The organism is Brevundimonas sp. NPDC046655, from assembly GCF_044901625.1.
GTDB lineage: Bacteria > Pseudomonadota > Alphaproteobacteria > Caulobacterales > Caulobacteraceae > Brevundimonas.
Genome location: NZ_JBJDPV010000001.1, coordinates 1,052,496 through 1,160,565, shown reverse-complemented (window position 1 = coordinate 1,160,565; position 108,070 = coordinate 1,052,496). Strand labels below are relative to the sequence as shown.

Annotated in this window: 115 protein-coding genes and 8 tRNA genes (1 of these 123 running past the window's edge); 92 read left to right on the top strand and 31 right to left on the bottom strand. The window is 66.3% G+C overall.

All coding sequences use genetic code 11. The annotated features are described in order from the left end of the window. Positions 1–102: 102 nt before the first annotated feature. Together ACI2KI_RS05785 and ACI2KI_RS05780 are read left to right on the top strand one after the other, a co-directional pair. On the top strand, positions 103–2,274 hold the full coding sequence (locus ACI2KI_RS05785) for a TonB-dependent receptor (protein ID WP_312781865.1): 2,172 nt from the start codon (positions 103–105) through the stop codon (positions 2,272–2,274). Further along, positions 2,274–3,371, top strand: a complete 1,098-nt coding sequence (locus ACI2KI_RS05780; protein ID WP_178827166.1) for a PepSY domain-containing protein — start codon at positions 2,274–2,276, stop codon at positions 3,369–3,371. Before ACI2KI_RS05785 ends, ACI2KI_RS05780 begins: the two co-directional genes overlap by 1 nt. 733 nt (positions 3,372–4,104) lie before the next feature. Here ACI2KI_RS05780 and ACI2KI_RS05775 read toward each other — a convergent pair. From ACI2KI_RS05775 to ACI2KI_RS05745, 7 genes are all read right to left on the bottom strand, one after another. Beyond that, positions 4,105–4,194 (bottom strand) — tRNA-Ser (locus ACI2KI_RS05775). 95 nt (positions 4,195–4,289) lie between these two features. Further along, positions 4,290–5,246: an NrtR DNA-binding winged helix domain-containing protein gene (locus ACI2KI_RS05770; protein ID WP_404618439.1), complete on the bottom strand. Its 957-nt coding sequence runs from the start codon at positions 5,244–5,246 to the stop codon at positions 4,290–4,292. A 7-nt stretch (positions 5,247–5,253) separates the two neighbouring features. Continuing rightward, positions 5,254–5,847, bottom strand: a complete 594-nt coding sequence (locus ACI2KI_RS05765) for a YfbR-like 5'-deoxynucleotidase (protein WP_114817816.1) — start codon at positions 5,845–5,847, stop codon at positions 5,254–5,256. Positions 5,848–6,003: 156 nt separating this feature from the next. Then, the gene (locus ACI2KI_RS05760) at positions 6,004–6,909 is read right to left on the bottom strand and encodes a methyltransferase type 11 (protein ID WP_404618437.1); all 906 of its coding nucleotides are present in this window, start codon (positions 6,907–6,909) and stop codon (positions 6,004–6,006) included. Positions 6,910–7,000: 91 nt separating this feature from the next. Then, positions 7,001–7,861 carry a MoxR family ATPase gene (locus ACI2KI_RS05755; protein ID WP_313472863.1) on the bottom strand — a complete coding sequence of 287 codons (861 nt, stop codon included), beginning with the start codon at positions 7,859–7,861 and terminating at the stop codon, positions 7,001–7,003. A 74-nt stretch (positions 7,862–7,935) separates the two neighbouring features. After that, entirely contained in the window at positions 7,936–8,142 is a 207-nt protein-coding gene (locus ACI2KI_RS05750) for a hypothetical protein (protein ID WP_404618435.1), read from the bottom strand. After that, complete coding sequence (locus ACI2KI_RS05745) at positions 8,139–8,573, bottom strand: hypothetical protein (protein WP_404618433.1); 435 nt, start codon at positions 8,571–8,573, stop codon at positions 8,139–8,141. Before ACI2KI_RS05745 ends, ACI2KI_RS05750 begins: the two co-directional genes overlap by 4 nt. 164 nt (positions 8,574–8,737) lie before the next feature. On the opposite strand from ACI2KI_RS05745, the gene flbT reads away from it, so the two are divergent. Further along, positions 8,738–9,163, top strand: a complete 426-nt coding sequence (gene flbT, locus ACI2KI_RS05740) for a flagellar biosynthesis repressor FlbT (RefSeq protein ID WP_292082120.1) — start codon at positions 8,738–8,740, stop codon at positions 9,161–9,163. Continuing rightward, the gene (gene flaF, locus ACI2KI_RS05735) at positions 9,123–9,485 is read left to right on the top strand and encodes a flagellar biosynthesis regulator FlaF (RefSeq protein ID WP_292082122.1); all 363 of its coding nucleotides are present in this window, start codon (positions 9,123–9,125) and stop codon (positions 9,483–9,485) included. The genes flbT and flaF overlap by 41 nt, the downstream gene beginning before the upstream one ends. A gap of 236 nt (positions 9,486–9,721) precedes the next feature. On the opposite strand, the gene ACI2KI_RS05730 is transcribed toward flaF, so the two are convergent. From ACI2KI_RS05730 to ACI2KI_RS05700, 7 genes are all read right to left on the bottom strand, one after another. Next, entirely contained in the window at positions 9,722–10,360 is a 639-nt protein-coding gene (locus tag ACI2KI_RS05730) for an exopolysaccharide biosynthesis protein (protein ID WP_292082123.1), read from the bottom strand. A gap of 99 nt (positions 10,361–10,459) precedes the next feature. Further along, positions 10,460–10,759: a hypothetical protein gene (locus ACI2KI_RS05725; RefSeq protein ID WP_404618431.1), complete on the bottom strand. Its 300-nt coding sequence runs from the start codon at positions 10,757–10,759 to the stop codon at positions 10,460–10,462. Further along, on the bottom strand, positions 10,759–11,925 hold the full coding sequence (locus ACI2KI_RS05720; protein ID WP_404618942.1) for an isovaleryl-CoA dehydrogenase: 1,167 nt from the start codon (positions 11,923–11,925) through the stop codon (positions 10,759–10,761). Before ACI2KI_RS05720 ends, ACI2KI_RS05725 begins: the two co-directional genes overlap by 1 nt. Positions 11,926–11,967: 42 nt before the next feature. Beyond that, positions 11,968–12,819, bottom strand: a complete 852-nt coding sequence (locus ACI2KI_RS05715) for a lysozyme (protein WP_404618429.1) — start codon at positions 12,817–12,819, stop codon at positions 11,968–11,970. Between the two features lie 23 nt (positions 12,820–12,842). After that, positions 12,843–14,258, bottom strand: a complete 1,416-nt coding sequence (mgtE, locus tag ACI2KI_RS05710; protein WP_404618427.1) for a magnesium transporter — start codon at positions 14,256–14,258, stop codon at positions 12,843–12,845. Positions 14,259–14,316: 58 nt separating this feature from the next. Continuing rightward, a tRNA-Leu gene (locus tag ACI2KI_RS05705) sits at positions 14,317–14,401 on the bottom strand. Positions 14,402–14,600: 199 nt separating this feature from the next. Next, entirely contained in the window at positions 14,601–14,906 is a 306-nt protein-coding gene (locus tag ACI2KI_RS05700) for a FliM/FliN family flagellar motor switch protein (protein WP_313412952.1), read from the bottom strand. A gap of 9 nt (positions 14,907–14,915) precedes the next feature. Between ACI2KI_RS05700 and lipB the strand changes: the two genes are divergently transcribed. Next, entirely contained in the window at positions 14,916–15,632 is a 717-nt protein-coding gene (lipB, locus tag ACI2KI_RS05695; protein ID WP_404618425.1) for a lipoyl(octanoyl) transferase LipB, read from the top strand. On the opposite strand, the gene ACI2KI_RS05690 is transcribed toward lipB, so the two are convergent. Then, a complete protein-coding gene (locus ACI2KI_RS05690) occupies positions 15,629–16,012 on the bottom strand; it encodes a DUF805 domain-containing protein (RefSeq protein WP_404618423.1) in 384 nt (127 codons plus the stop codon). The two genes, lipB and ACI2KI_RS05690, sit on opposite strands and share 4 nt — an antisense overlap. A 178-nt stretch (positions 16,013–16,190) precedes the next feature. Here ACI2KI_RS05690 and ACI2KI_RS05685 point away from each other — a divergent pair, with 178 nt between their 5' ends. The 4 genes from ACI2KI_RS05685 to ACI2KI_RS05670 all read left to right on the top strand — a co-directional run bounded on the left by ACI2KI_RS05685 (position 16,191) and on the right by ACI2KI_RS05670 (position 19,729). Then, positions 16,191–17,669: a hypothetical protein gene (locus ACI2KI_RS05685; protein WP_313102668.1), complete on the top strand. Its 1,479-nt coding sequence runs from the start codon at positions 16,191–16,193 to the stop codon at positions 17,667–17,669. A 138-nt stretch (positions 17,670–17,807) separates the two neighbouring features. Then, entirely contained in the window at positions 17,808–18,299 is a 492-nt protein-coding gene (msrB, locus tag ACI2KI_RS05680; protein WP_313102669.1) for a peptide-methionine (R)-S-oxide reductase MsrB, read from the top strand. A gap of 49 nt (positions 18,300–18,348) precedes the next feature. Next, positions 18,349–18,942, top strand: coding sequence for a hypothetical protein (locus ACI2KI_RS05675; RefSeq protein ID WP_404618420.1), 594 nt, complete (start codon positions 18,349–18,351; stop codon positions 18,940–18,942). Between the two features lie 130 nt (positions 18,943–19,072). Continuing rightward, positions 19,073–19,729, top strand: coding sequence for a DedA family protein (locus ACI2KI_RS05670; RefSeq protein WP_404618418.1), 657 nt, complete (start codon positions 19,073–19,075; stop codon positions 19,727–19,729). Positions 19,730–19,941: 212 nt separating this feature from the next. Here the strand turns inward: ACI2KI_RS05670 and ACI2KI_RS05665 are convergent, their stop codons facing one another. After that, positions 19,942–23,238 (bottom strand): amidohydrolase family protein, encoded by a 3,297-nt coding sequence (locus ACI2KI_RS05665; protein ID WP_404618416.1) that lies wholly within the window; start codon positions 23,236–23,238, stop codon positions 19,942–19,944. Between the two features lie 174 nt (positions 23,239–23,412). Continuing rightward, positions 23,413–23,487: transfer RNA gene (locus ACI2KI_RS05660), tRNA-Thr, on the bottom strand. Between the two features lie 65 nt (positions 23,488–23,552). On the opposite strand from ACI2KI_RS05660, the gene ACI2KI_RS05655 reads away from it, so the two are divergent. From ACI2KI_RS05655 to ACI2KI_RS05585, 15 genes are all read left to right on the top strand, one after another. Beyond that, positions 23,553–23,759 carry a hypothetical protein gene (locus tag ACI2KI_RS05655; RefSeq protein ID WP_312063961.1) on the top strand — a complete coding sequence of 69 codons (207 nt, stop codon included), beginning with the start codon at positions 23,553–23,555 and terminating at the stop codon, positions 23,757–23,759. Between the two features lie 102 nt (positions 23,760–23,861). Beyond that, entirely contained in the window at positions 23,862–25,151 is a 1,290-nt protein-coding gene (gene murA, locus ACI2KI_RS05650) for a UDP-N-acetylglucosamine 1-carboxyvinyltransferase (RefSeq protein ID WP_404618413.1), read from the top strand. Further along, positions 25,141–25,638: a DUF2948 family protein gene (locus tag ACI2KI_RS05645; protein ID WP_404618411.1), complete on the top strand. Its 498-nt coding sequence runs from the start codon at positions 25,141–25,143 to the stop codon at positions 25,636–25,638. Before murA ends, ACI2KI_RS05645 begins: the two co-directional genes overlap by 11 nt. Then, the gene (locus ACI2KI_RS05640; protein WP_312063964.1) at positions 25,635–26,102 is read left to right on the top strand and encodes a UPF0262 family protein; all 468 of its coding nucleotides are present in this window, start codon (positions 25,635–25,637) and stop codon (positions 26,100–26,102) included. Before ACI2KI_RS05645 ends, ACI2KI_RS05640 begins: the two co-directional genes overlap by 4 nt. A gap of 101 nt (positions 26,103–26,203) precedes the next feature. Next, the gene (gene infA / locus ACI2KI_RS05635; RefSeq protein WP_003164348.1) at positions 26,204–26,422 is read left to right on the top strand and encodes a translation initiation factor IF-1; all 219 of its coding nucleotides are present in this window, start codon (positions 26,204–26,206) and stop codon (positions 26,420–26,422) included. A gap of 8 nt (positions 26,423–26,430) precedes the next feature. Continuing rightward, positions 26,431–27,030: a Maf family protein gene (locus ACI2KI_RS05630; protein ID WP_404618409.1), complete on the top strand. Its 600-nt coding sequence runs from the start codon at positions 26,431–26,433 to the stop codon at positions 27,028–27,030. Between the two features lies 1 nt (position 27,031). Beyond that, the gene (locus ACI2KI_RS05625; protein WP_404618407.1) at positions 27,032–28,069 is read left to right on the top strand and encodes a ribonuclease E/G; all 1,038 of its coding nucleotides are present in this window, start codon (positions 27,032–27,034) and stop codon (positions 28,067–28,069) included. Further along, complete coding sequence (locus ACI2KI_RS05620) at positions 28,066–28,224, top strand: DNA gyrase inhibitor YacG (RefSeq protein WP_292082156.1); 159 nt, start codon at positions 28,066–28,068, stop codon at positions 28,222–28,224. Before ACI2KI_RS05625 ends, ACI2KI_RS05620 begins: the two co-directional genes overlap by 4 nt. 72 nt (positions 28,225–28,296) lie before the next feature. Further along, positions 28,297–28,372: transfer RNA gene (locus ACI2KI_RS05615), tRNA-Phe, on the top strand. 439 nt (positions 28,373–28,811) lie between these two features. Continuing rightward, entirely contained in the window at positions 28,812–29,726 is a 915-nt protein-coding gene (locus ACI2KI_RS05610; RefSeq protein WP_292082157.1) for a MotA/TolQ/ExbB proton channel family protein, read from the top strand. A 5-nt stretch (positions 29,727–29,731) separates the two neighbouring features. Next, complete coding sequence (locus tag ACI2KI_RS05605; protein ID WP_292082158.1) at positions 29,732–30,163, top strand: biopolymer transporter ExbD; 432 nt, start codon at positions 29,732–29,734, stop codon at positions 30,161–30,163. 18 nt (positions 30,164–30,181) lie between these two features. Next, the gene (locus ACI2KI_RS05600) at positions 30,182–30,889 is read left to right on the top strand and encodes an energy transducer TonB (RefSeq protein WP_312063972.1); all 708 of its coding nucleotides are present in this window, start codon (positions 30,182–30,184) and stop codon (positions 30,887–30,889) included. Positions 30,890–31,031: 142 nt separating this feature from the next. Continuing rightward, positions 31,032–31,784 carry a M48 family metallopeptidase gene (locus ACI2KI_RS05595; RefSeq protein ID WP_404618405.1) on the top strand — a complete coding sequence of 251 codons (753 nt, stop codon included), beginning with the start codon at positions 31,032–31,034 and terminating at the stop codon, positions 31,782–31,784. Positions 31,785–31,877: 93 nt separating this feature from the next. Further along, a tRNA-His gene (locus ACI2KI_RS05590) sits at positions 31,878–31,954 on the top strand. Between the two features lie 42 nt (positions 31,955–31,996). Continuing rightward, entirely contained in the window at positions 31,997–32,782 is a 786-nt protein-coding gene (locus tag ACI2KI_RS05585; RefSeq protein ID WP_404618403.1) for a methyltransferase domain-containing protein, read from the top strand. On the opposite strand, the gene ACI2KI_RS05580 is transcribed toward ACI2KI_RS05585, so the two are convergent. Further along, positions 32,715–34,514, bottom strand: coding sequence for a patatin-like phospholipase family protein (locus tag ACI2KI_RS05580; protein WP_404618401.1), 1,800 nt, complete (start codon positions 34,512–34,514; stop codon positions 32,715–32,717). The two genes, ACI2KI_RS05585 and ACI2KI_RS05580, sit on opposite strands and share 68 nt — an antisense overlap. Before the next feature lie 81 nt (positions 34,515–34,595). Between ACI2KI_RS05580 and ACI2KI_RS05575 the strand changes: the two genes are divergently transcribed. The 7 genes from ACI2KI_RS05575 (at position 34,596) to ACI2KI_RS05545 (ending at position 43,691) form a co-directional block, all read left to right on the top strand. Continuing rightward, positions 34,596–36,188: a carboxyl transferase domain-containing protein gene (locus ACI2KI_RS05575; protein ID WP_404618399.1), complete on the top strand. Its 1,593-nt coding sequence runs from the start codon at positions 34,596–34,598 to the stop codon at positions 36,186–36,188. A 126-nt stretch (positions 36,189–36,314) separates the two neighbouring features. Beyond that, positions 36,315–37,217, top strand: a complete 903-nt coding sequence (locus tag ACI2KI_RS05570; RefSeq protein ID WP_313472843.1) for an enoyl-CoA hydratase-related protein — start codon at positions 36,315–36,317, stop codon at positions 37,215–37,217. Positions 37,218–37,226: 9 nt separating this feature from the next. Further along, positions 37,227–39,218 carry a biotin carboxylase N-terminal domain-containing protein gene (locus tag ACI2KI_RS05565; RefSeq protein WP_404618397.1) on the top strand — a complete coding sequence of 664 codons (1,992 nt, stop codon included), beginning with the start codon at positions 37,227–37,229 and terminating at the stop codon, positions 39,216–39,218. A gap of 172 nt (positions 39,219–39,390) precedes the next feature. Continuing rightward, the gene (locus tag ACI2KI_RS05560) at positions 39,391–39,789 is read left to right on the top strand and encodes a DUF1489 family protein (RefSeq protein WP_404618395.1); all 399 of its coding nucleotides are present in this window, start codon (positions 39,391–39,393) and stop codon (positions 39,787–39,789) included. Positions 39,790–39,854: 65 nt separating this feature from the next. Then, positions 39,855–41,201, top strand: a complete 1,347-nt coding sequence (locus ACI2KI_RS05555; protein WP_404618393.1) for an MATE family efflux transporter — start codon at positions 39,855–39,857, stop codon at positions 41,199–41,201. A 73-nt stretch (positions 41,202–41,274) separates the two neighbouring features. Continuing rightward, complete coding sequence (gene metG / locus ACI2KI_RS05550) at positions 41,275–42,981, top strand: methionine--tRNA ligase (protein WP_404618391.1); 1,707 nt, start codon at positions 41,275–41,277, stop codon at positions 42,979–42,981. Then, on the top strand, positions 42,978–43,691 hold the full coding sequence (locus ACI2KI_RS05545; protein WP_404618389.1) for a 2OG-Fe(II) oxygenase: 714 nt from the start codon (positions 42,978–42,980) through the stop codon (positions 43,689–43,691). The genes metG and ACI2KI_RS05545 overlap by 4 nt, the downstream gene beginning before the upstream one ends. Positions 43,692–43,763: 72 nt before the next feature. Here ACI2KI_RS05545 and ACI2KI_RS05540 read toward each other — a convergent pair whose 3' ends face one another. The 3 genes from ACI2KI_RS05540 to rlmB form a co-directional block, all read right to left on the bottom strand. After that, a complete protein-coding gene (locus ACI2KI_RS05540) occupies positions 43,764–44,318 on the bottom strand; it encodes an Ig-like domain-containing protein (protein WP_404618387.1) in 555 nt (184 codons plus the stop codon). A 134-nt stretch (positions 44,319–44,452) separates the two neighbouring features. Continuing rightward, on the bottom strand, positions 44,453–45,301 hold the full coding sequence (locus ACI2KI_RS05535) for a TerC family protein (protein ID WP_404618385.1): 849 nt from the start codon (positions 45,299–45,301) through the stop codon (positions 44,453–44,455). 93 nt (positions 45,302–45,394) lie between these two features. After that, positions 45,395–46,270 (bottom strand): 23S rRNA (guanosine(2251)-2'-O)-methyltransferase RlmB, encoded by an 876-nt coding sequence (rlmB, locus tag ACI2KI_RS05530; RefSeq protein WP_404618383.1) that lies wholly within the window; start codon positions 46,268–46,270, stop codon positions 45,395–45,397. A 148-nt stretch (positions 46,271–46,418) separates the two neighbouring features. On the opposite strand from rlmB, the gene ACI2KI_RS05525 reads away from it, so the two are divergent. The 6 genes from ACI2KI_RS05525 to ACI2KI_RS05500 all read left to right on the top strand — a co-directional run bounded on the left by ACI2KI_RS05525 (position 46,419) and on the right by ACI2KI_RS05500 (position 51,386). Continuing rightward, positions 46,419–46,502, top strand: a tRNA-Tyr gene (locus ACI2KI_RS05525). Positions 46,503–46,596: 94 nt separating this feature from the next. Continuing rightward, positions 46,597–46,670: transfer RNA gene (locus ACI2KI_RS05520), tRNA-Gly, on the top strand. A gap of 60 nt (positions 46,671–46,730) precedes the next feature. After that, positions 46,731–47,921 carry an elongation factor Tu gene (gene tuf / locus ACI2KI_RS05515; RefSeq protein ID WP_313413045.1) on the top strand — a complete coding sequence of 397 codons (1,191 nt, stop codon included), beginning with the start codon at positions 46,731–46,733 and terminating at the stop codon, positions 47,919–47,921. A 258-nt stretch (positions 47,922–48,179) separates the two neighbouring features. Beyond that, positions 48,180–49,754: an ATP-binding protein gene (locus tag ACI2KI_RS05510; RefSeq protein WP_404618381.1), complete on the top strand. Its 1,575-nt coding sequence runs from the start codon at positions 48,180–48,182 to the stop codon at positions 49,752–49,754. Between the two features lie 69 nt (positions 49,755–49,823). Then, entirely contained in the window at positions 49,824–49,958 is a 135-nt protein-coding gene (locus ACI2KI_RS05505) for a hypothetical protein (protein ID WP_404618379.1), read from the top strand. Between the two features lie 105 nt (positions 49,959–50,063). After that, positions 50,064–51,386, top strand: coding sequence for a hemolysin family protein (locus tag ACI2KI_RS05500; protein ID WP_404618377.1), 1,323 nt, complete (start codon positions 50,064–50,066; stop codon positions 51,384–51,386). Between the two features lie 279 nt (positions 51,387–51,665). On the opposite strand, the gene ACI2KI_RS05495 is transcribed toward ACI2KI_RS05500, so the two are convergent. Continuing rightward, on the bottom strand, positions 51,666–53,309 hold the full coding sequence (locus tag ACI2KI_RS05495; protein WP_404618375.1) for an amino acid ABC transporter ATP-binding/permease protein: 1,644 nt from the start codon (positions 53,307–53,309) through the stop codon (positions 51,666–51,668). Between the two features lie 11 nt (positions 53,310–53,320). Further along, positions 53,321–54,937: a thiol reductant ABC exporter subunit CydD gene (cydD, locus tag ACI2KI_RS05490; RefSeq protein WP_404618373.1), complete on the bottom strand. Its 1,617-nt coding sequence runs from the start codon at positions 54,935–54,937 to the stop codon at positions 53,321–53,323. 218 nt (positions 54,938–55,155) lie between these two features. On the opposite strand from cydD, the gene ACI2KI_RS05485 reads away from it, so the two are divergent. The 4 genes from ACI2KI_RS05485 (at position 55,156) to ACI2KI_RS05470 (ending at position 58,877) form a co-directional block, all read left to right on the top strand. Next, entirely contained in the window at positions 55,156–56,718 is a 1,563-nt protein-coding gene (locus ACI2KI_RS05485; RefSeq protein WP_404618940.1) for a cytochrome ubiquinol oxidase subunit I, read from the top strand. A 27-nt stretch (positions 56,719–56,745) separates the two neighbouring features. Beyond that, entirely contained in the window at positions 56,746–57,894 is a 1,149-nt protein-coding gene (cydB, locus tag ACI2KI_RS05480) for a cytochrome d ubiquinol oxidase subunit II (protein WP_404618371.1), read from the top strand. A gap of 22 nt (positions 57,895–57,916) precedes the next feature. Further along, entirely contained in the window at positions 57,917–58,036 is a 120-nt protein-coding gene (gene cydX, locus ACI2KI_RS05475) for a cytochrome bd-I oxidase subunit CydX (protein WP_114818411.1), read from the top strand. 172 nt (positions 58,037–58,208) lie between these two features. Continuing rightward, a complete protein-coding gene (locus ACI2KI_RS05470) occupies positions 58,209–58,877 on the top strand; it encodes an OmpW family protein (RefSeq protein WP_404618369.1) in 669 nt (222 codons plus the stop codon). A gap of 116 nt (positions 58,878–58,993) precedes the next feature. On the opposite strand, the gene ACI2KI_RS05465 is transcribed toward ACI2KI_RS05470, so the two are convergent. Both ACI2KI_RS05465 and ACI2KI_RS05460 read right to left on the bottom strand, forming a co-directional pair. Beyond that, entirely contained in the window at positions 58,994–59,749 is a 756-nt protein-coding gene (locus ACI2KI_RS05465) for a Crp/Fnr family transcriptional regulator (protein WP_404618367.1), read from the bottom strand. Positions 59,750–59,815: 66 nt separating this feature from the next. Continuing rightward, entirely contained in the window at positions 59,816–60,202 is a 387-nt protein-coding gene (locus ACI2KI_RS05460; protein WP_404618365.1) for a hypothetical protein, read from the bottom strand. A gap of 98 nt (positions 60,203–60,300) precedes the next feature. Between ACI2KI_RS05460 and ACI2KI_RS05455 the strand changes: the two genes are divergently transcribed. From ACI2KI_RS05455 to rplA, 6 genes are all read left to right on the top strand, one after another. Then, positions 60,301–60,837, top strand: coding sequence for a pyridoxamine 5'-phosphate oxidase family protein (locus ACI2KI_RS05455; protein ID WP_312064520.1), 537 nt, complete (start codon positions 60,301–60,303; stop codon positions 60,835–60,837). 136 nt (positions 60,838–60,973) lie between these two features. Beyond that, positions 60,974–61,049 (top strand) — tRNA-Trp (locus ACI2KI_RS05450). Between the two features lie 70 nt (positions 61,050–61,119). Beyond that, complete coding sequence (secE, locus tag ACI2KI_RS05445; RefSeq protein ID WP_105563605.1) at positions 61,120–61,419, top strand: preprotein translocase subunit SecE; 300 nt, start codon at positions 61,120–61,122, stop codon at positions 61,417–61,419. Between the two features lie 13 nt (positions 61,420–61,432). Beyond that, positions 61,433–62,008, top strand: a complete 576-nt coding sequence (gene nusG / locus ACI2KI_RS05440; RefSeq protein WP_404618362.1) for a transcription termination/antitermination protein NusG — start codon at positions 61,433–61,435, stop codon at positions 62,006–62,008. A gap of 198 nt (positions 62,009–62,206) precedes the next feature. Further along, positions 62,207–62,638 (top strand): 50S ribosomal protein L11, encoded by a 432-nt coding sequence (gene rplK, locus ACI2KI_RS05435; protein ID WP_292082345.1) that lies wholly within the window; start codon positions 62,207–62,209, stop codon positions 62,636–62,638. Positions 62,639–62,641: 3 nt separating this feature from the next. Then, positions 62,642–63,328, top strand: a complete 687-nt coding sequence (gene rplA / locus ACI2KI_RS05430) for a 50S ribosomal protein L1 (protein ID WP_404618360.1) — start codon at positions 62,642–62,644, stop codon at positions 63,326–63,328. Between the two features lie 119 nt (positions 63,329–63,447). Here rplA and ACI2KI_RS05425 read toward each other — a convergent pair whose 3' ends face one another. Then, positions 63,448–64,059: an NAD(P)-dependent oxidoreductase gene (locus ACI2KI_RS05425; RefSeq protein ID WP_404618358.1), complete on the bottom strand. Its 612-nt coding sequence runs from the start codon at positions 64,057–64,059 to the stop codon at positions 63,448–63,450. Between the two features lie 54 nt (positions 64,060–64,113). Between ACI2KI_RS05425 and ACI2KI_RS05420 the strand changes: the two genes are divergently transcribed. The 8 genes from ACI2KI_RS05420 to ACI2KI_RS05385 all read left to right on the top strand — a co-directional run bounded on the left by ACI2KI_RS05420 (position 64,114) and on the right by ACI2KI_RS05385 (position 69,373). Continuing rightward, on the top strand, positions 64,114–64,533 hold the full coding sequence (locus ACI2KI_RS05420) for a helix-turn-helix domain-containing protein (protein WP_312064524.1): 420 nt from the start codon (positions 64,114–64,116) through the stop codon (positions 64,531–64,533). Between the two features lie 109 nt (positions 64,534–64,642). Further along, positions 64,643–65,299, top strand: coding sequence for a DUF47 domain-containing protein (locus ACI2KI_RS05415; protein ID WP_292082340.1), 657 nt, complete (start codon positions 64,643–64,645; stop codon positions 65,297–65,299). 6 nt (positions 65,300–65,305) lie between these two features. Continuing rightward, the gene (locus ACI2KI_RS05410) at positions 65,306–66,307 is read left to right on the top strand and encodes an anion permease (protein ID WP_404618356.1); all 1,002 of its coding nucleotides are present in this window, start codon (positions 65,306–65,308) and stop codon (positions 66,305–66,307) included. Next, positions 66,307–66,741, top strand: coding sequence for an NUDIX hydrolase (locus tag ACI2KI_RS05405; RefSeq protein ID WP_292082338.1), 435 nt, complete (start codon positions 66,307–66,309; stop codon positions 66,739–66,741). Before ACI2KI_RS05410 ends, ACI2KI_RS05405 begins: the two co-directional genes overlap by 1 nt. A gap of 52 nt (positions 66,742–66,793) precedes the next feature. Then, positions 66,794–67,297 carry a DUF2059 domain-containing protein gene (locus tag ACI2KI_RS05400; RefSeq protein ID WP_404618353.1) on the top strand — a complete coding sequence of 168 codons (504 nt, stop codon included), beginning with the start codon at positions 66,794–66,796 and terminating at the stop codon, positions 67,295–67,297. Between the two features lie 295 nt (positions 67,298–67,592). Continuing rightward, entirely contained in the window at positions 67,593–68,108 is a 516-nt protein-coding gene (gene rplJ, locus ACI2KI_RS05395) for a 50S ribosomal protein L10 (protein WP_207826342.1), read from the top strand. Positions 68,109–68,163: 55 nt separating this feature from the next. Then, complete coding sequence (gene rplL / locus ACI2KI_RS05390) at positions 68,164–68,544, top strand: 50S ribosomal protein L7/L12 (protein ID WP_105563615.1); 381 nt, start codon at positions 68,164–68,166, stop codon at positions 68,542–68,544. Between the two features lie 148 nt (positions 68,545–68,692). Then, positions 68,693–69,373 carry a type 1 glutamine amidotransferase domain-containing protein gene (locus tag ACI2KI_RS05385; protein WP_404618351.1) on the top strand — a complete coding sequence of 227 codons (681 nt, stop codon included), beginning with the start codon at positions 68,693–68,695 and terminating at the stop codon, positions 69,371–69,373. Between the two features lie 65 nt (positions 69,374–69,438). On the opposite strand, the gene ACI2KI_RS05380 is transcribed toward ACI2KI_RS05385, so the two are convergent. The 3 genes from ACI2KI_RS05380 to ACI2KI_RS05370 all read right to left on the bottom strand — a co-directional run bounded on the left by ACI2KI_RS05380 (position 69,439) and on the right by ACI2KI_RS05370 (position 74,040). Then, positions 69,439–71,427: a M61 family metallopeptidase gene (locus ACI2KI_RS05380; RefSeq protein WP_404618349.1), complete on the bottom strand. Its 1,989-nt coding sequence runs from the start codon at positions 71,425–71,427 to the stop codon at positions 69,439–69,441. 50 nt (positions 71,428–71,477) lie between these two features. Then, the gene (locus ACI2KI_RS05375; protein ID WP_404618347.1) at positions 71,478–73,421 is read right to left on the bottom strand and encodes a M61 family metallopeptidase; all 1,944 of its coding nucleotides are present in this window, start codon (positions 73,419–73,421) and stop codon (positions 71,478–71,480) included. A 97-nt stretch (positions 73,422–73,518) separates the two neighbouring features. Beyond that, the gene (locus tag ACI2KI_RS05370; RefSeq protein ID WP_404618345.1) at positions 73,519–74,040 is read right to left on the bottom strand and encodes an FKBP-type peptidyl-prolyl cis-trans isomerase; all 522 of its coding nucleotides are present in this window, start codon (positions 74,038–74,040) and stop codon (positions 73,519–73,521) included. A gap of 332 nt (positions 74,041–74,372) precedes the next feature. On the opposite strand from ACI2KI_RS05370, the gene rpoB reads away from it, so the two are divergent. Both rpoB and rpoC read left to right on the top strand, forming a co-directional pair. After that, positions 74,373–78,488, top strand: coding sequence for a DNA-directed RNA polymerase subunit beta (gene rpoB / locus ACI2KI_RS05365; RefSeq protein WP_404618343.1), 4,116 nt, complete (start codon positions 74,373–74,375; stop codon positions 78,486–78,488). Positions 78,489–78,589: 101 nt separating this feature from the next. Beyond that, a complete protein-coding gene (gene rpoC / locus ACI2KI_RS05360; protein WP_404618341.1) occupies positions 78,590–82,786 on the top strand; it encodes a DNA-directed RNA polymerase subunit beta' in 4,197 nt (1,398 codons plus the stop codon). Between the two features lie 110 nt (positions 82,787–82,896). Here rpoC and ACI2KI_RS05355 read toward each other — a convergent pair whose 3' ends face one another. Next, positions 82,897–83,970 (bottom strand): hypothetical protein, encoded by a 1,074-nt coding sequence (locus ACI2KI_RS05355; RefSeq protein WP_404618339.1) that lies wholly within the window; start codon positions 83,968–83,970, stop codon positions 82,897–82,899. A 382-nt stretch (positions 83,971–84,352) separates the two neighbouring features. Here ACI2KI_RS05355 and rpsL point away from each other — a divergent pair, with 382 nt between their 5' ends. The 7 genes from rpsL (at position 84,353) to ACI2KI_RS05320 (ending at position 92,121) form a co-directional block, all read left to right on the top strand. After that, on the top strand, positions 84,353–84,727 hold the full coding sequence (gene rpsL, locus ACI2KI_RS05350) for a 30S ribosomal protein S12 (protein ID WP_008260482.1): 375 nt from the start codon (positions 84,353–84,355) through the stop codon (positions 84,725–84,727). A gap of 78 nt (positions 84,728–84,805) precedes the next feature. Next, positions 84,806–85,279, top strand: coding sequence for a 30S ribosomal protein S7 (gene rpsG / locus ACI2KI_RS05345; RefSeq protein ID WP_292082328.1), 474 nt, complete (start codon positions 84,806–84,808; stop codon positions 85,277–85,279). A gap of 150 nt (positions 85,280–85,429) precedes the next feature. After that, the gene (gene fusA / locus ACI2KI_RS05340) at positions 85,430–87,508 is read left to right on the top strand and encodes an elongation factor G (RefSeq protein ID WP_404618337.1); all 2,079 of its coding nucleotides are present in this window, start codon (positions 85,430–85,432) and stop codon (positions 87,506–87,508) included. Between the two features lie 112 nt (positions 87,509–87,620). Continuing rightward, a complete protein-coding gene (gene tuf, locus ACI2KI_RS05335) occupies positions 87,621–88,811 on the top strand; it encodes an elongation factor Tu (RefSeq protein ID WP_313413045.1) in 1,191 nt (396 codons plus the stop codon). A 234-nt stretch (positions 88,812–89,045) separates the two neighbouring features. After that, entirely contained in the window at positions 89,046–90,197 is a 1,152-nt protein-coding gene (locus ACI2KI_RS05330; RefSeq protein ID WP_404618335.1) for a GNAT family N-acetyltransferase, read from the top strand. A 14-nt stretch (positions 90,198–90,211) separates the two neighbouring features. Further along, complete coding sequence (locus ACI2KI_RS05325; protein WP_404618333.1) at positions 90,212–91,120, top strand: transcriptional regulator; 909 nt, start codon at positions 90,212–90,214, stop codon at positions 91,118–91,120. 104 nt (positions 91,121–91,224) lie between these two features. Next, a complete protein-coding gene (locus ACI2KI_RS05320; protein ID WP_313104690.1) occupies positions 91,225–92,121 on the top strand; it encodes a GIN domain-containing protein in 897 nt (298 codons plus the stop codon). Between the two features lie 158 nt (positions 92,122–92,279). Here the strand turns inward: ACI2KI_RS05320 and ACI2KI_RS05315 are convergent, their stop codons facing one another. Further along, on the bottom strand, positions 92,280–93,029 hold the full coding sequence (locus tag ACI2KI_RS05315; RefSeq protein WP_292083345.1) for a porin: 750 nt from the start codon (positions 93,027–93,029) through the stop codon (positions 92,280–92,282). Positions 93,030–93,613: 584 nt separating this feature from the next. On the opposite strand from ACI2KI_RS05315, the gene rpsJ reads away from it, so the two are divergent. From rpsJ to ACI2KI_RS05175, 28 genes are all read left to right on the top strand, one after another. Continuing rightward, positions 93,614–93,919, top strand: coding sequence for a 30S ribosomal protein S10 (gene rpsJ, locus ACI2KI_RS05310; protein WP_105563630.1), 306 nt, complete (start codon positions 93,614–93,616; stop codon positions 93,917–93,919). Positions 93,920–93,942: 23 nt separating this feature from the next. Next, positions 93,943–94,674 carry a 50S ribosomal protein L3 gene (gene rplC / locus ACI2KI_RS05305; protein WP_292083344.1) on the top strand — a complete coding sequence of 244 codons (732 nt, stop codon included), beginning with the start codon at positions 93,943–93,945 and terminating at the stop codon, positions 94,672–94,674. Next, positions 94,674–95,312 (top strand): 50S ribosomal protein L4, encoded by a 639-nt coding sequence (gene rplD, locus ACI2KI_RS05300; RefSeq protein ID WP_292083343.1) that lies wholly within the window; start codon positions 94,674–94,676, stop codon positions 95,310–95,312. The genes rplC and rplD overlap by 1 nt, the downstream gene beginning before the upstream one ends. Beyond that, positions 95,312–95,617: a 50S ribosomal protein L23 gene (locus ACI2KI_RS05295; protein WP_003164370.1), complete on the top strand. Its 306-nt coding sequence runs from the start codon at positions 95,312–95,314 to the stop codon at positions 95,615–95,617. Before rplD ends, ACI2KI_RS05295 begins: the two co-directional genes overlap by 1 nt. Before the next feature lie 4 nt (positions 95,618–95,621). Beyond that, positions 95,622–96,458, top strand: coding sequence for a 50S ribosomal protein L2 (gene rplB, locus ACI2KI_RS05290; protein ID WP_312065393.1), 837 nt, complete (start codon positions 95,622–95,624; stop codon positions 96,456–96,458). A 2-nt stretch (positions 96,459–96,460) separates the two neighbouring features. Further along, the gene (rpsS, locus tag ACI2KI_RS05285; RefSeq protein WP_184272436.1) at positions 96,461–96,739 is read left to right on the top strand and encodes a 30S ribosomal protein S19; all 279 of its coding nucleotides are present in this window, start codon (positions 96,461–96,463) and stop codon (positions 96,737–96,739) included. Positions 96,740–96,742: 3 nt separating this feature from the next. Then, complete coding sequence (rplV, locus tag ACI2KI_RS05280) at positions 96,743–97,123, top strand: 50S ribosomal protein L22 (RefSeq protein WP_105563636.1); 381 nt, start codon at positions 96,743–96,745, stop codon at positions 97,121–97,123. Beyond that, positions 97,123–97,866, top strand: a complete 744-nt coding sequence (rpsC, locus tag ACI2KI_RS05275; RefSeq protein WP_292083342.1) for a 30S ribosomal protein S3 — start codon at positions 97,123–97,125, stop codon at positions 97,864–97,866. The genes rplV and rpsC overlap by 1 nt, the downstream gene beginning before the upstream one ends. Before the next feature lie 6 nt (positions 97,867–97,872). Further along, positions 97,873–98,310 carry a 50S ribosomal protein L16 gene (gene rplP, locus ACI2KI_RS05270; protein ID WP_292083341.1) on the top strand — a complete coding sequence of 146 codons (438 nt, stop codon included), beginning with the start codon at positions 97,873–97,875 and terminating at the stop codon, positions 98,308–98,310. Next, the gene (rpmC, locus tag ACI2KI_RS05265; protein WP_207826400.1) at positions 98,310–98,507 is read left to right on the top strand and encodes a 50S ribosomal protein L29; all 198 of its coding nucleotides are present in this window, start codon (positions 98,310–98,312) and stop codon (positions 98,505–98,507) included. The genes rplP and rpmC overlap by 1 nt, the downstream gene beginning before the upstream one ends. Positions 98,508–98,517: 10 nt before the next feature. Further along, positions 98,518–98,760 carry a 30S ribosomal protein S17 gene (gene rpsQ, locus ACI2KI_RS05260; protein ID WP_105563640.1) on the top strand — a complete coding sequence of 81 codons (243 nt, stop codon included), beginning with the start codon at positions 98,518–98,520 and terminating at the stop codon, positions 98,758–98,760. Between the two features lie 18 nt (positions 98,761–98,778). Further along, a complete protein-coding gene (rplN, locus tag ACI2KI_RS05255; protein ID WP_021698481.1) occupies positions 98,779–99,147 on the top strand; it encodes a 50S ribosomal protein L14 in 369 nt (122 codons plus the stop codon). A 1-nt stretch (position 99,148) separates the two neighbouring features. Then, positions 99,149–99,457: a 50S ribosomal protein L24 gene (gene rplX, locus ACI2KI_RS05250; RefSeq protein WP_292083340.1), complete on the top strand. Its 309-nt coding sequence runs from the start codon at positions 99,149–99,151 to the stop codon at positions 99,455–99,457. Then, the gene (gene rplE, locus ACI2KI_RS05245; protein WP_292083339.1) at positions 99,457–100,017 is read left to right on the top strand and encodes a 50S ribosomal protein L5; all 561 of its coding nucleotides are present in this window, start codon (positions 99,457–99,459) and stop codon (positions 100,015–100,017) included. The genes rplX and rplE overlap by 1 nt, the downstream gene beginning before the upstream one ends. A 19-nt stretch (positions 100,018–100,036) precedes the next feature. Further along, complete coding sequence (gene rpsN / locus ACI2KI_RS05240; RefSeq protein ID WP_292083338.1) at positions 100,037–100,342, top strand: 30S ribosomal protein S14; 306 nt, start codon at positions 100,037–100,039, stop codon at positions 100,340–100,342. 15 nt (positions 100,343–100,357) lie between these two features. Then, positions 100,358–100,756 (top strand): 30S ribosomal protein S8, encoded by a 399-nt coding sequence (gene rpsH, locus ACI2KI_RS05235; protein WP_292083337.1) that lies wholly within the window; start codon positions 100,358–100,360, stop codon positions 100,754–100,756. Between the two features lies 1 nt (position 100,757). After that, on the top strand, positions 100,758–101,291 hold the full coding sequence (rplF, locus tag ACI2KI_RS05230) for a 50S ribosomal protein L6 (RefSeq protein WP_292083336.1): 534 nt from the start codon (positions 100,758–100,760) through the stop codon (positions 101,289–101,291). 3 nt (positions 101,292–101,294) lie between these two features. After that, positions 101,295–101,651 carry a 50S ribosomal protein L18 gene (gene rplR / locus ACI2KI_RS05225; RefSeq protein WP_105563646.1) on the top strand — a complete coding sequence of 119 codons (357 nt, stop codon included), beginning with the start codon at positions 101,295–101,297 and terminating at the stop codon, positions 101,649–101,651. 13 nt (positions 101,652–101,664) lie between these two features. Next, on the top strand, positions 101,665–102,270 hold the full coding sequence (gene rpsE / locus ACI2KI_RS05220; protein WP_292036860.1) for a 30S ribosomal protein S5: 606 nt from the start codon (positions 101,665–101,667) through the stop codon (positions 102,268–102,270). A 5-nt stretch (positions 102,271–102,275) separates the two neighbouring features. After that, complete coding sequence (gene rpmD, locus ACI2KI_RS05215) at positions 102,276–102,470, top strand: 50S ribosomal protein L30 (protein ID WP_105563648.1); 195 nt, start codon at positions 102,276–102,278, stop codon at positions 102,468–102,470. A 160-nt stretch (positions 102,471–102,630) separates the two neighbouring features. Beyond that, on the top strand, positions 102,631–103,224 hold the full coding sequence (gene rplO, locus ACI2KI_RS05210; RefSeq protein ID WP_404618330.1) for a 50S ribosomal protein L15: 594 nt from the start codon (positions 102,631–102,633) through the stop codon (positions 103,222–103,224). Positions 103,225–103,371: 147 nt separating this feature from the next. Next, positions 103,372–104,751, top strand: a complete 1,380-nt coding sequence (secY, locus tag ACI2KI_RS05205) for a preprotein translocase subunit SecY (protein WP_292083335.1) — start codon at positions 103,372–103,374, stop codon at positions 104,749–104,751. A 24-nt stretch (positions 104,752–104,775) separates the two neighbouring features. Further along, the gene (locus tag ACI2KI_RS05200; RefSeq protein WP_292083334.1) at positions 104,776–105,336 is read left to right on the top strand and encodes an adenylate kinase; all 561 of its coding nucleotides are present in this window, start codon (positions 104,776–104,778) and stop codon (positions 105,334–105,336) included. 65 nt (positions 105,337–105,401) lie between these two features. Continuing rightward, positions 105,402–106,118, top strand: a complete 717-nt coding sequence (locus ACI2KI_RS05195; RefSeq protein ID WP_404618328.1) for a TonB family protein — start codon at positions 105,402–105,404, stop codon at positions 106,116–106,118. Positions 106,119–106,202: 84 nt separating this feature from the next. Next, a complete protein-coding gene (locus ACI2KI_RS05190) occupies positions 106,203–106,955 on the top strand; it encodes a hypothetical protein (protein ID WP_404618326.1) in 753 nt (250 codons plus the stop codon). A 109-nt stretch (positions 106,956–107,064) separates the two neighbouring features. Next, entirely contained in the window at positions 107,065–107,433 is a 369-nt protein-coding gene (rpsM, locus tag ACI2KI_RS05185; protein WP_105563653.1) for a 30S ribosomal protein S13, read from the top strand. Between the two features lie 16 nt (positions 107,434–107,449). Continuing rightward, positions 107,450–107,839, top strand: a complete 390-nt coding sequence (rpsK, locus tag ACI2KI_RS05180) for a 30S ribosomal protein S11 (RefSeq protein ID WP_292083332.1) — start codon at positions 107,450–107,452, stop codon at positions 107,837–107,839. Positions 107,840–107,933: 94 nt separating this feature from the next. Beyond that, on the top strand, positions 107,934–108,070 hold the 5' portion of the coding sequence (locus ACI2KI_RS05175; protein ID WP_207826445.1) for a DNA-directed RNA polymerase subunit alpha. Its footprint extends 883 nt past the window's final position; only the first 137 of its 1,020 coding nucleotides appear in the window; it begins with the start codon at positions 107,934–107,936; the stop codon falls past the right edge of the window.

Sequence of the window (108,070 nt, the reverse complement as noted above, 5' to 3'; positions counted from 1 at the left end):
CGTGGTGCTGTCGGCGGCCCAAGGCCAAATGCGCGATAACGTTTATTGTTGCGTATCACTCGCATTTGCATTTATGCGACGGGGATTCCTCCAGGAGCCCCCATGTTCTTTTCGCCGCGTCTTCCGTCGGTCCGCCGCAACGGCCTTGTCGCCATGTCCGTTTTGCTCGCCGGAACGGCGTTGGGATCAACCGCCGCCGCCCAGACGGCGCGACAGGCGCAGGGCGAGACGGCGAGCTCGGTTGAGGACGTGGTGGTCACGGCGGCCCGAACCATCCTGCCGGCCAGCGCCCTGCCGATGACGGTGGAGGTGATCGACCGAAAATCCCTGGCGGAACAGGTCGCCATCAGCGGCTCGGTGATTGATGCGGTTGCGACCCTGTCGCCGTCCTTTTCGCCGACGCGACAGAAGCTGACCGGTTCGGGCGAGAGCCTGCGCGGCCGCTCGCCGCTTTTCGCCATCAACGGCATTCCGCAGTCGACGCCGATCCGCGACGGTTCGCGTGACGGCTATACGATCGATCCCTTCTTCGTGGACCGGGTCGAGCTGATCTACGGCTCCAACGCCCTGCAGGGCATCGGCGCGACCGGCGGCGTGGTCAATCAGGTGACGGTCGGTGCCCCGACCGCGGACGGCCTCAGCGGCCGGATGCTGGCCCAGGTCTCCAGTTCGGGCGGGCCGGAAGGCGATGGGATCGGCGCCAAGCTAGGCGGTCTGGCCGCCTATCGTCACGGAGACTTCGACGGCGTGTTCGGCGTGGCTTACGACCAGCGCGGCGCCTTCTATGACGCGAACGGTCGCCGCGTCGGTGTCGATAACACCCAGGGCGAGGTGCAGGATTCCAAGGCCCTGTCCTTCTTCGGCCGCTTCGGTTGGGACCTGAACGATACGGTGCGCCTGGACCTGCTCGCCAATCGGTTCGAGCTGAAGGGCGACGGCGACTATGTGGTCGTGGCCGGCGATCGTCTCATCGGGCGTCCGGCCAGCAGCAAGCGCGGGCAGGTAGAAGGACAGCCTGCCGCGAACCGGGTTGAGACGGTGTCAGCCTCTCTGACCGACAGTGATCTGGCGGGCGGCGACTTTTCCGCCCAGGTCTTCTTCAACCGCACGCGCGACACCTTTGGAGGCGACCGCTCGGCCACCTTCCAGGACGCCAGCATTGCCCCCATCGGCACCCTGTTCGACCAGTCGTCGAACCGCTCGCGCAAGCTGGGCGCGCGCGCCAGTTACGAGCGGGCTGTGCCGGGCGTGCCGGGCCTGACCGCGACCCTGGGTCTGGACGCCATGAAGGACCGCACCGAGCAGTTGATGATCGCCACCAACCGCGCCTGGGTGCCGCCGACCGAGTTCCAGAGCGTGGCGCCCTTCGTCCAGGCCAATATGCGCCTGTTCGACGGCCGGGTGCGCCTGGCCGGCGGCGTGCGCCAGGAGAACGTCGAACTGTCGATCGACGACTTCACCACCCTGGCCTCCTACGGCTCGCGCCGGGTCACGGGGGGCAAGCCCAAGTTCGAGGCCACCCTGGTCAACGGCGGCGTGGTCTATGAACCGCTGGACGGCGTGCGCGCCTATGTCAGCTACGCCGAGGGCTACACCGTGCCCGACGTGGGCCGCATCCTGCGTTCGATCAACGTCGACGGGGTCACGGTCGAGGGCTTCCTCGACATCAGTCCGGTCGTCTCGGACAATCAGGAGATCGGGCTGGAGGTGAAGCGCGGTCCGTTCGAAGCCGGGGCGACCTACTTCTGGTCCTCGTCGGACCTGGGTCAGTTCCTCGTTCGCAACGCCGACGGCGTCTATGACGTCCAGCGCCAGGCCGTCGAGATCGAGGGGCTGGAGCTCAACCTGCGCGCCCGCACCCCGATCGAGGGGCTGACGGTTTCGACCGGCTACGCCCGCCTGCGCGGCCAGACCGACACCAACGACGACGGCCGGGTGGACCGGGACCTGGACGGCGCCAACATCTCGCCGGACCGCATCAACGCCGCCGCCGTCTACGCCAACGGCCCGCTGTCGGCGCGCCTGCAGGTCCAGGCCTATCTGGCGCGTGATTTCGAGGGCGGCGACGTGCGCAACAATTTCGAAGGCTACACCGTGGCGGACGCCTACCTGCGCTATGACTTCGCCTTCGGCGGGGTGTCGCTGGCGGTGCAGAACCTCTTCAACGAGGACTATGTGACCTATAGCTCCGACACCAGCAATCCGGCCGACAACCTGCGCTACTTCGCCGGTCGGGGCCGTTCCTTCACCCTCGGGTGGGACCGTCGCTTCTGATGCGTCTGGTTCGACTGGCGCATCGCTGGACCGGGGGGCTGATCGGCCTGCTGCTGTTCGTCCTGGGGCTGACCGGGACGGTCCTGGTGTTTAAGGACGACTGGCTGCGCCTGGTCGTACCCCACGCCGCAGAGGCGCGGGTTTCGGACCCAAGTGCTATTGGCGCGGCGCTGGATCAGGCGTTCGCGGCGCCGGACCGTCCGCGTTCGGTCATCCTGGCCTCTGATAGTCTGGGCGTCCTCCGACTGAACTATGAGGACAAGACGCGCGGCGCCTACGCCGCCCAGTCGGGCGCGGTCGTAGCGCGCTGGGAAAGCCTGTGGGCGCGGCCGGAGCTGTGGCTGTTCGACCTGCACCACTATCTGCTGATCGGCGACACGGGAAAAACCATCGCCGGGATCGCGGGCCTGGCGGGTCTGGGCTTTGTCGTCACCGGGGTGATCCTGTGGTGGCCCACGCGGCGCACCTTCGTCTTTGCGGTCATGCCGAGGGCGTGGAAGCGCCCAGGGATCGTCAAGCATCATCGCGACATGGGCGTGTGGAGCGCGCCGGTCCTGGCCGTCGTCCTGACGACCGGGGCGATCGTGGCCCTATCGCCCCTGTATGACGGATTGGCCCAGGCCTTGTCGCCGGGCGCCGACCTGAAGGCGGTCATGGCCCAGCCGGAACATGAAGGGGGGGTGTTGTCCGCCGATCTGGACTGGCCGGCTATGATGACGGCGGCCCAGGCCCGCTTCCCTGACGCCGAGGCGCGCATCGTCTCCCTGCCAACCAAACAGGGCGGTCTGATTGGCCTGCGGATGCGGCGGACGGCGGAATGGCTGCCCAACGGCCGGACCCAGGTCTGGTTCGATCCCGCCGATGGACGGATTGTCGGAACACGCGACGCCATGGGGCTGCCTCTTGGGCTGCGGGTCATTAACGCCCAGTACCCGATCCACGCCGCCAAGGTCGGGGGGCTGGCCTATCGACTTGTGGTCGCCGCCTCCGGGTTGGCGCTGACCCTGCTGGGATCGCTGGCGGTCTTCACCTTCTGGTCCAACCCGAGCGGACTGCCGAAACGGCGACGCCCAAGCCCAAGTGCGCGGCGTGTCTAAGAGGTTGGGGCGGGAAGAGGTTCGCCAGACTGACACGGGCAGAGGAGAGGATCCTACGGTGAGGGTCTATCTCGCTCGAAGCGACGGTCCGCCTCCAGGCGTTCAGCCAATGTCCGCTACTGGCGGATACTGTTGAAAAAGTCCGCGAGCCGGCCGTGATCGGCCTTTTCGGCTCGATCTGGAGCCGTCGCGGAAAACTAAGCGATTGATTTCATTGGGGCGGAATTTCGGGACCCGCCCGTGGTTTGCGCCGTTTCAGCGGTCGCCGGACTTTTTCAACGGTATCGGCGCTTTGCCGACCTAGGTGGCGGGCGACGGACAAAGATCGTCCGAGTGACGGGATGGGGCCCGCGCGGTCGTGGGTTCAGGGAAGCCCGAGAATGGGTGAAGCTCGTGCGAGAATGAGTCGGAGACGGATGATGGCGAAGCGGACCGGGCGACTAGCAGGTTTCGAAGTCTATCGCGGCAAGGGCCGGCGCGCGCGTCGCGTGGGCGTCGCCAAGGGGGGGATTCTGTTCAATCTCTATATGACCTGGCTTCGTCGAGGCGAAGGCGTGGGGGCGAAGCCATCTGGCATGATCAAGCGGAGAGCGGCGCGGCCTCAAGGTCTTTGAAACACCATGGCGCCACCTGAACAGCCGTGAAAAGGTGGGATTCAGGCATAGAGTTTTTGATGGGTGGTTTGATGGGTGAGGCCCCCGAGTGGGGAAAAGTTCAATGAAATCAAGGCCGGTGGCGGAGAGGGTGGGATTCGAACCCACGGTACGCTTCCACGTACGCCGCATTTCGAGTGCGGTACATTCGACCACTCTGCCACCTCTCCGCGGGGCCGATATTCGCTTGGTCGAGCGAGGGGCTTCTCTAGTCAAAGGCGGCGTGGGCTGCAAGCGTTTCCAGCGAAGAAATTCGATAAAATTTTCAGCGCTGTCCGGGCAGGGTCAGGCCGGGCGCAGGGCCGCCCAAGGGATCGGCGCCGACGAAGCGGAAAAGCTCGGCCGGACGACCGCCGGTATCGCTGGAAAAGACGCCTGTGGCCTGAACCAGACCGGCGCGTTCGACGCCGCGACGGAAGTTCTGCTTGTGCAGCGACAGGCCGGCGACGGCCTCGGCGGCCGCCTGCAGCGCTGACAGGGTGAAGGTGTCCGGCGTCAGGTCGAACAGGACCGGGCGGTACTTTAGCTTGGAGCGCAGGCGGCCCAGGGCGGTGGCGACGATGCGGCGGTGGTCGGAGGCCATCGGCAGATCAGGCAGAGCCGACGGCGGGGGACGGTCGTGGTCGCGGGCGGATTCGGCGACCAGGCCGGCCTCATAGAGCAACTCGTAGCGCTCCAGCACCCGTTCCTCGTTCCAACGGCGCTCGGGCGTCAGTGCGAACAGGGTCTCGGCGCGGCCCAGGCGGCGGGCGTCGCCGTCGGCCCAGGCGCGCAGGGCGGGCGTCAGCGCCTGCATCACGGCGGGCGGGCCGTCGCGCCAGTCCTCCCAGGGGAAGATGTCGAAGACGGGGGTCCAGGCGGCGTCCAGGCCGGGGGCCTCGGGCGCGTCTGCGGTCAGGGCCAGATAGCCGACCGAGACCTCGCGGGCGCGCTCAGGGCCGGGCGTGGCGCGCGGCGAGGCGCGGCCCGCGTCGCCGAAGGTATAGAGCTGTTCGACGAAGCCGAGGGGAAAGCCGGTCTGCGCGGTGACGAAGGCGCGCAGGGCCAGTTCGAAGGTGCGGTCGCGCGCCGGATCGAAGGGGCCGAAGGGCAGGGCCGGGGCGCCGTCGGCCGCATGGGTGGTCAGGACGACAGCCTGACCGGCACGCAGGGCGATGACCACGGCCGACAGACCGATTCGCACGCCCTGTTCGTGACCCTGAAGCGCCCCCGCCTGCGTCATGCAGTCCCTATTCCGTGTGCCAGGCGTCGGCGCCCGGCAGAATGCCGACAGCTTCGGCCAGAACGCGGTAGCGGTCCAGATAGCGTTGCTGCGCCACCGAGGCGGGCAGGGGGTCGATGATCAGGTCGTAGCCGGCGGGCGGGGCGCCAAAGATCTGCAGCGACTCGCGACGGTTGAAGCCGGCCAGTTGCGTCGCCTCATAGAAGGCGCAGGCGCGGTCGGCCTTCTTGATCAGGGTCTTGATGGTCTGCGGCGTCTTGGGCGGCAACTGGAAGCGAACGTGAATGGCGGCCTCCAGCCGCGCCTCAAAGTCCTTGTAGCCGGCGCCGAGGGCCGACTTGAACGGCGAGATCATGTCGCCGATGACGTATTCCGAAGCGTCGTGCAGCAGGGCGGCCAGGCGCCATTTCGGCTCCAGTCCCGGGCGGATGTGGGCGGCGATCTCCTCGACCACCAGCGAGTGCTGGGCGACCGAGAAGGCGTGCTCGCCGATCGTCTGGCCGTTCCAGCGGGCGACACGGGCCAGGCCGTGGGCGATGTCCTCGATCTCGATGTCGAACGGCGAGGGATCGAGCAGGTCGAGGCGGCGGCCCGACAGCATCCGCTGCCAGGCGCGCGGGGGCTTGGGGGCTCTGGGCTTGGGCTTGGGCGCCAGGTCTTCGTGTTCTTCGGCCAAGTTCGGGATCCTGCGCATGGGGCAGGTGAGGTGACGCATCCCGAACGCCCGATCAAGGCCAAGCGTTGCGATTCGTGGGGGTTAATCCCCGACGTTGAGGGTCACCAGGGCCTTGGCGGCCTCGAACACGCGGTTTTCGTTGCGATCCTTGCCGCGCAAGGTGGCGACGACGATGGGGCCGCCCGACGGGCCGCGCGCCTCATAGCCGACGACGCGCCAGCCGGTGGTCGAGGACTGGTCGGCGGTCATCATGAAGGTGGCGCGGACGGCTTCGCCCGGGGAACTGGTGCGGATGCGGGCGGCGCCGTCGCTGGCGTCGATTGTCACGGTGTCGGCGTCCGAGCTCGAGCCTGACCTGGAGCGGACGTTGACCTGGCTGTTCCGGTCGTCGGCGCGAATGGTGATGCCGCCGATCTTGATGTTGGCGCGGTCGCCGTCGGCGTCGATATGCATCCCGGGCAGGCGGACGGTGGCCTTGTCGCCCTGAGCGTCGATGCGCATGCCGGGCGCGCTGATGTGGGCCGAGTCCGCAGCGGCTTCAGCCTTGGCCGCCGCGCGTTCGGCGTCGGCGCCCGCGCGCTCGGCTTCTGCCTCTGCCCGGGCGGCGTCGGCTTCGGCCCTGGCAGCCTCGGCGCGCGCGCGGTCTTCGTCGGCGCGGGCTTCGGCCAGGGCTTCCGGCAGATCGGCCGACAGGCGGTCTTCGAACTTCTTCAGCGCGTCCTGGACCGATCCCCCGTTCAGCGAAACCAGATGCAGAGTGACCTCTGAGCCGCGCGGGCCGCTGTAGACGCAGGCGGTTCCGTCAGCCTGGGCCGAGCCCTTGCGGGTCAGCACGCCCTGGGTCTGCGGGCATTGCAGGGCGTCGACGACCTTGAGCACGCCGGCTTCCTTGCCGGACGTGGTCGAGGTGATGCGCACCGTGCCGGCGTTGTCGCAGGCGGCGGTCATGAGCGCCAAGGCGCAGGCGGGCCAGAGGAGATGATGCATGGTCGGCTCCTGTTCGGGTCCGATTGTGCGCGCAAGGCGCGGCTATTCCAGTGAAATCGCGGTAATCGACGGGGGCGGAAGCGCGGCGGCTTCAGGAGCCGGGGCGGCCGCCTTCGCGACGGTTCAGGAAGGCCAGGCGCTCGAACAGGTGCACGTCCTGCTCGTTCTTCAGCAGGGCGCCGTGCAGGGGCGGAATCAGCTTGCCCGGCGTCTTCTCGCGCAGGGTCTCGGGCGAGACGTCTTCGACCAACAGCAGTTTCAGCCAGTCCAGAAGCTCCGAGGTCGAGGGCTTCTTCTTCAGGCCCGGGGTGTCGCGGATTTCATAAAAGGTGCGCAGGGCTTCGGCGACCAGGCGCGGCTTGATGCCGGGGAAGTGGACCTCGACGATGTCCTGCATGGTCTCGGCGTCGGGGAAGCGGATGTAGTGGAAGAAGCAGCGGCGCAGGAAGGCGTCCGGGAGTTCCTTCTCGTTGTTCGAGGTGATGACGACCACCGGACGGATCTCGGCGCGGATCGTCTCATCCGTTTCCTGGACGTAGAACTCCATGCGGTCGAGTTCCTGCAGCAGGTCGTTGGGGAACTCGATGTCGGCCTTGTCGATCTCGTCGATCAGCAGGACGGGGCGGACCGGGGCGGTGAAGGCCTCCCACAGCTTGCCCTTCTTCAGGTAGTTGCGGACGTCGTGGACCCGCTCGTCGCCCAGCTGGCTGTCGCGCAGGCGGCTGACGGCGTCGTATTCATAGAGGCCGTTATGGGCCTTGGTCGTCGACTTGACGTGCCAGGTGATCAGGGGCGCGTTCAGCGCCCGTGCGAGCTCATAGGCCAGGACCGTCTTGCCGGTGCCCGGCTCGCCCTTGATCAGCAGGGGGCGCTCCAGGGCCACCGCCGCGTTCACCGCGACCTTGAGATCGTCGGTGGCGATGTAGTTGGACGTGCCTTCGAACCGGCTCATGAACAACCTGCTCCAATCGGGGGGAGATGAGCAGGTAGCTTATCAGGACGCGCCTGAACAGGCCGCCACGAAGGTCAGGTGATGCGCTTGGCCGAAACCGGGTCGCTGGCGGGGAAGGTTTCTTCGACGCCCTCGTCGATCAGGGCTTCCTGGCGATTCTCCGCTTCCTTTTCCTTGTCCTTCAACTGGTCGGGCTTGCCTTCCTCGCGGGGGGCCTTCTTGGCGGGCGGGGTGTTGGGGTCGGCGTCTTCATGGGTCTTGGTCGGGTGATGGTCGCTCATGCTCTCTCCTCAGTATCAGGGCCATAGCCCAGGTCCTCGATGTCGTCGTCGGACAGGCGCTTCGCCTCCCAGTGGGCGGCGCTGGCCTGGGCACCGCGCTGGTTGCGCATCAGGCCGGCGTAGACCAGTTCGACCTCGTCCGGGGCGGAGCCGACCTCGCCGTCGGCGTCGATCTCGCTGACCCGGGGCGGGTCCACGCCCAGCAAGGCGTCCGCCTCCGCTTCGATGCCCTCAAGCGCCAGCGCAGCGTCCAGATCCTGGTCCTCCTCGTCGAACGGTTCGTCGTCGGCGTCGCCGTCGGCCTGAGTGACGTCCAGCACGTCGTCGGCTTCATCCAGCGAGAGATCGCCGTCGCCTTCGTCGTCGATATGGGTCTCGTCATAGATCTCGGCCTGATCCTGAGGGTCGAAATCGATGTCCGTATGCGCCACGGCCTCTACCTCCCTGTTCCTCAGGACAACGGCCCAGGTCGGCGCGGCGTTCCGCGTCATCGCGCCGCTGCGCCGGAGAGAAGTGGAAGAGATGGTTAACCACGACGCTTTACAGTTCCTCAGCCGCCGACCGTTCAGGTTGGGGCGCGTCACGGAGATTCCCTTTGCCGCTGAAATTATCGCTCAAGCCCGGCGAGAAATTCGTCCTGAACGGCGCCGTCGTCCAGAACGGCGACCGGCGCGGCGTCCTGGTCCTGCAGAACAAGGCCAGCGTCTTGCGCGAAAAGGACATCATGCAGCCCGAAGAGGCGACCACGCCCGCGCGCCGCATCTATTTCCCGGTCATGATGATGTATCTGGACGAGGGCGAGGCGGCGAAATTCTATGATGAATTCGCTCTGCGCCTGACGGAGTTCATGGGGGCGATCCGCAACCCCGAAATCCTGTCGGAATGCGTCGCCTGCTCCAAGCACGTGCTGGCGCGGCAGTACTACAAGGCCCTGATGGGCGCCCGTAAGATCGTCGATTACGAAGACCAAAGGCTCGGCAATGTCGCTTCAAGCGTACAAGACGGCGGCGACGCGGGCTGAATCACCGCGCGAAATGGAATACCGGCTGTTCGGCCAGGTGACCCGCGCCCTGATGCACGCGTCCACGGTCGACAAGTCGGACATCACCACCCGGATCGACGCGATCGACTGGAACCGTCGGTTGTGGTCGACCCTGTCCACCTCGTGCAGCGAGCCGTCCAACGCCATGCCCCAGGCGCTGCGGGCCCAGATCATTTCTCTGGATCTGTTCATCGGGCGGCACAGCTCGGCGGTGATGCGCGGCGACGGTGATTTCGAGACCCTGATCGACATCAACCGCATGGTGATGCAGGGCCTGGCGCCCCAGGCGCAACCCGCCTGATCACGATGGCGGGAGCGGCCTTTACGACAGGCTGCGACCGGTCCTAGCCTGACCTTCCTGTTCAGCAGTCGAAAGGAGGTGGCCAGTGTCTCATTGTCATCAATCGCGAGCGAAGGCCGCGATCTGGACCTCGCGTGAGGCCCGGGCCTGATCCTTAGGGAAGGCAGCGGTCAGGCCGTTCGCGGTCCGACAATGAAGCGCCGCTGGGGCAACCCGGCGGCGCTTTTTCGTGGGCGCTAGAAGATCGTGGCGAACCAATGAGCGACGCCGTGAATAATGGCCATGACCGTCGTCCACACCAGCGTCAGGTAGACGCCGCAGATGGCCGTGCCGACCAGTCCGGCGATGATGAAGACGCCGTCTCTCTGGATGATGGCCAGACCGAAGACGGCGAGCGTCAGGCCGGGCAGGGCGTCGCCGAAAGGCACGGGCAGGGCCATCATCAGCGCCAGCAGGATGCAGATCGTGCCGACGACGACGTCGGCGACCTCTCCGGTCAGAACCGGAATGCGGGGCCGGGTCAGACGTTCGACCTGACGCAGGCGCGGCAGGATCTTCTGACTGGCGCTCTGGTACGTAGCGCGGCTGACGGAGGCTTTCATCAGCCAGCGCGGCAGCCAGACCTTGTCGCGCTGTAGCGCCAGTTCGGCGGCGATCAGGATGATCGGAACCGAGAAGACCGCCTTGCCGCCCGGGGGCCAGGGAATCAAAGCCATCAGCGCCAGCATCAGAATCACGGCGCCGAAGCCACGTTCGCCGAAGGCCTCGACCATTTCCTTCAGGGTCAGCTTGGGATCATCGCCACGACCCAGCGATTCCAGAACGTCCGAAAACGTCCGGCTCTCATCAGGCGGCGGCGCGGGCACAAGCGTCATCAGGCGAGACTCGGGGGAGCGAAGGTTCGCCAAGTTAGGGGGCGCGTCCCCCATGCGCCATCCCTGACGCATGGGGTGCGGCTTAATGTTTCGTCACGATCAACGCGGCGTCGTGATGAAGGCCGCGGCCATCAACAAGGCGCCCGCGACCTGAAGACCGCGGTACAGCCGCAACTGACGTCGCACACGGGGGCTGTCGGACGTGCGCAGGGATTTAAGCGCGCTTTCGAACTGGGCGTTGTCGTTCTCGTCGTCGATGTCGACGTCCGGCTCAAAAGACGTTCCCGGCATCCGTCGGCTGCGGTGCGCCGCCCGGTTCAAGTCGTTGGCGACGAGGCGCGAGAGAGCGAAGGCCGCCACGGCGAGGAAAAGCAGTCCGAAAGGGAGCGCGAACCTCATCAGCCCAGCAGTTCGCGTCCGATCAGGAAGCGCCTGATTTCGTTGGTGCCGGCGCCGATGTCATAGAGCTTGGCGTCGCGGACCAGGCGCTCGACCGGCCATTCCTTGGTGTAGCCGGCGCCGCCCAGGGCCTGAACGGCTTCCAGCGACACCTTCACGGCGTTTTCCGAGGCCAGCAGGATGGCGCCGGCGGCATCGTAGCGGGTGGTCTTGCCCTGATCGCAGGCGCGAGCCACGGCATAGACATAGGCGCGGGCGCTGTTCAGGGCGACATACATGTCGGCGACCTTGGCCTGCATCAGCTGGAAGCTGCCGATGGCCTTGCCGAACTGCTTGCGCTCGCGGACGTAGGGCAGGACCACGTCCAGCGCCGCCTGCATGATGCCCAGGGGACCGGCCGACAGGACGGCGCGCTCATAGTCCAGGCCGCTCATCAGCACGCCGGCGCCGCCGCCGACGGGGCCCATGACGTTCTCTTCCGGGATCTCGCAGTCCTCGAACACCAGTTCGGCGGTGTCGGAGCCGCGCATGCCCATCTTGTCCAGCTTCTTGGAGACGCTGAAGCCCTTCATGCCGCGCTCAACCAGGAAGGCGGTGCAGCCCTTGGAGCCAGCCTCAAGGTCAGTCTTGGCGTAAACCACAAGGGTGTCGGCCGAGGGGGCGTTGGTGATCCAGAACTTGGTGCCGTTCAGAACGTAGCGGTCGCCCTTCTTGTCGGCGCGGGTGCGCATCGACATGACGTCCGAGCCCGAGCCGGCCTCCGACATGGCCAGCGAACCGACGTGCTCGCCCGAGATCAGCTTGGGCAGATACCTGTGCTTCTGCTCGGGGGTGCCCCAGCGGCGGATCTGGTTGACGCAGAGGTTGGAGTGGGCGCCGTAGCTGAGGCCGATCGAGGCCGAGGCGCGCGACACTTCCTCCATCGCCACGACGTGTTCGAGGTAGCCGAGGCCGAGGCCGCCGAACTCTTCCTCGACGGTGATGCCGTGCAGGCCAAGTTCGCCCATCTCGGGCCAGAGTTCGCGTTTGAACTCGTTCTTCTCGTCGATTTCGGCCGCGAGGGGGGCCAGCCGATCGGCGGCCCAGCGGGCGGTGGTTTCACGAATGGCGTCGGCGTTCTCGCCGAGGCCGAATTCCATGGATTGGGGCGCGAAGGGAATGCTCATGCCGCAAGGCGTAGCATCGCGCATGCGCTTCGCCTAGCGGCCTCAGGCGACGCGTTTATTGTTCCGCTGGCGCGTCAGGTTCCAGCCCGCGACGCCGATGAAGATCAGGCCGATGACGGCCAGGGCCCCGCCGATCAGCACGGTGCCGTCCGTCACCTGCTGGGCGGCCAGAACGCGACGGAAGGCGGCGATTCCGGCCGCGAAGGCCAGCAGACCTATGCCGCCGATGAAGATGACGGCGCCCGTGTCGTTCAGGGCGGCAGGCGGCGCGGCGCGCCTCTCATGGCGAAGCACCTGCACCGTGGCAGGGGCTTCGTCTTCGGGGCGCTGGACGGTGTTGGGGCCCTGGACCGGCGCGGTGAGCAGAAGATCCAGCGGCGCGGGCCGGTCTGGCGCGGCGTCGAACAGGGCGCGTTCGGCCGAGCGGCGGCGATAGGGGGCGTCGATGGCGGGCTGGACCCGATCGGGCCAGCCGCTCAGGGCCTCCGCGGCGCGGGCGGGGGCGCCGGCGTTCAGTTGTTCCAGCACGTCGGAGCCTTCGAAGCGCTGGACGCCGACCGAGAAGATGAAGCTGGCCAGGGCGTCGAACTGATGCTGGTTCAGCGGGATCGAGACACGGCTGTTGATGGTCTCGACGACGGGCAGCAGATCGTACTGCAGCAGCAGCTCGGCCTCGGCCTCGCTGATCGTCGCGCCGGGGCGGGCAGATTTCACGTGGCCGTAGCCGATGACGGGCGTGCCGTCGCGGCGACGCACCGTCCGGGGGCGAAAGCCCTCGAAGCTCTTGATCAGAAGCAGGCCCTCGCGGGACACCTTCAGACGCTGTGACGGGGCTGCGGACACGGACTGACCCATTTCGAAACGGGCGCGCTCGCCCGAAAGGCGAAGCAGCAAGCCGCGTTCCGAAGCGCGTCGGGTCAGAGCAGGACGATGGTCGCCAGGCCGAGGAAGATCAGGAAGCCGAAGAAGTCCGTCGTCGCCGTCACGAAGACCGCCGAGGAGACGGCGGGGTCGAACTTCAGCTTCGACAGGGTCAGGGGCGTCAGCACCCCGACCGTGGCTGCGACCAGCAGGTTCAGGATCATGGCCGCGGCGATGACCGCGCCCAGCCGCCACTCCTGGAACCAGAAGCCCGCCGCCAGACCGATCAGGGGCGCCAGCACCAGGCCGTTGGCGAGCCCCACGGTCAGTTCGCGCCAGAAGGTGCGCGCGGCGTTGGAGGAGGTCAGCTCACGGGTCGCCAGGGCGCGCACCGTGACGGTCAGGGCCTGGGTGCCGGCATTGCCGCCGATGGCCGAGACGATAGGCATCAGCACGGCCAGGGCGACGATCTGCTGGATCGTGCCCTCGAAGAAGGCGATGACCCCGGCGCCGAGGACGGCGGTGAACAGGTTGATGCCCAGCCAGGGCACGCGGCCGCGCACGATTTCCAGCACGCCCGAGGAGCGGTCCTCGTCCGAGACGCCGGCGAGGCGCAGGATGTCCTCGCGGTTCTCTTCCTGGATGATGTGGACGATGTCGTCGACCGTCAGCTGGCCGACCAGCCGTCCGCCGCTGTCGACGACCGGGGCCGAGATCAGGTTGTACTTCTCGAAGATGTAGGCGACCTCTTCCTGGTCGACATCGACGTCGATCTCGTTGACCGGCTCCATCAGCTCGGACAGCGGCGTCTCGCGCGGCGCGCGCAGCAGGCGGCTGATGGCGACGCCGCCGACGGGGCGGTTCACCGGGTCGACGACATAGATGTCGAAGAAGAGCTCGGGCAGGTCCTCTCCCTGGCGACGGACGTGGTCGATGGTGTCGCCGACGTTCCAGAACTGCGGCGCGGCCATGACCTCGCGCTGCATCAGGCGGCCGGCCGAATCCTCGGAATAGGCCAGCGAGGTTTCGATCGCGGCGCGATCGACCTCGGGCATGGCGGCCAGCACCTTCTCGCGCTGGTCGTCTTCCAGATCCTCGACCACGGCGGCGGCGTCGTCGGATTCCAGCTCCTGCAGGGCCTCGGCCAGGGTCAGGTGAGGCACCCGTTCCAGCACTTCCTCGCGGATGCCGTCGTCCAGCTCGGGCAGGGTATCGGCCAGCAGGTCCGGCGGCAGCCACTGAACCACCACGGCGCGATGCTCGGCCGTCAGGAAGCCCATCAGGTCGGCGACGTCGGCGGGGTGAAGGTCTTCCAGCAGGCCGCGCAGGCGCATGCCGTCGCCGTCGTCGGCGGCGTCCACGACCTTTTCGACGAAGGAGGCCGTCAGGGCGTAGTTCTCGCCGAGGGCGACGTGATCTTCGGTTTCGATTTCGGGAGCAGGGGCCGGGGAGGCGGTATCCGTGTTGGTCACGTGCTGCCTCCCCGAAATGTCAGCCTGGTATAGCCGAGTGTCGCCCTGTCAGATCAGATGGTGCGGTCGAGAAGACTCGAACTTCCACGGGTTGCCCCACAGCGACCTCAACGCTGCGCGTCTACCAATTCCGCCACGACCGCTCGCATCGGAGGGCGGGCAATAGCGGAGAGGCGACGGAAAGAAAAGGGGGTTTTGCGGAAATAGGCGAAGTCCCGGCTGTTCCTGCCGATTTGCGGTCAATAGCCGCGTCGGGTCGAGAAGGCGTAGCCTTCTGATTGCGGCTCCAACATGAAGCCGCGTCGGGTCGAGAAGGCGGAGCCTTTTGAGCGCGGTTAAGAATTAAGCCGCGCCGGCCATGAAGTCATAAATGTCGGCGGGGCGGGTGACGGTGATGGCGATGCGATCGTCGCGAATCTCGATCTCGCCGCGCGCGACCGGGTGGTTGTTGGCCAGGATCCAGACCTCGTCGCGTTCCGAGGCGTCGAGCGGAATCACAGCGCCGCGCCCCATGCGCAGCAGCTGTTGCATCGGCAGGACCGAACGGCCCAGCACGACCGAAATCTCGACATCAACGGCTTCGATCTGGCTCAAGACGATACTCGCAATCAACGCGTGGCCCTTGCGCCGACGCGTTAGGACACACATTGAAGCCTCATGCTTGCCGACCCGTTAAGCCTGCCCGAACCTTTGCTGCTCCGAGACGACGGCCGCCCCGTGCAGTGGGCTGTCTCGACCGGATATGTCGACTATGAACCCGCCGTCGCCGCCATGGAGGCCCGCGTCGCCGCCATCGCGGCGGGCGAGGCCGAGGAAGTGGTCTGGCTGCTGGAGCATCCGCCCCTCTACACGGCGGGGGTCTCGGCCAGGGACGACGATCTGCTGGCGCCCGACCGCTTCCCGGTCCACCGGACGGGGCGAGGAGGGCAGTTCACCTATCACGGGCCGGGCCAGCGCGTGGCCTATGTCATGCTGGACCTGAACCGGCGCGGCAAGGACGTGCGCGCCTTTGTTCATGGCCTGGAGGACTGGATCATCGGTGCCCTGGACCAGTTCGGCGTCGAGGCCGGGATGCGAGAGGGCCGCGTCGGCGTCTGGGTCGAGCGTAAGGGCGCGGGCTGGTCGCGCGAGGACAAGATCGCCGCCATCGGCGTCAAGGTCCGCAAGTGGGTCAGCTTCCACGGCATCAGCCTGAACGTGGAGCCGGACCTGGATCATTTCGGCGGCATCGTGCCGTGCGGCATCACCGAGCACGGCGTGACCAGCCTGGTCGATCTGGGCGTTCTGGCGACGATGGACGAGGCGGACGGGGCGCTGAAGGCCTCGTTCCAGCGGGTGTTCGGCCCGGTTCAGGACGGCGAGGCGCCGCTCTAGGTCTTTGTCGGCGCGCCGTAACGGTTGAAGGTCTTCTGCCCCGGCAGCAGGGCCAGATCGACGACGACCAACACCAGCAGAGCCAGGGCGATCCAGTCGAACGGAGCCTGAGGGCGAGGCCAGGCCATGGCGAAGGCCAGCAGGATCGGCCCGCTCCACCATCCCGACCGCCCTCGGTCGTGCAGACGCTGCGACAGCAGGCAGGCGGCGCTGTAGAGGAGGGCCGCCGCGACGAGCCAGCCCATCAGGTCGCGCGCCTTCAGCGGCGCCAGAAGATCGAACGCCGCCCAGATCGCCAGAAGAACGCCTGCTCCAATGAGAAAGGCGATGCGGCCGATGCGGCCGCTGGACGTCAGGAACAGGTCTGAGAAGCGGTGCATCCGACTTCGGCTCTGGCAGGGGCGAAACAATCCCGCTTAAGGCGCTGACCGGCTTGAGTAAACAGACCGGCGCGAAGGCAAGCGTCGCGGTCAATTCGTCGCGGGGCTTTAACGTGGACCTTTCTTGGGTTTAAACACGGCGAACCCGCGTTTCGACGGCCCTCTGGGAGTATCCTCCATGCAACGTCTGCTCACCGCCTCGGCGGCTGTTCTCGCACTGGCCTTCGCGGCCGGCGGCGCTTCCGCCCAGAACTTCAGCGACCTCGCGCGTCAGGACCTTCAGGCCATGCACGACGCGCTGAAGGCCAACCATCCGGCCGCCGTGGTGCCGGGCGCCGCCAGCGAAACCTTCCGCGGCTGGATCGACTCCGGCCTGCAGGACGCGATGGGCAAGGCCGGTCAGGTCAACAGCGGCGAAAGCCACGCCTACCTGCTGCGCTACTACGCCAACGGCTTCCGTGACGCGAACATCGCCACCAGCCCGACCTTTGAAGGGGCCAGCGCCTTCTTCGCCACCGGTTGGCCCGGCGTGGCCACGGCCTGGCGCAACGGCGAATATGTCGTTTCCTACGTGCAGCCGGGCGTGCGCGGGGCGCCGCCGGTCGGGGCCGTGGTCAAGGCCTGCAACCTCCAGCCGATCGCCGATTTCGCCAAGACCAAGCTTGACGGCTTCGAAGGCGACCTGACCACTGAAGCCGCGCGTGTTCGCACCGCCCCCTATCTGCTGTGGAACCGCAACAACCCCATGGCAGGCGGCGTGCCCTCGACCTGCGAGTTCCAGGTCGGCCGTCGCACCCGCGACTATACGCTGAGCCCGCAACCGGCGACCGCCGCCAACCTGGAGGCCGCCTACCGCGCCTCGGTCTTCACGCCCGGCGCGACCAAGCTGTCGATCGAACAGATCGACGGTCGTCCGTGGGTTCATGTCCACTCGCTGGAAGACAACGCCGGCTGGGACGCCTTCTTCGCCCAGGTCGAAGCCCAGGTCGGCGCTCTGCGCGGCGCTCAGGGCCTGGTCATCGACCTGCGCGGCGCCGACGGCGACTCGGTTAACGCCACCTCGCGCGGCTATGGCCTGGCCAACCGTATCTGGACGCCGGAATTCACCGTCAGCCGCCAGCCGGAAGCCGGTCAGATCACCTATCGCGCCACTCCGGCCAACCGTCAGTGGTTCGCCGAGACCCTTGGCCGGATGCAGGCCGACCCCCGCTTCGTGCAGGAATCGGGCGCTGTGATTGAACAGACCCAGGCCATCGTCGCCGCCTTCGATGCGGCCATCGCCGCCGGTCAACCGACCTTCGTCATGCCGGGCCGTCCGTCGGTCGCCGACACCGGCGCGGCCAACCCGGTGCAGGGCAAGGTCGTGGTTCTGGTCGACGGCGGCTGCACCAACGGCTGCCTGGACACCCTGGACCTGCTGACCCGCCTGCCGAACGTGCAACTGGCCGGTTCGGCGACCGCCGTGGATTCGATCTTCATCGAGCCGACCGTGCAGCGTCTGCCGTCCAACTATTCTGACCTCAGCTATGGCCACAAGGCCTGGACGACGCGCAAGCGCGGCAACAACCAGGGCTATGTTCCGGCTCAGGGCCTGGCATACACGGGCAACCCGACCGACGAAGTCGCCGTCCGCACCTGGGTCGGTACGCTTTTCTAGGGCCTATCGCGCTTCGCGCTACTTGAGGCCATCTGAGCGGGCCTATCGCCCTTCGGGCTACTTGAGGCCCGTTTAAGCGATCAAGACAAATGGGGCCGGACGGTGGAAACATCGTCCGGCCCTTCCTATTTTGGGCGGATGACCCAGACAGAATCTCCCACGTCGCTGCGTTCGCCCTCGGGCTTCGACCTGACGCCGCCGAGCGAGAGCCAGCGCGTGGCCCTGGAGGCCGATCTGTCGCCGGAGGAAAAGCGTGTCCTTCTGGCCCACGGCACCGAGGCGCCCTTCTGCGGCACCTTGCTGGGCGAGAAGCGGGCAGGGGTCTTCTGCTGCCGGGAATGCGGCCTGCCGCTGTTCCGCTCGGCCACCAAGTTCGAGAGCGGCACGGGCTGGCCCAGTTTCAGCGTCCCGGTGGATGAGACCCATGTGCGCGCCGTCCGCGACGACAGCTACGGGATGGTTCGCGTCGAGACCCGCTGCGCCCGCTGCGACAGCCATCAGGGCCATGTCTTCCCTGACGGCCCGCCGCCGTCCGGCCTGCGCTACTGCATCAACTCGGTCGCCCTCAGCTTCGTGCCGGAAGGCGAGGCTCTGCCCGATCCCCTGGGGCGCGGCGACGGGACCGCCTGACCTTGGCCGCATTTGCAGTTAGGGTGATAGCGAACGGGAGTATGGGCGCATGATGATCGAACTGGCCGCCGCCGCGATGTTGCTGGCGAACATGGATCCCGAGGGCGTGGTCACGACCGCGCCGCGCGGCGATCAATCAGTGCTGACGGCATCAGCCGCCGCCCTTGCTGCGTCCACCACCGACGCCTCGCCCAGCACGACGGTGCAGAGCGCTGCGCCCCATGGCCTGTCCACCGATGAACAGATCGCCCGCTGGATCGGCGAGCGCACGGCGGAGACCGCCAGCAAGGCGCCGGCTGATCCCTGGGCCGAAAGCGAGCCGCGCAAGATGCACGGCGAGTTCAGCGTCGGCATGGGCACGGGTGGCTATCAGGACTATTCGGCGGCGGTGTCCCTGCCTTTGGGCGAGACCGGCACGCTGAACCTCATGGTCAGCCAGACCAAGAACAGTCCCTGGGGCTATGGCTACGGTTCCTCCTGGGACTATCCCTATGGCGGCTATGGCCGTCCGTTCGGCGTGATGGAGCCGCCGGGCTTTGAGGGGACCTATTTCCGTGGTCGGCCCTATGCGCCGCTGCGCGTTCGCCCCATGGCTCAGGGTACGACCAAATCCGCCGGGGTTTCGCTCGAAATCGGCCGCTAAGGACCTCTAGACCCTCGGTCGGGACTGAGGCGTTCGCGCCACGGCGCGGCCTGTTTCCGTCGGGGCGTCCCATCGCCGCATTCCCTTCGGGGGACGACCTCCCATATGCGGGAGGCGATAGAGGACCAGTATGGATAGTTTGCTTAGTTCGGCCGCCGATTTCATCGCCAGACACCATGTCTGGGCCGGGGTCGTTCTGGGGCTGGTCACCTTCTTCGAATCTCTGGTGGTCATCGGCGCCTTCGTGCCGGCCACAGGGCTTCTGGTCGCCGCAGGTGGCCTGGTGGCGGCGGGCGTGCTGGACCCTGTCAGCGTCATCGCCGGATGCGTCATCGGCGCGGTCATGGGCGACGCTATTTCCTACTGGATCGGCCGTCGGCTGGGCACGGGCGTACTGCGCCAGCCCATGCTGCTGCCGCACCGACGCAAGATCGCCTGGACGCGGCTGTATTGCCGTCGCTACGGCGTGGCCTCCATCTTCATCGGCCGCTTCTTCGGCCCCCTGCGCGCCTTCGTGCCGGTCATGGTGGGCGTGCTGCGGATGCGCCAACGCGTCTTTCAGTTGGCCAATGTCACCTCGGCCTTCGTCTGGGTCCTGGCGATGCTTGCGCCGGGCTATCTGGCCGCCAAGGGTCTGGCCCAGCTGGAGTTCATGAGCGAGGCCCATGGCCCGACCCTGATGATCATCGCCTTTGGCGCCGTGGTCGTGGTTGCGGTTGTCGCCATGCGCTGGATGAAGGGCAGGGCGGCCAGGCGCTCGGCCCTTCTGGCCGCAACGGTCAAGTAGGCGAACCTTCCAGCCCCCACGACCGTCATCCTCGGGCTTGACCCGAGGATCGAGCGTTGGAGCGCACTCATTTTTGCCGACGTCGCGCGGGCGGACGATCCGATCCTCGGGTCAAGCCCGAGGATGACGGCGTGAGGGTGCATACTGCGCCAGCCATGAAAAAGGGCCCGACCGGATGGTCGGGCCCTCTTCATGTCCTGGACTGACGAACGTCAGTCGTGGCCGTGGCTGTGACCGTGCGCGTCGGCCTCGGCGGAAGCGGCGCCGGCGCTCCAGGCCTGACCGTCGGCGGTCTGGTGCCAGAAGGGCTGACGCGGAGGCTGCCCGACCTCGTTCATCTGATTGTCGAAGATACGGCCGTTGATCATCGTGTAACCGATCTTGACCGTGTTCCGCAGGTTCTCCAGCGGGTTGGCGTCCAGCACGACCAGGTCAGCCAGCTTGCCGGTCTCCAGCGAGCCGATGTCCTTGTCCATGCCCAAGGCCGCAGCGCCGTTCAGGGTGCCGACGCGCAGGGCTTCGTGCGGGGTCATGCCGCCCTGCTCGAACATCCACAGCTCCCAGTGGGCGCCGAGGCCTTCGCGCTGGCCGTGGGCGCCGATCTGCACAGACACGCCTTCGTCCGACAGGCGCTTGGCCTCGCGAGCGATGGAGATGTGGTTCAGCTCGTCCGGCTGCACATGGACCGGGCGACGGGCGCGGCTGTCCAGGATGCGGCGCGGGACATACTGGGTCAGGATCGGGTCGTTCCAGACGTCCGTGGCCTGATACCAGTAGTTCTCGCCCCAGTTGCCACCATAGGCGACGATCAGGGTGGGGGTGTAGGCCACCTTGGTCTGACGCCACAGCTGGTGCACGTCGGCGTACAGACGGGCCAGCGGGATCGAGTGCTCGATCGTGGTGTGGCCGTCCACCACCATGCTCATGTTGTGCTGATAGAGGGACCCGCCTTCCGGCACGACCATCATGCCCAGTTCACGCGCGGCCTCGATGATCTGCTGACGCTGGTCGCGGCGGGGCTGGTTGTAGCTCTTGACGCTCCAGGCCCCGACGGCCTGCATCCGACGCAGGTTGGACAGGGCGTCGTCCAGATCATTGACCTGGGCCGTAAAGGGCGTCGCCGCCCCGTACAGGATGGTGCCGGTCGAGAAGATGCGCGGGCCGACCACGCGTCCGGCCTTGGCCAGCTCGCTGTGGGCGAAGATCTCGCTCGAATCATTGGACGGGTCGTGGATGGTGGTCACGCCGAAGGCTAGGGCGGCGTAGTTGACCCAGGACTGCTGCGGGATGATCTCGTCCGAGCCCATCGAGCCGTGCCAGTGGGCGTCCACCAGGCCGGGGATGATGGTCTTGCCGGCCATGTCCATGACGCGGGCGTCGGCGGGCACCGTGACCGAGCCGCGCGGGCCGATGGCCTCGATGCGGTTGCCGTTGATGACGACCACGCCGTCCTCGATGACCTCGTCGCCCTTCATGGTGATCAGGCGGGCGCCGCTCAGGACCACGCGGCCGGTCGGCTTGGCGTAGTCGGAGCTGAAGCCGATCTTGACGCCGTGCTCGGCGGGCTTGGGCAGGTCGGCGGGCGCGCCCTCGGCGAAGGCGAAGCTTTCGCTCAACGGACGCGAGAACAGCTCCGGCCCCATCGACCACTGCAGACGGCTGGAATCGCCCGACCAGTGCAGCCATTCGCCCGCGTCGCGGGTGACGCGGGTCTGGGGCAGGGCCTTGGTGTCGGCGCCGACCGTGACGGCGCGGCCCGTGGCGACGAAGGGCGTCACATAGGCGTTGAAGCGCTCGGTCCAGGCCACCCAGTGCTCATCCGGCGAGACCGAGAACTCTGCCGCCCATTCGCTGCTCAGATGCTTGCGCTCGTCCTCGCCCGACAGATTGACCGATTTCAGCACGCGCTTGTCGCCGTCGCGCGCCGTCAGGAAGATCCGGTCGTTGCGGGCGCCGAACTGCGGGTTGGAGCCGTTCTCGGTGATCAGGGTCGGCTCGCCGCCGCGCACCGAGGTGCGATAGACGCCGGGATTGCGGCTCCACAGGGCCGTGCGCAGGAAGCCGTCGCTGGAGGTGCGATAGACGACCGTCTGACCGTCCGGCGAGAACTGCGGCTCAAGATAATGACCGGGCTGGGCGCTGATGACGCGGCCCTCGCCGCCGGCGGCGGGAATCACCCGCAGGGTGCCGAGGTCCTGATCGTTCCAGGTCGTGTAGACGATGGAGCGGCCGTCGCGCGACCAGGACGGGTAGAGCTCGAAGTGGTCGCTCTGGCGCGTCAGGCGACGCGGGGCGCCGGCCACGCCGTTGCGCAGGTCGCGGATCCACAGGTTGCCCAGGGCCTCGAACACGACCCTGGAGCCGTCGGGCGAGGTCTGGGCCCAGCGGACCATCTTCACGTCGAACTGGTCAGGCGCGACCTCGACGGGGAAGCGCACGGCCTCCTGCACGCGGCGGGTGTCGGCGACGTGGAAGGGGATTTCGCTGACGGTCTTGGAGGCCACGTCGATGCGGTGGATCTTGCCGCCGGCCCAGAAGACGATGCCGCGGTTGTCGGGCGTCCAGCTCATCGTCGGATAGACGCCGTGAATGGCCCAGGTTTCCTGCAGGTCGCGGTCCAGGGCGTCGTAGATCGGGGTCTCGCGGCCCGATTCGAGGTCCATGACGTAGAGGACGGACTTGTACCGATCACGGCGGATGAAGGCCAAGGACTTGCCGTCGGGCGAGGGGGTGGGGCGAATCGAGCCGCCCGGCCCGGTGACGAAGGGCGTGATCTCGCCCGTCTCGCGATCCAGACGCCGGATCACATAGATCTGGGTGTTCGGGTCCTTGGAGTAGTCGAACACGCCGCCCGGCGTGGCGTCGTCGCTGAAGTAGAGGTAGCGGCCGTCGGGCGAGAATGCGGGCTCGCCCGTGTCCTTCTGCTGGGTGCGCCGCTCGGTCAGCTGCACGCCGCCGCCGCCCGCGCGGTGGTACATCCACATCTCGCCCGCGCCCAGCGAGCGCGACGAGGTGAAGTGCTTGCGGCCGACGATGAACTGACCGTCCGGCGACCAGTCGGGCTGGGTCAACAGGCGGAAGCTCTCGTTCGACACCTGCTTGGCGTTCGACCCGTCGCGATCCATGACCCACAGGTTGTCGCCGCCGCCCCGGTCCGAGGTGAAGGCGATGGAGCGGCCGTCCGGCGAATATTTGGGCTGCATGTCCCAGGCCACGCCCGAGGCGATGGCGCGAGCCTCGCCGCCGGTGATCGGCATGACATAGATGTCGCCCAGCAGATCGAAGACGATCTCGCGGCCGTCCGGGCTGACGTCCAGCGACATCCAGGTGCCCTCGGTGACGTCGATGGCGGCATCGTGCGACGCGCCGGGCGGGTTCTGGACGTCCCACTTCGGCTTGGCCGGCGGGGTTGCGGCGGCCGCCGTTGAGTCGGTCGCAGGCGCGGTTTGCGCGAACGCCGGGAAGGCCACGGCCAGGGCCGCGACGGTGGTCAACAAGCTGCGCTTCATGGAAAGCCCCCAAACCCCTCGAAACTGAGGTCGGAAGGTCTAGCGGGCAGGGGGCTGTCTTGACCAGACGTCAGGCGCCGAACGGGCGCAATTCGACCGCGTCAGGACATCGCATCTGATTGTCGGAGAGATTGGCCCGGGCCCTTGCAAATCATTGATCTGCAAGGGCCCGGATGGTGCCGCCGGGGGGAATCGAACCCACGACCTCAGCCTTACCAAGGATGCGCTCTACCACTGAGCTACGGCGGCCCCTCAACGAGGAGAGCGGCCGTATAGCCAACGACTTCGGGGCGGCACAAGCGGAAAATGCACGCTTGATCAAAAACTTTGCACGCGGTCTGCTGCACACCATGGATACCCCGCCCAAAGACCCTGGTCCCGCCGCACAAGACGTGGAGCAAACGCGCGAGCAGAAGGCCAAGGCCGAACGCGCCGTGCGCCTGGCCGCCGCGCTGCGCACCAACCTGAAGCGCCGCAAGGCGCCGACCGCCGCGCCGCGCCCCGCCACGGAGCGCAACTGAAAGTCATCGTCCTTGCGCGCACGCGGCTCTTTCGCGAGGGCGTAAGGGCTTGCTAGATAAGCGGTTCGCCGGGGCGCAGGGTTTCCGGCCGCGAAAGATTCCATGGACAGCATCGTCATCCACGGCGGCAACCGCCTGAACGGCCAGATCGAGGTCAGCGGCGCCAAGAATTCGGCCATCAAGCTGATGGCGGCCTCGATCCTGACGGATCAGCCCCTGCTGCTGACCAATATGCCGCGTCTGGCGGACACCCGCTTCCTCGGCCAACTGCTGCAGCAGTTCGGCGTCGAGGTGACGGAGCGCAACGGCGCGGACGGGCAGGAGACCCTGTTCCACGCGCCGCAACTGACCTCGACCTTCGCCCCCTATGATCTGGTTCGCCAGATGCGGGCCTCGTTCAACGTCCTGGGGCCGCTGCTGGCCCGTTCGGGCGAGGCCAAGGTCTCGCTGCCGGGCGGCTGCACCATCGGCGCGCGCCCGGTCGACCTGCACCTGATGGCCCTGACGGCCATGGGCGCGGAGATCGAGCTGGAAGAGGGCTATGTCTCCGCCCATGCGCCCAAGGGGCTGCAGGGAGCCGAGATCGAGTTCCCCTTTGTCTCTGTCGGCGCGACCGAGCACGCCCTGTTGGCGGCGGTGCTGGCCAACGGCGTCACGGTGCTGAAGCGCGCCGCGCGCGAGCCGGAGATCGGCGACCTGGCCCGCTGCCTGATCGCCATGGGCGCCAAGATCGAAGGCCTGGACACCGACGTCCTGACCATCACCGGCGTCTCGTCGCTGAACGGCACGACCTGGTCGGTGATTCCCGACCGGATCGAGATGGGCAGCTACGCCCTGGCCGCCGCCATGGCCGGAGGCGAGGTGCGCCTGACCAAGGGCCGCGCCGACCTGATCACCGCCCTGACCGACAAGATGATCGAGGCGGGCGTCGAGGTCGAAGCCACCGCCGACGGCGTCATCGTGCGTCGCGACCCGGCGCAGCGGCTGAAGGCCGTCAACGTCACGACCGAGATCTATCCGGGCTTCGCCACCGACCTTCAGGCCCAGTTCATGGCCCTGATGACGACGGCCGAAGGCACGAGCGTCATCCACGAGAACATCTTCGAGAACCGCTTCATGCACGCGCCCGAGCTGGCGCGTCTGGGCGCCGACATCTCGGTCCACGCGGGCGAAGCCCATGTGCGCGGCGTCGAGAAGCTGACCGGCGCGCCGGTCATGGCCACCGATCTGCGCGCATCGATCAGTCTGGTCATGGCCGGCCTGGTCGCCGAGGGCGAAACCACGGTTGGTCGCGTGTATCATCTGGATCGCGGCTTCGAGCGGATGGAAGAAAAGCTGGGAGCCTGCGGCGCCGATGTGCGGCGCGTGAAAGGCGGAGCGGATGAGCACTGAGGTCGAGACGATCTCCGACAACGACGCGGCGGCCGAAGCCCTGGCCCCTATGGCGCCCTTGCGCCTGCTGGCCGAGGACGCCGTCGATCTGCAGATCATCTCGGCCGCGCTGCAGGACGCCATCATGCGGCCTGTCGACATCCGCTGGGAAAAGGACGCGCGGCGCCTGACCATCGTCCTGTCGCGCTTCTGCTGGGAATGCGGCGGCACGCGCGTCATGGCGGCGATGCAGTTCGGCGACGTCGAGGCGGTCAAGAGCCGGCGGCTGCCGCGCCTGCCCGAATCGGCGCTGGAGCTGCTGGCGCTGGACTTCGAGCCGACCGAGGCGCCCGGCGGCCGGGTCATCCTGATGTTCGCCGGCGGCGGGGATCTGCGCATCGATGTGGAATGCCTGGACGCCGTGCTGACCGACCTGTCCGACCGCTGGCCTGCCCGGGTCGCCCCGACCCATCTGGACGAGACACCTTCTGACGAGGCCAAGGCATGAGCGGTCCGCACAAGTTGTCGTCGATCGAAGTCGACGCCGCGACCCTTCCGGCGGCCACCGCCGAGATCGAACATCAGCGTCGGGTGGCCATCTTCGACCTGATCGAACAGAACAGCTTTACGCCCGAGGGGGCCGAGGGCGGTCCCTATGCGCTGCGCCTGTCGTCGCAGGACAACCGTCTGGCCTTCGACATCTCCGGGCCGGATTTTTCGCGCACCCACGTGCTGTCGCTGTCGCCGATGAAGACGGTGATCCGCGACTACGCCCTGATCTGCGAAAGCTATTACGAGGCTTTGCGCGGCTCTTCGCCCAGCCAGATCGAGTCCGTCGACATGGGGCGTCGCGGCCTGCACAACGAGGGTGCCGAACTGCTCCGGGGACGTCTCGAGGGCAAGGTCGAGATCGACAAGGAAACCGCCCGTCGGCTGTTCACGCTGGTTTGCGCCGTCTATCGACGCGGCTGAACTCGACTATTTCGGCGTTTTGGTGCATTAGGCGCCTCCTTCACGGCTCGCGTTCACGCCCGACGCGAGCCTTAAGCCGTTTTTCGGGCGAGAGAGACCGCATGGCCAAGGAAGAGCTTCTCGAGTTCCCCGGCGTTGTCAGCGAACTGCTGCCGAACGCCACGTTCCGCGTGACGCTGGAAAACGACCACGAGATCATCGCCCACACCGCCGGCAAGATGCGCAAGAACCGCATCCGCGTTCTGGCGGGCGACAAGGTGCTGGTTGAAATGACGCCCTACGACCTGACCAAGGGCCGCATCACCTATCGCTTCAAGTAAGGACGCGCGTGTCGCGTCCTGACCTTTCGGCTCCGAGGCTGGTTCTGGCCTCGTCGAGCCCGCGCCGCATTGAACTGCTGGCGCAGATCGGGGTGGTTCCCGATCATGTTGATCCCGCCGACATCGACGAGACCCCGCTGAAAGGCGAGACGCCGTCGCGTCTGGCCGAGCGCCTGGCGCGCGGCAAGGCCGAGGTGGTGGCCGCGCGTTCGCCCGACGCCATCGTCCTGGCCGCCGACACGGTGGTCGCCCTGGGGCGTCGGCTGTTGGAAAAGCCGGCGGACGAGGCCGAAGCCCACCGCTTCCTCGAACTGCTGTCGGGCCGCAATCACCGCGTCTTCACCGGCGTCGTCGTGATCGCTGATGGTCGGGCGACCTGCCGCGTCGTGGACACCCGCGTTTCCTTCAAGACTCTGTCGCCCGAAGAGATCGCGACCTATGTCGCCTCGGGCGAGTGGCGCGGAAAGGCGGGCGGGTACGGCATCCAGGGGGCGGCCGCCGCCTTCGTGCGCCGCATCGTCGGCAGCCATCCAGCGGTTATGGGCCTGCCGCTTTATGAAGCGGCCAATCTGCTTCGGGGCGCCGGCTGGCGGCCCAGGACCGCCTGACATGGCCGATATCGAGGTCTTCCTCGATGAGACGCCGGGCGAAACCCGCGGCGTCGTCGCCCGCCACGGGCGCTTTACCCATCTGATCATCCAGCGCGACAGCGACCGGCCGACCGATCGGCTGGGCGCGCGTTGCGTCGGCCGTATCGCGCGGGTCGAACCGGGCCTGCGCGGCGCCTTCGTCGATCTCGGCGCGGGCGAGCCGTTTGGCTTTCTGCCGCTGGGCAAGGACGACAAGACGGGGGAGGGGGCCAAGGTTGAGGTCGAGGTCACTGCCGAACCGCGTGAGCGCAAGGGCCCGGTGCTGCGTCGTCTCGGCGAGGCGTCGGGCGAGCCGCGCCTGCTGGCGCCCGGGCCGGATGTCACGGCGATTCTGGCGGCGCTGGCGCCAGGGATCGAGCGCGAGACCGGCGTCGCCGCGATCCGCGCCGCCCTGGAGGCCGAAGAAGACGCCCTTTCCACCGCCTTGGTCGAATCGAGCAGCGGGCTGGACCTGATGATTCAGCGCACCCGCGCCCTGATCGCAGTTGATATTGATCACGCGCCCGCGCCAGGACGTGATTCACGCAAGAACCGGGAGGCGGCCAACCGCGCCGGTTTGTCACATGCGGCCCGCCTTCTGGCCCTGAAGGGGTGGGGCGGTCTGGTTGTGGTCGATCTCGCCGGCGTCGGCCTGCACGGCGACACTATAATGAAGATGGCGCGCGCCGCCTTCGCCGGAGAGCCCCAGGCGGCTTTCGGTCCTCTGAGCCGGTTCGGCCTGATGCAGTTGTCCCTGCCGTGGCGACGGACGCCGCTGGACGAGCGACTGCTGGACGGGCGCGGGCGACCGACCCTCGCGACCTGCGCCATAGATATGACGCGACGGCTTCGGCTGGCCTTGCTGTCTGACCCCGCGACGCCGCGCCTCGTCGCGCGTTGCGCGCCTGAGGTCGCCGTCCTGGCCGCGCCGCTGGTCGAGGCCCTGGGGCCGAGGGCAGGCGTGAGGGCGGATTCCCTGATCGCCGTCGGCGTCGTTAGAATTGAAGAGGCCCGGTGATGTCGCTTTGCCCTATTTGCCGCCGTCAGAAGCCGGATCCGGCCTACAAGCCGTTCTGCTCCAAGCGCTGCGCCGACGTCGATCTGCAGCGCTGGTTCACAGGCGGCTACGCCATTCCGACCGATGAAGTGGTCGATGATGAAAAAGATCGCTGAATTGAGTGAATTGGCGTCTGGACAGCCCCGTCAGCCTCGCCTATAGACCCGCCTCTCGCGACGACGTCGTGCGCCTGGATAGCTCAGCTGGTAGAGCAGCGGATTGAAAATCCGCGTGTCGGTGGTTCGAACCCGCCTCCAGGCACCACTCCCCCTTCAAGTGATGCGCTTTCCCCTGTGGCGAAGCTGTGCCGTAAAATGGCCTAAATTTCGCCTTGGGAATTGCATTTCGGTAAGGTGGCTCGATGCGACGTTTTCGTGTCGCTACCATTACGAAAACCGCAAATATCTTGCTCGCCATCCCGATTGCTGCAGGTGCGAAGGGGAAAAGAAACTTTGCGCACTTGACGCTACGTGGGGCGTTCGCCAAAGGGACTTAACCGCATTCCTGCTTGCAGGTCGAGGTGACCGGGATATTGTGCCCGGACCTTGGCGGCGGCGCTCGTTTTCGAACGGGGGTTGCAGGAGGGCGGCTCCACTGGTCCGGCTCGATCCGGCGGTGGCGCAATTTCATTATAGGGACGGCCGACTGACGCGGTCCGTGTCTTGGGTTCCACGTGTCAGACCAAAGCAGGAACTGGCGAAAAATGCTCGATAGCAAGAAGACGAATATCCTCCTCGCAATGGCCGGCGCCGCCGTCCTGATGGCGAGCTCGCCGGTTCTGGCGCAAGACGCCGCAGCCCCGGCCGCTGCCCCGGCAGCCGCCGCTTCGACCGCCGCTCCGGCTGCCGACGCTGCTGCTCCGGCCGCTGACGCTGCTGCCCCCGCCGCTGACCCGACCTCGGTCAGCGAGTCGGTTTCGGGCGGCCACAGCGGCGGCATCACCCCGGTCTCCATGTTCATGGAAGCCACCGCGGTCGTTAAGATCGTCATGATCGGCCTGCTGCTGGCCTCGGTCCTGTCGTGGACCATGCTGCTCATCAAGCTGCTCGAGTTCGGCGCCCTGAACAAAACCACCGACCGCTTCCTGGAAGCCTTCCGCGGCGCTCGCACGATCGCTGACATGCGTCGCGTCGCCACCTCGGAAGACTTCGACGGCAACCCGCTGGCCGACATGGCCGCCGCCGCCACCGAGGAAATCGAACTGTCGCGTCAGGCTGGCCTGAGCGTCACCGGCGATCATCGCGACTCGGCTCTGCTGCGCGCCCAAACCGCCGTCGCCGCCGTTCAATCGGGTCTGCCGAAGCGCCTGTCGGGCGGCCAGCAGTTCCTGGCTTCGACGGGTTCGACCGGTCCGTTCGTCGGTCTGTTCGGCACCGTTTACGGCATCATGAACTCCTTCATCGGCATCGCCGAGTCCAACACGACCAACCTGGCCGTCGTTGCTCCGGGTATCGCTGAAGCCCTGCTCGCCACCGGTATCGGCCTGTTCGCCGCTATCCCGGCCGTTATCTTCTACAACTACTTCAACACGCGCATCTCGAACTACGGCACGCGTTCGGACGGCTTCAACGCTGAACTGATCAACGCCATCTCGCGTCAGCTCGACAAGGGAGCGTAAGACGGATGGCCGCCAAACTTTCCGGTTCCGGCGGCGGCAAGTACACCGTCGAGGCTAATGCCGAGATCAATGTCACGCCTTTCGTTGACATCATGCTCGTCCTCCTCATCATCTTCATGGTGGCGGCTCCGCTCGCCACCGTGTCGGTGCCGGTGAAACTGCCTCGCGCCGTTGCGCCTCCCGGCAAGAACCCGCCGACGCCCGTCTTCATCTCCATCCAGAACGATGGCGATGTCTGGATTGGCGACCTGCGGTCCTCGCCTGGTTCGCTCGGCGACGATCTGCGGGTGCAGATCGGGCGCAGGAACCCTTCGGAAGAACGTATTTTCATTCGTGCAGACCAGCAGACTCGGTACGGCGACTTCATGCAGGTCATGAACGCTCTCCAGGACAATGGTTTCTACAGCGTCGCCCTGGTTGGCGAAGACAACTCGTAAGGGGGCGGGGCGCATAGCATGACAGCTGAACCTCACCACCGTGATCCGATCCTGGATCCGCCGAAGAAGAAGAAGAAGCTTTCGACCGGCGCCGTCGTGGGCATCACCGTCTCGGTGATCGTCCACGCTCTGGCGGGCCTGTACTTGTACAACAACAAGTTCAAGCTGAAGGAGATGACCTACGAGGACGAGGCCGTCGACGTCGAGCTGATGGAGGTTCCCCCTCCGCCGCCGCCGCCGCCGCCGCCGCCGCCTCCGCCGGACACCCCTCCGCCGCCGAAGCTTCAGGTGCGTGAACCGCAGATCAACACCCAGGCGCCTCCGCCTCCGGTGACTGTGGCCATCGAACCGACGAAGAAGGAAGACCGTCAGGAATACACGGGCCCGCCCGTGATCGTCCCCGGACCTCCGCCTCCGCCGGCTCCTCCCGCGCCGCCGAAACCTTCGGTCATCACCAACCCGAGCTGGTCCCGCCAGGTCTCGCCCGAGTTCCCGGAACGCGCCAACTCGCGCGGTATCGAGTCGGGCTCGGCCAAGGTGAACTGCGCGGTCGCCGCCAACGGCAGCCTTTCGGACTGCCGCATCGTGGACGAAGACCCCGCCGGCGCCGGTTTCGGTCAAGCGGTTATTCGGGCGGCCCGTTCGGGTCGTCTGGCGCCGCGGACTGTCGACGGCGCCGCCGTCGGCGCCCGCGTCGAGTTCACGACCCGCTTCCGTCTGGACTAGGGATCTCATTCGAGATCAAGCTGAACGCCCCGGAGGAAACTCCGGGGCGTTTTTCTTTGGTCCGCTGCTCGAGAAGCAGCCAGCGGCATGGAGCCTGAGGGCGAGCTGTGCATTATGAACCTCGAACTTTTCTGGAGGTCCCGTGTCGTCCAAGTCCCTTCTCGCCGCCCTGCTGCTGGGCGCTGGTCTCACGAGCCTGGGTGCTTGCGCCTACAATGAGACCCTGGGTCGCAATCAATTCCTGATCGTCGATGACAGCGCCCTGATCCAGCAGTCTCAGGCGGCGTGGACAGAGACTCTTCGCACCCAGAAGGTGTCGAACAACGCCGCTCAGAACGCGCGTGTGCGCCGCGTCGGCGACCGCATCGTCCAGGCCGCGCGGCTGAGTGATCGTCACTGGGACTATGCGGTGTTCGAGGATGCGACGCCGAACGCCTTCGTCCTGCCGTCCGGCCATATCGGGGTGACGACGGGCCTGTTGAACATCGCCAGGAACGACGACCAGCTGGCGACCGTCATCGGTCACGAGGTCGGCCATGTGGTGGCGCGTCACGCCGCCGAGCGTTCGTCCACCAACGCCGCCACCGGGCTGGTGCTGGGCGCCGTGCAGAGCCAGGCGGGGGACTACAGCCAGGCGGTTCAGGCCTTCGGGGGACTGGGCGCGCAACTGGGGGTGCTGCTGCCCTTCTCGCGCAGCCACGAGCTGGAGGCCGACCGCCTCGGCGTCGATTACCTGGCCGCCGCCGGCTACAAGCCGTCCGAGGCCGTGGCCCTGTGGCGCACGATGGCGCAGCAGCGTCAATCCTCAACCCCGCAATTCGCTTCGACCCACCCTTCGGATCAGACGCGGATCGCGGCTCTGGAGCAGTACATCGCCAGCCGGGGATGGAGCTGACGGGGATAAAAGCGATTTCCCGCGTTGAGGGTGAAAAGGGTGCTTGCTCCGCCGGGCGAGGCCCGCTAGAGAACCGCCCTCGCGCAGAGATGTGCAGCCTTAGCTCAGTTGGTTAGAGCGCCGGTTTGTGGAGCCGGAGGTCCTCAGTTCAAACCTGAGAGGCTGTACCATTTTCCTGATAGGGTCGTTCCGACGACGCAGGGAGATGCACGATGACCGCCCCGCAGTGGGACCCCGCACAATACAGCCGGTTTGAAGTCCAGCGCGATCGCGCGGCGCTGGATCTGCTCGTCCGCCTGCCCGAGGATTTCGCCCCGCGCGAGATCTGGGATCTGGGCTGTGGAACCGGGCAGCACGCGGCCCTGCTGAAGCGCCGACATCCAGAGGCCGGGGTGCACGGCATGGATTCCAGCGCAGCCATGCTGGATCAGGCTCGCGCCCTGGCGGACGACGTGGACTGGTCCGTCGGCGACATCGCAACCTGGGCGCCCGAGCGGCCCGCGGATCTGATCTTCGCCAACGCTTCCCTGCAATGGCTTCCCGATCACGCGCCCCTTTTCCGGCGACTGGCCGAGGCCCTAGGGCCGGGCGGGGTGCTGGCCGTTCAGATGCCGCTGAGCTGGGACACGCTGCATCATCGCCTGATGCGCGAAACCGTGGCGGAGGAGCCCTGGGCCTCACGCTTCGCCGATGTCACCGCGCGGGTTCAGGCCATGTCGCCCGAGGCCTATTACGACGTCCTGGCGCCCCTGTGCGACGACGTGGACATCTGGACGACGACCTACCTGCACGTTCTGGCGGGCGAAAGCGCCGTGCTGGAGTGGATGAAGGGGACGGCGCTGCGGCCCTATCTGACCGCCCTGGACGGTGATCCCGAGGCGCAAGACGCCTTCCTGGCCGCTTTGGGCGGGCGGCTGTCGGCGGCCTTCCCTAGGCGGGCGGACGGGGCGACTCTTCTACCATTTCCTCGTCTGTTTCTTGTCGCGCAGCGTCGTTGATGCGGTGGCGATGCAGGTGCTCGACCGGGCATTTCAGCGTCGCCAGCGCGGTCTTGGTCGCCGCATAGCCTGAGGACACCGCCGGGGCGTAGGCTTTCCAGTCGCGGATATCGACGCCCTCGGGCCGGGGCAGGATCAGCAGGTCGGTGTCGGCCCGCGCCTGCATCAGTTCGGCCTCGGTCGTCAGGGTGGCGGAGCGCATCAGCACCGAGACGATCGGCGGCCCCTTCTTCCAGGCGCCCGATACGATCCAGCGCCACCACGACGGCGGGTCTTCCAGGGCCCTGGGGTCGACGCCGCGCGTCTGGGACACGTCCACGCCGACGACAGGCCCGCTGTTCAGACGACGCATGACTTCGCTGGGGAAGTTGCGCAGCACGGCGCCGTCCACCAGCACCTGCCCGTTCATCACCACGGGCGGCATGACGCCGGGAATGGAGATCGAGGCCCGCAGGGCGTGACGCAGCATGCCCTCGCGATGCACCTCGACCTTACCCGACGTCAGATTGGTCGAGACGGCGAAGAAGGGCAGGGGCATGTCCTCGATGTTCACGTCGCCATAGGCCTCCTGCATCAGGCCCGCGACCTTGCGCGCGTGGGTCATGGCGATGATGGGGAAGGCGATGTCCGACAGGGGGTCGGATTCGACGAAGGCCTTGCGGATGCGCTCGTCCAGTTCCTCGTCCGACCAGCCGAGACCGGGGCCGGCGGCGACGACGGCGCCCATGCTGGAGCCGCCGATGAAGTCGATCGGCATTCCGGCTTCGCGCAGGGCCCGCAGCGCCCCGATGTGGGCGTAGGCGCGGGCCCCGCCGCCTGACAGGACCACTCCGACCGCCGAGCCTGTGACGATGCGGGCGATGCGCGCCGTGTCGTCGAACAGACCCTCGACCGCATGGAACCAGCGGCCGGGCCTGAAGGCGTCCAGCCAGGCGCGGGTTCTGGTCGGGCGTCCCATGTGGGCGGGGCGCAGCAGGATCAGGTCGGTCAGCGGGTGGGCCTCGTCCTCGATCTCTGGCGGCAGGACGGGGGCGTGCGGCTTGTGATCGGCGTCGCCGACGATGAAGACGCGATCCACCTGTCGGGCGCACAGCGAAGCCCAGCCGGGTTCGTCCGATTCGGCGACATAGAGGACGTAGTCGTGGGCGTCCTCGACGCTGGAGAACCATTCGGCAGCGGACGACAGGGCGGTGTGGTCGACGACGCGGCAGCTGAAGCCCTGGGCCTCGACGGCGCGGGCGACGCGCTCGACGAAGCTTCTGATCGGCTGGGTGCGGGCCGAGACGAAGCCGAAGACGGTCGGGTCAGAGCCGGTCGAGTTCCGGTCGCGGGCCCGCATCAGCATGATCTGGCCCAGTTCGGCCATCAGGGCCGGCTCGTTGCGGGCGGCCTCGAAGAAGGCGTCGCGGGGCAGGGCGACCACGTCGCTGTCGCGCAGGGCCACGACATTGGCCATGTGGGTCGTGCCCGCCAGCATGGCCATTTCGCCGACCGGATCGCCAGGCTTGATGACGCCGATGAACTGGGGGCCGCGCCCGTTGTCGTCCTTGAATACGCCCAGTCGCCCGGCGCGCAGCAGGTACAGGGTGTCGGCTGGATCACCCGCGGAGAACAGCCGTTCGCCTCGCGTCAGGGCGAACCAGCTGGCGCGGGTGTTCTTCGTGCCCTCGAAGACGCGCGCCAGGGCGGCTTCCAGCGAGTCGGGCAGCGTGTCGGGACGTTCAACAGCCATGCTTGGGGTTTAGGCCGGATTTCGTCGGACGGGAAACAGAACGACTTCCACCCGAGGCGGAAGCCTCCTAAACCTTGGGGCATGCCCAAGCTGATTTCTGCTGTCGATCGCAACAGTCCTGCTTTCAAGTCGCTGGATGCGCACAATCGCGCCCTGCGAGAAGAGCTTTACGAGAAGGTGGCCAAGGCCGCGCGCGGGGGCTCCGACGCCAGCCGCGACCGCCATGTGGCGCGAGGCAAGCTGTTGCCGCGCGACCGGGTCGAGCGCCTGCTGGACCCCGGCTCGCCCTTCCTCGAGGTGGGCCAACTGGCCGCCAACGGCATGTATCGCGACGAGGCGCCGGGCGCGGGCATGATCTGCGGCGTCGGCCGCGTCTCGGGCCGCGAGGTCATGATCGTCGCCAACGACCCGACGGTGAAGGGCGGCGCCTACTACCCCCTGACGGTCAAGAAGCACCTGCGGGCGCAGGAAATCGCCGAACAGAACAACCTGCCCTGCGTCTATCTGGTCGATTCGGGCGGGGCCAACCTGCCGCATCAGGCCGAGGTCTTCCCGGACCGCGACCACTTCGGCCGCATCTTCTTCAACCAGGCGCGGATGAGCGCGAAGTCGATCCCGCAGATCGCCTGCGTTATGGGCTCCTGCACCGCGGGCGGCGCCTATGTGCCCGCCATGTCCGACGAGACGGTGATCGTGCGCAATCAGGGCACCATCTTCCTGGCCGGTCCGCCGCTGGTGAAGGCCGCGACCGGCGAGGTCATCTCGGCCGAGGAACTGGGCGGGGCCGAGACCCACGGGCGCAAGTCCGGCGTGGTCGATCATGTGGCCGAGAACGACGAACACGCCCTGGAGATCGTGCGCTCCATCGTCGCCAACCTGAGCACCATCAAGCCCCAGCCGCTGGACGTGCGCGAGCCGCGCGCCCCGGCCTACGACCCGGCGGAACTGTACGGCATCATCCCCGACGACGTCCGCGCCCCCTATGACGTGCGCGAGGTCATCGCCCGCATCGTCGACGGCTCGGAGCTGGACGAGTTCAAGGCCCTGTACGGCACGTCGCTGGTGTGCGGCTTCGCCCGTATCTGGGGGCAGCCGGTGGCCATTTTGGCCAACAACGGCGTCCTGTTCTCCGAGAGCGCCCAGAAGGGCGCGCACTTCATCGAACTGGCCTGCAAGCGCAAGATCCCGCTGCTCTTCCTGCAGAACATCTCGGGCTTCATGGTCGGCGGCAAGTATGAGGCCGAAGGCATCGCCAAGCACGGCGCCAAGCTGGTCACGGCGGTCGCCAGCGCCGAGGTGCCCAAGTTCACCGTCCTGATCGGCGGCAGCTTCGGCGCCGGCAACTACGGCATGTGCGGCCGGGCCTACAGCCCCCGCTTCCTCTTCACTTGGCCCAACAGCCGGATCTCGGTGATGGGCGGCGAGCAGGCCGCGTCGGTTCTGGCCACCGTCCACCGCGACGCCGATACCTGGACGCCGGAAGAGGCCGAGACCTTCAAGGCCCCGATCCGTCAGAAGTACGAGGACGAGGGCAACCCCTATTACGCCACGGCCCGCCTGTGGGACGACGGCGTCATCGACCCGGCCCAGACCCGCGACGTCCTGGGTCTGGCCATCAGCGCCAGCCTAAACGCCCCCATCCCCGAGACCACCTTCGGCGTCTTCCGAATGTAACTGGCCGTCATCCCGGAAATCGCGCAGCGATTATCCGGGACCGCCAGAGACGTCAGGCGTTAGAGTTTTGTGCGGTCCCGGATCACGCCTTCGCCGTGTCCGGGATGACAAAGAAAGAAGATCAGAATGACCGACCAGAAGCCGACCGAAGAAGACCTGAACGCCCTGGACGTCACCGACGCCGAGGCGGTCGAGATGAACGCCATCGCCCATCCCTTCGTCGCCGATCCGGCGCCGGACGCGGACAATGAGCTGGTCAAGATCGACGCCCTGCCGTCGGGCGTGGTCTTCGTGACCATCAATCGGCCGGAGAAGAAGAACGCCTTCGACGCCGCCACCATCGCGGCCCTGTTCGAAGCCTTCGAGACGCTGCAGGGTGCCGACCGGGTGCGCGTGGTCTTCATCCGCGGCGCAGGCGGCACCTTCAGCGCGGGCGCCGACCTGAACTGGATGGCCGACGCCGCGGGCTGGTCCGAGGCCGACAACCGCGACGACGCCATGGGTCTGGCCAAGATGCTCAAAGCCCTGCACGACGTGCCGGCCCTGACGGTGGCCCTGGTCGAGGGCGCGGCCATGGGCGGCGGGGCGGGCATCGTCGCCGCCTGCGACATGGCCGTGGCGGTCGAGGGCGCGCGCTTCGCCTTCTCCGAGGTCAAGCTGGGCCTGATCCCGGCGACCATCGCCCCCTATGTCATCGAGGCCGTCGGCGCGCGCCGCGCTCGCCAGCTGTTCCTGACGGCCAACATCTTCGACGCCGACTACGCCGCCCACGCGGGCCTGATCGACCTGGTCCTGCCCGAAGGCTCGGTGGATGAGTTCATCTCCATGCTGACCGACAGCCTGACGACCTGCGCCCCCGGCGCCATGGGCGAGGCCAAGCGTCTGGTGAACGACGTGGCGGGCGAGGCCATCGACCATCGCCTGCTGGAAGAGACCGCCAAACGCATCGCCCGCGCCCGTGTCTCGGAAGAAGGCCAGGAAGGCGTCCGCGCCTTCCTCGACAAGCGCGCGCCGAGCTGGGCGCAATAAGGTAGCCTGATGTTCAAGTCCGTCCTGGTCGCCAATCGCGGCGAGATCGCCTGCCGCGTCTTCCGCACCGCTCGCCGCATGGGCCTGCGCACCATCGCCGTCTATTCCGAGGCCGACGCTCAGGCGCTGCACGTTCGCGAGGCCGATGAGGCGGTGCTGATCGGCCCGGCGGCGGCGCGCGAATCCTATCTGGATGCGGCCAAGGTGCTGGCGGCGGCCAAGGCGACGGGGGCGGAGGCCATCCACCCCGGCTACGGCTTCCTGTCCGAGAACGCCGACTTCGCCGAGGCGGTGATGGCGGCGGGCATCGTCTGGATCGGCCCGCAGCCGTCCTCGATCCGCGCTATGGGCCTGAAGGACGCGGCCAAGAAGCTGATGATCGAGGCGGGCGTGCCCGTCACCCCCGGCTATCAGGGCGAGGACCAGTCCCTTGAGACCCTGACCGCCGAGGCCAACCGCATCGGCTTCCCGGTCCTGATCAAGGCGGTCGCCGGCGGCGGCGGCAAGGGCATGAAGAAGGTCGACCGGGCGGAAGACTTCGCCGACGGTCTGGCTTCGGCCCAGCGCGAGGGGCAGTCCTCCTTCGGCGATCCGCGCGTCCTGATCGAGAGCTATATCACCCGCCCGCGCCACATCGAGGTGCAGGTCTTCGGCGACAGCCACGGCAATGTCGTCCACCTGCATGAGCGCGACTGCTCGCTGCAACGCCGCCACCAGAAGGTGATCGAAGAGGCGCCCGCGCCCGGCATGGACGCCGCCACGCGCGAGGCCGTGACCGCCGCAGCCGTCCGCGCCGCCAAGGCCGTCAACTATCAGGGCGCGGGCACCATCGAGTTCATCGCCGACGCTTCCGACGGGCTGAAGGCCGACCGCATCTGGTTCATGGAGATGAACACCCGGCTGCAGGTCGAACACCCGGTCACGGAATCGATCACCGGCGTCGATCTGGTCGAGTGGCAGCTGCGCGTCGCGGCGGGCGAACCGATCCCCTTGGCCCAGACCGATATCCCGATGAAGGGCTGGGCCATGGAGGCCCGCCTCTATGCCGAAGACCCGGCCCACGGCTTCCTGCCGTCCATCGGGCGGCTGGATCACTTCGTCCTGCCTGATGATATTCGTGTCGATACGGGCGTGGAGCAGGGCGGCGAGGTCAGCCAGTTCTACGACCCCATGATAGCCAAGCTGATAGTCCACGCCGACAGCCGCGAAGCCGCCGCCGCCCGCCTGGCCAACGCCTGCCGCGAGGTCGAGGTCTGGCCCGTTCGCACCAACGCCGGCTTCCTGGCCCGCTGCCTGGACCACCTGCGCTTCGTCGAGGGCGACGTGGATACGGGGTTCATCGGGGCGGAGGAGGGCGAGTTGCTGAAGTCAGAAGGCAGCCCGCGCGCGGTCGCCGCCGCCGCTGGCCTGATCGGGCTTGAGGCAGACGCCGCCGCCTTTGACGTCGAGGACAAGGCGCTGGCGCCCTGGCGGGCCGGCCTGTTCGGCTTCCGCATGAATGGCGCGGCTCAGTCGCGCACGGCCCTGCACCACGGCGACCAGCAGCACGCCGTGACCCTGGCTGGCGAGCCGGGTTGGCACGGACGTCAGTCGAGCTTTGACGTCGGCGTGGAGGGCGAAACCTCCCGCGTCTATGGCGAGACCGATCTGGTCGTGGTCGACGGCGATGTCGTCACCGCCTTCGCCCCGGACGCCGAGCGGATCGTGGTCTTTGACGACGGCGACGTCATCGAGTTCCGTCGCCGCAAGTCCAGCACCAGCGCTGGCGGCTCCGCCTCCGATGGCGGCCTTCGCGCCCCTATGCCGGGCAAGATCGTCGCCGCGCCGGCCAAGGCCGGCGACGTCGTCACCAAAGGTCAGCCCATCGTGGTGCTGGAAGCCATGAAGATGGAGCACGCCCTGACCGCGCCCTTCGACGGCGTGGTGGCCGAGTTCAACGTCGCCGTCGGCGATCAGGTCGTGGACGGCGCGGTTCTGGCCGTGGTGAAGGCGGCCGACTAACCCTGCCGTCATCCCGGACGGCCGTCAGGCCGATCCGGGACCCAGGCCTTGGCTTCAAACACGGACAGGGCTGGATCAGAGCCGCCGTCTGGGTCCCGGGTTCCGCTGCGCGGCCCCGGGACGACGGAAGAGGCGGTTTCGCCGATCCGGCCAAGAGACTATCTGCACGCCCATGCCCCTTCACATGATCAAACTCTGCGTCGGCGTGTCCGAGGTCGAGACGCTGGAAGCGAACGCCGCGCGTTCGGACTGGCGCATCGTCCACACCCGCATGACGCCCAAGCGCGCCGCCGAGATCGAGGACGGCGGCTCGCTCTACTGGGTCATGAAGGGCTCGGTGACCTGTCGTCAGCGCATCCTCGACATCACCACTGTCGGCGAAGGCAAGGAGAGCCGTTGTGAGATCAAGCTGGACAGCCAGGTGATCCGCACCGCGCCCCTGGCCCGACGACCGTTTCAGGGCTGGCGCTATTTGGATCCCAAGGACGCGCCGCCGGACCTGTCCGTGGCCGAGGCGACGGACCTACCCGACGACCTGGCGCGCGAGCTGCGCGAACTGGGCGCCTGGTGACCCTTTTGTGGCTTTAGCCCGCAAGTGTTGACCTTTGGTCGCCGTCGTGGCCTGTCCCGGCTCCGATGATCAACGCCCTGCTCAGCTTCAAGACCCGTAAGACCCTTTCCGAGCTGCTGAAGCTGGCCTGGCCGGTCGTGCTGGCGCGTCTGGGCATCATGACCATGGGCCTGACCGACGCCATCGTCGTCGGCCACTACGCCAGCCGCGAACTGGCCTATCACTCCCTGGCCTGGGCGCCGTCCTCGGTCGTGCTGACCACGGCGGTCGGGCTGATGATGGGGGTGCAGGTCATGACCGCCCGTCTGCTGGGCGAGGGCCGCAAGGACGAGGTCGGCGCCGTGCTGCGTCGCGGCATGGTCTACGCCATGCAGATCGGTTTCGTCTCCATGATCGCCCTGATGCTGCTGGGGCCGTTCGGCCTGCGCCACATGGGTCTGGAAGACGGGCTGGGCGAGGGCGCTTCGCCCGTTCTGATGATCTTCGCCCTGTCGATGCCCGCCTATCTGATTTCGGTCGCGGCCCAGTTCTTCCTCGAGGGCCTGCATCGACCCAAGGCCGGCATGGTCGCCATGTGGGTGGCCAATGCGGTCAACCTGGCCCTGAACCTGTTGCTGGTGCCTGACATTCTGGGGCTCGGCCTGCACGGCGCACAGGCCTCGGCCTGGGCCACCTTCGGCGCCCGCATGGCTCTGGCCGTCTTCCTGGTCATCTTCATCCTGCGCCTGCCCGAAGCCCGTGCCTGGGGCCTGTTCAACAAGCCCAGGCGCGACAAGGCGGTTGAGCGCGAGCAGATCAAGGTCGGCATGGGCGCCGGGTCGTCCAACTTCATCGAGGTCGGGGCCTTCGCCGCCATGACCCTGTTCGCCGGTCAACTGGGCGCGGCCGAGACCGCCAGCTGGGCGGTCGTCATCAACGTCTCCGCCATCGTCTTCATGGTGCCCATGGGCCTGTCGTCAGCGACGGCGGTTCTGGTGGGCCGCAGCTACGGCGCGGGCGACAAGGCCGGGGTCATGCGCGGCGGTCTGGCGGGCATCGGCGTGGTGACGGTGCTGGCCTTCATCATCGCCGTCGGCCTGTGGCTGACCGCGCCTCTGGTGGTCAGCGCCTATACGACCGATCCGGCCATCCTGGCCATCGCGGCCCCGGCCCTGGTGCTGGCGACCCTCTTCTTCGTCGCGGACGCACAGCAGGTGGTCGCGGCCCAGGCCAACCGTGCGGCGGGCGACGTCGTCTGGCCGACGCTGATGCACCTGCTGTCCTATGGCGTCATCATGATCCCGCTGGGCTGGTGGCTGGCGCACCGGATCGGCGTCGACGGTCTGGTCTGGTCGGTCATCGTGGCCAGCCTGATCTCGGGCGCGCTGCTGACCGGGCGCTTCGTTCGTATCGCCAGGCGGCTTCCGGCCTGAGGCGTGACGGCGGGGTGACGCGGGCGTAACGGGCCTCTATATCCCTCTGCTTCCTCCCGCAGACTGGACGATCATGGCCCGCATCCTCATCACCTCGGCGCTGCCCTACATCAACGGCATCAAGCACCTTGGGAATCTGGCCGGGTCCATGTTGCCCGCCGATGTCTGGGCGCGGTTCATGCGCGGGCGCGGCCACGACGTCCTCTATGTCTGCGCCACCGACGAGCACGGCACCCCGGCCGAGCTGGCCGCCGCCGCCGCCGGGCAGGACGTCCGCACCTATTGCGACGAACAGCATGAGGTTCAGAAGAAGGCCGGCGAGGCCTTCAGCCTGTCGTTCGACGTCTTCGGCCGCAGCTCCAACGAACCGAACAAGCGCCTGACCCAGCACTTCGCCAAGGTGCTGGAGGAACGCGGCCTGATCGAGGAGCGCGTCGACCGGATGATCTATTCGATCGACGACGCCCGCTTCCTGCCCGACCGCTATGTCGAGGGGACCTGCCCGCACTGCGCCTACGAAAAGGCGCGCGGCGACCAGTGCGACAACTGCGGCCGCCTGCTGGACCCGACAGACCTGATCAATCCCTATTCGGCGGTCTCGGGCAGCCGCAACCTGGAGGTCCGCGATACGCGTCACCTCTATCTGCTTCAGACCAAGGTGGCCGACGAGGTGCGCGGCTGGGTCGACGCCCGTTCCGAGGGCTGGCAGCCGCTGGCCCGCTCCATCGCCTACAAGCATCTGGACGAAGGCCTGATCGACCGCGGCATCACCCGCGACCTGAAGTGGGGCGTGCCGGTCGTCGGTCCCGACGGCGGACCGCGTCCTGGCATGGAGGGCAAGGTCTTCTACGTCTGGTTCGACGCCCCCATTGAATACATCGGCGCGACCGAGGAATGGGCGGAAGCTTCGGGCGGAAACTGGCGCTCGTGGTGGCGTCTGGACGAAGGCGCCGACGACGTCCGCTACGTCCAGTTCATGGGCAAGGACAACGTGGCCTTCCACACCGTCAGCTTCCCCGCCACCATCCTGGGCTCGGGCGAGCCGTGGAAGACGGTCGACCAGCTCAAGGCCTTCAACTGGCTGAACTGGTACGGCGGCAAGTTCTCGACCAGCATGGGCCGCGGCGTCTTCATGGATCAGGCGCTGGAACTGCTGCCCGCCGACTACTGGCGCTGGCACCTGACCGCCTATGGCCCGGAACACTCCGACGCGGCCTTCACCTGGGAGCAGTTCCAGGTGACGACGAACAAGGACCTGGCCGACGTGCTGGGCAACTTCGTCAACCGCATCGTCAAGTTCACCGAGTCCAAGTTCGACGGCGTCGTGCCGGAGGGCGGCGAGGCCGGGCCGCTGGAAGCCAAACTGGCGGCGGAAATCAAGGCCGGCCTGGAAACCCTGACCGCCGAGTTCGAGGCCATGGAGTTCCGCAAGGCGGCCCAGGCCGCGCGCGCGCTGTGGGTGCTGGGCAACGAGTATCTGCAGGAAGCCGCGCCCTGGACGGCGCTGAAGACCGACCGCGACCGCGCCGCCGTGGTGGTCCGCACCGGCCTGTCGCTGGTCGCCCTGTTCGCCCGCATCACCGTGCCCTTCATGCCCGGCAGCGCCGAGCGCATCGGCGCCACGGTCGGCGCCACTGATCTGTCTTGGCCGGACGCCGAGAGCGATCTGCTGAACCTGGTCCCCGCCGGTCAGTCGGTCGCCGCCGCCGAGGTCCTGTTCGCCAAGATCGAGGACGCCCAGGTCGCCGAATGGACCGAACGCTTCGGCGGCGCCGAGTGAGGCCGGAACTCGCCTTCCAGTCCGACGCGAAGCGCCAGTCGATTCGTGATCGGCTGGTGGCGACCGGGCGGGCGCAGGTCGTCGATCTGCTGAGCGGCGGCTATGCCGAGTATCTGGCCGCCCGCGCCGCCGAGGCCCCGTTCAACACGGTGACGCGCAGGGGCGAAGGCCACGTCGATCTGCCCGCTGCCTGGCTGGCCAGTCTGGAGCCGACGCAGAAGCAGGCGCTGGGCGAGCGGGTTCAGGCCTCGGCCACGGACGGCTTCCAGTATCTCTACGACAACCACCCCATCTACGATCTGGATCAGGCGGGACAGGCCCAGGCGGCCTGGTCTGAACTGGTCGCCTTCCTTAACGGCGAGGCGTTTCTGGGCCTGATGCGCGATCTGACGGGCGAGTGCCGGATCGCCATGGCGGACGCCCAGTTGACGCGGTTTCGTCCGGCCCATTTCCTGAACCAGCACGATGACAGCGCCGAAGGCAAGCAGCGCTACTTCGCCTATGTCCTGGGGCTGACGCCGCGCTGGCGGATCGACTGGGGCGGTCTTCTGGCCTTCCACGGCGACGACGGCAATGTGGCCGAGGCCTTCACCCCCCGCTTCAATGCGCTGAGTCTGCTGAAGGTGCCGTCGCCGCACTCCGTCAGCCAGGTGGCGCTGTCGGCGGGGGCGCACCGCTACTCTGTGACCGGTTGGCTGCGCGGGCTTTGAACCTGATGCAGAATTGAAAAGGTCCGGATCGCTCCGGGCCTTTTTGCTCTTCTGACCCCTGTCGGGCGGGTGTCAGCGCTTGCGCGCGGCGGGCAGCAGGCCCAGGCGCGAGACGCCGAATAGACCCAGCAGGCCAGCCAGCAGGATCATCGCCCATTCCGTCAACGTCGGGACGGCGGCAGGGGCAGGCGGCGCATTGGCGATCAGCACGCCGCTGGTCGAGCCCACGCTGTTGAGCGTCAGGATGGCGTCCAGCCCGCCGGAGCTGATGATCCTCGCGCCGTTGAGTTGAATATGCCCCCCGACGCCTACGCCGTCAGGATCCTGATCCGCCGCCCTGACCGTGTAGCGGAAGGTCAGCGCCGACGAGCCCGAGCCGCTGAGATAGGTCGTCTGCACGGTCCCGCCTGTGTTCAGGGAGAGCGCAATAGAGGGCGTGCCTCCCGTGGTATCGACGTTGACGGCCTCGCTGAAGTTGACCGTGAAGTCGAGATTTTGCCCGACCGAGTAGGCGGCGCTTGCGGGCACGACGACGCTTGTGACTGCGGCCTGAGCGTAGGCCCCGCCCGCGGCGGAAAGACAGAGGATCGCAACGGCGAGCGACCAGGACAGGCGGAGGAAGGACATGGGGCGCCTTGGGCTATCGATGATATCCTGACGCCTAGTGGAAAACGATCGTTTTTGTAAGGGCGCGCCTTCCATCGCCCGGCTTGCTTGCCTCAGCAAAAAGGCCCGGATCGCTCCGGGCCTTTTGTCGTCTGCTACTGAGCGGGCGGCGCGAGCGCCTCTGGCGGCGAGGTCCGCTGTTCTCGTGCGCCGGGCAGGGCGGCGGGGGTGGCCTCCCTGCTGCCCGCGCTGGCGTGTTTCATATGTTTGGCCTGTTCTTCCGCGCCGATGTCCAAGAAGGCGGGGGCCGAGGCGTTGAACTGATCGGCGTGGCCTGTCCGCACGATGACCGAGCGTCCGCCGTCCCAGATCATGTGCAGGGCAACGTAGAGGACGATGACCAGACCGACGTAGGCGATCCAGCGATAGCGGTTCAGCAGCTTGGCGATGAAGCTGGCGGCCAGACCCATCAGGGCGATCGACAGGATCAGGCCGAAGACCATGATCCACGGGTGGTCATGGCTGGCGCCGGCGACGGCCAGCACATTGTCCAGCGACATGGTCAGGTCGGCGATCATGATCTGGATCAGGGCGGCGCCGAAGGTCTTGCGCTTCAGGCCCAGTTCCTCGGGCGAGGGGCCGCCGCCGTGCTCGATGGCCATGGCCCGTTCGATCTCGGCCTCGGCCTCGGCCTGGTCGTGGGTGGCCTGCTCGCGCAGTTCCCGCCACATCTTCCAGCAGACCCACAGCAGCAGGAAGCCGCCCGCCAGCAGCAGGCCGACGATGGCCAGAAGCTGCACGGTGATCAGGGCCAGGCCGATACGCATGACGACGGCGGCGGCCAGACCGATCAGGATCGCCTTGCGGCGTTGTTCCTGGGGCAGGGCGGCGGCGGCCAGGCCGACGGCGACGGCGTTGTCGCCGGCCAGAACGAGATCGATCATCAGAACCTTGCCGAGGGCGGAGGCCTGACTGAGCAGATGGGGGTCTGAGAGGAATTCCATTCGGGTTTCTTAAGCCCCGGGCCGGGCTGCGCCAAGACGCCGCAGCGGCAAAGTCACGCTCCCGCCAGACTGTGACCGGCGGGAGCGACCCGGTCAGCCGGCGCGCTGCGCGCGCGCGGCTTCATAGAGGGCGATGGCCGCCGCGTTGGAGACGTTCAGGCTTTCGAAGCCGCCGGGCATGGGGATCTTGGCCAGGACGTCGCAGTGCTCGGCCACCAGCCGGCGCACGCCGTCGCCTTCGGAGCCCATGACCAGGACGGTCGGACGCGAATCGAGGACTTCCTCCAGCGTCTGCTCGGCGGCGCCGTCCAGGGCCACGGCGCGCCAGCCCATGTCGGCCAGCTTCTCGAGCGCGCGGCTGAGGTTGGTGACGCGGGCGCAGGGCAGGCGCTCGGTCGCGCCGACGGCTGCCTTGGCCAGAGCTCCGGCCAGGGCCGGCGAGTGCCGGTCCTGCACCACGATGCCCTTGGCGCCGAAGGCCAGGGCCGACCGGAAGATGGCGCCGACGTTTTGGGTGTCGGTCAACTGATCCAGCATGACGATCAAGCCCTGGGCGTCTTCGGCGATCTCTTCCAGCGACACGCCTTCCAGCGGCTGAACCTTGAAGACCATGCCCTGATGAACGGCGCCGGCGGGCAGCATTCGGGCCAGGGCGGTCGAATCGATCACCTCGATTCGGTGGCCGTTCGCCAGATTTTCCCGTTCGATTTCAGCGGCTCTGTCCTCCGTGACCATCAAACGGCCCGTTCCGCGGCGGGTCGGATTGGCCAGAGCGGCCAAAACCGGATGGCGGCCCCAGATAAAATTATCCGCATCGGCCTTGCCGCGCGGGGGCTTGGAGGCGGAATCTCCCCCGGAACGACCTGCCGACGCAGCCGATCGACCCTTCTCGGGACGGTTTTCTCCACGCTTGTGGAAAGATTGTTTTTTACCGGGTTTCCGGTCGTTGCGTTCTGAAAATGACGACACTATAAGACGGCCTCCGATTTGGGCCCCAGGGCTTCGGGTCAGGCGCTTCCTCTAAAGCAGGCGTCGCCGGACACGAAGGCTTTCGCGACAAAAATGATCGAAAGATCGTGGTGTTGCGTATTCCAGACCGGTTTTGAAAACGCGCGCTGGGGGAATGTCCCGAGTGGCAAAGGGGGCGGACTGTAAATCCGCTGCGAAAGCTTCGAAGGTTCGAGTCCTTCTTCCCCCACCACGCGCGTTTCGAGGCCGAGAGGACGGGAACCCTGAAAAGGAATCGGGTGCGGAAACGCCAGTCTCTCGCGAGGTTGGGGCAACGCATTCTTCGCGCGGGTATAGCACAATGGTAGTGCAGCAGCCTTCCAAGCTGAGGATGTCGGTTCGATCCCGTCTACCCGCTCCAGGTTTTTGATCTGACAAAAGCGCCCCTCCGTCCTTGGACCCGGGCCACAGGAGTTTGGCCATGGCCAAGGAAAAGTTCGAACGCACTAAGCCGCACTGCAACATCGGCACCATCGGTCACGTTGACCACGGCAAGACGACGCTGACGGCTGCGATCACGATCACGCTGGCGAAGGCCGGCGGCGGCAAGGCGATGAACTACGCCGACATCGACGCCGCCCCGGAAGAAAAGGCCCGCGGCATCACGATCAACACGGCGCACGTGGAATATGAGACGGCCAACCGTCACTACGCGCACGTCGACTGCCCCGGCCACGCCGACTACGTGAAGAACATGATCACGGGCGCCGCCCAGATGGACGGCGCGATCCTGGTGTGCTCGGCCGCTGACGGCCCGATGCCGCAGACCCGCGAGCACATCCTGCTGTCGCGTCAGGTCGGCGTTCCGGCCCTGGTCGTCTTCCTGAACAAGGTCGACATGGTCGACGACGAAGAGCTGCTCGAGCTGGTCGAGATGGAAGTTCGTGAACTTCTGTCGTCCTACCAGTTCCCGGGCGACGACATCCCGGTCGTCAAGGGCTCGGCCCTGGCCGCCGTCGAAGGCCGCGACGCCGCCATCGGCGAAGAAGCCATCCTGAAGCTGATGCAGGCTGTGGACGACTACATCCCGCAGCCGGAACGCCCGATCGACCTGCCCTTCCTGATGCCGGTCGAAGACGTCTTCTCGATCTCGGGCCGCGGCACCGTGGTCACGGGTCGCGTCGAGCGCGGCATCGTCAAGGTCGGTGAAGAAGTCGAGATCGTCGGCATCCGTCCGGTCCAGAAGACGACCTGCACGGGCGTCGAAATGTTCCGCAAGCTGCTGGACCAGGGTCAAGCCGGCGACAACGTGGGCGTGCTGCTGCGCGGCACCAAGCGTGAAGACGTCGAGCGCGGCCAGGTGCTGTGCAAGCCGGGTTCGATCACCCCGCACACCAAGTTCGTGGCCGAAGCCTACATCCTGACCAAGGAAGAAGGCGGCCGTCACACGCCGTTCTTCACGAACTACCGCCCGCAGTTCTACTTCCGTACGACCGACGTGACCGGCATCGTTCACCTGAAGGAAGGCGTCGAGATGATCATGCCCGGCGACAACGCCGAGCTGGACGTCGAACTGATCACCCCGATCGCCATGGAAGAGAAGCTGCGCTTCGCCATCCGTGAAGGCGGCCGCACCGTCGGCGCCGGCGTCGTGGCCAAGATCGTCGCCTAAGCGATGGATCCGGGTCTTCGGACCCGAACAGTAAGCGTACCGGCCTGAAGCAGCCCGCAAGGGCGTCAGGCCAGGCGTAAAGCGTAACAGAGCGGCCCCCGGAGCAATCCGGGGGCCGTTTTGCTGTCGGGGGCGACCTTGGCGAATTGATCGGAGAGAGAATTCGCCGGGCGCGGATAATAAGTGTCTGAATATCAATGATATTAACGAAGCTGCGGTGAAGTTGGCGCAAGGCCTTCCTGACGAAAGGGAAGCCTAATGACTGACATTGACTGGCCGCGTCGCGCGGGCCTGTCCGGGGCTCTGGACGAGGCGGCGATCGTGGCCATCACGGACCGCGCCGGCCAGATTCTGTACTGCAATCAGAAGTTCGTGGACGTCAGCGGCTACAGCCGCGACGAACTGGTCGGCCAGAACCATAGGCTGGTCAATTCCGGCCATCACCCGCGTGCGTTCTTCCAGGACCTTTACCGGACCATCGCCGGCGGCGGGGTGTGGCGCGGCACGATCCAGAACCGCAACAAGAACGGCGAACTGTACTGGGTCGACACGACCATCGTGCCGAATCCCGGCGAGGACGGACGCCCCGAGACCTACACGGCCATCCGTTTCGAGGTTTCTGATCACGTCCGGGCGCTGAAGGCGCTGGAGATCGCGCAGGAAGAGACCCGCCGCGCGGCACAGGTGCGGGACCGCTTTTTCGCCAACATCAGTCATGAGGTGCGAACGCCCCTGAACGCCGTCCTCGGTTTGGCCTCGGCCCTGGCGCACACGACCCTGACCGAGCGGCAGACGCAGATGCTGTCGCTGATCACCGGCGCGGGCGATTCCCTGAGGCGCGTGCTGGACGACATGCTGGACCTGTCGAAGATGCAGGCGGGCCAGTTCCGTCTGGCGCCGGCCCCGTTCGATCTGCGCGCCGACATCGCCGCCGTGGTCGAGATGCGGGCCGCCGCCGCCGAGGAACGGGACGTGACCCTGTCGGTGAGCTTCTCGGAGGCGGCCGAAGGGCAGGTGCTGGGTGATGGCGTGCGGATCACGCAGATCGTGTCCAATCTGGTGTCCAACGCGGTCAAGTTCACGCCGGAAGGCGCTGTAGACGTGCGGGTCGATCTGACGACCGGCGCCGAGGGCGAGCGCCTGCGGATCGAAGTGAAGGACACCGGGATCGGCTTTGATCCTGAGACGGCGCAGCGCCTGTTCAATCCCTTCGTCCAGGCCGACGACACCATTTCGCGCGAGTTTGGCGGCACCGGCCTGGGGTTGTCGATCTGCCGGTCTCTGGCTGAGTTGATGGGCGGCGAGATTTCCGCGCGGTCAACGCCGGGCGAGGGCAGCCTGTTCTCCGTCGTCCTGCCCATCCAGCGGCTGGGCGCCGCCGCCGACGCGGCTCCCGACGACGGTGCCGGAGCGATGGACAGGGCGCAGCGGGTTCTGGTGGTCGAGGACAATCCGGCCAACCAGATGGTTGTGCGCTGCCTGCTGGAACCGCTGGGTTTCGAGATCGACACCGCGGACGACGGCCGTCAGGGCGTGGATCAGTTCTTGCGCGACCGGTACGACATGATCCTGATGGACATGCAGATGCCGGTGATGGACGGGCTGACCGCGATCAGCCTGATCCGGGCGCACGAGGCGGCGCATCGACTGGACCGCACGCCGGTCGTCATGCTGACCGCCAACACGACCGAAGCCCACCAGCAGCGGGCGATGCAGGTCGGCGTGGACGCCCTTGTCGCCAAGCCGGTGACGCTCGAGATCCTGCTGGATGGGCTCAACCAGGGCATCGCGGGGGCCGAGGCCTGGCGCGCCGAGGCGCGCGCCGCCGCCTGACGTCACAGCCAGGGAACCGCCGCCCGCCCGTGACGTTGGCTAACGACGTTAATAAATGGGTAACCATAAATGCGGCGCGCGATCCGGCTGGGACTGTTCATCGGCACCATCATCGGCATGAGCGCCTGCGCGGCGGTTCAGGACGGCGGGCGACCATCCGAGACAGGAGCTTACGGCTCGGTCGGCGTCGGCCGGACGTGGTGAACCGGCCGTCGGGCGCATGATTTGCTGGCGTAGCCGCATCTTCGGCCCTATTGTCGCCGCGCGGACGCCGATTGTCGCGCCGCGCCGCGGGCTTCTCCCCCTTCGATGTTGACCATCGCTATCGCCGTCGTGCTGCTGCTTGTGGTGCTGAACGGCCTGTTCGCCATGACCGAGCTTGCGGTCGTTTCATCGCGTAAATCCAAGCTACAAAGCCGCGCCGAGCGCGGAGATCGCGGGGCCCGGGCGGCCTTGAAGCTGTCCGAAGAGCCGACGCAGTTCCTGTCAGCGGTCCAGGTCGGCATCACCCTGATCGGCATTCTGGCGGGCGCCTATGGTCAGGCGACCATCGCGGGCGAGCTGGACCGGATTCTGGAAGCCAACTTCCCGGCCCTGGCGCCCTATTCGCAGTTCGCTTCGACGGCCCTGGTGGTCGTGCTGATCACCTATGTCTCATTGATCGTCGGCGAGCTGGTGCCCAAGCGCCTGGCCCTTATCTTCCCCGAGACGATCGCGTCGAAGATGGCGGCGCCGATCTCGACCATGGCTCTGGTGATGAAGCCCTTCGTGCTTCTGCTGACGGCCTCCACCTCGGGCATCCTCAAGGTGATGGGCGTCAAGGATCGCGACGGTTCGGACGTCACCCAGGAGGAGGTCGAGAGCATTCTGGCGGAAGGCACGTCCGCCGGCCTGATCGAGCCTGAAGAACAGGAGATGATCGAGGAGATCCTGCGTCTGGGCGACCGCGCGGTGCGGGTCGCCATGACGCCGCGCCACGAGGTTTTCTGGATCGCCCTGGACGACACCGAAGAGGTGCTGCGCGAGGAGATCCGCACCTGCCCCTATTCGCGCATCGTCGTGGCGCGCGAGAGCGACGTCGATAATCCCCTCGGCGTGGTTCACAAGAAGGATCTGCTTGACGCCCTGTTGACTGACGGCTCCTACGACATCGAGAAGCTGGTGGCCGAGCCGGCTTTCATTCCGCAGTCGACCTCGGTGCTAAAGGCGCTGGAGATCCTGAAGGGCTCCAAGGTTCACATGGCCTTCGTCGTCGATGAGTACGGCGCCTTTGAAGGCGTGGTGACCGCCACCGACCTGCTGGAAATGATCGCCGGCGACTTCAACGAGAGCCACGACGAACTGGGGCAGTCGATCCGCAAGCGTGAAGACGGCTCATGGGCGGTCGACGGCCAGGCCGATCTGGACGAATTGGGCGACGAATTGGGAGAGGACTTCGGCGAGCACGAAAGCTTCCACACCGTCGCCGGGCTGGTGCTGCACCACCTGTCGCGACTGCCGCAGGAAGGCGAAATCCTTCAACTGGGCCGTTTCGAGGTCGAGGTGCTGGATATGGACGATCGCCGGATCGACAAGTTGCTGTTCCGGGCCATCATTCCGGGGCAGGGAAGCGGCCCTACCGACACCGACTGATCGGCGTCGGGACACGGTTTCCAACAACGACAAAGCGCACGTCCGTCCAGCGGGCGTGCGCTTTTTTCATGGCGGGTTCCAGGTCGTTAGTTCTTCGCCTTATCGTCCATGTTGCTCCACACCGAGGCGAAGCCGAGGACGGCCATGAAGACCAGAAAGGCCGAGACAATGGCGGCGATGACGGGAACGACGTCTGCGGGCATGGGATATCTCCTTTGACCCCAGCAAAGCCTTTCGCGGGTGAACGCGCCTTGATGGAGATCAAAGGAATACGGGCGGTCAGGCCGCGGCCTGCGCTTTCTGCCGCGACATTTGAACGGCCCCCGAGGCCGACAGACCCGTGACGGCCAGACGCTCGTCGCACAGGGCCAGAGGGGCGGGGCGGTGGCTGACCAGGATCAGACCCTGACCGGTGCGCGCCAGGCGCTCCGCCAGGCGCTCCAGCACGCGCGCCTCCGTGACGGCGTCCAGACCTTCGGTCGGTTCGTCCAGCACCAGCCAGGGGGCCGGGCGCAGATAGGCGCGGGCCAGGCCCAGGCGACGACGTTCGCCGCCCGAAAGGCGGGCGCCGTTCTCGCCAAGAGGCGCGTTCAGACCGGCGGGCGCGGCGTGGATGCGGTCAGCCAGATCCGCGTCTTCGAGCGCGGCCCACAGGGCGTCGTCATCGGCGCCCGGCAGGGCCAGCTTCAGGTTCTCACGCACCGTGCCGGCCAGCAGCACGGCCTGTTGCGGGGCGTAAGCGAACAGGGCGCGGGCAGCGTCGGGCGCGGTGTCGGCGGCGTCGACACCGCCCAGGGTCGCCTCGCCGGACAGGGGCGTGCGCAGATGCATCAGCCGCTCGATCAGGGTGGTCTTGCCGGCCCCGGACGGGCCGGTGACGGCCAGGCGCCGTGGCGGGGCCAGCGAGAGGTCAGCGCCCAGGCCGATGATCGGGGCGGCGGGCTGAGTCGGCGCTGTCGCGGGGGCTTCCAGCAGGTCGCCCAGACGCTCGACCGCCGCTTCAACCGCGCCGTTGTGGCGGAAGGCGGTCAGCAGGGCGCCGGCGCTCTCGACGGTGGTGACGGCGGCCAGAATGGCCAGGGCGATCAGGGGCGGAGAGGCGGCCCCGGCGGTCGCCATCACGCCAAGCACAGCCAAGGCCATGGCGGCTGACTGGGGCAGCAGGATCCAGCCGCCGGCCACGGCCAGGCGTTGGGTTGCGCGTTCCAGCGTCGCGCCGCGCTCGGCCAGACGCTCCACTGCCCAGGGCTTGACGCCATAGGCTTGAAGCTCGGGCGCGGCGGCGGCCAGGGCGGCGAACTCGGTCTTGAGATCGCCCGACGCGGCCTGAACCGCGCGCCCGGCGGGCTCGGCCATCCCGCGGCCGACGAGGGCCGCGGCGAGCACGCCGAAGGCGCTGGCCGCCGCGATGGCCAGGGCGGTCATCCAGCCGGTCAGCAGAGCCAGACCGATGCCTGCCACCAGACCGGCGGCGGCGCCCCAGGGCGCGGACAGGCGCACGAAGCGGTTCTGAACCGCGTCAACGTCCTGAACCATCCGCGAGGAGGCATCGCCGCCCGCCAACGTCAGAGCGCGGCTGGCGGGGCCGCGCGCGACGCTCTCGAACAACTGAGGACGCAGGGCGGCCAGGGCCTTGAGCGCCGCGTCATGGCCGGTGACCCGCTCGCCGTAGCGCGACCCGGTGCGGACGATGGCGAGGAAGCGGATCAGGGCGCTGGGCACCATGAAGTTGAAGCTGTGGGCCACCAGGGGTCCCGCAAGACCGGCCAGGGCCGAGGCCGTGATGAACCAGCCCGACACACCCAGCAGCAGGACGGCTGCGGCGGACACCAGAGCGGCGGTGACGGAGGCGGTCAGCAGACGCGCGCCCTGCCGGCGTTCCTGAGCCCGGATCAGGGTCTTGAGGCGGGCGACGCCGGACATGTTCGGTGCGCTCACAGCCGCACCACGACGTCGGCCAGTTCGGCGACGGCCTCGGAATGGGTGGCGATCAGGGTAGTGCGGCCCTCGGCCGCGGCGCGGATGATCGGCAACAGGGCGGCCTCCGACGCTGCGTCCAGATTGGCCGTGGGCTCGTCCAGCAGCAGGATCGGCGCGGGTTTGAGGAAGGCGCGGGCCAGGCCTAGCCGCCGCCGCTCGCCGCCGGACAGGCCGCCGCCACGCTCGTCGATGATGCGGTTCAGATCGCCGGTGAAGCCAGCGCGGGCTGCGGCCTCCATGACGCGGTGGCTCGGCGCGGCGCGCCAGGCCAAGGCGATGTTCTCGGCCAGGGTTCCCGGCACCACGACCGGGGCCTGACCGGCCCAGGCGACCCAGGCGGTCAGATCGGGATGGTCGGATAGGCGGACATCACTGATCTCGACCTCGCCGCGAGTGAGGGGCGACAAGCCGAGAAAGAGATGCAGCAGGCTGCTCTTGCCCGACCCGCTGGCGCCCAGCAGGGCGACGGTCGCGCCGGGCACGACAGCCAGATTAAAGCCGCGAAGGATGGGAGCCCCCGCCGTATAGGCGATTTCCACGTCGCGGAAGGCGATGGCGGGGGCGGTGTCTGGAACCGACGGGCGGCTGGGCGCGATTTCGGCGCCGGCGATCAGCTTGCACAGGGAGGGCGCGGCGGATTCGGCGGCCTGACGGTCGTGATAGGCGGCGGCCAGGCGGCGCATGGGGGCATAGACCTCGGGCGCCAGGGCCAGCAGGAAGAAGGCGCGCGTCAGGCTGAGTTGCTCAGGCGCGGGGAAGGGCAGCAGCTTCAGCAGGTTGAAGCCGCAATAGACGGCGACCAGCGCGACCGCCAGGGCCGAGAAGAACTCCAGAATCGCCGAAGACAGGAAGGCGATCTTCAGTACCTTGCCGGTGCGGCGGGCCAGATCGTCGGAGGCGCGAGTGATCACCGCCGTCTGTTGCGTCTCGGCCTGGAAGGCGAGAATGGCGGGCAGGGCGCGGATGCGGTCAAGGAAGAGACCAGACAGCCGTTCCAGCGCCTGAAACTGACGGCGGCTCTCGGCGCCCGCCGCCATGCCGGTCAGGGCCATGCCGATGACGAAGGGCAGCAGGGTGAAGATGAGGATGCCGGCGGTGAAGGGGCTGACCACGGCCGCGACGGCGATCAGCAGAAGCGGCGTCACGGCGGCGGCCATGCGGGCGGGCAGGAAGCGCGAGACATGGCCGTCCAGCGCCTCGACCCCCTCGACGGTCGCGGTCATGGTCTCGGCGTCGGACAGGCGGCCGGAGAAGGCGCCGTTCAGGACCTGACGCCGCAGGTCACCCTTGACGGCGCGGGCCGCGCGCGCAGCCACCACAGTCGCGACCTGAGTCAGCGCCCCGCGCGTCAGAAGCGAGGCGACGGCCAGGGCCGCGCCGGGCAGGGCGTGGCTGTATCCCTGCGGCAGGGCGCCGACGGCCAGTCCAAGGCCCGCCGCAAACCCTACGGCCGGAATCGCGTCGGCGACCACCAGGCCGCCGGCCAAGGTCATGATCCGCGTGCGCGGTGACAGGGCCTTCTTCAGCCATTGGGCCGGTGCGGCGTCTGCTTCGATCGGCTGGGCCGTCATCGTCTCTCCTGCTCCGTCCGCGCGAACAGACATAGACCAGCGCGAAGGCGCATTGGGCGAATCGTCCTTGTGACGAAACAGCCTTGGGCGAAACGCCGTCTAGAGCGAGTCGTCCCGGTTGGGCTTTGATCCGGATCAAGGCGCGCCAAACGGCGCTGCTTTAGGTTATAGTAGAACGCCGGTCGATGGGGGCTGGCGGTCAGGAGCCTGAGCCCATGATCGACCTGGCGGTCGTAGACCTGTCACGCCTTCAGTTCGCACTGACGGCGCTATACCACTTTCTGTTCGTGCCCCTCACGCTGGGCCTCTCCTTCATGCTGGTCATCATGGAGAGCATCTATGTCATGACGCGCAGGCCTATATGGCGAACCATCACCCGGTTCTGGGGCGTGCTGTTCGGCATCAACTTCGTTCTGGGCGTGGCCACCGGCCTGACCATGGAATTCCAGTTCGGCATGAACTGGTCCTATTACTCCCACTATGTCGGCGACATCTTCGGGGCCCCGCTGGCCATTGAAGGGCTGATGGCCTTCTTCCTGGAAGCCACCTTCGTCGGCCTGATGTTCTTCGGCTGGGACAAGCTGCCGCGCGTAGGGCACCTGTTCGTCACCTTCCTGGTGGCGCTGGGCACCAACCTGTCGGCCCTGTGGATCCTGGTCGCCAACGGCTGGATGCAGAACCCGGTCGGCGCCGCCTTCAACCCCGACACCATGCGCATGGAAGTCGTGGACTTCATGGCGGTGATCTTCAACCCGGTGGCCCAGGCCAAGTTCGTCCACACCGTCTCGGCCGGCTACGTCTGCGCCGCCGTGGTCGTGCTGGGCATCTCGGCCTTTTATCTGTTGAAGGGCAAGCACGTCGGGTTCGCCAAGCGGTCCATGACCGTGGCGGCCGCCTTCGGCCTGCTGTCGTCGCTTTCGGTCGTCGTTCTGGGCGATGAGTCGGGCTATGCCCTGACCGACAACCAGAAGATGAAGCTGGCCGCGCTGGAAGCCATGTGGCGCACCGAGCCGGCGCCTGCCGGTCTGACCGCCTTCGGCCTGCCCAGCCTGGAAGACCGTCACACCCATTTCGAGGTCAAGATTCCCTATGTCCTGGGCCTGATCTCGACGCGCAGCATCGACAAGCCGGTGATCGGCATTCTGGAACTGGTCGCTGTCGCTGAAGACCGTATCGAACGCGGCGTCGTCGCCTATGACGCCCTGGAGAAGGTCAAGGCCGACCACACCGACATGGCTGCTCGCGCGCAGTTTGAATCGGTGCGCAACGACCTGGGCTACGGCCTGCTGCTGAAACGCTATGTCGCCGATCCGCGTCAGGCCACGCCCGAGCAGATCAAGCAGGCGGCCTGGGACACCGTACCCAATGTGCCGCTGATGTTCTGGGTCTTCCGCATCATGGCCGGCATCGGCTTCCTGATGATCGGTCTGTTCGCCACGGCCTTCGTCCTGTGCACCCTGCGCAAGCATGACACGCGCTGGTTCCTGCGTCTGGCCGTTCTGGCCATCCCCCTGCCGTGGATCGCCATCGAGTCCGGTTGGGTCCTGGCCGAAGTGGGCCGTCAGCCCTGGGCCGTGGAAGGCGTCCTGCCGACCTTCCTGGGCGCGTCCAGCCTGACCGTGCCGCAGCTTTGGACCACCATCATCGGCTTCACCGTCCTGTACGGCGCCCTGGCGGTGATCGAGGTCGGCCTGATCCTTCGCGCGATCAAGAAAGGCCCCTTCAACCAGCACGACGTCCCCGATGAACCTCAGGCGGAAGGCGAACCGGCGGTCGCCTGACCCCGGTCGTTCAAGGAAACAAGAGAGATGGAACTTCCCCTCGACTACACCACGCTCCGCCTGATCTGGTGGGGACTGCTGGGCGTGCTGCTGATCGGCTTCGCCCTGACGGACGGCTTCGACATGGGCGTCGGCGCCCTGCTGCCCTTCGTCGCCAAGACGGATGAAGAGCGCCGCATGGTGATCAACACCGTCGGCGCGACCTGGGAGGGCAACCAGGTCTGGTTCATCGTCGGCGGCGCGGCGATCTTCGCCGCCTGGCCCTTTGTTTATGCCGTCAGCTTCTCCGGCTTCTACCTGGCCATGTTCCTGGTCTTGTCGGCGCTGATCCTGCGGCCCGTGTCGTTCAAGTACCGGTCCAAGCGTGCCGACAAGCGCTGGCGCTCGATGTGGGACTGGGGCCTGTTCATCGGCAGCTTCGTCCCGGCCCTGGTGTTCGGCGTCGCCGTCGGCAACGTCCTGCTGGGCGCGCCCTTCCGCCTGGATAGCGACCTGCGCTCCTTCTACGAGGGCACGCTGATCGGCCTGTTCTCGCCCTTCACCCTGATCTGCGGTCTGCTGTCGGTCTGCATGCTGGTGCTGCACGGCGCGGCCTGGCTGTCGATCAAGGGCGAGCAGGGGCCGGTGCTGCACCGCGCCCGCGCCATCGGCACTGTCGCCGGTCTGCTCAGCCTGGTGCTCTTCGCGGTCGGCGGCCTGTTCATCGCCTTTGGCGACATCGGCTTCCGTATCACGGGCGTGCTGGACACGGCGGGCTTCTCCAACCCGCTGCGCACCACGGTCGAGGCCGCGCCCGGCGCGTGGATGGACAACTACGGTCTCTATCCGTGGATGATCATCGCCCCGGTCCTGGGCTTCCTCGGCGCGCTGGTGGGCCTGATCGGCATGTGGCGCCGGTCCCCGGCCATGGCCTTCGGCGGTTCCTCGGCCTCGGCGGTGGGGATCATTTCGACGGTCGGCCTGTCGATGTTCCCCTTCATCCTGCCCAGCTCGATCAACCCGCAGTCCAGCCTGACGGTGTGGAACGCCTCGTCCAGCCACACGACCCTGTTCATCATGCTGGTCGTGGTGGTGGTCTTCATGCCGATCGTGCTGCTCTACACCTCGTGGGTCTACAAGGTGCTGTGGGGCCGTTCGAGCACCGCCGCCCTCAAGACCAATCCCGACCTCTACTGATCCCGCGAAAGGAGATCATCCCATGTGGTATTTCGCCTGGATCCTGGGCCTCGGCCTGGCGGTGGCGTTCGGCGTGCTGAACGGCGTCTGGCACGAGTTCCAACTGTTCGACGAAGGGGATGAGGGCCGCTCCGAGCCCTGATCGCTTCGGTCAATGAAATCAGCCTCTTCGATCTCGGTCGAAGAGGCTTTTTCATGCGTACTTCCATGGTCTTGCGCTGGATCAAGGCGTCAGGGGCGGGGGGATGGAAGAGTGTTCCCGACATCGAAGCCGGACCCTCCCTCGATCCGGCGATTGTCGGGGATTGATACCGATGAAAACCGCCGCCGCCCTTCTGGCCGCCGCCAGCGTCCTGACTCTGGCGGGCGCCGCCTCCGCCCAAAATTCTAGGGTTATGGACGCCGCTCCCGAGCCCGTCGGCAAGGGCACGCTGATCGTCACCGGCCGCATGACCGGCGTCCTGCCGCAGGCCGACGACGCCATCCTTACCGCCGCCGGCGCCGACAGCGGCCTGGAGGTCGACGTCAGCGACGACTGGATGCCGACCCTGGGCTTCACCTATTTCGTCGCCGACCACTGGGCCGTCGAAGCCATTCTGGGCGCCACCCAGCATGAGGTCCGCGCCAAGGGGGCGGGAACGGATGTTGCTGTGCACGAGACCTGGGTCCTGCCCCCCATCGTGACGCTGCAATACCGCCCAACCCCGAACGCGACGATCAGCCCCTATGTCGGCGCCGGCGTCAGCTACATGGCCTTCTTCGAGGGCAAGGATAAGAACGGCTTCGAGGTCGATCTGGACGACGGCTTCGGCATGGCCTTGCAGGCTGGCGCCGACTGGAACCTGTCGGGGCCATGGACCCTGAACCTCGACGCCAAGAAGGTCTGGTTCGACACGGACGCCAAGATCAACAACGGCGCGCTGAAGAGCAGCGTCAGCCTTGATCCCTGGGTCGTGTCGGTGGGCGTCGGCCGGAAGTTCTGAGGTCAGAGCTTCGAGGTCGATGCGGGGCGGGGGTGCGGGACGTCAGCCCGCGCCCCCTTCGTCCCTCCAAGCCGCGCCTTTCGGCTCAGGCGGCGCCTTCACCCATTCTTTTCGGCTCAGGCTGCGCCTTCGCCCAGCGCCTTCAGCGCCTCTGGATCGGGCAGGGCCACCTCATTGTTCGGCAGCAGCTGGATCAGGCCCGAGGTCTTGAACTGGGTGAAGACCCGGCTGACCGTCTCGATGGTCAGGCCCAGGTAGTCGGCGATGTCCAGGCGGGTCATGGGCAAGTGAACGCGGCCCTCGGCGCCGCCCAGTTGCACCTGCCGCGCCGACAGGCGGGTCAGGAAGCTGGCGATCCGCTCGCGCGCTGTCTTGCGGCCCAGCAGGACGATCTGTTCCTGCGCCGCCATCAGCTCGTCGCCGGCCATGGCCACCAGACGGTGCTCCAGCGCGGGCAAGGCGTTCAGCAGCTGATCGAAGTCGCCGCGCCGGAAGCGACAGGCGCTGAGCGGCGTCAGGGCCTCGGCGGTAAAGCTGGAGGGTCCGCGACCGCCCAGACCCAGGAAGTCGCCCTGGAACAGGAAGCCGGTGATCTGGCGCCGACCGTCGGGCAGCAGGCGATACAGCTTCACTGCGCCCTCGACGACGTTGAAGACGAAGGGGTTGGGATCGCCCTCGTGGAACAGGGCCTGGCCCGGCTGGGCCGTGATCGTCTCGCTGGCGCAGGCCATGCTCTGCAGTTCATGGCCCTTCAGGTCGGCGCAGACGCCCAGCGGCCGCGCCCCGCAGGTCGCGCAGGGATGGACGTCTTCCAGTCGGACGTCGGCAGGATCGGCGGCGGGTTCGGCCAGGGCGGCGTTACGGGCGGTCATGGTCGGCTCCAGCATTGCGCTGCAGCCTAGCTGAACGCGGATCGCTTTCGAAGTGGGCAGGCTGTCCTAGGCGACGTCTTCGGCATAGCGCAGCTTTGCGCCCAGCCGATGCGCCAGGGCGGTCAGCTCCACCGCCAGACTTTGCCGCACCAGAGGCCGCACGCCCATTTCCCGGACCACGAAGGGGCCGGCCCACAGGGTCTCGCCGTATTCCAGATCCGGTTGACGCCACCAACTGACGAAGCCCAGGACGCCGCCGCGCTGATTACGGGCGCTGAGGATGCCGCGACTGTCGGGGGCGGCGCGCCAGTCGCGCAGGAAGGTGCGCCATTGGTCCGCGCCCAGATCGGGCCGCCACATTCGGGCGAGGGCGAACTCGGCCGGCGCCTCGGCCTCAGTGAGGGGAACGACATCCAGGCGCGGCGCGTCTGGCATCAGGCGGGACTCGGTCATGCGGCCATTTCGCGCGCTCGGGGCCAAATCGCCTTGATCTGTGTCAAGGTGAACCCGGCGGCCCCGCCGCAGGTTCTCTCAGCCAAGGAGTTCAGGTCATGACCGCAGAGTCGACATCCAGCGTGGTCCCCATCCACGGCGGCGCGGTGGCCGCGATTTTGAAGCTGCTCGACGGCCAGCGGCTGATGACCCTGGCGTCCAACCGCGCCGACGGACGGCCCCAGGCCAGCACCCTGGGCTATCTGAACGACGGGCTGAACCTTTATTTCGTCACGGCGCGCGACAGCGAGAAGCTGCGCAACATCATCGCCGATCCGCGTGTCGGCGTCGCCGTGCGCGGCGTGGCCGGCGAGGGGGAGGCGGTCGGCCTGTCCATCGACGGCCGGGCCGAGGAGGTGACCGACGGCGACGAGGTGCAGCGTCTGAACGATCTGATCATCAAGCGTTCGCCCGAGATTAGTCCCTGGGCCCCCGGCGGCGATGCAGTGGCGGTGGTCAAGGTGATTCCCGAACAGGTCGAGGCGGTGGCCGTGATAGACGGCCGCAGCCGCGCCCAGACCTTCTCGATCGGCGATCCCGACCGCGTCGTGCATGGCGTCAGCTATGAGCCGAGCGCCGTGGCGCGGCTGTTCTGAACAAAGCTGCGCATCTATCGACGGTTATCGTGAAACGCCCCTTGAAATGCGATCGGCCGTCAGGCATATGCGCCCCTCTGGCGAGGTCAGCGCCGTCGAGCTTGCTCACGGCGCATTGATCTTTGTCCGGGACACTAGGAGTGTAGCTCAGCTGGTAGAGCATCGGTCTCCAAAACCGAGGGTCGTGGGTTCGAGTCCCTCCGCTCCTGCCATTCCCCCTGTCGCAGTCGCTTGGGAGTTCCCATGTGAGGCGACAGGTTCCAGAGGTTGAAGAGACGTCATATGGCCAAGGCGAAGACCCCCGGCGGTCGCCGCACCGTGGGAAACCAGACCGCAGCCGCCGCATCCGGCGCCGCAACGGTCGCCGTTGACGCGCCTGCACCCAAGAAGAAGACGTCGCCTGCCCAGTTCTTCAGCCAGGTTCGCGCTGAAGCCCGCAAGATCGTCTGGCCCAGCCGCAAGGAGACCTGGATCACCTCGGTGATGGTCTTCATCATGGTGCTGATCGCCTCGGCCTTCTTCTGGATCGTCGATACGGGGCTGGGCTTCGCGTCCCGCTTCATTCTCGGCCTCGGCCAATAAAGGAGACGCGCACATGAGCGATGCAGCGCCCAAGCCGGCGGCCAACCCCCGCCACAAATGGTATATCGTCAACGCCTACTCGAACTTCGAAAAGAAGGTCGCGGAGCAGCTGCGCGAGCAGGCGAAGCAACAAGGCCTGGAAGACGCCTTCTCCGAAATCCTGGTTCCGACCGAGGAAGTCGTCGAGATCCGTCGAGGCCGCAAGGTGAACTCGGAACGCAAATTCTTCCCCGGCTACGTGCTGGTGAAGATGGAGATGACCGACAACGCCTATCACCTGGTCAAGAACACGCCGAAGGTCACGGGCTTCCTGGGCGCCGCGGGCGGCACCAAGCCCCTGCCGGTCTCGGAACGTGAAGTGCAGAACATCATCGGCGCCGTGGAAGAGGGCGTCGAGCGTCCGAAGCCCACCATCCGCTTCGACATCGGCGAGACCGTCAAGGTCATCGACGGTCCGTTCGCCAGCTTCGACGGTCAGGTCGAGAGCGTCGACGAGGACAACGCCCGCCTGCGCGTGGCCGTCTCCATCTTCGGTCGCCCGACCCCGGTGGATCTGGAATACAATCAGGTCGAGAAGACCGCCGGCTAAGCCGGACCTTTTCGGTTCAGACATTCGAGGGTCGCGCCTGCGGCCCTCGTTTGCGTTTGCAGGGCCGCCCTGCTAAACGCGCGCCTTCGCCCGTCGGCCTTCGAGTCGATCGGCGGCAAATCCGTGGGAGGCAGCCATGCCGGACCACGGCTCACCGGCCCCTTCAGTCTCTGTCGGGGTCATCCATAGGAGAGACCAATGGCCAAGAAGATTCTCGGCTATATCAAACTGCAAGTTGCGGCCGGTTCGGCCACGCCTTCGCCCCCGATCGGCCCGGCGCTGGGTCAGCGCGGCGTCAACATCATGGGCTTCTGCAAGGAGTTCAACGCGCGCACCGAGAAGGTCGCCAAGGGCACCCCGCTGCCGACCGTCATCACGGTCTACCAGGACAAGTCCTTCACTTTCATCACGAAGACGCCCCCGGCGACCTTCTACCTGAAGCAGGCCGCCGGCATTAAGTCGGGCGCCAAGCTGGTCGGTCGCGAAACCGCCGGCAAGGTCACGCAGGCGCAAGTCCGCGAGATCGCTGAAGCGAAGATGAAAGACCTGAACGCCAACGACATCGATGCCGCCATGCGCATCATCGAAGGTTCGGCCCGCGCGATCGGCATCCAAGTGGTGGAGGGCTAATCCATGGCTAAGCAAACCAAGGCTCAGAAAGCCCGCACCGGCGTCACCCAGGAGCTGATGTCGTTCTCGGACGCCATCAAGCTGGTCAAGGACAACGCCAAGGCCAAGTTCGACGAGTCGATGGAAATCGCCGTCAACCTGGGCGTCGATCCGCGTCACGCCGACCAGCAGGTTCGCGGCGTGGTCAACCTGCCGTCGGGCACGGGCCGCGACGTCAAGGTCGCCGTCTTCGCCAAGGACGCCAAAGCTGACGAAGCCCGCGCCGCCGGCGCTGAATACGTCGGCGCCGAGGATCTGTACGAGCAGATCAACGGTGGTCTGATGGACTTCGACCGCGTCATCGCCTCGCCCGACATGATGGCCCTGGTCGGCCGTCTTGGTAAGGTCCTGGGCCCGCGCGGCCTGATGCCGAACCCCAAGGTCGGCACCGTGACCCCGAACGTCGCCCAGGCCGTCAAGGACGCCAAGGGCGGCGCCGTCGAGTTCCGCGTCGAGAAGGCTGGTATCGCTCACGGCGGTATCGGCAAGGTCTCCTTCACGCAGGAAGCCCTGGAAGCCAACGTCAAGGCGTATGTGGACGCCCTGAACAAGGCCAAGCCCTCGGGCGCCAAGGGCACCTATGTGAAGCGCATCACCCTGTCGTCGACGATGGGCCCGGGCTTCAAGGTCGATCCGGCTTCGCTGGGCTGATCTCAAGCCTCGCGCTGAAATGACGAAGACCCCGGAGAGCGATCTCCGGGGTCTTTTGTTTTTGGGGGCCTGCCGCGCATTCGCGCTACTTGAGGCCCGCGTTTCTGGACCTGCCGGGCTCAGTAGCCGACGGTGAAGCGCTGGCGGCTGTGCTTGGGCGCTTCGATCTCGTCCGCCATGGCGATGGCGTAGTGGGGGAAGGAGATGGCGCTGCGGCCGTCGGCCGTGACCAGCAGACTGTCGCCGCCCAGCCGGAATTGGCCGGTGCGGTCGCTGCCGTCGAACACGGCGGACGGCGACAGGAAGGTCCAGTCCAGCTCATCCTCCTGACGCAGGCGGTCCAGGAAGCGCCCGCCCGCCGAGGCCTCAGCCTTGTAGATCTCGGGGAAGTCCGGGGTGTCGATGACCTTCAGGCCCGGCGCCGCCTCCAGGCTGCCGGCGCCGCCGACCACCAGATAGCGCGGAACTCCAGCCGCCTTGACCGCTGCGATCAGGGCGTCGGGCTTGGTGTCGATGAACATGATGGCGCTGACCACGGCGTCCGCACCCTCCAGCAGGGCAGGCAGGGCGTCGGCGGCGTTCACGTCGCCGCTAACGGGAGTAATGCCTTCGCCGGTGGGGATGGCTGCCGGGTTGCGGGCCACGCCCGTGACCTGATGGCCGCGACGGGCGAGTTCCTTGGTGATTTCCGATCCGGCGCGGCCGCTGGCGCCGAGGACTGTGACTTTCATGGGGAGGACTCCATAGGTTACCAATGGAGACCAGGTGTGATATTGGAAGCAACCATGCAAGAAGGCACCGAAACCTCATCAGGTCACCCTGCGGGAACCGCCCCGACGCTTTGGCGCGGCGACGTCTACGCCGCCAACTGCCCGACGAGGCTGCTGCTGGACCGCATCGCGGACAAGTGGACCGTGCTGCTGCTGACCACGCTGGCGGACGAACCGATGCGCTTCAACGCCCTGAAGCGACGGATCGAGGGGGTGTCCCAGAAGATGCTGAGCCAGACCCTGCGCCAGATGGAGCGGGACGGGCTGGCGACACGCACGGTCGAAGCCACGGTGCCTGTGTCCGTCACCTATGCGATCACGCCCCTGGGGCTCACGTTGGTTCAGGCCTTGCAGCCTGTGATCGACTGGGCCGAGACCCGGATGCCGGAGGTGGCGCTGGCCCAGGCGGGCTACGACGCGGCTCAGGGCCGCTGAGCACTAATGGTTGCAGGAAACGATTTCCGTGTTCTGACGACTTGACGGCAGGGGGGTAATTCCGGTCTTGGGGCGCAGTCGCTTCGGGCGGCCCTTTCGGAGACGACTGATGCTGAGCTGGTTCCAGGCGCTGCTGCCCAAGGAAGACAACTTCTTTCGCCTGTTTGACGCCCACGCCGCCACCCTGGTGAAGGGCGCGCAGGCCCTGCGCGGCATGATGGACGGCGGCGAGGCCACGCCCGACTGGTGCCAGAAGATCGTCGATCACGAGCATGAGGCCGACGATGTCGCGCGCGAAGTCCTGTTCGCCGTGCGTCGCAGCTTCATCACCCCGTTTGACCGCTCGGACATTCGCGGCCTGACCAACTCGCTGGACGACACCATCGACCAGATGCAGAAGACGGCCAAGGTCGTGACCCTGTACGAGATGCGCGAGTTCGCCCCCAAGATGCGCGAGCTGGCGGACATCGCCGTTCAGTGCGGCGCCCTGACGGCGGAGGCGGTGTCCCTGCTGCCGGCCATGCGCAAGAATCACGACCGACTTAACGAGTTGACCGAACAGATCGCCAAGCTAGAGAGCGCGAGCGACACCCTTTACGACGAGGGCATGAAGGCGCTGTACGAGCTGCATCGCCACGACATGACCGGCGGCAATACGCTGTGGTTCATCATCGGCGGCGAGGTCTATGACCACCTCGAGAAGATCATCGACCGGTTCGAGGATGTGGCGAACCGCATCAACGGCGTTCTGGTCGAGCACCTGTAGGGTCCGATGGATCACGCCCTCCTGATCCTGATCTTCCTGATCGGCGTCGCCCTGCTGTTCGACTTCCTGAACGGCCTGCACGACGCGGCCAATTCGATCGCCACGATTGTCGCGACGCGGGTTCTGCCGCCGATCTATGCGGTCGGCTGGGCGGCCTTCTTCAACTTCATCGCCTTCCTGTTCTTTGGCCTGCATGTGGCCGATACCATCGGGCGGGGCATCATCTCGCCCGACATCATCTCGGATCAGGTGATTTTCGGCGCCCTGATGGGGGCCATCAGCTGGAACGTCATCACCTGGCTGGCGGGCATTCCGTCCTCAAGCTCGCACGCCCTGGTCGGCGGCTTGCTGGGCGCGGGCATCGCCAAGGCCGGGACCAGCGCGGTCGTCATCGCCGGGGTGCTGAAGACGGTCGGCGCCATCTTCATGTCGCCGGCCATCGGCTTCCTGTTGGCCCTTCTGCTGGTGCTGATCGTGTCCTGGCTGTTCGCCAAGGCCAACCCGGCCTTTGCGGACCGGATTTTCCGCGGGCTGCAGTTCGTCTCGGCCTCGGCCTATTCCCTGGGCCACGGCGGCAATGACGCGCAGAAGACCATGGGGATCATCGCCATTCTTCTGTACTCGCGCGGGATGCTGGGCGGTGAGTTCCACGTGCCCTTCTGGGTCGTCATCACCTGTCAGGCGGCCATCGCGCTCGGCACCCTGTTCGGCGGCTGGAAGATCGTCCACACCATGGGCTCGCGCATCACGCGTCTCAGCCCGCAGCAGGGCTTCTGCGCTGAGACAGGCGGGGCCATCACCCTGTTCGCGGCGACCAGCATGGGCATTCCGGTGTCGACTACCCACACCATCACCGGCGCCATTGTCGGCGTGGGCGCGGCCAAGCGGGTCTCGGCCGTGCGCTGGAGCGTGGCGCGCAGCATCGTGACGGCCTGGTTCATCACCATGCCCGCTGCTGCGGCGATTGGCGCGATCTTCTATTTCGTCGGCGGCTTTTTCCTGACCTGATGAGCGCGACCGCCCGAACAGAAACTTCCGAGACGCGTCAGGTCGCAGCCCTGCCGTGGCGGCTGGGCGACGACGGCGTCGAGGTGATGATGATCACCTCGCGCGAGACGCGACGCTGGGTCATCCCCAAGGGCGGCCGCATGGTCGGCAAGACCGATCCGCAGGCGGCGGCTCAGGAAGCCTATGAGGAGGCAGGGGTTCAGGGCGAGACCCTTGAGGCTCCGGTCGGCCATTTCCGCTACGCCAAGCGACTGAAGACCGGCGCCGAACAGGCCTGCGTGGTCGCCGTCTATCCTCTGGAGGTCCTGATTCAGTTGGGGGCCTGGCCCGAGGACCAGCAACGCCAGCGCCGCTGGATGAAGCAGGCAGACGCCGCGGACGCCGTGCATGAAGCCGATCTGGCGCAGCTGATCCGGGATTTTCGACCGCAGTAGGTGCATGGCGAACGTCGTTCGACTTCGCTATGAGTTGCGGCAGGAGAACTCCATGCGCCATCTCGCCGCCATCGCGATCATCGCCAGTCTGTCTTTCGGAACGGCGGCCTCGGCCCAGACCTCAGAGCGACAGGCCCTGGCCGAACGCTATGTCCAACTGTCCATCACCGGCATGGACAAGGCTATGCAGGAACTGCTCGACGGACAGGTCGCTCAGTGGGACGCCTCGGTACCCGAGGAGCAAGCGAGGTGGTTTCGCCGTCACGCTCTGCAGATCATGAACACCCACATGCGGCCCATGATCGATGAAATGACCCGCGACTATGCCGAGCGCTTCAGCGAGGCGGAGCTTGGGGCGCTCGTCGCTTTCTACGAGACGCCGATGGGGCGCGGGATCGCGCGCAAGCAGATGGAGGCGGGCATGGCCCAGGGCGAGATCATGCAGCGGTTCGAGGTGGCCTATCTGACCGATCTGATGACCAAGTTCTGCGCCGAGTTCGACTGTCAGGGCGAGGCCCCGAAAGGGCAGGCCGCGAGAAAGCCTTCGGCCCGTTGATTTATCCGCCCAGCCGTGTATAGAGCGCGGCTTCTCGTCAGGGCTTCGGCCTTGGCGGATCCTGTCCGAGAACTTCGGGACGCGGGGGTCGCCTGCGTCATAATCGTCAGAGAGCCTTCTGACGCCGTGGGGAGATGGGGATGCAAAGACCTTTCATCCAGCCGTTTTCGGCCGGATAGGCCTGCTTCCTTCGGACAATAAGACCGGCCTGAACGCTGTGCAGCGATGCATGGCGCTTAAGCCAAATCCGTCGTCGGGAATTAGCCCGGCGGCGAATACCAAACTGGAGACCGCAATGGACCGCGCACAAAAAGCCGAGTCGATCGAATCGCTGAAAAGCGTGTTCGCCGACGCGGGCGCCGTGGTCGTGACCCACAACCTGGGTCTGACCGTTGCGGAGATGGAAGACCTGCGTGGTCGCCTTCGTAAAGAAGGCGGCGCGTTCAAGGTGGTGAAGAACCGTCTGGCGCTGAAGGCGCTGGGCGTCGAGGAAGGCTCGGCCTACCACGATCTGTTCAAGGGTCCGGTGGGCATCGCCTACGCCGCTGATCCGGTCACCGCTGCGAAGGTCGCGGCTGAATTCGCCAAGGGCAACGACAAGTTCAAGCTCATCGGCGGTTTCATGGGCGACAAGGTGCTGGACGCTGCTGGCGTCGACGCCCTGTCCAAGCTGCCGTCGCTGGACCAACTGCGTGGCAAGCTGATCGGCCTGCTGCAAGCCCCGGCGACCAAGGTTGCTGGCGTCCTGCAAGCACCCGCCGGCCAACTGGCTCGCGTCTTCAACGCGTACGCGACCAAAGACGCCGCCTAAGCCTCGTCATCTCTGCATATCTCTCTGAACCTCATCCTACCGAAGGAAGACTAAAATGGCTGATCTCGCCAAGATCGTTGAAGAACTGTCGGCTCTGACCGTCCTGGAAGCCGCTGAACTGTCGAAGCTGCTGGAAGACAAGTGGGGCGTCTCGGCTGCTGCTCCGGTCGCCGTTGCTGCCGTTGGCGGCGCTGCTGCTCCGGCTGAAGCTGCTGAAGAGCAAACCGAGTTCACCGTTGTCCTGGTTGACGGCGGCGACAAGAAGATCAACGTGATCAAGGAAGTCCGCGGCGTCCGCACCGACCTGGGTCTGAAGGAAGCCAAGGACCTGGTCGAAGGCGCTCCGCAGAACGTCGTCGAGAACGTCTCGAAGCAAGTCGCTGAAGAGCTGAAGAAGAAGCTCGAAGAAGCCGGCGCCAAGATCCAGATCAAGTAAGATCGGATTTTGCGCTTCGACCCTCGGGTCGAGGCTCAGACTTCAAGGAACGGGTCGGGGGAAACCTCCGGCCCGTTTTCTTTTGGGCGTGGCGGATCGTTCTGGGGGTCCCCATCTGTGACCTCCACAATCGAAAGGACGCCCTCCCATGAAGATCCTGATGGTCCTGACGTCGCACGACCAACTCGGCGATACCGGCCAGAAGACCGGCTTCTGGCTGGAAGAGTTCGCCGCCCCCTATTACGCCCTCAAGGACGCCGGGGCTGAAATCGTGATCGCCTCGCCCAAGGGCGGACAGCCGCCGCTGGACCCCAAGAGCGACGCCGAGGACGCCCAGAGCGAGGACACCCGCCGCTTCAAGGCCGACGCCGAGGCCCAGGCCGCGCTGGCGAGCACGGTCAAACTGGCCGATGTGAAGGCTGAGGATTTCGACGCCGTCTTCTATCCCGGCGGGCATGGACCGCTGTGGGACTTGGCCAATGATCCCGTCTCCATCGGCCTGATCCAGGCCTTCGCCGCTGCGGACAAACCGACAGGCTTCGTCTGCCATGCGCCCGGCGTGCTGAAGGACGTGAAGGGCGCGGACGGCCAGCCCCTGGTCAAGGGGCGGGCCGTCACCGGCTTCACCAACAGCGAGGAAGAGGCCGTGGGCCTGACCCAGGTCGTGCCCTTCCTCGTCGAGGACATGCTGGCGGCCAACGGCGGGCGCTACAGCAAGGGCGCTGACTGGGCCTCATACGTTCTGACGGACGGGACGCTGGTCACCGGCCAGAACCCCGCCTCGTCGCGCGAAGCGGCCGAGGCGCTGCTGAAGCTGCTGAAAGCCTAGGCGACAGGCGCATACGAAAAACGGCCCGGGAGCGATCCCGGGCCGTTTCTGTTTCTGACGCGGCCTTAGCGACGGCGCGGGCTGAGGATGTCGCCGATCCGGTCCGGCGCGCCGGGGATGCGCTCCAGACGCGGGTAGCGCAGGCCGTCGTGGTAGTCGAAGGCTACGGTGCGGTAGCGGTCGCCGTTCTTGAGCAGCAGGCCGATCGGCTTGTCCGTGCCTTTGGCGGCGGTGACGGCGTCACGCAGCACCTCGGCCGAGGCGGCGCGGTCGTTGACGGCGACCAGTTCCCAGCCGGGACCGATGTCCGCCTCGAAGGCGCGGCCGCCCCAGCGAATGCCCGTCAGCTTGTTCGACGAGGACAGGGTGAAGCCCAGGGAATACTGGAAGTCGGTGGCCCAGCCGGACTGGATGCGCTTTTCACCGGCGGTCAGGCTGTCGGTGTAGGTCAGGCGGTAGCCGCCGCGCGCCAGACCGTCCAACGGGGCCTTGGCGTCCGGGCCGCTGGCGTCCAGCCGGGTGCGCAGGAAGCCGGCCCAGTCGTGCGGATGGACGGCGTTCAGGGCCGCGACCACGTCGTCGAAGGTGTAGCCACGCGGCGCATAGGAGCCGTCGTCGCCGCCGAAGAAGCCCCTGGCGAAGTCGTCCAGCGACTTCTTGCCGCCCGTGGCCTCGCGGATCAGGGTGTCGGCGTCCAGCCAGATCAGCAGGCTTTCGCGGTAGTAGTCGCCGGTGCCGCGCATCCACGACGAATAGGGATTGCTAGTGCGGTAGCCGAGCAGGTTGTGGTTGTTGACGTCCTGCAGCGGGCGCCATTCGCGGCCGGGCTGGTTGTCGTAGAAGGCGGCGTTCTCGGCCACGGTGACCAGAATGTCGTCCTTGGAGGCCAGGCCCGAGCGGGCGGTCAGGACGTCGCCCCAGTATTCCGTCTGGCCCTCATAGACCCACAGAAGGGTGTTCTGGGTCGGGATGTTGTGGTTCGCGGTCAGTTCGTCGGCGGGGCGCTGGCGCTTTCCGTTCCAGGCGTGGACGAACTCGTGAGGCAAGAGGCCGACCGCGCCCATGCTCTTGCCCCAGTTGGTGAAGAAGTCGGTCGGGACCGAGTTCTCCGACGAGCGGTGATGCTCCAGGCCGATGCCGCCCATCTTGGATGTGGCGGCGACCAGGAAGTCGTAGCGGTCATAGGGGCGGGCGCCGAACAGGCGGTCGGTTTGGGTCACCAGGTTCTCGAACCAGGCGATCTGCTCCGGCGTCGGGGCGATGTGCTTGGCTTCGTCGGCGACGATGTTCAGGTGAACCGCCTCGCCGCGCGGGTCGATCTCGACGCGCTGGAAGTGGGCGCCGCCGAACAGGGGGCTGTCGATAAGGGTGTAGAGGTCGGTGGGGCGGAAGGTCGCCACGCCGTTCTCATAGCGCTCGGTGTCCAGCGCCACGCCGTACTTCCAGCCCTCGGGCAGGCGGATTGACGGGGCGAGGGTGATGCCGGTCGAGCGGTAGCCGGCCGGGTAGAGCAGGGCCTTCTCCCACTGCATGTTGACCATTTCCGGCGTCATGACGACGCGCCAGGTCGCGTTGTCGGGCTGGGTCAGCCACTGGAACTCGACCACGATCTCGCTGACGCCCTGCGGCACGTCGATGTGGAAGGCGTTGGGGTCGATGGTGTCGCGCAGCCAGTCGATGCGGTTGCCGCCGCCCGTTACGGTGACGCCCGAGATCAGTTGGATCGGGCCGGTGGCGGCGTGGTTGCCGGGCAGGAACTTGGGATAGAGCAGGACCAGAGGTCCGGCCTTGACCGGGATGGTCTGGCGGACGCGGACGATCTTGCGCTCCACGTCGGTGGCGTCGACCTCATACTTGATGACGCCGGGATAGGTCTCGGCGGTCGGCGCCGGGATCGGCGGCAGGGCGCGGGGCAGGCCGAGCGGCGTGTTCTGGGGCGTCGGCGAGGCCGGCGCCTGCGGGCCGGTCCAGGCCTGAGGAGCATGAGCCAGGGCGGTCGAAGCGACCGAGGTCAGCAACAGGGCGAGGGCGGCGGCGGGCAGGCGTCGGGTCATCGGGTATCCAGAACTCAGAGGTAATCAGGCGTAAGGCTTGGCAGGCGGCGTCAGCGACGGCGAGGCGACAGGATGTCGCCCAGCCGGTCCTGCGTCCCCTCGATCCGCTCCAGGTGCGGGTAGCGCAGGCCGTCGTGGTAGTCGAAGCGGACGGTCTTGAAGACGTCGCCGTTCTTGAGGATCAGCTCGATGGGGGCGGATGTCCCCTTGGCGGCGGTGACGGCCTCCTTCAGCGCCTCGGCCGAGGCGGCGCGGCCGCCGACGGCGATCACTTCCCAGCCTGAGGTCAGGCCCTGTTCGAAGGCCGGGCCGCCCCAGACGACCGAGGTGATCCGGTTTGTCCGGTTCATCATGAAGCCGAGCGAATAGGTGAAGTCGTTGCGGCCCAGTTCCTTGTAAAGCGCGCCCATGTAGCCGGACGGCCGCTCCTTGAAGACCAGGCGGTATCCGCCGCGCTCGATGCCGTCCAGCGGACCGCGCGAGTCGGGACCGACGGCGTCCAGACGCTCGCGCAGGAAGGCGGGCCAGTTGTTCGCCTGTACCCCGTTCAGCGTCGAGGTCACGGTGTCGAAGGTGTAAGGGGCCGGGTTCCAGTCACCGTCCTCGACGCCGAAGAAGGCCTTGGCGAAGTCGTCCAGCGACTTCTTGCCGCCGGTCTGCTCGCGGATCAGGGTGTCGGCGTCCAGCCAGATCAGCGAGCCCTCGCGGTAATAGTCCTCGCTGCGCTGGTAGCTGCCCCAGGGCTGAGGGCGGCGCTGGGCGATGATGGGGTCGTTGGTGGTGTCCTGCATGGCGCGCCACTGGCGGCCGGGGATGTTCTGGAAGCTGGCGGCGGTCATGGCCAGGACGTCCAGCGCCTGTTGCTTGCTCATCAGGCCGGCGCGGGCGGTCAGGACCAGCCCCCAGTACTGCGTCTGGCCCTCATAGACCCAGAGCAGGGAGTTCTGCAGCGGCTCGTTAAGGTTGGGCGTCATCTGGTCGGCGGGGCGGCGCCACTTGCCGTTCCAGCTGTGGGTGTATTCGTGGCCCAAGAGGTCGCGGTCGGCCAGGGTCCCTTCGCGGTCGGTGAAGTATTTGGGATCGACGCTGTTCTCGGACGAGCGCTGGTGCTCCAGACCAATGCCGCCCAGCTTGTCCGTCACCGCCACGAGGAAGTCGTAGTGGTTGTAGTGGCGCGCGCCGAACAGACGGTCGGCCTGCTGGACCAGATTGCGGTGCAACTGGATATGTTCGTCCGAGGCTTCGAGCATCTTGGCGGTGTCGGCCACGACATTGAGGCGGACGGGCGAGCGACCGCCCGGATCAAGGTCGATCTGGCGATAGTGCTGGCCCGCGAAGACGGGGCTGTCGGCCAGATGGTCGAGGGTGATGGGGGCGAACGTCGCCAGGCCGTTCTCGAAGCTGACGGTGTCGAGGCCCGCGCCGTAGTTCCAGCCGGCGGGCAGCTTCAGGGTCGGCTTGAAGGTGATCTGACGCGAATAGTAGCCGGCGGGATAGAGCAGGGCCTTCTCCCACTGGATGTTCAGCATCTCGGGGGTGACGACCACGCGCCCCTGACTGCCCTCGATCGGGGTCAGCCACTGGAAGGCGACCTCGATCTGGCTGACGCCGGCGGGGACCTCGATCTGATAGGCCCAGGGCTGGACCGTGTTGCGGACCCACTCCAGCCGCTGACCGTTGGCGGTGAACGTCAGGCCGCCGACGTTGGCGACGGGACCGGCGGGGCTGTGGTTGCCCGGCAGCCATTGCGGATAGAGCAGGACCATGGGCCCGGCTCGAGTAACCGGAATGGTTTGACGCACCTGGATCAGCCGACGGTCGATGTCGGTGGCGTCTACCTCGAGGCTGATGACGCCGGGATAGGCGACGTCGCGCGGGGCCGGGATGGGCGCAAGCGCCACGGGCAGGGCGGGCGTGCCGACCTGGGCCAGCGCGGGCGCGCCCATTGAAATCAGCAGGGCGGCGGCGCTGACGGCCAGGGCGAAACGCTTCATCACAGAAAATCCGGAAACAGCCGCCCCCACGCGGCCCGATGCGGGGCGCAGACCACAATGTGTCGCACCCTGCGTCAAGCCGTATGACGAAGCTGTGTCAGCTCGCCGGGTTTACTTCCAGAAGCTCGACGGTGAAGCGCAGCACCGAGTTTGGCGGGATCTCGCCGCCGACCCAGCGCGCGCCATAGGCCAGGTCGGCGGGGATGACGAACTCATAGGTCTCGCCGGTGCGCATCAGGGCGACGCCCTCGGTCCAGCCCTTGATGACGCGGTTCAGCGGGAAGCTGGCCGGTTCGTTGCGCGAGTAAGAGCTGTCGAACTCGCGTCCGTCGATGAAGGTCCCGCGATAGTGGACCTTGACGGTGTCGGTCGCGGTCGGCTGGACGCCCTCCGGCCTGGCCTTGCCGACGCGGCGGTACTGCAAGCCCGAAGGCGTGGTGGTCCAGCCGCGCTGCTGGCCGTTCCACATAAGATAGGCGGCCTGACCGACCTCCCAGTTCTCTTGGGTGGCGGGGCCCTGCGGCGGGACAGGGGCGGTCGTGGCGGGCGCTGTGGCGCAAGCAGGCAGGGACAGGGCGAGGGCGGTCGCGGCGAGCGCGGGCAGGGCGATACGGTTCATACCGCTAGGCTTATCACGCCGGTCGAAACTGTCACCTGTCTGCGCCAGAGGCCTTTATTTCGCCGGAGATCGGCGTATATATGCGCGCTCCGCAGATTCCAAGAATCCCGCGCGAAAGCGCCGAGGCCCGGTTTGTCGCCCTCCGACCGGTGCGCAGGCGTCGCTCCTTTCCCAAGGAGCGGGCATATCAGGCGCCCTGATCCCGTAGCGGATCGAGGGTGGGCGCCGCGAGAACTTACGGTCACGGATCGCTGTTTGGCGTTCCGTGGCTGCTGCATTGACGTCGGGTCTTCATTCCTTTGTGGGGGTGAGCTCGCGATTGGGAAAACAGAATGGCAAACTCCACTGACGGTCTCGCCCTGGGTAAGATCGCCTCCGCCACCTCGTTCACCGGAAAGAAGCGTATTCGTCACTCGTTCGGGCGCATCCCCGAAGCGGTGAAGATGCCGAACCTGATCGAGGTTCAGCGCGCTTCCTACGAGCAGTTCCTGCAGCGCGAAGTGCGCAGCGGCCTGCGCAAGGACCAGGGCATCGAGGCGGTCTTCAAGTCGGTCTTCCCGATCAAGGACTTCAACGAGCGCGCCGTTCTGGAGTACGTGTCCTACGAGTTCGAGGACCCGAAGTACGACGTTGAGGAGTGCATCCAGCGTGACATGACCTTCGCGGCTCCGCTGAAGGTCAAGCTGCGCCTGATCGTCTTTGAGACCGAGGAAGAAACGGGCGCCCGTTCGGTCAAGGATATCAAGGAGCAGGATGTCTACATGGGCGACATCCCGCTCATGACGGACAAGGGCACCTTCATCGTCAACGGCACCGAGCGCGTGATCGTCTCGCAGATGCACCGTTCGCCGGGCGTCTTCTTCGACCACGACAAGGGCAAGACCCACTCGTCGGGCAAGCTGCTGTTCGCCGCCCGCGTCATTCCCTACCGCGGCTCGTGGCTGGACTTTGAGTTCGACGCCAAGGACGTGGTCTACGTTCGTATCGACCGTCGCCGTAAACTGCCGGCCACCAGCTTCCTGCTGGCCCTGGGCATGGACGGCGAGGAAATCCTCAAGACCTTCTACGAGACCGTGCCTTACGAGAAGCGCGGCGAAGGCTGGGTCACCCCCTACAAGCCCGAGCGTTGGCGCGGCGTGAAGCCGGAGTTCGACCTGGTCGACGCCGACACCGGCGAAGTGGTCGCGCAAGCCGGTCAGAAGATCAGCGCCCGCGCCGCCAAGAAGCTGGCCGACGGCGGTCTGGTTTCGCTGTCGCTGGCGGCTGACGCCCTGCTGACCAAGTATCTGGCGGCCGACGCTGTCAACTATGAGACCGGCGAGATCTACGCCGAGGCCGGCGACGAGCTGGACGCCGAAACGATCGCTCTGCTGGAAGAGCGCGGCTTCACCACCATCGACGTGCTGGACATCGACCACGTCACGGTCGGCGCCTACATGCGCAACACTCTGCGCATCGACAAGAACACGGGTCGTGAAGACGCCCTGTTCGACATCTATCGCGTCATGCGTCCGGGCGAGCCGCCGACCCCGGAAGCCGCCGAGGCCATGTTCAACTCGCTGTTCTTCGACGCCGAGCGCTACGACCTGTCGGCCGTGGGCCGCGTGAAGATGAACATGCGTCTGGAGACCCTCGAGGTTTCTGACGAAATCCGCGTCCTGCAAAAGGACGACGTGCTGAAGGTGCTGCAGATCCTGGTCGGCCTGAAGGACGGCCGCGGCGAGATCGACGACATCGACAACCTGGGCAACCGTCGCGTGCGTTCGGTCGGCGAGCTGCTGGAAAACCAGTACCGCGTCGGTCTGCTGCGCATGGAGCGCGCCATCAAGGAGCGCATGAGCTCGGTCGATATCGACACGGTCATGCCGCACGACTTGATCAACGCCAAGCCGGCCGCCGCCGCCGTGCGTGAATTCTTCGGCTCGTCGCAGCTGTCGCAGTTCATGGACCAGACCAACCCGCTGTCGGAAATCACCCACAAGCGTCGCCTTTCGGCGCTTGGCCCGGGCGGTCTGACCCGCGAGCGCGCCGGCTTCGAAGTCCGCGACGTTCACCCGACGCACTACGGCCGCATCTGCCCGATCGAAACGCCGGAAGGCCCGAACATCGGTCTGATCAACTCGCTGGCCACCCACGCGCGTGTCAACAAGTACGGCTTCATTGAATCGCCGTACCGTCGCGTGAAGGACGGCAAGGCCACGGACGAGGTGGTCTACATCTCGGCCATGGAAGAGGCGAAGCACGTTATCGCCCAGTCCAACATCGAGCTGAAGGCGGGCGAGATCGTCGAGGACCTGGTCCCCGGCCGGATCAACGGTGAATCCCAGCTGCTGACCAAGGCCGACGTCGACATGATGGACGTGTCGCCGAAGCAGGTCGTTTCGGTCGCCGCGGCCCTGATCCCGTTCCTGGAAAACGACGACGCCAACCGCGCACTGATGGGCGCCAACATGCAACGTCAGGCCGTGCCGCTGGTGCAGTCGGACGCGCCGCTGGTCGGCACCGGCATGGAAGCGGTCGTGGCCGTGGACTCGGGCGCTGTGGTGATCGCCAAGCGTGACGGCGTCGTCGAGCAGATCGACGGCACGCGTATCGTTCTGCGCGCCACCGGCGACGTGGACGCCGGTCGCTCGGGCGTCGACATCTACCGCATGTCGAAGTTCCAGCGTTCCAACCAGTCGACCTGCATCAACCAACGCCCGATCGTGCGCGTGGGCGATGAAGTGAAGGCTGGCGACGTGATCGCTGACGGTCCGTCGACGGATCTGGGCGAACTGGCTCTGGGCCGTAACGTCCTGGTCGCCTACATGCCCTGGAACGGCTACAACTTCGAAGACTCCATCCTGATCTCCGAGCGCATCGTGCGCGACGACATCTTCACCTCCATCCACCTCGAGGAATTCGAAGTGATGGCGCGTGATACGAAGCTTGGGCCGGAAGAAATCACCCGCGACATCCCGAACGTCGGCGAGGAAGCTCTGCGCAACCTCGACGAAGCGGGCATCGTGGCCATCGGCGCCGAAGTCCAGCCGGGCGACATCCTGTGCGGCAAGGTCACGCCGAAGGGCGAAAGCCCGATGACGCCGGAAGAGAAGCTGCTGCGCGCCATCTTCGGCGAGAAGGCTTCGGACGTCCGCGACACCTCGCTGCGTCTGCCGCCCGGCGTCGCCGGCACGGTCGTCGACGTGCGCGTCTTCAACCGTCACGGCGTCGACAAGGACGAGCGCGCCGTCGCCATCGAACGCGCCGAAATCGAACGCCTCGGCAAGGACCGTGATGACGAGCTCAAGATCCTTGAGCGCAACGTCTATGGCCGCCTGAAGCCGCTGCTGCTCGGCAAGGACGCTGTCTCGGGCCCGAAGGGCATGGGCCGCGGCGAAGTGACCGAAGAGAAGCTGGCCGAAGTGTCCAAGGGCCTATGGTGGCAGATCGCCCTCGACGACGAGAAGGCGATGGGCGAGCTCGAGGCCATGAAGAAGCAGTTCGAGGACGCCCGTAAGGCGCTCGACCGTCGCTTCGAGGACAAGGTCGAGAAGCTGCAGCGCGGCGACGAGCTGCCGCCTGGCGTGATGAAGATGGTCAAGGTCTTCGTGGCCGTGAAGCGCAAGCTTCAGCCGGGCGACAAGATGGCCGGCCGTCACGGCAACAAGGGCGTCATCTCCAAGATCCTGCCGATCGAGGACATGCCGCACCTGGACGACGGCACGCACGTCGACATCGTTCTGAACCCGCTGGGCGTGCCTTCGCGCATGAACATCGGTCAGATCTTCGAAACCCATCTGGGTTGGGCCGCCGCCGGTCTCGGCAAGCAGATCAAGGGTCTGCTCGATAACTGGATGGACGGCGGTCTGCGCGAGGCCCTGGTCACGCGTCTGACCGAGATCTACGGCGCTGACACGCCTCTGCCGGAATCGGACGAGGACCTGATCGAGCTGGCTCAGAACCTGGCCAAGGGTGTGCCCTTCGCGACCCCGGTCTTCGACGGCGCGCACATCTCCGACATCGAGGACCTGCTGGAGTCGGCCGGTCTGGATCGTTCGGGCCAGTCGATCCTGTTCGACGGTCAGACGGGCGAGCAGTTCAAGCGTCCGGTCACGGTCGGCTATGTGTACATGCTGAAGCTGCACCACTTGGTCGACGACAAGATCCACGCCCGCTCCATCGGCCCGTACTCGCTCGTCACCCAGCAGCCGCTGGGCGGCAAGGCGCAGTTCGGCGGTCAGCGCTTCGGGGAAATGGAGGTCTGGGCTCTGGAAGCCTACGGCGCCGCCTACACCCTGCAGGAAATGCTGACGGTGAAGTCCGACGACGTGGCCGGCCGCACCAAGGTCTACGAGGCGATCGTCCGCGGCGACGACAGCTTCGAAGCCGGCATTCCCGAGAGCTTCAACGTGCTCATCAAGGAAATGCGCTCGCTGGGCCTGAACGTGGAGCTGGAGAACAGCTGATTGGAGCCTGAAGCCCTCTCCCGCTCGGCGGGGGAGGGCGGTCCGACCGCCTCTCCTCTCTGAATGAATTTTCGCGGGGCATTCCCGCAGAAGGAAAAAAGATGAACCAGGAAGTCCTGAACATCTTCAACCCGGTCCCGGTCACGCCGACCTTCGACCAGATCAAGATCGCCCTGGCCTCGCCGGAGAAGATCCGTTCGTGGTCGTTCGGCGAGATCAAGAAGCCGGAAACCATCAACTACCGTACGTTCAAGCCCGAGCGTGACGGCCTGTTCTGCGCCCGTATCTTTGGCCCGACCAAGGATTACGAATGCCTGTGCGGCAAGTACAAGCGCATGAAGTACAAGGGCATCATCTGCGAGAAGTGCGGCGTTGAAGTCACGCTGGCTCGCGTTCGCCGTGAGCGCATGGGTCACATCGACCTGGCTGCCCCGGTCGCCCATATCTGGTTCCTGAAATCGCTGCCGTCGCGCATCTCGCTGATGCTGGACATGGCGCTGAAGGACGTCGAGCGCGTCCTCTATTTCGAAAACTACATCGTCACCGAGCCGGGCCTGACCCCGCTGAAGCAGAACCAACTGCTGACGGAAGACGAGTTCTATCGCTACCAGGAAGAATACGGCGACGACGGCTTCACGGCCGAAATCGGCGCCGAGGCCGTCCGCAACCTGCTGATGGGCATCGACCTGAACGCCGAGGCCGAGCGCCACCGCGCCGAGCTGGCCGACAACCCGTCGGAAATGAAGGCCAAGAAGGCGTCCAAGCGCCTGAAGCTGATCGAGGCCTTCCTGGAGTCGGGCAACAAGCCCGAGTGGATGATCCTGACGATCGTGCCGGTCATCCCGCCGGAACTGCGCCCGCTGGTGCCGCTGGACGGCGGTCGCTTCGCGACGTCCGACCTGAACGACCTCTATCGCCGGGTCATCAACCGTAACAACCGCCTGAAGCGCCTGATCGAGCTGCGCGCGCCGGACATCATCATCCGCAACGAAAAGCGGATGCTGCAGGAGTCGGTCGACGCCCTGTTCGACAACGGCCGTCGTGGCCGCGTCATCACGGGCGCCAACAAGCGTCCGCTGAAGTCGCTGGCCGACATGCTGAAGGGCAAGCAGGGTCGCTTCCGTCAGAACCTGCTGGGCAAGCGCGTCGACTACTCGGGCCGTTCGGTCATCACCGTGGGCCCCGAGCTGAAGCTGCACGAGTGCGGCCTGCCGAAGAAGATGGCGCTAGAGCTGTTCAAGCCGTTCATCTATGCGCGTCTGGACGCCAAGGGCCTGTCGGGCACCGTCAAGCAGTCCAAGCGCATGGTCGAGCGCGAGCAGCCGCAGGTCTGGGACATCCTGGAAGAAGTGATCCGGGAACACCCGGTGATGCTGAACCGCGCGCCCACGCTGCACCGTCTGGGCATCCAGGCGTTCGAGCCGAAGCTGATCGAGGGCAAGGCCATCCGCCTGCACCCGCTGGTCTGTACGGCGTTCAACGCCGACTTCGACGGTGACCAGATGGCCGTTCACGTCCCGCTGAGTCTCGAGGCGCAGCTGGAAGCGCGCGTCCTGATGATGTCGACGAACAACATCCTGTCGCCCGCCAACGGCAAGCCGATCATCGTGCCGTCGCAGGATATCGTTCTGGGCCTGTACTACCTGTCGCTGGTCAAGGATAACCAGCCGGGCGAGAACAAGCTGTTCGCCAACATGGGTGAAATCGATGCCGCCCTGGACGCTGGCGTCGTCAAGCTGCACACCAAGATCAAGGCTCGCTGGACCGAGATGAACGAGGCTGGCGAAGTCGTCACCAAGGTCATCGACACGACCCCGGGTAGGATGAAGCTGGGCGCTCTGCTGCCGCACAACGCCAACATCGGCTACCGCCTGCTCGAGAAGAACCTGACCAAGAAGGAAATCGGTAACCTGATCGATCAGGTCTATCGTCACTGCGGTCAGAAGGCGACGGTCATCTTCGCCGACCAGATGATGCAACTGGGCTTCCGCGAAGCCGCCAAGGCCGGCATTTCCGTGGGCAAGGACGACATCGTCATTCCCGCCAAGAAGGAAGCCTTGGTCGCTGAAACCCGCACCCAGGTCGAGGAGTACGAGCAACAGTACGCCGACGGTCTGATCACCAAGGGTGAGAAGTATAACAAGGTCGTCGACGCCTGGGCCAAGGCCACGGACAAGATCGCTGACGAGATGATGGGCGAGATCGCCCAGCCTCGCGTCCTGATCGCGGGCCAGGAGCCGGACATCAACTCCGTCTTCATGATGGCCAACTCCGGCGCCCGTGGTTCGCAGGCCCAGATGAAGCAGCTGGGGGGCATGCGCGGCCTGATGGCCAAGCCCTCGGGCGAGATCATCGAGACGCCGATTATCTCGAACTTCAAGGAAGGCCTGACCGTCCTTGAATACTTCAACTCCACCCACGGCGCCCGTAAGGGTCTGGCCGACACCGCGCTGAAGACCGCCAACTCGGGCTACCTGACCCGTCGTCTGGTGGACGTGGCGCAGGACTCGATCGTCACCGAGGAAGACTGCGGCTCGACGCGCGGCATCACCCTGCGCGCGGTGGTCGAAGGCGGCGACGTCCTGGTCTCGCTGGGCCAACGCGTCCTGGGTCGCTATGCGGCCGAGGACATCAAGGAACCGGGCGGCGACACGATCCTCTTCCCTGCGGACACCTATCTGCAGGAAGAAGAGATCGAGGTCATCGACAAGGCCGGCGTCCAGTCGATCAAGGTCCGTTCGGCCCTGACCTGTGAAGCCGAAGCAGGCATCTGCGGCATGTGCTACGGTCGTGACCTGGCGCGCGGCACCAATGTCAACATCGGCGAAGCGGTCGGCGTCATCGCCGCCCAGTCGATCGGCGAGCCGGGCACCCAGCTGACGATGCGTACCTTCCACATCGGCGGTACGGCCCAGGTGGCGGAAACCTCGTTCTACGAGGCGACCAACGCCGGTTCGGCCAAGATCGTCGGCCCGACCGTTGTCGCGCCGCACGGCGACCTGGTGGCCATGAGCCGCAACGTCGTCGTCACTGTGGTCGTGGACGGCAAGGACCGCGAGACCCACAAGGTCCCGTACGGCGCCCGCATCCGCGTCAAGGAAGGCGCAGACATCGCCAAGGGCCAGCGTCTGGCGGAGTGGGACCCCTACACCACGCCGATCCTGACCGAAGTCGGCGGCGTCGTTCGCTTCGAGGACCTGGTCGACGGCCTGTCGGTCCGCGAAGAAACCGACGAAGCGACGGGCATCGCCCAGCGCGTGGTTTCCGACTGGCGCGCCAGCCCCCGCGGTTCGGACCTGCGTCCGGCCATGGGTATCACGACTGGCGATACCTACGCCAAGCTGGCCTCGGGCTCTGACGCCCGCTACCTGCTGCCCGTGGGCGCCGTTCTGTCGGTGTCGAACGGCGACGAGGTCAAGCCGGGCGAGATCATCGCCCGTGTTCCGACCGAAGGCGCCAAGACCCGCGACATCACCGGCGGTCTGCCGCGCGTGGCCGAACTGTTCGAAGCCCGCCGTCCGAAGGACTGCGCCGTCATCGCCGAAATGGATGGCCGCGTTGAGTTCGGTCGCGACTACAAGAACAAGCGTCGCATCAAGATCACCCCGGAGCCGGATGCCGACGGCAACCAGGCCGAGGCGGTCGAGTTCCTGATCCCGAAGGGCAAGCACATCTCCGTCCACGACGGCGATCTGATCCAGAAGGGCGACTACATCATCGACGGCAACCCGGATCCGCACGATCTGCTGCGCATCCAGGGCGTCGAGGCGCTGGCCGAGTATCTGGTGAACGAAGTGCAGGAGGTCTACCGACTGCAGGGCGTGCCGATCAACGACAAGCACATCGAAGTCATCGTCCGTCAGATGCTGCAGAAGGTCGAAGTCATCGACTCCGGCGAAACCACCCTCATCCGTGGCGACACGGTCGAGGTGGCCGAGGCGGCCTTCGAGAACGCCAAGGTCGAGAAGCGCGGCGGCCGTCTGGCTATCACGCAACCGGTCCTGCTGGGCATCACCAAGGCGTCGCTGCAAACCCGCAGCTTCATCTCGGCGGCGTCCTTCCAGGAAACCACGCGCGTCCTCACCGAGGCTTCGGTCCACGGCAAGAAGGACCTGCTGGAAGGCCTCAAGGAAAACGTCATCGTCGGTCGTCTGATCCCGGCGGGCACGGGCGCCTATCTGCGCTCGCTGCAGAAGCTGGCGAACGAGCGCGACGCTCAACTGACCCAGGCGCGCGAAGACGCCATCGAGCCCCTGCCGGCCGATCTGGCGCTGGAACTGGAGCAGCCGGAAGGCTGATCCGTTCTCGGACCTGAAGACTGAAGAGGGCGGTGCCGGTGACGGCGCCGCCTTTCTTTTTGGGTCGTTGGGCGGCTTGAGGCCGAAGCGGGCCGGGGCTCCCAGGCCTTCTATTGCGGCGGACGCTCAAGCGTTCGGCGTTCGCCTTCGTTGACGGTGCTGCGCGCGCCTTGGCGCATGTCGACGCCTTGGACGTCCCGGAGGTGGGCGCCGGCGCAGCCTGTGCCGAAGTTTGAGCCTGGGCAGTCGGCCGGACCCAGGACGCCGACGCCGCCAGACAGAGGGCGACGTTGCTGTTCGTAGCGCTGCATCTCCCGCGCGCCTTCGCGAGCGAAGCGGGCGTCGCGTTGGGCGTTGCCGCTGCCTGTGATGGCGCGCTGGGCGCCCTCGGCGGCGCGGGCGTTGAAGCGCTCGTCGCAGATGGCCTGTTCGCCGCGGGTCAGGATGGCCGAGGACGGGCATCCCGCCGGAGAGGTTCGCAGGGCGCGGGCGTTGCGTCCGGCCTGGCCTTCAGGGGCGACGCGCCAGGCGTCGGAGACGCCGTCCACGCCTGAAGCCGCCGCCGAGGGGGCGCCGGGCGCCGGGTTGGCGAGCCGCGGGGCTGGGGCGGCGGGCAGGCCGTCGCGCGCTTCGTCTTCATCCTTCTTGCGGGGACGCAGCGCCGTGACGGGGGCGGTAGCGGCCGGCGCCGCGCGTTCGGCTGCGGCGGGAGGCGCCGGCGCGGGCGCAGGGACGGGCGCCGGGGCGGGCGGAGCGGGAGCACGCGTCGGTGCGGGCAGGGGCGTCGGGGGAGTTGTCGGCGCAGTCCGGGGCGGCGCCTGAGGCAGCGGCTGCGGCGCAGGTGTTGGAGCGGGCGTCGGCAAGGGGGCGGGTGCTGATCGTTCGGGCGTGGGCACGGCCCGTTCCGGCGTCGGCGTCGGCAGCGGCTCGACGGTCGGTTCAGGCGGCAGCGGCGTCGGCCGCAGGATCGGCTGGGGCGGCGGCAGGGACGGCCGCTCGATCTCGAGCTGGATGATGGGTTGCAGGTCGGGGGGCGCGACCGGATGCTCTTCGCTGGCCGCAAGCAGGACCATCGAGCCCAGAACGACCACATGCATCACGAGCGAGGCGCCGGCCAGCAGCGTGCGGCGCGTCCCAGGACGTAGACGACGAACTGGCGCGCGGGCCAGAACTGCAACGCTCATTGCGGCTCCCCAATCCTCGTCGAGAAAGATGGCAAGGCAAGCATGGCAATATAGGGGCGAGTCTCGCCCTTTATGGAACCGTGTTTCTGACGGGGCGCGTTGGCCGCCTCCGGGCGTGAATCACTTGACGCCTTTACCCATCGCGCGTAAACGGGGCGCACTTTCGAGACGTGGGCGGTTCGCTGTCTGCTGAGATCGTGACAATTGAACGGACGGGCTGTGCCCGCCGGAACGCCCAAAGCGCGCGTTCCGGCTTTTTCGTTTGGCTGTTCCGGCTCGCTCGATCAACACCCGGGCGGCGCTTCGGCGGCGTCCAAAAGAAGGCTCATGAGGCGCCCCGGCCGAAAGGCACACGCCTCCACATCGAAAAGAGACAAATCGTATGCCTACGATCAACCAGCTGATCCGCAAGCCGCGCAAGCCCAAGCCCACCCGCAACAAGGTGCCGGCTCTGGAGGGTTCGCCCCAGCGTCGCGGCGTTTGCACCCGCGTCTACACCACGACCCCGAAGAAGCCGAACTCGGCTCTGCGTAAGGTCGCCAAGGTCCGTCTGGCCAAGAACGGCTACGAAGCCGTTTGCTACATCCCCGGCGAAGGCCACAACCTGCAGGAGCACTCTGTCGTGCTCATCCGCGGCGGCCGCGTGAAGGACTTGCCCGGCGTTCGCTACCACATCCTGCGCGGCGTGCTCGATACGCAAGGCGTCAAGGACCGCAAGCAGCGTCGTTCGCACTACGGCGCCAAGCGTCCGAAGTAAGCGAACCGCTTTCAGGCCTGCTGGTCTGGACCCTCAGAGATTATCCCGGCGTCAGTCGGGTACTGCAAGGAATAACCCATGTCGCGTCGTCACCGCGCCCAGAAGCGTGAAGTTCTGCCGGATCCCAAGTTTGGGGACCTGGTGGTCACCAAGTTCATGAACTACGTCATGTACGAAGGTAAGAAGGCCGTCGCCGAAAACATCGTTTACGGCGCCTTCGACATCCTGGCCGAGAAGAAGAAAGACCACACCGCGGTCGAAACCTTCCACGCCGCTCTCGACAACGTCGCCCCGTCGGTCGAAGTCCGTTCGCGCCGCGTCGGCGGCGCCACCTACCAGGTGCCGGTCGAAGTCCGTCCGGACCGTCGTCGCGCCCTGGCCATCCGTTGGCTGGTCAACGCCGCTCGCAAGCGCGGTGAAAACACCATGACGGAAAAGCTGGCTGCTGAGCTGCTGGACGCCTCGAACAACCGCGGCACCGCGGTCAAGAAGCGCGAAGACACCCACAAGATGGCCGAGGCCAACCGCGCCTTCAGCCACTACCGCTGGTAAGCGTCTTAAAACCGTCCCCCTTTGCGTTTATGGGGACGGCGGCGTTCTAAGACGATCCGGCGCGGGCGTTCAGACTGAACCGCCCGCGCCGTCATATCCGACACCAATGGGCGCTCGCCGCGTCCGGGAAGCAGCCCGAAGGCAACTCCAATGCCCCGCACACACAAAATCGAAGACTACCGCAACTTCGGCATCATGGCCCACATCGACGCGGGCAAGACGACGACGACCGAGCGGATCCTGTTCTACACCGGCCGTAACCACAAGATGGGCGAGACGCACGACGGCGCTTCGACCATGGACTGGATGGACCAGGAGCAGGAACGCGGCATCACCATCACGTCGGCCGCGACGACCGCCTTCTGGAAAGGCAAGCGCCTCAACATCATCGACACCCCCGGCCACGTGGACTTCACCATTGAAGTCGAGCGCTCGCTGCGCGTGCTCGACGGCGCCGTGACCGTTCTGGACGGCAACGCCGGCGTTGAGCCGCAGACGGAAACCGTCTGGCGTCAGGCCGACAAGTACAAGGTTCCGCGCATCGTCTTCGTCAACAAGATGGACAAGATCGGCGCTGACTTCGCGGCTTCGGTGCAGTCGATCCGCGACCGTCTGGGCGCCAAGGCTGTGCCGATCCAACTGCCGATCGGCGCTGAAAACCTGCTGAAGGGCGTCATCGACCTGGTCGAAATGAAGGCTCTGGTCTGGGAAACCGACACCGTCGGCGCCGACGCCGATGTCCGCGAAATCCCGGCCGACATGGCTGACGAAGCCGCCGCTGCTCGCCAGTACCTGATCGACAACGCCGTCGAGCTCGACGACGACGCCATGGAAGCCTACCTGGGCGGCGAAGAGCCCTCGGTCGAAGTGCTGAAGAAGTGCATCCGTAAGGCAGTTCTGACCGGCGCCTTCTACCCGATCCTCGGCGGCTCGGCCTTCAAGAACAAGGGCGTTCAGCCCCTGCTCGACGCCGTCATCGACTATCTGCCGTCGCCGACCGACATTCCGGCCACCCCGGGCATCGACTTCCGTACGGAAGAGCCGGTCACCCGCAAGGCCTCGGACGAAGAGCCCCTGTCGGTTCTGGCGTTCAAGATCATGGACGACCCCTTCGTCGGCTCGCTGACCTTCTGCCGCCTGTACTCGGGCAAGATGGAAACCGGCATGTCGCTGCTGAACTCGTCGCGTGACAAGAAAGAGCGCGTCGGCCGCATGCTGCAGATGCACTCGAACAACCGCGAGGACATCAAGGAAGCCTACGCCGGCGACATCGTCGCCCTGGCCGGCCTGAAGGAAACCCGCACGGGCGACACCCTGTGCGACCCGATCAAGTCGCCCATCATCCTTGAGAAGATGGAATTCCCGGCGCCGGTGATCGAAATCTCGGTCGAGCCGAAGACCAAGGCTGACCAGGAGAAGCTGGGCGTGGCTCTGGCCAAGCTGGCTTCGGAAGACCCCTCCTTCACCGTCTCGACCGACCACGAGTCGGGCCAGACGATCCTGAAGGGCATGGGCGAACTGCACCTGGACATCAAGGTCGACATCCTGAAGCGCACCTACAAGGTCGAAGCCAACATCGGCGCGCCGCAGGTGGCCTACCGTGAATCGCTGGGCCGCAAGGTCGACATCGACTACACGCACAAGAAGCAAACCGGCGGTACGGGTCAGTTCGCCCGCGTCATGATCACCTTCGAGCCGGGTGAAGCCGGTTCGGGCTTCGTGTTCGAAAACGCCATCGTCGGCGGCGCGGTGCCGAAGGAATACATCCCGGGCGTCGAGAAGGGTCTGGAATCGGCCAAGGAAAACGGTCTGCTGGCCGGCTTCCCGATGATCGACTTCAAGGCGACCCTGACGGACGGCAAGTTCCACGACGTCGACTCCAGCGTCCTGGCCTTCGAAATCGCGTCGCGCGCCGCCTTCCGTGAACTGAAGGAAAAGGGTTCGCCCAAGCTGCTCGAGCCGATCATGGCGGTCGAGGTCGTGACCCCCGAGGAATACCTCGGCTCGGTCATCGGCGACCTGAACGGCCGTCGCGGCATGATCCAGGGCCAGGACATGCGCGGCAACGCCATCGTCATCAATGCCTTCGTGCCGCTGGCGAACATGTTCGGCTACGTGAACACCCTGCGCGGCATGTCGCAAGGCCGCGCCCAGTTCACCATGCAGTACGACCACTATGAGCCGGTGCCGCAACACGTCGCCGACGAAGTGATCAAGAAGTACGCCTAAGTCCGTCATTTCGACGGACCCACTTGAAAACGGGGCGGTTTGACCACAAATCGCCCCGCCTATCCCCAAACCAAATGGACCCCCGGTTCGGGGACCCTCCAGGAGCTAGAGAATGGCCAAGGAAAAGTTCGAACGCACTAAGCCGCACTGCAACATCGGCACGATCGGTCACGTTGACCACGGCAAGACGACGCTGACGGCTGCGATCACGATCACGCTGGCGAAGGCCGGCGGCGGCAAGGCGATGAACTACGCCGACATCGACGCCGCCCCGGAAGAAAAGGCCCGCGGCATCACGATCAACACGGCGCACGTGGAATATGAGACGGCCAACCGTCACTACGCGCACGTCGACTGCCCCGGCCACGCCGACTACGTGAAGAACATGATCACGGGCGCCGCCCAGATGGACGGCGCGATCCTGGTGTGCTCGGCCGCTGACGGCCCGATGCCGCAGACCCGCGAGCACATCCTGCTGTCGCGTCAGGTCGGCGTTCCGGCCCTGGTCGTCTTCCTGAACAAGGTCGACATGGTCGACGACGAAGAGCTGCTCGAGCTGGTCGAGATGGAAGTTCGTGAACTTCTGTCGTCCTACCAGTTCCCGGGCGACGACATCCCGGTCGTCAAGGGCTCGGCCCTGGCCGCCGTCGAAGGCCGCGACGCCGCCATCGGCGAAGAAGCCATCCTGAAGCTGATGCAGGCTGTGGACGACTACATCCCGCAGCCGGAACGCCCGATCGACCTGCCCTTCCTGATGCCGGTCGAAGACGTCTTCTCGATCTCGGGCCGCGGCACCGTGGTCACGGGTCGCGTCGAGCGCGGCATCGTCAAGGTCGGTGAAGAAGTCGAGATCGTCGGCATCCGTCCGGTCCAGAAGACGACCTGCACGGGCGTCGAAATGTTCCGCAAGCTGCTGGACCAGGGTCAAGCCGGCGACAACGTGGGCGTGCTGCTGCGCGGCACCAAGCGTGAAGACGTCGAGCGCGGCCAGGTGCTGTGCAAGCCGGGTTCGATCACCCCGCACACCAAGTTCGTGGCCGAAGCCTACATCCTGACCAAGGAAGAAGGCGGCCGTCACACGCCGTTCTTCACGAACTACCGCCCGCAGTTCTACTTCCGTACGACCGACGTGACCGGCATCGTTCACCTGAAGGAAGGCGTCGAGATGATCATGCCCGGCGACAACGCCGAGCTGGACGTCGAACTGATCACCCCGATCGCCATGGAAGAGAAGCTGCGCTTCGCCATCCGTGAAGGCGGCCGCACCGTCGGCGCCGGCGTCGTGGCCAAGATCGTCGCCTAAGCGATGGATCCGGGTCTTCGGACCCGAACAGTAAGCGTACCGGCCTGAAGCAGCCCGCAAGGGCGTCAGGCCAGGCGTAAAGCGTAACAGAGCGGCCCCCGGAGCAATCCGGGGGCCGTTTTGCTGTCGGGGGTGAAGGGGCGCATAAACCATGGCGGTAAACGCTGCCGAAAGGCGGGGGCGTCAGAACCGGCTGGAATGGATCTTGCTGTCCATTTGCTCAAAGAGAGACCGATGTCCGGCGCACTGACCCTCGATATCCGATCCATGGACAGCCTGACGGCTGACGAGCGCGGGCAGTGGAACGGCTGGGCTGCGGCCGATCCGGATCTGGCCAGCCCCTATTTCCGCGTCGAGTTCGCCGAGATCGCCGCGCGGATCAGCCCGGACTGCGGCCTGGCCGTATTCCATCGCGACGGGGCCGTCGTCGGCTACTTCCCCTATCAGAAGCGCGGTGGCGCGATTCAGCCGATCGCCGCGCCGATGAACGACTATCACGGGGTCATAGGCCCGAAAGGCGCTACGCCGAGCCTGGACGAGGTCGCCCGCCTGCTGGGCGGCAGACGGTTCAGCGTCAACGGCTGGGTGGGGGCGGCGTCGGGCGGCGTCCGGGGCGAGAGCTTCCGCACCACGATCCCTCAGAAGGGGGGCTATGACGCCTGGTATGCGGCGCGACGTCAGGCCTTTGGCAAATACTTCAAGGACAAGGAGAGGGCGCGGCGCAGCATGGGGACCGAGTTCGGTCCGGTCGAGGTCGAGATGGGCCTGCGCGACGCTGGCCTGCTGGACGAGCTGATCGCGCTCAAACGCGAGCAGTACCGGCGGACCACCCGGCACGATGTGTTCGCTTGCGGCTGGACCCGCGACCTTCTGCACGCCCTGATGACTGAGGGGCATGAAGATTTCGGCGCTTCAATCGCGGTGCTGCGCGCCGGCTCCAGGATCGCCGCCATGGAGTATTCGCTGCACGCGGGCCAACGGTTCCATTTCTGGTTCCCTGCCTATGTTCCCGCCCTGGCCCGGTGCTCGCCCGGGATCATCCTGAGCATGGAGACCATCCGGCTGGGGGCGGAGCAGGGGTATCGCGACTTCGACTACGGCTTCGGCGGCGAGGCCTACAAACGCTACTTCTGCGACACGGTGCAACCGGTCACAGAGGCGGCGATCCTTCGACCGGGGCTCCCGGCCGTGCTGGGCGACATGACCGGGGCCGTGCTGAAGCTGGCGGGGCCGGAGCGGGCGGAGAAGCTTGGCCACAGCCTGCGCCGCCGCTGGAACGTCATCGAGGCCTGTGAGACCAACGGCGTGGACCGCTTGAAGGGCGCCGCCCTGGCCGCGCGCGTAGCCTTTTCAAAGGCCATGGATCGACCGGCGAACGCATCATGAAGACGAGGACCATCATGTCTGAACGCGGCACCCGCTATCCGGGCCCTATCGCCGAAGCCGCCGTCCATCCGCATAGCCTGATTGCTCAGGGCTTCGCCGAGGATGCGGCCCTGGCCGAGGTTCTCGACCGATATCCGGCCGAACTGTTCGACATCAACCTGTATGACTACGATGATGAAGGACAGGTCTCGCTTCGCACCGGCGCGCGCGGACGGCTGGACGGCGGCCAACTGCTGGAAGCGATCCAGCAGGGCCGGCTGTGGGTCAATCTGCGCGGCGTCCAGACGGGATGGCCGGCGCTGTGGGCAGCGGCCATGGCTGAATATCGCCAGATCGAGAAGACCTATCCGGGGCTAAGGGCGGTCACCAACGCCGGCCAGCTGATTCTGTCATCGCCCAAGGCGCGGGTGCCCTATCATTTCGACGCGGCCGGGGTGGTGCTGTTCCACTTGCGGGGCCGCAAGCGGATCTTCGTCTATCCGGGCGACGAGGTGCATCTGCCCGAGCGCAACATGGAACAGGTCGTGGCGCGTCAGACGACCGAGGAACTGCCCTACGCCCTTGCCTTTGAGCAGGACGCGCGGATCATCGATCTGGAGCCGGGGCAGGCCCTGACCTGGCCCCTGTATGCGCCGCACCGGGTGGAGAACCTGGACCGGTTCTGCGTCTCCCTGTCGATGGATTTCCAGACCTGGCCGTCGCGGTTCCGCAACGGGGCGCTCTACACCAATGCGGTGATGCGCAGCCGGGGCGGGGCGCCGCGCTTCACCGACCAGATGGGGCAGGGGGAGCTGGCGGCGCGCTGGGCGGCGTCCCTGGCCCTGCGTCGGATGGGAGCATTGAAGAGCCGGATCGCTCATTTCGAGCGGGACTTCGAGCCCGAGGTCGGCGCGGCGGACGGGGCAGGGGCTCTTCAGTCCTGAGCGCCCCAAGCCCATTCCTTACAACGGCTTCATGACCTCGATTTAAAATGACTTGGGGGGCGTGCGGGGTCACCTTCGCCACAGATCAGGAGAGGGACACCGCCATGAAGATCGCCGTTTACGCCGCAGCCTCCGCCGCCGTTCTGGCCGCAATCGCCGCCGCCCAGCCCGCCGCCGCCCAAGAGGCCGAAATCCGCAATGCGGTCGCCCGGGTCATCGTGATTCCCGAGGACCGGGCCGACATCGGCGTCGAGATCACGCAGGGCTCGGCCGACCTGCCGCAACTGACCATCGAGCGCCGTGGCGACAAGGTTCGCATCGACGGCGGGCTGGGTCGCCGCCGCAGCATGCTGCAGTTCTCCAACGACAGCATCCGCGAGTGCAACAACGGCCGGGCGGATGCGCGCCAGCCGGGCGAGGGCGCGACGGTCGAACTGGCCGGTAAGGGGCGCATTCGTTTGGAAGACGCGCCGCTGATCGTCCTGCGCACGCCGCGGGAAGTGGACGTCAGTTCGGGCAGCGGCGTTTACGGATCGATCGGACGCGGGGCCCGCTCCGTCGATCTGGGCGCCGGCGGCTGCGGCAACTGGACCGTGGCCAATGTCGACGGCCGACTGGAGATCGGCGTCGGGGGCTCCGGCACGGTCCGCGCCGGAACGTCGCGATCGCTTGAAGCGTCGGTGGGCGGCTCGGGTTCGATCTTCGCCGGGGCCACGGGTGATCTTGAGGCCAACGTCGGCGGCTCGGGCAATATCGTCGTGGCGAACGTGAACGGCCCGGTGGACGTTTCCATCGGCGGTTCGGGCGATGTGAGCATCCGCGGCGGTCGCGCCTCCAACCTGGACGTCGCCGTCGCCGGTTCGGGCAATGTGCGATTTGACGGAACGGCGGGTAGCGTGGACGCGTCCATCGCCGGGTCGGGCGACGTTCGCATCGCCGAGGCGACCGGTCCGGTGTCGCGCTCGATCGTCGGTTCCGGCGAGGTGCGCATCGGACGCTGATCCGACAGCCTCGCCGCGAAGAAGGCCCGGGAGCGTGGAACCCCCCGGGCCTTTCTCATGTCTGGTCGTGGCCTGCTCTGGCCAAGTCCATAAAAAACCCCGGCGGATCGCTCCGCCGGGGTTTCATTTCGACCTAGAAGTCGAAGGTCTTCCTTGGCTTAGAAGCCGCGGACGACCGGCAGGCTGGCCAGGGTGCGACCCAGGTTGGCGCCGGCGCGGTCCAGCGACTGCAGGGTACCGCCGAAGTTGTAGCGAGCGCCGATCATGAAGACGTCAGCGTCGACGTCGACGTTGGCGATCTCGCTCGACACGCGCTGGTACGAGCCGTTGACGCTGAACGGGCTGTTGGCGAACTGGTACTCAGCGCCGGCGCCGTAGGCCCAGACGTCCGAGTCGCCCAGGTCGGTGTCGACGTTGCTGTACGACACGCCAGCGTTCAGGCGGAACGACGGGTTGACGTAGTAGGCGGCGTCGCCGCCGACGGTCCAGGCGTCAGCGCCGTCCAGGTCCGAGTAGGAGACCAGGCCAGTCAGGGTGGCCGAGGCCAGGTACTTCTGGATTTCAGCGCCAACCGTGAAGGTCTCGTCGCCGCCCAGGTCGGTCACGCCGACGAAGCCGCCGGCGCGCAGGTCCGAACCGAAGGTCTTGGTCAGGTGGGCGGCAGCGGCGGCCGTGGTGTCGTCGCCGAAGTCGCTGTCAGCATAGTTGACGGCGCCGTTGACGGTGACGGTCCATTCCGGTGCGACCTTGAAGGCGCCGACGCCGTCCAGTTGAGCGCCGTCGGTCTTGAAGCCTTCGGTGTCCGAGTGAACGTAGCCGATGCCGGCCGAGCCGACAGCGTCTTGAGCGAAGGCCGGAGCGGCGATCAGGGTGGCGGCGGCGACCGAAGCGAGGAAGACGGTTTTCATTATGATTATCCTTTTTATACGCCGCCGGGTTCGCACCGTGGCGGCACGGGGAAGATAGGCCCCGCATTGTCGTTTCGCTGTTACGAACTTGTCATCTTTCAGCGGTTTAGGGGCGATGTTGCCGAAGGGTGACGCATTGCGGCACGTTTGCGTCGCGAGCCGGGGCGACAATGCGGCGGACGGTTAACAAGCCCGTCATGTGGCCTCGCTTTCGCCTCAGGCCTTAAAAAACGCCCGGCGTCCGATGCTCGATCGGCCTATTATAAGGAGTCTCGGGGCAGGCGAGGGGATGAGTCTCAAACGCCCGCCACGCAACGGTTTCGGCGCTTGACGAAAACGGAATCGGCGGGCATAAGCAGCCCTCTTGTTGGACCGGCTGTGCATCTTCGGGTGCAGACGCGGTTCGCAGGAACGACCTAAGTTACTGTTCTTTGCAGCATTCTTGGGACTTTATGGCCTTCGCGGGGAACTGCGTGGGCCAATCGTTTTTGCGGATTTGCGTTCCTTGGGGCTCTGCCCGAGGCTTCGGTCTTTGAAATGGTTCACAGGGACGCGGTTCCGACCGCTTGGGAATAACAACCGATATGGATCAAAGCATCCGCATCAGGCTCAAGGCCTTCGACCATCGCGTCCTCGATTTTTCGACGCGCGAAATTGTCAACACCGCCAAGCGCACCGGGGCGACCGTTCGTGGTCCGATCCCGCTGCCGACCCTGATCGAAAAGTTCACCGTGAACCGCTCGCCGCACGTCGATAAGAAGTCGCGTGAGCAGTTTGAAATCCGCACGCACAAGCGCGTGCTCGACATCATCGACCCCACCCCGCAAACCGTGGACGCGCTCATGAAGCTCGACCTGTCGGCCGGTGTGGACGTCGAGATCAAGATTTAAGAAAGAAAGAGGCGGGATCCGACATGCGTACGGGCGTGATCGCCAAGAAACTGGGTATGACGCGCGTCTTCGCTGAAGACGGCGCGCACATCCCGGTCACGGTTCTGCAGCTGGATGGCTGTCAGGTCGTGGGTCAGCGCACTCAAGAGCGGGACGGCTACGTCGCCCTGCAACTGGGCGCCGGGACCAAGAAGGCAAAAAACACCAACAAGGCTCAGCGCGAAGTTTTCGCCAAGGCCGAGGTCGAACCTAAGCACTATGTGACCGAGTTCCGCGTTGACGCGGATGCTCTGCTGGACGTGGGCGCCGAGCTGTCGGCCGATCACTTCCTGGCGGGCCAGAAGGTCGACATCCAGGGCGAGACCATCGGTAAGGGCTTCGCCGGCGCCATGAAGCGCTGGAACTTCGGCGGTCTGCGCGCCACGCACGGCGTCTCGCTGTCGCACCGTTCGCACGGTTCGACCGGCCAGCGTCAGGACCCGGGCAAGACCTTCAAGGGCAAGAAGATGGCCGGCCACTACGGCCAGGAAGTCGTCACCCAGCAGAACCTGACCGTCGTCCGCGTGGACGCCGAGCGCGGCCTGATCCTGATCAAGGGCGCTGTCCCGGGTCACGACGGCAGCTACGTCAAGGTTCGCGACGCCGTTAAGAAGGCTCGTCCGGCTGAAGCCCCGTTCCCGGGCGCTGTGAAGTCGGCTGCTGCTCCGGCCGCCGCTGCTCCGGCAGTGGAAGCCAATGAAGGCGGTGAAGCGTAATGAAACTCTCGGTCATCAAACTCGACGGCAAGGCTGCTGGCGACGTTGAGCTGTCGGAAGCCGTCTTCGGCATCTCCGACATCCGCGGCGACCTGCTGGCCCGTTACGTCAACTGGCAGCTGGCCAAGCGCCGCGCCGGCACGCACAAGGTTCAAACCCGCAACGAGAACTCTCGTACGGGCAAGAAGATGTACAAGCAAAAGGGCACCGGCGGCGCTCGTCACGGTTCGCGCCGTGCTCCGCAGTTCGTCGGCGGTTCGCGCGCCTTCGGTCCGGTCGTTCGCGACCACGGCTATTCGCTGCCGAAGAAGGTCCGCGCCCTGGCTCTGCGTCACGCCCTGTCGTCCAAGGCCAAGGCCGGCGATCTGATCGTGGTCGACAGCGTTTCGGTCAAGGAAGCCAAGACGGCCTCGCTGCGCGAGACCTTCGGCAAGCTCGGCTGGACCAAGGCCCTGATCATCGCGGGTCCGGAAGTCGACACGAACTTCGGCCTGGCCGCTCGCAACATCCCGCACATCGACGTGCTGCCGAACGCCGGCCTGAACGTCTATGACATCCTGCGGGCCGACAAACTGGTGCTGACCAAGGCCGCCGTCGAGGCGATCGAGGCGCGCTTCGCTGAGAAGGAAGCCGCATAATGGCCGCCGCTCAACCCACCGCCAAGCACTACGACACCATCCTGGCTCCGGTGATCACCGAGAAGGCCACGATCCTGTCGGAACAGAACAAGGTCGTCTTCCGCGTCGCCGGAACCGCGACCAAGGACGAGATCGCTGCTGCGGTCGAAAGCCTGTTCAAAGTCAACGTCCTCAAGGTCAACACCCTGGTTCAAAAGGGCAAGACCAAGCGCTTCCGGGGCATCCTGGGCCGTCGCGTGGACATCAAGAAAGCGATCGTGACGCTGGCCGAAGGTCAGTCGATCGACGTCACGACGGGGCTCTAAGAAGATGGCTCTGAAGCATTACAATCCGACGTCGCCGGGCCGCCGCGCCCTGGTGCTGGTCGACCGGTCCGAGCTCCACAAGGGCCGTCCCGAGAAGTCGCTGACCGAAGGCTTGACCAAGTCGGGCGGCCGTGGCCAGGGCGGTCGCATCGCTGTCCGCTTCCGCGGCGGCGGCGCCAAGACCCTGTACCGCAAGATCGACTTCAAGCGTCGCAAGTGGGACGTGGTCGGCACGGTCGAGCGTCTGGAATACGACCCGAACCGCACCGCCTTCATCGCCCTGGTGACCTACCCGGACGGCGAAAAGACCTACATCATCGCTCCGCAACGCCTGAAGGCCGGCGACGTCATCGTCGCTGGTGAGAAGGTCGACGTGAAGCCGGGCAACGCCATGCCGCTGCGCTCGATGCCCGTGGGTACGATCATCCACAACATCGAGATGAAGCCGGGCAAGGGCGCTCAGCTGGCCCGTTCGGCCGGCGCCTACGCCCAGCTGGTCGGTCGCGATCAGGGCTACGCCCAGATCCGTCTCGGCTCGGGCGAGCTGCGTATGGTTCTGGACTCGTGCATGGCCACTGTCGGCGCCGTGTCGAACCCGGACCACATGAACCAGAACCTCGGCAAGGCCGGTCGCGTTCGTCACATGGGCTTCCGTCCGCACGTTCGCGGCGTCGCCATGAACCCGATCGACCACCCGCATGGTGGTGGTGAAGGCCGGACCTCTGGTGGTCGTACCCCGGTTACGCCGTGGGGCAAGGACACCAAGGGCACCCGCACCCGCAAGAACAAGGCTACGGATAAGTTCATCATCCGTACTCGCCACGTGAAGAAGGCTCGCTAAGAATGGCCCGCTCCTCCTGGAAAGGCCCGTTTGTCGACGGGTATCTGCTCAAGAAGGCCGACGCCGTTCAAACGTCGGGCCGCAAGGACGTGATCAAGACCTGGTCGCGCCGCTCCACCATACTGCCCCAGTTCGTCGGTCTGACGTTCGGCGTCCACAACGGCCAGAAGCACGTGCCGGTGATGGTCAACGAAGACATGGTCGGCATGAAGTTTGGCGAGTTCGCCCCGACCCGGAACTTCCCGGGTCACGCGGCGGACAAGAAGGCCAAAAGGAAGTAACTGATGGCCAAGTCCAACAACCCCCGCCGCGTCGGCGCCACCGAGGCTCGCGCCAAGCTGGTCAACGTTCGCATCAGCCCGCAAAAGCTGAACCTGGTCGCCGCTTCGATCCGCGGTCTGCCGGTCCAGAAGGCGCTGAACGAGCTGGAATTCAGCCGCAAGCGCATCGCCACCGACGTCCGCAAGGTTCTGTATTCGGCCGTTTCGAACGCTGAAAACAACCATAACCTCGACATCGACAACCTGGTCGTCGCCGAGGCCTTCGTGGGCAAGAACCTGGTGATGAAGCGTTTCGCGAGCCGCGCTCGTGGTCGCTCGTCGCGCATCCTGAAACCGTTCAGCGAGATCACGATCGTGGTCCGTGAAGCCGGCGAGGCCGCCTGATGGGACAGAAAATCAATCCGGTCGGTCTGCGCCTCGGCGTCAACCGCACGTGGGACAGCCGCTGGTTCGCCGGCGGCGCCGACTACGCCCGCCTGCTGCACCAGGACCTGAAGCTGCGTACGTGGCTCAAGGAACGCCTGGTCGCCGCCGGCGTGTCGCGCATCATCATCGAGCGCCCGCACAAGAAGTGCCGCGTGACGATCTACGCCGCTCGTCCGGGCGTCGTGATCGGCAAGAAGGGCGCTGACATCGAGAAGCTCCGCAAGGACATCTCGGCTCGCACCGAAGGCGAAGTTCACCTGAACATCGTCGAAGTCCGCAAGCCGGAAACCGATGCGCAGCTGATCGCTGAAAACATCGCTCAGCAGCTGGAGCGCCGGATCGCCTTCCGTCGCGCCATGAAGCGTTCGATGCAGTCGGCCATGCGCCTCGGCGCCAAGGGCGTCCGCATCAACGTTTCGGGCCGTCTGGGCGGCGCCGAAATCGCTCGTATGGAATGGTACCGCGAAGGTCGCGTGCCGCTTCACACCCTGCGCGCCGACATCGACTATGGCTTCTACGAAGCCAAGACGACCTACGGCATCATCGGCGTGAAGGTCTGGGTCTTTAAGGGTGAAGTGCTCGAGCACGACCCGATGGCTCAGGACAAGCGTTGGGCCCAGGAAGCCTCGGGTCCGTCGTCCAACGAAGGCCGTGGCGGCCCCCGCGGTGATCGCGGTCCGCGCCGTGGTCGTGAGGGCTGATAGGCCATGTTGCAACCGAAAAAGACCAAGTACCGCAAGGCCTTCAAGGGCCGCATCCATGGCTCGGCCAAGGGTGGTTTCTCGCTGAACTTCGGCTCCTACGGCCTGAAGACGGTGGAACCCGAGCGCATCACCGCGCGCCAGATCGAGGCGGCTCGCCGCGCGATCACGCGTCAGATGAAGCGTCAGGGCCGCGTCTGGATCCGCGTCTTCCCGGATCTGCCCGTCACGGGCAAGCCGGCTGAAGTCCGGATGGGTAAGGGCAAGGGCGCCGTGGACCACTGGGCCGCGCGCTGCCACCCGGGCCGTATCCTGTTCGAAATCGACGGCGTGCCGGACGATGTGGCTCGCGAAGCGCTGCGCCTCGGCGCCGCCAAGCTGCCGGTCCGCACCAAGGTGGTCACCCGCCTGGACGCCGGCATCGTTATGGAGCAAGCCGCGTAATGACCAAGATCGCTGATCTGCGGGCTCAAACCCCCGACCAACTGGCCGACGAGCTGCTGAAGCTCAAGAAGGAACAGTTCAACCTGCGCTTCCAGGCCGCCACCGGCCAGATGGAAAAGACCCACCGGGTCTCGGAAGTGCGTAAGGACATCGCCCGTATTTCCACGCTTCTGCGTGCGAACCGCGCGGCGGGTTAAGGAAACACCTATGCCCAAACGTATTCTTGAAGGCGTGGTCGTGTCCGACAAGGGCGACAAGACGGTCGTCGTGAAGGTCGAGCGCACTCTGCTGCACCCGGTCCTGAAGAAGATCGTCCGCCTGTCCAAAAAGTACCACGCTCACGATGAGGGCAACGCCCTCAAAGTCGGCGACGTCGCGCGCATCGTCGAGTGCGCCCCCAAGTCTAAGCTGAAGCGTTGGGAAGTCGTTTCCCCCGCCTCGGCTTCCTAAAGAAAAGGATCGGATCCCATGATCCAGATGCAAACTAACCTGGAGGTCGCCGATAACTCGGGCGCCCGCCGGGTCATGTGCATCAAGGTGTTGGGCGGCTCCAAGCGCCGCTACGCCTCGGTGGGCGACACTATTGTCGCCTCGGTGAAGGAAGCTATCCCGCGCGGCCGCGTGAAGAAGGGCGACGTCGTTCGCGCCATCGTCGTTCGCACCGCCAAGGACATCCAGCGCAAGGACGGCTCGGTCATTCGTTTTGACAAGTCGGCCGCCGTCATCGTCAACAAGCAGAACGAGCCTGTCGGCACGCGGATCTTCGGCCCGGTTCCCCGCGAACTGCGCGCCAAGAACCACATGAAGATCATCTCGCTGGCTCCGGAGGTCCTGTAATATGGCCGCCAAGATCAAGAAGGGCGACACGGTCGTCGTCCTGACCGGCAAGGACAAGGGACGCACCGGCCAGGTGCTGAAGGTCCTGCCGACCGAAAACCGCGTCGTCGTGCAAGGCGTCAACATGGTTCAGCGCCACACGCGCCCGACCCAGGCTGACCCGCAAGGCGGCATCAAGCACAAGGAAGCCTCGCTTCACCTGTCGAACGTCGCGATCGCCGACGCCAACGGCAAGGCGACCCGCGTCGGCTTCAAGGTCGAGGGCGACGCCAAGGTTCGCTTCGCCAAGACCACGGGAGACGTCATCTAATGGCTGACACCAAGTACACGCCGCGTCTCAAGACCGAATATCAGGAGCGCATCCGCGCCGCCCTGAAGGAAAAATTCGGTTACACGAACGAGATGCAGATCCCCAAGCTGGACAAGATCGTCCTGAACATGGGTGTCGGTGAAGCTGTCGCAGACTCCAAGAAGGTCAATGCGGCCCTCAAGGACCTGACGGCCATCGCCGGTCAGAAGGCTGTGCCGACGAAGGCTCGTAACTCCATCGCCGGCTTCAAGCTGCGCGAAGGCATGGTCATCGGCGGCAAGGTCACGCTGCGCGGCGCCCAGATGTACGAGTTCCTGGACCGCTTCATCACGATCGCGCTGCCGCGCGTGAAGGATTTCCGTGGTCTGAAGGGCACCTCGTTCGACGGTCGCGGCAACTACGCCACGGGTCTGAAGGAACACATCGTGTTCCCTGAGATCAACTACGACCAGATCGATCAGATGTGGGGCATGGACATCGTCGTCTGCACCACGGCCAAGACCGATGAGGAAGCCAAGGCTCTCCTCACCGAGTTCAAGTTCCCGTTCATCAAGAACTGAGCGGGAAGGGAAGAGAACAATGGCTAAGAAAAGCGCCGTAAACCGTAACGAAGCCGTCAAGGCTCTGGTTGCGAAGTATGCCGCAAAGCGCGCCGCCCTGAAGGCGACCGCCAACGATGAAAGCCTGCCGCTGGAAGAGCGTTTCGACGCTCGTCTGAAGCTGGCAGCCCTGCCGCGCAACTCCGCGCCGGGCCGCATTCGCAACCGTTGCGAAGTGACGGGTCGCCCGCGGGCTTACTACCGTAAGCTCAAGATGAGCCGTATCGCCCTGCGCGAACTCGGCAACCTGGGGCAGATCCCCGGCCTGACGAAGTCGAGCTGGTAAGGGGAGCGAACAGATATGATGATCAACGATCCCCTGAGCGACATGATCGCTCGCATCAAGAACGCGGCGACCCGCAAGCGTTCCAAGGTGCTGACCCCGGCCTCCCGTCTGCGCCAGCGCGTCCTCGACGTGCTGCAGGACGAAGGCTACATCCGCGGCTATTCGCTGGTTCAGAACCCCGGCGAGTTCCCGCAGTTCGAGATCGAGCTGAAGTACTTCGACGGCCAGCCGGTGATCGCTGAGATCGCCCGCGTGTCGAAGCCCGGCCGCCGCGTTTACTCGGCCATCAACGAGCTGAAGCCGGTCAAGAACGGCCTCGGCATCTCGATCCTTTCGACTTCGAAGGGCGTCATGTCCGACGCCGCCGCCCGCGACGCTAACGTCGGCGGCGAAGTCCTCTGCAGGGTCTACTGATATGTCCCGTATTGGCAAGAAAACCATTGCTGTGCCGAAGGGCGTGACTGTCACGCTCAACGGCCAGACCGTCTCGGTCAAGGGTCCCAAGGGCGAACGCTCCTGGACCGTGGCCGAAGAGATCGAAGTCAAGCAGGAAGGCGACGAACTGTCGCTGACCCCGCGTTCGGACACGCCTCGCGCTCGCGCGATGTGGGGTCTGTCGCGCACCCTGGTCGACAACATGGTCACCGGCGTGACCTCGGGCTTCGAAAAGACCCTGGAACTGGTCGGCGTGGGTTACCGCGCTGCGCTGAAGGGCCAGGCTCTGTCGCTGCAGCTCGGCTTCTCGCATGAAGTCGACATCGCGCCGCCGGCCGGCATCACCTTCGTCGTGCCGAAGCAGACCGAGATCAAGATCTCGGGCAACGACAAGCAGGCCGTCGGTGAAATCGCCGCCGTCATTCGCAAGCTGCGTCCGCCGGAACCCTACAAGGGCAAGGGCGTGCGCTATCAGGGCGAGACCGTCCGGCGCAAGGAAGGCAAGAAGAAGTAAGTCATGGCTCTTTCTCTGCAACAACAAGCCAAGCGCCGCGCCGAACGCAACCGTCGTCGCCTCAAGGCTGTCGCCAACGGTCGTCTGCGTCTGTCGGTCTTCCGTTCGGACAAGAACATCTCGGCTCAGATCATCGACGACGCCCAAGGCGTCACGGTGGCCGCCGCCTCGTCGCTCGAAGGCGGCAAGGGTTCCAAGGGTTCGGACGTCGCCGCCGCAGCTGCTATCGGCAAGCTGATCGCCGAGCGCGCCAAGGAGAAGGGCGTCACCGACGTCGTCTTCGACCGCGGTGGCTACATCTATCACGGCCGCGTCAAGGCGCTGGCGGAGGCCGCGCGTGAAGCCGGCCTGAACTTCTAAGGGATCGAGAAGCATGGCTCGTGAACCCCAACGCGGACAAGGTGGTCAGAACCGCGACCGCCGCGACCGCAACGCTCCTGTTGTCGACGGTCCGGATTCGGACATCGTCGAAAAGCTGGTGCACATCAACCGCGTCGCCGCCACCGTCAAAGGCGGCCGTCGTTTCTCGTTCGCAGCCCTGATGGTCGTCGGCGACGGCAAGGGCCGCGTCGGCTTCGGTCACGGCAAGGCGCGCGAAGTGCCGGAAGCCATCCGTAAGGCGACCGAAGAAGCCAAGAAGACGATGATCCGCGTTCCGCTGCGCGAGAACCGCACTCTGCACCACGACGGCAACGGCCGTTGGGGCGCCGGCAAGATCATGATGCGCGCTGCCCCTCCCGGCACGGGCGTCATCGCCGGCGGTCCGATGCGTGCGGTCCTCGAAACCCTCGGCGTCCAGGACGTCGTGGGCAAGTCGACCGGCTCGTCGAACCCCTACAACATGATCCGCGCGACCTTCGAAGCTCTGAAGGTTCAATCGTCGCCGCGTCAGGTTGCTGCAAAGCGTGGCAAGAAGGTCGCCGACCTGATGGGCCGCCGCAACGACGGCGCTTCGGCGCCTGAAGCAGTCGAGGGCTGATAGACATGGCCAAGAACGAAAAAGCCACCGTCACGGTTCGCCAGACGGCCAGCCCGATCCGCCGCAAGTCGGATCAGCGCGCCACCCTGTCGGGCCTGGGTCTGAACCGCATCGGCCGCGAGTCGACGCTGGAAGACACCCCTTCGGTCCGTGGGATGATCGCCAAGGTCGCCCATATGGTCGAAGTGGTCGAGAAATAAGACGATGCGCCCTCTCCCGATCCCGGGGGAGGGCGTTTCTCTTTGAAGAAGCATCTTGCGATGCAGCGACGGGCCGCCTAGAAGCGGCCCTTCAATTTTTCCAACGCCGAGTCAGAGTCGCCTTTGCGGTCTGGCGCTAGAACCCGAAAGGATCAGGCATATGAAACTGAACGAAATCCGCGACAACGAAGGCGCACACAAGAAGCGCATGCGCGTCGGCCGCGGCCCGGGTTCGGGCAAGGGCAAGACCGCCGGTCGCGGCGTCAAGGGTCAGAAGTCGCGTACCGGCGTCGCCATCGGCGGCTTCGAAGGCGGCCAAATGCCGCTGTACATGCGTATGCCGAAGCGCGGCTTCAACAACCCGAACGCGCTGAAGCTGGCTGAAGTGAACCTGTGGCGCGTGCAAGAAGCCATCGACGCCGGCAAGCTGGACGCCAAGGCTGAAATCAACGGCGCCGCCCTGGTGGCCGCCGGCGTGATCCGTCGCGTCAAGGACGGCGTCCGCGTTTTGGGCGAAGGCGAACTGAAGGCCAAGCTGAACCTGGTCGTCTGGTCGGCCTCGTCGGGCGCGATCAAGGCCATCGAAGCCGCCGGCGGCAAGGTCGAGCAAAAGCGCATCGCCGCTGAAGCCAAGGCCGCTGCCCGCGTCGAGAAGCGCAACGCCGCCAAGGGCAAGGCTCCGGCCGCCAAGGCGCCGCTGGGCGACGCCAACAAGGTCTCGGCCCGCGCCAAGCGCGCCGCCGCCAAGGCCTAAAATCGATATCGTCATCCCGTGCCAGCGCCGCTGATGCGGCGTTCGCCGGGATCATCCGCACCGGGATGACGATTTTCCGAAAGCGGCTCTCGCAAGGGAGCCGCTTTCCGCCTATCTGACGACGGGCATAGTCGTGGGGACCGCCTGATGGCTTCGGCCGCTGAACAACTCGCTGCCAATATGAACATGGGCTCGTTCGCGAAAGCGACCGAGCTGCACAAACGCCTGCTGTTCACGCTGGGCGCGCTGCTGGTCTATCGGATCGGCACCTATGTTCCGATTCCCGGCATCAATTCCGAGGCCTTCCTGGCCTTCTTCCAGAACCCGGACGGCCAGCGCGGCATCCTGGACATGTTCAACATGTTCTCGGGCGGCGCGGTCGAGCGTATGGCTGTCTTCGCGTTGAACGTGATGCCGTACATCTCGGCCTCGATCATCGTGCAGCTGATGGGTGCGGTTTACCCGCCCTGGGAGAAGCTGAAGAAGGAAGGCGGCGAAAGCGGTCGCAAGCAGCTGAACCAGTACACCCGTTATCTGACGGTCTTCCTGGCTCTGGCCCAGTCCTTCGGCATCGCGGCGGGTCTGAACGCCCAGGCCGGCCTGATCGACCAGCCCGGCCTCTTCTTCATCATCTCGACGGTCACCACCCTGACCGGCGGCACCATGTTCCTGATGTGGCTGGGCGAGCAGGTGACGGCGCGCGGCGTCGGCAACGGCATCTCGCTGATCATCTTCGCCGGCATCGTGGCGGTTCTGCCGTCCACCGTCGCCCGCCTGCTGGGCCTGGCCCAACAGGGTCAGATGTCGGCCTTCGTGCTGCTGTTCATCGCCATCCTGGCTGTGGCCACCATCGTCTTCATCGTCTTCATGGAGCGCGCCCAGCGCCGCCTTCTGATCCAGTATCCGAAGCGCCAGGAAGGCAACCGCATGACGGGCGGCGAGCGCTCGTTCCTGCCGCTGAAGGTCAACACCGCCGGCGTCATCCCGGCCATCTTCGCCTCGTCGCTGCTGATGCTGCCGACGACGGTCGCCACCTTCACCGCCCAGGCCAATCTGCCCGAGTGGATGAGCTGGCTGCCGCTGGTGACGGCGCAGCTGACGCACGGCCAGCCGCTGTTCATGATCCTGTATGCGGTCCTGATCGTCTTCTTCTGCTTCTTCTACACCTCGATCACCTTCAACCCCGAGGACACGGCCGAGAACCTGCGCAAGTACGGCGGCTTCCTGCCGGGGATCCGTCCGGGCAAGCGCACGGCCGAGTACCTGGACTATGTGCTGACGCGCCTGACGGTGATCGGCGCCGCCTACATCACCGCGGTCTGCCTGCTGCCTGAGTTCCTGGTCAGCAGTCTGGGTAACAGCCTCTACTTCGGAGGAACGTCTATCTTGATCGTCGTCTCGGTCACGATGGACACTGTCGCCCAGATCCAGTCCCAACTGCTGGCGCACCAGTACGAGGGCCTGATCAAGAAGGCCAAGCTGCGTGGTCGCGGCGGCCGGGGCGGTTCCGCCCCCGCCCGCCGCTGATCGTCGGGTAGGGGAGCCCGCAAGATGAATCTGATCCTGTTCGGGCCGCCCGCGGCCGGCAAGGGCACGCAAGCCAAGCGTCTGGTTGAGGAGCGAGGCATGATCCAGCTCTCGACCGGCGACATGCTTCGCGCGGCGATTGCGTCCGGCTCGGAACTGGGCCTCAAGGTCAAGGACGTGCTGGCGCGCGGCGACCTCGTCACCGACGAGATCGTCATCGCCTTGATCGAGGACCGCCTGCCGGAGGCCGAGGCCGCCGGCGGCGCCATCTTCGACGGCTTCCCGCGCAACGTGGCCCAGGCCGAGGCCCTGGACGCCATGCTGGCCAAGCGGGGCGCTCAGATCGACCGCGTTGTTCGCCTGAAGGTCGACGACGAAGCCCTGACCGCCCGCATCGGCAAGCGTTTCGCCGAGCAAGGCCGTCCGGACGACAATCCGGAGACTTTCAAGGACCGCCTGGCCGTCTACAACGCCCAGACCGCGCCGCTGCTTCCCTATTACGAAGCCCAGGGCAAGCTGACCGAGATTGACGGCATGGGCGATATCGCCACGGTCGCCGCCGCCATCGACGGCGCCTTGGTCTAGGGCGCCCTGATCGGAAGCGATGTTCGGGCGTTAGGCGTTCGGGCATTCGCTTCAAAGGGGCGCAGATGAGCAGCAGACCGTCGTCTCGAAACGTCAGGCTCGCGAAGGCGAGCGTGACGGTGGGTGTCGGTTTTCTGCATCTGGTCCTGTTCGGCCTGCTCGGGCGCCTTCAGCCCGACATATCCCCCACGCCTTTGTCACGGCCGGTCGAGGTAGAGCTCGTCCGGCCGTCGCCAATTCCGCCCCGACCGCTTCCGCCGCCCAAGCCTGCGCGCGCCGAAGGCGGCGGGGCCCCGGCGGCGGCGTCCAGGACCCATTCGCCGCTGCGCAAAGCCGAGCGCCCGCCGGAGTTGACTGCGCCGCACCGGCCCGCGCCTCAGCCGCCGCTGGTGATCGGCGTCGCGCCTGAAGCCAGCCCGACGCCTGGGCAGGGATTGGGCGGCGAGGGGGGCGGGTCCGGCGTCGGTGTCGGCTCCGGGGCGGGGCCAGGGTCAGGAGGCTCCCGTTTCAGGTTGTTGCGCGGTCCGACCCAGGCCGATCTGCGGGCGGTTCATCCGCCAGCGGCCTTTCGACGACGCATGGGGGGGCGTGTATCCCTGTCCTGCCGTATCCGGTTGGACACCCGTCTGGAGGGGTGCCGAGTCATGGAGGAGGCCCCGCCGGGCATGGGCTTTGGTCAGGCGGCCTTGGCGGTATCGGCCCATTTTCGCTTTCAGCCGCCGGTTCGCGACGGTGCGCCTGTGGACAATCAGGAGGTTCCTGTCGTGGTCATCTGGCCCTGACGGTCGGCTAGGGGTTGAACGTCGTGCATCCTGGCGCATGATGGCCGCATCTCGTTGTTATTTCGAAAGCGGCGGAGAGGCCCGATGACGATTGCCATGAATTGGGGGGCTGGCGACCAGAGGCGTCTGGGCGTGGTTGCTCTGGTGAGTGTTGCGCATCTGGCCCTGATCATCGCTTTCGCCATGAATCGGCTTGAGGCGGCTGAACAGCCGCTGGCGCTACCCGTGTTTGATGTTCTCATGATGCGACGTCCCCTCACGGCGTCGATGGCGACGGGCCTAGAGGCGGGCGGAGAGGGCAGGGCGACGCCGTCGCGAATTCACGTCCAACCGGACCCCGATGTTGAACGGGCCGAGTTGGCGGCGCCGCAGGCCTTGGCGCCGCTGCCGGCGCTTGAGATCGGTCAGGCTGTCGCGCCTTCCATCGACGCGGGCATGGGCCTGGGCGATAGCGGGGAAGGTCGCGGTCTGGGGGAAGGCGACGGGAATGGCTCAGGGCTGGGGCGCGGCGCGGGACCAGTCTTGATCAGCGGCCCGCAGGGCGCCGTCATGACGACGGACGTCGCCGCCAGTTCTCTGGCTGCGCTTCCCGGCGCCTATGCGATCATGCAGTGCTATATCCGAGCGGGTCGCGACCGGCTCGAGGACTGTCGCGTCAGGGAGGAACACCCCGTCGGCCGGGGCGTGGGGCAGGCCGCCTTGCGCAAGGCGGCCGAGTTTCGCTATCAGCCGCCCAGTCGGTTGGGCCGATTTGGCGGTCGGCATCGGCAGATGATCGCAGTGGCCTTTCCCCCGGCTGCGGTGGAAGCCGAGGCCGCTGGCGAGCGCGCCCGTTGACGCCATGAGAATCCCCTGTATAAGGGCCGCTTCCGCGAAGGGCGCACACGTTCCAGGTCTGTTGACCGGAGCGGTTTCCGCGTCTGTTTAAGCGTATCTGGAGATTCTCGTGGCCCGTATCGCTGGCGTCAACATTCCGACCAACAAGCGCGTCGAAATCGCGCTTCAGTACATCCATGGCATCGGCGCGCACGCCGCCAAGGAAATCACCGCGAAGGTCGGCATTGAGCCTGCTCGCCGCGTCAACTCGCTGACTGATGCTGAAATCCTGCAGATCCGTGAAACGATCGACAAGGATCACACCGTCGAGGGCGACCTGCGCCGCGAAACCTCGATGAACATCAAGCGCCTGATGGACCTGGCCTGCTACCGCGGCCTGCGTCACCGCAAGGGCCTGCCGGTCCGCGGTCAGCGCACGCACACCAACGCCCGCACCCGCAAGGGCCCGGCCAAGCCGATCGCCGGCAAGAAGAAGTAAGAGAAAGAGCTGACCGATGGCTAAGGAACCGGGTCGCATTAAGCGCCGCGAACGCAAGAACATCACGTCGGGCGTGGCTCACGTGAACGCCTCTTTCAACAACACCATGATCACGATCACGGACGCCCAAGGGAACGCGATTTCCTGGTCGTCGGCCGGTCACATGGGCTTCAAGGGTTCGCGCAAGTCGACCCCGTACGCCGCCCAGATGGCTGCTGAAGACGCCGGCAAGAAGGCTCAAGAGCACGGCGTGAAGACGCTGGAAGTCAACGTCTCGGGTCCGGGTTCCGGCCGTGAGTCGGCGCTCCGCGCTCTGCAGGCCGTCGGTCTGACGATCACGACCATCCGCGACGTCACCCCGATGCCGCACAACGGTTGCCGTCCGCCCAAGCGTCGCCGCGTCTAATCGCGACAGCGCTCCAGGCACCCCCAATCTCCGTCGGCTCCACCATGGCCTCGTCGACAAGGCCGGAGCCGACGAAACCCGTTCGAGGGACTCTATGATCGAAAGAAACTGGCAAGAGCTGATCCGTCCCGAGAAGCCGCAAGTGGAAGGCGGTTCCGACCCGCTGCGCAAGGCGCGTCTGGTCGCTGAGCCCCTCGAGCGCGGTTTCGGTGTGACGCTCGGCAACGCGCT

Excerpts from the sequence above, each read along its gene's own strand:
- ACI2KI_RS05400 (WP_404618353.1), top strand. The coding sequence starts at position 66,794 with ATGCGCCATCTCGCCGCCATCGCGATCATCGCCAGTCTGTCTTTCGGA.
- ACI2KI_RS05750 (WP_404618435.1), bottom strand. The coding sequence starts at position 8,142 with ATGAGCGACCATCACCCGACCAAGACCCATGAAGACGCCGACCCCAAC.
- metG (WP_404618391.1), top strand. The coding sequence starts at position 41,275 with ATGGCCCGCATCCTCATCACCTCGGCGCTGCCCTACATCAACGGCATC.
- ACI2KI_RS05555 (WP_404618393.1), top strand. The coding sequence starts at position 39,855 with ATGATCAACGCCCTGCTCAGCTTCAAGACCCGTAAGACCCTTTCCGAG.
- secY (WP_292083335.1), top strand. The coding sequence starts at position 103,372 with ATGGCTTCGGCCGCTGAACAACTCGCTGCCAATATGAACATGGGCTCG.
- tuf (WP_313413045.1), top strand. The coding sequence starts at position 87,621 with ATGGCCAAGGAAAAGTTCGAACGCACTAAGCCGCACTGCAACATCGGC.
- ACI2KI_RS05575 (WP_404618399.1), top strand. The coding sequence starts at position 34,596 with ATGCCCAAGCTGATTTCTGCTGTCGATCGCAACAGTCCTGCTTTCAAG.
- ACI2KI_RS05765 (WP_114817816.1), bottom strand. The coding sequence starts at position 5,847 with ATGCTGTCGGGCCGCCGCCTCGACCTGCTCGATCCCTCGCCGTTCGAC.
- ACI2KI_RS05380 (WP_404618349.1), bottom strand. The coding sequence starts at position 71,427 with ATGACCCGACGCCTGCCCGCCGCCGCCCTCGCCCTGTTGCTGACCTCG.
- rplJ (WP_207826342.1), top strand. The coding sequence starts at position 67,593 with ATGGACCGCGCACAAAAAGCCGAGTCGATCGAATCGCTGAAAAGCGTG.
- nusG (WP_404618362.1), top strand. The coding sequence starts at position 61,433 with ATGAGCGATGCAGCGCCCAAGCCGGCGGCCAACCCCCGCCACAAATGG.
- ACI2KI_RS05570 (WP_313472843.1), top strand. The coding sequence starts at position 36,315 with ATGACCGACCAGAAGCCGACCGAAGAAGACCTGAACGCCCTGGACGTC.
- ACI2KI_RS05785 (WP_312781865.1), top strand. The coding sequence starts at position 103 with ATGTTCTTTTCGCCGCGTCTTCCGTCGGTCCGCCGCAACGGCCTTGTC.
- ACI2KI_RS05725 (WP_404618431.1), bottom strand. The coding sequence starts at position 10,759 with ATGAGGTTCGCGCTCCCTTTCGGACTGCTTTTCCTCGCCGTGGCGGCC.
- rplA (WP_404618360.1), top strand. The coding sequence starts at position 62,642 with ATGGCTAAGCAAACCAAGGCTCAGAAAGCCCGCACCGGCGTCACCCAG.
- ACI2KI_RS05610 (WP_292082157.1), top strand. The coding sequence starts at position 28,812 with ATGCTCGATAGCAAGAAGACGAATATCCTCCTCGCAATGGCCGGCGCC.
- fusA (WP_404618337.1), top strand. The coding sequence starts at position 85,430 with ATGCCCCGCACACACAAAATCGAAGACTACCGCAACTTCGGCATCATG.
- ACI2KI_RS05755 (WP_313472863.1), bottom strand. The coding sequence starts at position 7,861 with ATGAGCCGGTTCGAAGGCACGTCCAACTACATCGCCACCGACGATCTC.
- ACI2KI_RS05460 (WP_404618365.1), bottom strand. The coding sequence starts at position 60,202 with ATGACCGAGTCCCGCCTGATGCCAGACGCGCCGCGCCTGGATGTCGTT.
- ACI2KI_RS05770 (WP_404618439.1), bottom strand. The coding sequence starts at position 5,246 with ATGACGCAGGCGGGGGCGCTTCAGGGTCACGAACAGGGCGTGCGAATC.
- ACI2KI_RS05355 (WP_404618339.1), bottom strand. The coding sequence starts at position 83,970 with ATGAGCGTTGCAGTTCTGGCCCGCGCGCCAGTTCGTCGTCTACGTCCT.
- rplO (WP_404618330.1), top strand. The coding sequence starts at position 102,631 with ATGAAACTGAACGAAATCCGCGACAACGAAGGCGCACACAAGAAGCGC.
- murA (WP_404618413.1), top strand. The coding sequence starts at position 23,862 with ATGGACAGCATCGTCATCCACGGCGGCAACCGCCTGAACGGCCAGATC.
- ACI2KI_RS05780 (WP_178827166.1), top strand. The coding sequence starts at position 2,274 with ATGCGTCTGGTTCGACTGGCGCATCGCTGGACCGGGGGGCTGATCGGC.
- ACI2KI_RS05685 (WP_313102668.1), top strand. The coding sequence starts at position 16,191 with ATGCAACGTCTGCTCACCGCCTCGGCGGCTGTTCTCGCACTGGCCTTC.
- rpmC (WP_207826400.1), top strand. The coding sequence starts at position 98,310 with ATGACCAAGATCGCTGATCTGCGGGCTCAAACCCCCGACCAACTGGCC.
- rplK (WP_292082345.1), top strand. The coding sequence starts at position 62,207 with ATGGCCAAGAAGATTCTCGGCTATATCAAACTGCAAGTTGCGGCCGGT.
- flaF (WP_292082122.1), top strand. The coding sequence starts at position 9,123 with ATGTCGCTTCAAGCGTACAAGACGGCGGCGACGCGGGCTGAATCACCG.
- ACI2KI_RS05645 (WP_404618411.1), top strand. The coding sequence starts at position 25,141 with ATGAGCACTGAGGTCGAGACGATCTCCGACAACGACGCGGCGGCCGAA.
- rplR (WP_105563646.1), top strand. The coding sequence starts at position 101,295 with ATGGCTCTTTCTCTGCAACAACAAGCCAAGCGCCGCGCCGAACGCAAC.
- ACI2KI_RS05455 (WP_312064520.1), top strand. The coding sequence starts at position 60,301 with ATGACCGCAGAGTCGACATCCAGCGTGGTCCCCATCCACGGCGGCGCG.
- ACI2KI_RS05665 (WP_404618416.1), bottom strand. The coding sequence starts at position 23,238 with ATGAAGCGCAGCTTGTTGACCACCGTCGCGGCCCTGGCCGTGGCCTTC.
- ACI2KI_RS05410 (WP_404618356.1), top strand. The coding sequence starts at position 65,306 with ATGGATCACGCCCTCCTGATCCTGATCTTCCTGATCGGCGTCGCCCTG.
- ACI2KI_RS05585 (WP_404618403.1), top strand. The coding sequence starts at position 31,997 with ATGACCGCCCCGCAGTGGGACCCCGCACAATACAGCCGGTTTGAAGTC.
- rplN (WP_021698481.1), top strand. The coding sequence starts at position 98,779 with ATGATCCAGATGCAAACTAACCTGGAGGTCGCCGATAACTCGGGCGCC.
- rpsJ (WP_105563630.1), top strand. The coding sequence starts at position 93,614 with ATGGATCAAAGCATCCGCATCAGGCTCAAGGCCTTCGACCATCGCGTC.
- rpsE (WP_292036860.1), top strand. The coding sequence starts at position 101,665 with ATGGCTCGTGAACCCCAACGCGGACAAGGTGGTCAGAACCGCGACCGC.
- ACI2KI_RS05315 (WP_292083345.1), bottom strand. The coding sequence starts at position 93,029 with ATGAAAACCGTCTTCCTCGCTTCGGTCGCCGCCGCCACCCTGATCGCC.
- rplE (WP_292083339.1), top strand. The coding sequence starts at position 99,457 with ATGGCTGACACCAAGTACACGCCGCGTCTCAAGACCGAATATCAGGAG.
- rpoB (WP_404618343.1), top strand. The coding sequence starts at position 74,373 with ATGGCAAACTCCACTGACGGTCTCGCCCTGGGTAAGATCGCCTCCGCC.
- ACI2KI_RS05415 (WP_292082340.1), top strand. The coding sequence starts at position 64,643 with ATGCTGAGCTGGTTCCAGGCGCTGCTGCCCAAGGAAGACAACTTCTTT.
- ACI2KI_RS05330 (WP_404618335.1), top strand. The coding sequence starts at position 89,046 with ATGTCCGGCGCACTGACCCTCGATATCCGATCCATGGACAGCCTGACG.
- ACI2KI_RS05580 (WP_404618401.1), bottom strand. The coding sequence starts at position 34,514 with ATGGCTGTTGAACGTCCCGACACGCTGCCCGACTCGCTGGAAGCCGCC.
- ACI2KI_RS05640 (WP_312063964.1), top strand. The coding sequence starts at position 25,635 with ATGAGCGGTCCGCACAAGTTGTCGTCGATCGAAGTCGACGCCGCGACC.
- rplP (WP_292083341.1), top strand. The coding sequence starts at position 97,873 with ATGTTGCAACCGAAAAAGACCAAGTACCGCAAGGCCTTCAAGGGCCGC.
- rpsN (WP_292083338.1), top strand. The coding sequence starts at position 100,037 with ATGGCTAAGAAAAGCGCCGTAAACCGTAACGAAGCCGTCAAGGCTCTG.
- ACI2KI_RS05505 (WP_404618379.1), top strand. The coding sequence starts at position 49,824 with ATGCGGCGCGCGATCCGGCTGGGACTGTTCATCGGCACCATCATCGGC.
- ACI2KI_RS05420 (WP_312064524.1), top strand. The coding sequence starts at position 64,114 with ATGCAAGAAGGCACCGAAACCTCATCAGGTCACCCTGCGGGAACCGCC.
- ACI2KI_RS05495 (WP_404618375.1), bottom strand. The coding sequence starts at position 53,309 with ATGTCCGGCGTCGCCCGCCTCAAGACCCTGATCCGGGCTCAGGAACGC.
- rpoC (WP_404618341.1), top strand. The coding sequence starts at position 78,590 with ATGAACCAGGAAGTCCTGAACATCTTCAACCCGGTCCCGGTCACGCCG.
- infA (WP_003164348.1), top strand. The coding sequence starts at position 26,204 with ATGGCCAAGGAAGAGCTTCTCGAGTTCCCCGGCGTTGTCAGCGAACTG.
- rplC (WP_292083344.1), top strand. The coding sequence starts at position 93,943 with ATGCGTACGGGCGTGATCGCCAAGAAACTGGGTATGACGCGCGTCTTC.
- ACI2KI_RS05370 (WP_404618345.1), bottom strand. The coding sequence starts at position 74,040 with ATGAACCGTATCGCCCTGCCCGCGCTCGCCGCGACCGCCCTCGCCCTG.
- ACI2KI_RS05700 (WP_313412952.1), bottom strand. The coding sequence starts at position 14,906 with ATGTGTGTCCTAACGCGTCGGCGCAAGGGCCACGCGTTGATTGCGAGT.
- ACI2KI_RS05760 (WP_404618437.1), bottom strand. The coding sequence starts at position 6,909 with ATGCATCATCTCCTCTGGCCCGCCTGCGCCTTGGCGCTCATGACCGCC.
- rpsH (WP_292083337.1), top strand. The coding sequence starts at position 100,358 with ATGATGATCAACGATCCCCTGAGCGACATGATCGCTCGCATCAAGAAC.
- ACI2KI_RS05405 (WP_292082338.1), top strand. The coding sequence starts at position 66,307 with ATGAGCGCGACCGCCCGAACAGAAACTTCCGAGACGCGTCAGGTCGCA.
- ACI2KI_RS05560 (WP_404618395.1), top strand. The coding sequence starts at position 39,391 with ATGCCCCTTCACATGATCAAACTCTGCGTCGGCGTGTCCGAGGTCGAG.
- rplL (WP_105563615.1), top strand. The coding sequence starts at position 68,164 with ATGGCTGATCTCGCCAAGATCGTTGAAGAACTGTCGGCTCTGACCGTC.
- ACI2KI_RS05730 (WP_292082123.1), bottom strand. The coding sequence starts at position 10,360 with ATGACGCTTGTGCCCGCGCCGCCGCCTGATGAGAGCCGGACGTTTTCG.
- rplF (WP_292083336.1), top strand. The coding sequence starts at position 100,758 with ATGTCCCGTATTGGCAAGAAAACCATTGCTGTGCCGAAGGGCGTGACT.
- ACI2KI_RS05690 (WP_404618423.1), bottom strand. The coding sequence starts at position 16,012 with ATGCACCGCTTCTCAGACCTGTTCCTGACGTCCAGCGGCCGCATCGGC.
- rpsG (WP_292082328.1), top strand. The coding sequence starts at position 84,806 with ATGTCGCGTCGTCACCGCGCCCAGAAGCGTGAAGTTCTGCCGGATCCC.
- ACI2KI_RS05195 (WP_404618328.1), top strand. The coding sequence starts at position 105,402 with ATGAGCAGCAGACCGTCGTCTCGAAACGTCAGGCTCGCGAAGGCGAGC.
- rpsQ (WP_105563640.1), top strand. The coding sequence starts at position 98,518 with ATGCCCAAACGTATTCTTGAAGGCGTGGTCGTGTCCGACAAGGGCGAC.
- ACI2KI_RS05200 (WP_292083334.1), top strand. The coding sequence starts at position 104,776 with ATGAATCTGATCCTGTTCGGGCCGCCCGCGGCCGGCAAGGGCACGCAA.
- rplV (WP_105563636.1), top strand. The coding sequence starts at position 96,743 with ATGGCCAAGTCCAACAACCCCCGCCGCGTCGGCGCCACCGAGGCTCGC.
- ACI2KI_RS05535 (WP_404618385.1), bottom strand. The coding sequence starts at position 45,301 with ATGGAATTCCTCTCAGACCCCCATCTGCTCAGTCAGGCCTCCGCCCTC.
- ACI2KI_RS05540 (WP_404618387.1), bottom strand. The coding sequence starts at position 44,318 with ATGTCCTTCCTCCGCCTGTCCTGGTCGCTCGCCGTTGCGATCCTCTGT.
- ACI2KI_RS05675 (WP_404618420.1), top strand. The coding sequence starts at position 18,349 with ATGATGATCGAACTGGCCGCCGCCGCGATGTTGCTGGCGAACATGGAT.
- msrB (WP_313102669.1), top strand. The coding sequence starts at position 17,808 with ATGACCCAGACAGAATCTCCCACGTCGCTGCGTTCGCCCTCGGGCTTC.
- cydX (WP_114818411.1), top strand. The coding sequence starts at position 57,917 with ATGTGGTATTTCGCCTGGATCCTGGGCCTCGGCCTGGCGGTGGCGTTC.
- ACI2KI_RS05320 (WP_313104690.1), top strand. The coding sequence starts at position 91,225 with ATGAAGATCGCCGTTTACGCCGCAGCCTCCGCCGCCGTTCTGGCCGCA.
- ACI2KI_RS05190 (WP_404618326.1), top strand. The coding sequence starts at position 106,203 with ATGACGATTGCCATGAATTGGGGGGCTGGCGACCAGAGGCGTCTGGGC.
- secE (WP_105563605.1), top strand. The coding sequence starts at position 61,120 with ATGGCCAAGGCGAAGACCCCCGGCGGTCGCCGCACCGTGGGAAACCAG.
- rpsS (WP_184272436.1), top strand. The coding sequence starts at position 96,461 with ATGGCCCGCTCCTCCTGGAAAGGCCCGTTTGTCGACGGGTATCTGCTC.
- ACI2KI_RS05325 (WP_404618333.1), top strand. The coding sequence starts at position 90,212 with ATGTCTGAACGCGGCACCCGCTATCCGGGCCCTATCGCCGAAGCCGCC.
- rplX (WP_292083340.1), top strand. The coding sequence starts at position 99,149 with ATGGCCGCCAAGATCAAGAAGGGCGACACGGTCGTCGTCCTGACCGGC.
- rpmD (WP_105563648.1), top strand. The coding sequence starts at position 102,276 with ATGGCCAAGAACGAAAAAGCCACCGTCACGGTTCGCCAGACGGCCAGC.
- ACI2KI_RS05385 (WP_404618351.1), top strand. The coding sequence starts at position 68,693 with ATGAAGATCCTGATGGTCCTGACGTCGCACGACCAACTCGGCGATACC.
- ACI2KI_RS05500 (WP_404618377.1), top strand. The coding sequence starts at position 50,064 with ATGTTGACCATCGCTATCGCCGTCGTGCTGCTGCTTGTGGTGCTGAAC.
- rpsC (WP_292083342.1), top strand. The coding sequence starts at position 97,123 with ATGGGACAGAAAATCAATCCGGTCGGTCTGCGCCTCGGCGTCAACCGC.
- ACI2KI_RS05565 (WP_404618397.1), top strand. The coding sequence starts at position 37,227 with ATGTTCAAGTCCGTCCTGGTCGCCAATCGCGGCGAGATCGCCTGCCGC.
- rpsL (WP_008260482.1), top strand. The coding sequence starts at position 84,353 with ATGCCTACGATCAACCAGCTGATCCGCAAGCCGCGCAAGCCCAAGCCC.
- ACI2KI_RS05425 (WP_404618358.1), bottom strand. The coding sequence starts at position 64,059 with ATGAAAGTCACAGTCCTCGGCGCCAGCGGCCGCGCCGGATCGGAAATC.
- rplD (WP_292083343.1), top strand. The coding sequence starts at position 94,674 with ATGAAACTCTCGGTCATCAAACTCGACGGCAAGGCTGCTGGCGACGTT.
- ACI2KI_RS05470 (WP_404618369.1), top strand. The coding sequence starts at position 58,209 with ATGAAAACCGCCGCCGCCCTTCTGGCCGCCGCCAGCGTCCTGACTCTG.
- lipB (WP_404618425.1), top strand. The coding sequence starts at position 14,916 with ATGCTTGCCGACCCGTTAAGCCTGCCCGAACCTTTGCTGCTCCGAGAC.
- ACI2KI_RS05625 (WP_404618407.1), top strand. The coding sequence starts at position 27,032 with ATGGCCGATATCGAGGTCTTCCTCGATGAGACGCCGGGCGAAACCCGC.
- cydB (WP_404618371.1), top strand. The coding sequence starts at position 56,746 with ATGGAACTTCCCCTCGACTACACCACGCTCCGCCTGATCTGGTGGGGA.
- cydD (WP_404618373.1), bottom strand. The coding sequence starts at position 54,937 with ATGACGGCCCAGCCGATCGAAGCAGACGCCGCACCGGCCCAATGGCTG.
- ACI2KI_RS05295 (WP_003164370.1), top strand. The coding sequence starts at position 95,312 with ATGGCCGCCGCTCAACCCACCGCCAAGCACTACGACACCATCCTGGCT.
- ACI2KI_RS05605 (WP_292082158.1), top strand. The coding sequence starts at position 29,732 with ATGGCCGCCAAACTTTCCGGTTCCGGCGGCGGCAAGTACACCGTCGAG.
- rplB (WP_312065393.1), top strand. The coding sequence starts at position 95,622 with ATGGCTCTGAAGCATTACAATCCGACGTCGCCGGGCCGCCGCGCCCTG.
- ACI2KI_RS05510 (WP_404618381.1), top strand. The coding sequence starts at position 48,180 with ATGACTGACATTGACTGGCCGCGTCGCGCGGGCCTGTCCGGGGCTCTG.
- ACI2KI_RS05465 (WP_404618367.1), bottom strand. The coding sequence starts at position 59,749 with ATGACCGCCCGTAACGCCGCCCTGGCCGAACCCGCCGCCGATCCTGCC.
- ACI2KI_RS05375 (WP_404618347.1), bottom strand. The coding sequence starts at position 73,421 with ATGAAGCGTTTCGCCCTGGCCGTCAGCGCCGCCGCCCTGCTGATTTCA.
- ACI2KI_RS05720 (WP_404618942.1), bottom strand. The coding sequence starts at position 11,925 with ATGAGCATTCCCTTCGCGCCCCAATCCATGGAATTCGGCCTCGGCGAG.
- tuf (WP_313413045.1), top strand. The coding sequence starts at position 46,731 with ATGGCCAAGGAAAAGTTCGAACGCACTAAGCCGCACTGCAACATCGGC.
- ACI2KI_RS05670 (WP_404618418.1), top strand. The coding sequence starts at position 19,073 with ATGGATAGTTTGCTTAGTTCGGCCGCCGATTTCATCGCCAGACACCAT.
- ACI2KI_RS05600 (WP_312063972.1), top strand. The coding sequence starts at position 30,182 with ATGACAGCTGAACCTCACCACCGTGATCCGATCCTGGATCCGCCGAAG.
- rpsK (WP_292083332.1), top strand. The coding sequence starts at position 107,450 with ATGGCTAAGGAACCGGGTCGCATTAAGCGCCGCGAACGCAAGAACATC.